The organism is Prauserella isguenensis, from assembly GCF_014191605.1.
In the GTDB taxonomy this organism is placed as follows: Bacteria; Actinomycetota; Actinomycetes; order Mycobacteriales; family Pseudonocardiaceae; genus Prauserella; species Prauserella isguenensis.
In genome coordinates, this window is record NZ_JACHWU010000001.1 from 862891 (window position 1) to 975834 (window position 112944).

Here is a 112944-nt window from a genome sequence, read left to right on the forward strand (position 1 = left end):
GCACGGCGGTCGTCGCCGGGCACGACGTCGTGCGCGAAGCGCGCCAGGTTCGCCGTCGCATCGGGCTGACGGCCCAGCAGACAGCGGTCGACGACCTGCTCAGTGCGCGGCAGAACCTCGTCTACTTCGGACGCCTGTTCCGGCTCGGAAAGGCGGACGCCCGCAAACGCGCCGACGAACTGCTCGCCCAGTTCGGCCTCACCGATTCCGCCGACCGAGTGCCGAAGAAGTTCTCCGGTGGCATGCGCCGCCGGCTCGACCTCGCGGCCAGCATGATCCTGGCACCGGACGTGCTGTTCCTCGACGAGCCGACAACCGGGCTGGACCCGGCCGGGCGCAGGGAGGTCTGGGAGGCGATCGCGGGGTTGACGGCGGGCGGCACCACGGTGCTGCTCACGACGCACTATCTCGACGAGGCGGACCGGCTCTGCGATCGGATCTCGGTGGTCGACCGCGGCCGCAACGTCGTCGACGACACCCCTGAGGGGCTCAAGCGCCGGATGGGTGCGGAGCGTCTCGAGGTGGTGGCGACGGCGTCCGAGGCGTTGGAGCCGATCACCGAGGTGGTCAAGGCGGTCGGGACGGGTGAACCGTCCGTACGGCCGGAGTCGCTGACGGTCTCGGCGTTCGTCCACGACCCGGTGGACGCGTTGGTGAGCGCGGCGGCCGCGATCCGGGAACAGCGGTTGGAGGTCGCCGATCTCGGGCTCCGGCGGCCCACTCTCGACGAGGCGTTCCTCGAACTGGTGGGGAGGGAGACGGCATGACCCACGGCACGACAACCCCGGGGCCGGCGGCCGACGACACCGTCGGCAACCGGATGCGCTGGACGCTGAGCGATTATCGCGTCGTGGTGGGACAGGAGTTCGCCCATCTGGTGCGGCAGCCGGCCAACTTCGCGTGGCAGCTGGGTTTCCCGGTGGTCATGGTGCTGCTGTTCGTCTACGTGTTCGGCTCGGCGATGGACGTCACCGGGCAGGGCGCGGGTGTCGGGTACATCGGCTACGCGATGCCGGGCCTGTTCGCGATGACGATGGCGTTCGGGTTCATGAACACCGCATTCGCCGTCGCGGACATGAAGGAGAAGGGATTCATCGACCGGGTGCGGTCGATGCCGATGGCGTCGTCGGCGATCGTGGTGGGCCGCAACCTCGCCGACACCATCCAGGCTGCCGTCGACCTGGCGGTGCTCGCCGTGATCGCACTGCTGATCGGCTGGAGCTCGGACGGGTCGCTGGCGGAGACGCTCGCCGCGTTCGCGTTGCTGTTGTGGCTGCGGTTCTCGCTGATCTGGGTGGGGATCTGGATCGGACTTCTCGTCAACGGCACCCAGCAGGCGGGCAACCTGTTCGCGCTGGCGTTCCCGTTCGGGATGATCTCGTCGGTGTTCACGCCGCCAGAGCTGATGCCGAGCTGGCTGCAGCCGGTCGCGGAGTGGAATCCCGTGTCCGCGACCGCCACGTCCATCCGCGAGTTGTTCGGCAACCCGGTTCCGATCGGCGACGCGTGGCCGGAGGTGCACGCGATGACCGCGGCGATCATCTGGCCGTTGGTGATCACCGCGATCTTCCTGCCGCTCGGGGTGCGTCGGTTCCGCAATCTCGGTCGCTGACGTGACCTGGGACCCGAACGTCACGACCGTCCGGATCGCCACGCGGGGCCGTGTCACGGGACGGGAGCACACGGTCACGACGTGGTTCGCGTGCGCGGGAGGTGCGGTGTACGTGGCGGCGCGGGGCGGACTGCGGAGCGACTGGGTGCGGAACGTGCTGGCGGCTCCTGCTGTCGAGCTCCGCAGGCGTCGCCGTTCGTGGACGGCCGCGGGCGCGCTCGTCGACGCCGCCGAGGAGGTGAGGCGCGCAGTGGAGGCGTTCGCGGACAAGTACGCACGACATCCCGAGGTCATCGGTGCCTGGCGCGCCGATCCGCCGACGTTCGTGCGGTTCCGGTGGACCGAGTAGCCCGGTTGCGGCGCGCGCCTCGGCCGCGGGTGGCAACGTCTACGGCATGTCGTCCGGGTCCTCGTCCGACCGTGACCGCCGCGTCTCCTCGAGAGCGTCGGCGATGCGGATCACCTCGACCGGGCAATCGGCGAAGATGTCCTGGTACTGCCCGCCGGGCTCTCGGTCGGACAACGGGTACTCCCCGGGTGTCTTCATACTGTGCCTCCTTCCCTCCTTGTCCGTCCGCAGGCTCGATATGGCCGCGGTGGGACCCTTCCACGGACGTCGCTCGACGCGTGAGGGTCGGACAGCCGACGCGGGTACCTGTCGACTGCCTTCGTCGGCGGACGACCACGAGGCTGTGTATCGGGTGGCCGCCGACGGTGCCGGAAGTGCGGTGACAGCTGTGTACGAGCAGCGCTTGTCCCGGGTGGGCGCGGTGCGAGTGGCGTGGTGCGCGGTCGCCGAGGAGGATGGCCTGCATCCGGTGCGGGCGAGCGAACACTGGGGACTGTCGTTCATTCGGCGGGTGGACGGATCCCTGGACGCGGAGCTGGACGGGCCCCGTCGCGCGGCCCACGTGGTGGCGTCAAACTCCGGAGAGACGTACTGGGGCGTCGAGTTCCGTTCGCACGTCTTCCTGCCCGGCGTCGACAAGCGCGCGCTGAGTGGCGAAACGGTGCGGATCCCGTGTTCCGGTGTGGCGGTGACCTTCGGCGACGTGACCGTGGCGATCCCCGAGTTCGACGCCCTGGACGACTTCGTGGAGACCCTCCTCGCCCGGGGGATCGTCGTGGCCGACGAGGAGGTGCGGCGTGCACTCGAGGGCGATGCGCCGGGCTGGTCGACGCGGACGTGGCAGCGACACGTGCGCACGACGACGGGCCTGACGCGGTCGCAGGTGCAGCAGCTACGTCGCGCACGGCACGCGTACCGGCTGCTGCAGGACGGCATGTCGTGCGCCGAGGTGGCGCAGCGTGCCGGCTACGCCGATCAGTCTCACCTCACCCGTGCCCTGCGGGTGTTCGCCGGCCAGACGCCCGCGCGCATTCTCGCGGGTGAGCGACCTGCGACGTGACGCTCTCGTTCAAGACGGGGCACCACCTTTCGCGATGCGATGAAGACGACCCGTCACCGCATCGAGAGGAGAGTGACCATGCCCGTCGCCCCCGAGGGTTATGCCGCCGTCAACCCGTTCATCATTACCCGCCGCGCCGAGGCACTCCTGGAGTTCCTCATCGACGTGTTCGGCGCCGCTGAGCGGCCGGACGCACGGACGGTCGACACGGACGGGCTGCTGCTGCACGCAGAGGTCGCACTGGGCGGATCGACCATCGCCGTCGCCGACCGGAAGTCAGATTGGCCTTTCATGCCGTCGTTACTGCAGGTCTGGGTCGACAATCTCGACGAGACGCTCACTGCGGCGCGCGGGCGCGGGGCGACGATCGTGACCGAGCCGACGCCGTTCTTCGGCGACACGTTCTCGCGTTTTCGGGACCCGTGGGACAACCTGTGGTGGGTCTACCAGCACGATCCGAGCGCGGTCGTCGACTGGAGATCGGAAGCCGGATCCTCCGAAGTGGAACCGGACGAGACAGCGTGGGCGCCGACGCCGGAGCTCACCTACATCCACGAAACGCTGCTGACCGCGATGGCCGAACTGCGCGATCGCGGTTGAACAGCTGGCCCGACCGGCGCCGACGCGGCTTAGCGCCTCCCGGTCCCTTCCGTCAATGGCCCGCGGGTCGAGTCGATCAAGATACGACAAAGGCCCAGGTCCGAAGTGGATGGCTTCTGACCTGGGCCTTCGTGGTTGGAGCGGATGACGGGAATCGAACCCGCGTTCTCAGCTTGGGAATCAGGCGGACGCGCCTGGAAGGTGGCCCTGACCTGCGGTTGAGGATGCGCGTCGGGTGCCCCTGTTGGCCGTGGTTGACCGCCCTTAATGGCCCGCTAATGGCCCGAGGTGCTGCGCTGAGACGCTCACTCGGTTCCAGCGGATGGGCCTGATACCAGGGGTTACCGACCTGCTACTGCTGGCCCGGACTGCAGCGTCTCTGCTGCGCGTGAAAAGTAGCGGTTTACCAGCTCTTGCGGTGGGGTAAAGCATTTCTTGCGGTATAGTTACGTGTTCTATGGAGCCTGATCCTGGTGAATTCGGAACATAGTTACCACGCTCTAGGTTATTTCTGTCGAGAATGTGGTGCGCCTCAATTTGATTCGGAGGACTTTCCGTCTGGATGGGTTGTGCCCCAGGGGTTTCGAGAGCGTGAGTTATCGCGGCACGTGGGTGCATTTGTGATGTCGATGGCGGAACTAGATGGGATATTGGCAGCGGTTGTAGGGATATTTGCGAGCAGGCCTGGTGGGCCCGAGTTAAAGAAGAGTTGGGGAAAGTCGGGGTGTGAACTCGCCACGGAGCTAGAAAAGTTATCACCGAAAAGTGGGGATATACTAGATATTGCTGCGAAATACCGAGATTTATACAAAGTCAGAAATCAGATGGTGCACGCGATTCAGTATGACCATTCCGGCAAGGCTGGTATTTTAGCTCTATTTAAAGCCAATAAGATCAAAGGGGGTAGTGAAATTACTCCCGGTGAACTGATAGATGAATACCAGATGAGCATTTCCCAGCTGACTGAAGCATGGTGTAGCGCGCAGTCGCTGAAGCGGGCCGCTAAGGCGGTCTTTGTGGCCAACGTATTCACTTAGCTGCACCTTGCTTCCTGCGCAGACTCCCCCGTTCCCCTTCGTCCGTGCTGATGCTGTGCTCCGTGGTGGCCGGGTCAAGGGTGAGCGGTAGCTCATCGCGTAGCGACGCCGTAGGCGCCCTTGAGGCGGTCGGCGCGGTGTCAGATGATCTACCGGGCGTGAAGGGGCCGGCTCGTGGTGAGTGGCGGCTGCCGGGTTGCTCTGGAGGTCAGGTGACGTCTTCGTCGTGCGAGCCGGGGCCGCCGGCCGGAGCGTCAGCGGGAGGCCGGGCGTGCCCCGGCGGCGGCGCGCGGAGCGCGCCGCCCTTGATCTCTTAGAGGTCAATTCGGCAGCAGTCCCACGGTGCCGCGGTGGTTTCCCGTAATGGTTCGCACCGGTGCGGCTGGCTTGTGCACGCCGTCCGGGTAGCCCGAGGGGCCCGTTGGTGGTCGCCACGCATGATCGCGCTGCCATGACTCTCCTGGAACCGACTCCTTGCGGTACGCGTCAGACGCTGCGCGAAGCCGCTGCTGCGTTCGAGCGGATGGTCGACATTGTGGAGAAGTGCAATGCCTCCGCGGAGCCGCACGGACCCAACGAGCTTTCGAAGGTCACGGCGGCGACGCTCTTGTCATCGTGCCGTTTAGCGGCGCAGTTCCTACGCTCCTATTCGGCTTCTGACGGCGTGCCCCGTTGGCGCGCCTGCTCCAGCAGGAAGCAGCCGGAGGTGATAGCCATCGATGTGTTGGATTCCGTTCCGAAGGAGAATTCGCCACCGTAGGAGTCAGAGAAACTGATTTGATGGTTCTGCGGCTTGTCGTGAAACACCTGTTGACTCTCAAATCCGTAGCGTTGAGCGATCTGAGTGACGCGGTCAATCACATCTGGCCAGCGATTTTCGGGGATGGGACCCTTGGACAAGCCCCCGCTGATTTGTCGGGTTCCGCCATCCCCTCCGATGTCGGGGAAGTCGAAACCGCACCTAGCCCCGCTCACAGGAGTGCGGCCCTCTGGGATTTCCCACTCTGGGATGCCAGCGATGTTGACTGTGGCGTCTTGTACTTCTTTGATCATTTGTTTGTAGCGTTCGGTCATGTCTTCGAAGCTTGGCCGTTGCATCAGGGTGTTGAACTGGTCCTGGACTGTGCCGGCGTTCGGGTCGTCGTTGATGTCCTTACCCTCCATTCCACATGCGGAAGCCAGCACGAGGGCCACCAGGCTCGAGGCGACCACCGCGGGCTTCACCAACCGGTGACGAACTTCCATGCTGCTTCTGCTCCCTGTTTGATGTCCGACGCCACGTTGCGGCCGGCCTGGCCTGCGACGTCGCCCATGTCGGTGTTGTTTCCTTGTACGACTCGATCGTCTGGACCATCTGGATTGTCGGGATGGTGTAGCCCTGCCACGACAGCTGCCATATTGTGCTGGCTCGTGCTGTCGGGCGTGAAGTAGCCACTGTGGCCTTCGACGCCTTTGAGGTCTCGGCCGGTCGGCGACTGCTCGGCGGGTACCGCTCCGGTCTCGCCGTGTTGCATCCCGGGCATCGAGGACGGGTCTTCGCCGAGGTGTCCGCTGCGGCCGATGTCGGCGACCGGGTCGTTATCGGCTTCCAACGACATGACATGCCCATCGGGAACATTCAAGTCCGAGGTATTGCCGGTGCCGAGACCGGGAGAACCAAACATGATGGCGTCATCCACACCGGTGCCACCCTGCAATGCGTGGGATGAAGTCAGCGAACCGTAGGAGTGGCCCAACGAGGTAAGATGTGGCGGGTTGTCTCCCCGGCTGGCATCGATGCCGTTCAGGAACGAATTTAGCTCCCTGCCGCCTTCTTTTGCGGCGGTATCGTTGGCCACGCTCCCGCCGGGGCTAAACATGCCTTCGTCTGCTTGTGGGGCTTGGTAGCCGATATAGGTCACCGTGGCGAAACTGTCGCCGCCATTCCCGGCCCGGTCGGCCAGTTGTTCGGACTTTGTCTTAAGGTCAGCCATGTTCTGGTCGTAGTTTTCAAGGCTGCCGTCGACGGTCGAGGTGAATCCGGGAGTGAACACGGCGACGTGGTCGGCGTTGTCGACGTCGCCGTTGGCGACCGCAGCTTCGGCTCGCGTTTTGGACAGGTCGAGTTCGAGAAGGTGTCGGTTGGGAAGGGTAGGGTCGTTGATTAGGCCTTCCACCTTTTCGACCGATGCGATCTTGGCTTCCAGTTCGCCGATGTTGGAGTTCTCGAGGCCAAGAATGTCCTTGTATCCGGGGTTGTCCTCTTTCGCCTGTGCGAGTTGTGTTCGCAGGTCCTGTTTGCTTTGTGCCAGGATGTCCCTGTTGGCGATGTCGCGATATTTGGCCGAAACGCCGTCGCGGTTGCCGACCAGTTTCGGGTAGTCCTTCGTGAAGCGGTCTCGTTGCGCCTTGGACAAGCTCGCCCACCAAGCCGCATTCTGGGCCGGTGTCGCGTCGCCCGATGGCGGCGTGGGGATGCTGAGGGAGCCGAGAGCTGCGCCGGCGTTTCCCGCCGCAGCCAGGGTGACGGAGTCGTTGCTCATCGCGCCGGCGTCGACGGTGTCTGCTGCCAGGACGCGGTCGAGTACGGTGCAGAAATCTTTGTCGACGTCGTTGGCGCTGCGCAGGACTTGCCGCACGCGTTCCTGGATCTCCTTGGCGAGGGATGCGCGTTCGTTGGCGACTGACTCCTTTTGACCTTCCGGGATGTCCGGTGGCGGCCCCTGGTCGATGACGGAACCGTCGTCGCCGATGCGGAAGTGGTTTGCGCTGGCGAGCTGCTCGGCTTCCTTGACGCCGTTCTTGACGCCGCTGATTGCGTCTGCGGTGGCGGCAATGGCACGCCTGGCTGCGGCGATTTCAGCGGTCCACTCTTGGAGGCTATCGATGATCTGGTTCCCGCGCTGAGCGGCTGCGGTGGCGGCTTCACCGGTCCAGCCGTCCGGCGCGTTCACTTTCCCGAGGTCTTCACCAGCGGTAGTCAGCTCGTTGTACTCACGATTCAGCGGACCGACGGCATCGGAGAGAGGTTCGCTGTCCCATCGGGTCACATCGCCCCAGGTGACCATCAGATCGGCTCCTGTCCGCCGGAGTGGCCGGTTCGTGGAGTGAGGTCCTCCTCGGCCACGGCGTCACTGCTCCGGTACTGCTCGGCGGCTGTGGCTAGGTTCTGTGCGTACTGCTCCAGCGCTCCCGCGGTCCTCGCGCCCTTGCCTTTCCAGGACTCCTTGACCCTGGCCAGCTTGGCGGTTGCCTCCGAACCCGGCATCCCTGCGTTGCCGCCGGGCAAAGCTGACGCCGGGTCGACATTGCGCACCGCTTCGGCAACATCACCAGCGGCGTCACCGCTGCTCGCGATCTCGGTGATCTTTGCTTCGAATCCCATGCCGGCCCCCCTGACCGTAGCCGTGCAATCACAGCCTGCCACCGGGCAAGCGACCATTCAACGACAGCGCCCAAGGTCAGGGGTATCACTGTCGGCAATGGGCACGCCTACGTGTACCGAAGGTGAGTAGTCCTGCCTATGCGGCTAGCGCCACCAGGTCGTGCCGGGTGCGCCGTCCATCGTCGATGGGGGAGGCTGTCCAGCCGCCGGCTGCGCGTACGAGGTCGGTGCGCCTCTTTCGCGGACCTCATGGCTCGGATGGGCCACGACGACATGCGGGCGGCTCTGATCTATCAGCGGGCTACCAGCGAGGCCGATCGGATGATCGCTGACCGGCTTTCAGCTCTGGTCGACGAGCACCTAAAAGGGTGTTCGGAGGACGATGCCGAGGAGGCTGAGGACGAGACGTCCGCCGACTGATGTTGCTGGCATGTTGTTGGCGGGCTCGCGCGGTCCCGGCACGACAAAGGCCCAGGTCCGAAGTGGATGGCTTCTGACCTGGGCCTTCGTGGTTGGAGCGGATGACGGGAATCGAACCCGCGTTCTCAGCTTGGGAAGCTGATGTTCTACCATTGAACTACATCCGCCTGCTGCCGACCGATCTTACAACGTCCGCGCGGATCGTCACCCCCACCCCCGGTCCACCCCTCCGCTTGACGTTCGCGGCCTCGAGTGACAACACTTGTTGTCATCACCTGGACGGGTCGTGCGAAGGAGCATGCGATGAGCGTCGACGACGAGCGATTGCCCGAGCCCGATTTCCTGCGCACCGGCGGGTTTCGCCTGGCCACGCGACTGTATGCGCCCGGTGACGTCCGCGGCACTCGGCGTCAACTCGACACGTTCCGCGAGTACGCCCAGACGGCCGACCCGCTCGCCGACGACCTCGTCGCGCTCATCGAACGCCTGCCCGACGGCGAGGGCCGAGCCCTCTTCGAACGCGCGCTCACCGACGGCATCGACGCCATCCCAGATCCGCCCGCTGAACTGACCGCGTTCTTCCGTCACGTGGAAGCCACGCCGTACTGGGTCGACCACGCCCGCATCGACGCCGGTGCCCGCGCCGTCGTCCGCACCGGCCTGCTCGGTCTGTTCCCCCTCGGCGACATGGCCCTCATGGGCGGCTATCTGTCGTCCAGGGCGACGAAGCCCCTGGTCGGCACCGGCGCGCTCATCGAGGACATGGCGCCGAAACGACTCGTCGAAACCACGAACTGGTGGCTCGACGTCACCACGCCCGGCGCACTGCGCACCCACGAACACGGCTACGCCGCCGCGCTGCGCGTCCGCCTCGTGCACGCGCACGTCCGCGCGGCCATGAACCGTCGCCCCGACTGGGACTACGACGCCTGGGACCGGCCCATCAACCAGGTCCAGACCGTCGGCACGCTCCTGCTGTTCTCACTGGTCTACGTGCTGGGCATGCAGCTGCTCGGCGTCCGCTACACCGACGACGAACGCGCCGACATCCACCACCTGTGGCGCTACATCGGCTGGCTCATGGGCATCACCGACGAACTCCTCCCCGCCACCGAGGACGACTCCTGGCGCCTTCTCTGGCTGCTCGCCACCAGCGAATTCATCCCCGACGACGACTCGAAACGCCTCGCCGCCGCGCTGCTCACCGCACACGAAGGCGTCGGCGAGGGACGCGGTGCCCTGGGAAGTGTGCTCGCCCAGCTGTCGGTGCGGTTGCACGGCTCGGTCAGCAGGCTCGTGCTCGGCAAGGACAACTCCGACTTCCTCGGCCTGCCGAACGACCCGGTGGCGCAGGGCGCCGTGCTCGCGGGTGCGGCCGCCAACTTCGCGGCCGAGAGCGTGCGGCGCGTCCTACCCGGCGCAACAGCGGTGCAGGAACGCATCGGCGAGTTCGGGCGCAAGCAGTACCAGCGCAGGCTCGGCTCGGTGTTCCGCATCGACCGCACGTACGCACGTCACATGCGCGCCGCGGCCTGATTCCCGCGGCGATAGGGTGGGCCCGTGTTGCTCAGTGACCGCGACCTCCGCAAGGAGCTCGACGCAGGCCGGCTCGCCGTCGACCCGTACGGGCCGCAGATGCTCCAGCCGTCGAGCATCGACGTGCGCCTCGACCGGTTCTTCCGTGTCTTCGACAACACGAAGTACACGCACATCGACCCGTCGTTGCAGCAGGACGAGCTCACCTCGCTCGTCGAGAAGACCGACGGCGAGGCGTTCGTGCTGCACCCCGGCGAGTTCGTCCTCGGCTCGACGTTCGAGATCTTCAGCCTGCCCGACGACCTCGCGGGCCGCCTCGAAGGCAAATCGTCACTCGGCAGGCTCGGCCTGTTGACGCACTCGACCGCCGGATTCATCGACCCCGGGTTCGACGGGCACATCACCCTCGAACTGTCGAACGTGGCCAACCTGCCGATCACGCTGTGGCCGGGCATGAAGATCGGCCAGCTGTGCCTGTTCCGGCTCACCAGCTCCAGCGAACACCCCTACGGCTCCAGTGAGGCAGGCTCCAAGTATCAGGGCCAGCGTGGGCCGACCCCGAGCCGCGCGTACCGCAACTTCGACCGCGTCGACACCGCCCGATGAAGGTCGAGACCTCACAGGAGGTCAGCGCGCTGCGGCCGTGACGCGTGGCTGATCCGTCTCACAGAACGGTTCGACAAGTCACTCGTTGGTGGTAGCTTGCCCGGTCGTGGCTACCCCGACCCCTCGATACCGCGCCGCGCTGGTGACGCTCAGCGTGCTCGTCGGAGTCGCGAGTGCCGTGGGCGGCCACCTGCTGTGGTCCGAAGCGGACTCTTCGGACACGGCTCAGGTCGCAGGTCCGAGCAGTGGTCTGGAACGGCAACCGCCCGAGCCGTCGCCCACAGCCTCCGCGGGCCATCCGGGTGGACCCGGCGCCGAGACCCCCGCGAGCCCCGCCCCCGCGACGGCGTCGGTCTCGCTACCCGACGAGACGCCCACCACGACGACCGTCGATCCCGCACCGCCCACCCGCACGTCGTCGTCCCAGCCGACGACCACCCCGTCCGAGGACTCCACCACGCCGACCACGAGCGCACCGACCTCCGGTTCCGGCAGCACCTCACCGACGACCGGCCCCACGACGACCACCGGTGACCGCACCGACCAGCCGCTCGAGGACCTCGCCCAGTACGTCAACGAGGAACGCGTCCTCGCGGGTTGCTCCCCTGCCCGCGTCGCCCCGGAGCTCGGCGAATCCGCGGAGGCGCACAGCGACGACATGTCCCGCCAGGGCAGGTTGTCGCACAACTCGTCCGACGGCACGTCCTTCGAGGAACGCGTCGAATCACACGGCTACGACGACCCCGCGGCCGAGAACCTCGCGATGGGCGTGACGTCGGCGCGCGCCGTCGTCGACAACTGGATGGCACAGGACGCCCACAGCGCCAACATCACCGACTGCGACGTCACTGCCCTCGGCGTCGGCCTCAACGAGAACGGCTGGTACTGGACCCTCGACCTCGGCTACTGACCGTCGCCGGGCCCTGGGACCCCAAGGGAACCTCGATGGCCGGGCCCTGTGTCCCCCAAGGTGCCCTGGGGGCGCCCACCGTCGACTAGGGCGGATGTCACTCGGTCGGCGTGATGCGGTTGAGGATGCGGTTCGTGTCGACGCCGGTGGGCAGCGTGCCGAAGGCCGCGCCCCAGTCGCCCGCGAGCCGGGAGGCGCAGAACGCGTCGGCGACCGCCTCGTCGCCGTGCCGTACCAGCAGCGAGCCCTGCAGTACCAGGGCGAGCCGCTCCACCAGCCGCCGCGCCCGGTATTCCACATCGGACAGATCCGCGAGCTCCTTGCGTACACCGGCGACCGCCTCGTCGAGCCGACCGTCCACACCGGACGCCGCGTCGAGCTCGGAGATCAGTGCCTCCACCGAGTCCGGCTGTTTCGCCATGGCACGCAACGTGTCCAGCGCGGCGACGTTGCCCGACCCCTCCCAGATCGACGACAGCGGCGACTCGCGGAACAGCCGCGGCATGCCCGACTCCTCGACATAACCGTTGCCGCCAAGGCATTCCAGAGCCTCGGCCGCGTGCGCCGGCGCCCGCTTGCACACCCAGTACTTCGTCACAGCCAGCGCCAGCCGCCGGAACGCCGCCTCACCGTCGTCGGCCGCCGCACGATCGCTCGCACCGGCCAGGCGCATCGCCACGAGCGTCGCCGCCTCCGACTCGACGGCCAGATCCGCCAGCACGTTCGCCATCGCAGGGTGCTCGGCCAGCCGGGCGCCGAACGTCGACCGGTGCCGCGCGTGGTGCGCCGCCCGCACCGTGCCGTAGCGCATCCCCGCGGCCCCTCCGATGACGCAGTCCAGCCGCGTGTTCGACACCATCTCGATGATCGTGCGGACGCCGCGGCCCTCCTCGCCGACGAGCCACCCGACCGCGCCGTCGTACTCGATCTCGGCCGACGCGTTGGACTTGTTGCCCAGCTTGTCCTTGAGTCGCTGCAGGTGGATGGTATTGCGCGAACCGTCGGGCAGCACGCGCGGCAGCAGGAAACACGACAGGCCGCCCGGGGCCTGCGCGAGCGTCAGGAACACGTCCGACATCGGCGCCGACGTGAACCACTTGTGCCCCGTCAGCGTGTACGTGCCGCCACCTGCCGGGGTCGCGGTCGTCGTGTTGGCGCGCACGTCCGAACCGCCCTGCTTCTCGGTCATCGACATGCCCGCGATGAGGCCGCGTTTGCCCGTCGGCACGCGCAGGCCGTAGTCGTACCGCCGCGCCGCCAACAGCGGCTCGTAGACGTCGGCGAGCTGCGGGCTGTGCCGCAACGTCGGCACTGCCGAGTACGTCATCGAGATCGGGCACGTGTGACCCGCCTCGTTCTGGCTCCACACGTAGAACTTCGCCGCCCGCGCCACGTGCGCGCCGGGGCGCGAGTCCTGCCACGGCGCGGCGTGCAGGCCACGGGAGACCGCCACGTCCATCAGGTCGTGCCAGTGCGTGTGGAAGTCCACCTCGTCGATCCGGTGACCCACACGGTCGTGGGTGCGCAGCACCGGCGGGTTCTCGTTCACCAGCCTGCCCCACTCCTGTACGGGTTCGCTGCCCGCGAGTGCGCCGAGTTCGTGCACCTCGTCGGCCGCCCAGTCCGCGCCCTCGCGTGACAGCGCGGCGAGCAGTGTCGGGTCGTCGGCGACGTCGTGGCCGGTCAGCTGCGGCACCTGGTTCGTCACGTCATGGGTTGCCGGCATCGGGCGCTCCTAGGGCTCGCAGGGTGAACGTGGACAGCTCGTCGACCGCGTCCTCGCCGCCCGAGGTCAGCGGTCCGATCATGACCTCGGCGACGGCGCCGACGATCGCGGCGGCGGTCAGCGGGGCCTGTTGCGGTGGCAGCGTGCCGTCGCGCACGCCCTCGCCGATCCGGGCGGCGACGACGTCGCGGAACGCGCGGCGGAACACGATGCGCTCGGCCTCGACCGGAGCGTCGACCGGTTCCGCGAGCAGTGCGTACGCCAGCCGCGGTGCCTTGAGAGCGCGCGCGGCGAACGTGTCGACGACGGCGACGACGCGCTCGCCTGCCGACCCCGGCTGCTGTGCCGCGCGTTCGACGGCCTCGACCTCGCGCGTCACCAGCTGCCGGAACAGCTCCGCGACCAGCTCCGCCTTGCTGCCGAAGTACCGGTACACGCTGCCCGTGGCGACGCCCGCACCCTCGGCGACCGCGGCCACGGAACAGCCCGCGTAGCCACGTGTGGCCAGCAGTTCGACGGCGGCGTCGAAGATCGCGGCACGCTGGGAATCCATGCGTGCCTGAATCTGCGGGGTGCGGCGGTACACCATGTCAAGTAGTGAACCATCATTCACAACTTGGATCAAGGCCTCCGGTCACGGGCATCGGTATGCGGCGTTCGCGTTGTGTTCAGCCCGACAACACCCGAACGGGCTACAAAGCTCGGGTGCGAAACAGACACCGACTCCTCGCCTGTGCGGCCGCCACGGCGCTGACGGCCACGCTCACCCCGACCGCCGCCGCGAACCCCGCCGCCGCGAACCCCGCCGCGGGGAACCCCGCCCCATCGGAGACTTCGCCCGCGACCGGCGTCCCGTCCCACCCCGGTGAGCACTTCGTGCGCACGGCGACGATGCCCGTCCACGAGAACTCCTCACCCGACGAGGAGACGGCGGCCGAGATCTCGGCCGTCACCCCGGACGGCCGCACGGTGGTGTACACCGATTCGCCCGGCGAGCGCATCGGCTTCGCGAACCTCGCACGGCGCAGCTCCGTCGAACCGGCGGGCACCCTCGACATGCCGGGCGAGCCCACCTCCGTCGACATCGTCGGAGGGTTCGCGCTGGTCGCCGTGAACACGTCCGGCAGCTACACGGAACCGTCCGGCGTGCTCCAGGTCGTCGACATCGGCACCCGGTCCGTCGTCGCGAGCCACGACCTCGGCGGCCAGCCCGACGCCATCGACATCTCCCACGACGGTCGTCACGCCGCCGTCGCCATCGAGAACGAACGGGACGAGGACTCGGGCGACGGCGCGATCCCGCAGCAGCCCGCCGGGTTCCTCGACATCGTCGACCTCGACGGCTCGCCCGCAGACTGGCAGGTGCGCACGACCGACCTGACCGGCCTCGCCGACGTCGCGCCGAGCGACCCCGAGCCCGAGTACGTCTCGATCAACGGGCGCGGTGAGGCCGCCGTGACGCTGCAGGAGAACAACCACATCGCCGTCGTCGACCTCGAGAGCGGCGACGTGCGAAGCGACTTCACCGCGGGCACGGCGACCGTCCGCGGCGTCGACACCACCGAGAACGGCACGATCGAGCGCGACGGCACCGTCACGGCGCCCCGTGAACCCGACTCGGTCGGTTGGCTCGACGACGACACCCTCGCGACCGCCGATGAAGGCGACTACCGGGGCGGTACCCGCACGTGGACCGCGTTCGACGCCCGCACCGGCGACGTCGTGTACAGCTCGGGCGCCGAGCTGGAGGAACTCGCCGTCTCGTACGGCCAGTACCCGGAGCACCGCGCCGAGAACAAGGGTGTCGAACCGGAGGGACTGGCCGTCGCCACGTACGGCAAGCACCGCTACGCCTTCGTCGCGCTCGAACGCGCCAACCTCGTCGCCGTGTACAACGTGGACGATCCGCGCCGGCCGAAGCTGGTGCAGGGACTGCCCACCGGCGTCGCACCCGAGGGCGTGCTGCCCGTGCCGCAGCGCGGCGGCCTCGTCGTCTCCGCCGAGGAGGACGACGCCGAGAACGACGTGCGTTCCTCCCTCAGCCGGTACCAGCTGACGCGCAAGCCCCTCGCCGCGTCGCTCGCACACAACCGGGGCGCCCCGTCGATCGTCTCCGACGGCATCGGATTCGGTGCGCTGTCCGGGCTTTCCGGAATCCCCGGCGAGCCCGGCGAGGTCGTGGCCGTCACCGACGACGCGTACACGCCTAGCCGCGTGCTCACCGTCGACGCCACCTCGCACCCGGCCCGGGTGACCGGCGAGCTGCCGATCACCCGCGACGGCGAGACGGCGGCCTACGACGTGGAGGGCATCGCCGCCCGCGCCGACGGCGGTTACTGGCTCGCCACCGAGGGCACACCGGCCGGCGGTGTGCGCAACCTGCTCGTCGACGTCGGCTCCGGCGGCGACGTGCGCCGCGAGATCGCGCTGCCCGACGCGATCGCCGACGGAGCCGAGAAGCACGGCTTCGAAGGCGTGGCCGTGTCGGGCGACCACGTCTGGGTCGCCGTACAGCGGGAGTGGGCCGACAACGAACCGGGACGGACCACGCTCGCCCGCTACACGCCCGCGACCGGAAAGTGGGCGTTCGCGGCCTACCCGCTCGACGACGCGCCGGAGAACGGCTGGGTCGGCGTGTCCGAGCTGACCGCGCTCGGCGACGGTCGCCTGCTCGTGCTCGAACGCGACAACCAGCGCGGCGAGAACGCACGGACCAAGAAGATCTACGAGATCGACGTCTCGACGGTCGACCCCGCGCCGGCCGGGGAATCGAAACCGGTGCTGCGCAAGCGGCTCTCGCGAGACCTGCTGCCTGCACTCGAAGCGGGCGGCGGCGCCGTGGCCGACAAGCCGGAAGGCCTCGCCGTGACCGCCGACCGCCGCCTCGTCGGCGCCGTCGACAACGACGGGCTCGACGACGCTCCCGGCGAGTCCGTCCTGCTGCGACTGGGCCGCGCCTGAGGACGGAGCCGGCGGATGGGAGACGCCATCGGCTCCGGCGCTCTTCCGGGGCGGGTGCATCGGTCGTGCTGAACGGCTGTGATCGATGCCGAAACGACAGCGGGCGCCGCACCGGAGGTTCGGTGCGGCGCCCGCTGCGTTACTCGCCCGGGTTATGAATCCCCGGCCGAACGGGGGGCGCTGGCCTCGTTCGCGCCTGCGGGACCGGCCGGAGTGTCGGCCTTGCCGTCGGCCTCGGCCTCACCGCCGGCTTCGGTGTCGGATGCGCCCACCGCGACCGGCTCCTTGTCCGAGCCTCGCTTGACGGCCGACAGCAGCAGCTGCGACACGTCGACGACCTCGAGGTCCTCGCTGGCGCTGCCGTCGCTCTGCCGCGAGGTGACGCCGTCGTTGAGCATCACGCGGCAGAACGGGCAGCCCGTCGCGATCTTCGACGGCGCGGTGCCGAGCGCCTCGTCGACCCGCTCGACGTTGATCCGCTTGCCGATCTGCTCTTCCATCCACATACGCGCACCACCGGCACCGCAGCACATCGAGCGGTCGCCGTGCCGCGGCATCTCACGCAGGTTCGCGCCCGCGGCGCCCACGAGTTCACGCGGCGCCTCGTACACCTGGTTGTGGCGGCCGAGGAAGCACGGGTCGTGGTACGTGATGTCCTGCGCGACCGGTGCCATCGGCGTCAGTCGCTTCTCGCGCACGAGACGGTTGAGCAGCTGCGTGTGGTGCACGACCTCGTAGTCGCCGCCGAGGTCCGGGTACTCGTTGGCGAGCGTGTTGAAGCAGTGCGCACACGTCACGACGATCTTGCGCTTCGCGGGCTCCACATCCTCGAACACCGAGTTCAGGACCTCGACGTTCTGCTGCGCGAGCATCTGGAACACGAACTCGTTGCCCGCGCGGCGGGCCGGGTCACCGGTGCAGGTCTCCTCCGGCCCGAGCACCGTGTACTTCACGTCGGCCATGTGCAGCAGCTCCGCCACCGCACGCGTCGTCTTCTTCGCGCGGTCCTCGAACGCACCGGCGCAGCCGACCCAGAACAGGTACTCGGCGTCACCGAACTCGCCGTCGAACACGGGCACCTCGAAGTCGAGGTCCTCGGCCCAGGCCATGCGGTCCTTGGCGTTCTGACCCCACGGGTTGCCCTTGTTCTCCAGGTTCTTGAACAGCGAGTTCAGCTCGGTCGGGAAGTTCGACTCGATCATCACCTGGTAACGGCGCATGTCGACGATGTGGTCGACGTGCTCGATATCCACGGGGCACTGCTCGACGCAGGCGCCGCAGTTGGTGCACGACCACAGCATGTCCGGGTCGATGACGCCGTTCGCCTCGGCGTCGCCCACCAGCGCACGCTCGGACTCGGCCAGCGCCAGGACGTCGATGCCGGCGTGCGGGTCGTCCCCGGTCAGGCCGATCTCGTCGCCCGCCATGTCCTTCTTGCCGCCGGCCATCAGGTACGGCGCCTTGGCGTAGGCGTGGTCGCGGAGCTGCGTGATCAGCATCTTCGGCGACAGCGGCTTGCCCGTGTTCCACGCCGGGCACTGCGACTGGCAGCGGCCGCACTCGGTGCACGTCGAGAAGTCGAGCCAGCCCTTCCAGCTGAAGTCCTCGACCTGACCCGCACCGAAGACGTCCTTCTCCGGGTCGGCCTCCTCGAAGTCGAGCGGCTTGCCGCCCGACATCATCGGCTTGAGCTTGCCCAGCGCGACGCCGCCGTCGTCCTCGCGCTTGAAGTAGATGTTGAAGAACGCGCTGAACCGGTGCCAGGCGACACCCATCGTCAGGTTCCGGCCGACCACGACCAGCCAGATCATGCCCGACAGCAGCTTGATCAGCGCCATGATCGACACGGCGGCGGTGGCGCTCGGCAGGATCTGCGCGAGCGGCTGGGTCACGAAGCTCGACCACAGGGCCGGGTCCTCGATGCCGCTGGAGATCTTGAACGCCTTGACGCCGAGGATGCCGAGACCCTCGATGACCACCACGGCTTCGACGAAATACGCGGCCGCGAAGTCCGATCCCTGGAACCGGGACTGCCGGTCGGCGCGGCGCGGGTGGTTGACCTGGCGGATGATCGCCAGCGCGACACCACCGACCACGGTGCCGATGCCGAGAAGTTCGAGCAGCAGCTGCCACGGTGCCCAGTGGCCGATGATCGGCCAGGCGAAGTGCGGGTCGAAGATCTCGCCGTAGGCCTCGAACAGGGCGAGCGAGCCGAGCAGGAAGCCCCACATCACGAGCCAGTGCCATGGCCCGACGCGGCGGAACTTGTTCATCCGCGTGTGGGCGGCGAACTCCGTGATCAGCGTCTTCAGGCGCGGTACGAACGGTCCGTAGCGTGTGCCGTCCGGCTGCCCGAGTCGGATGATGCGCACCTGCCGGACGACGGCGGCGACGAACACACCCCAAGCGACAATGCTGACGGCAACGCCGATCACGCCGAGCGTGATCTGCAGTGCACCCATGATCGGGCCTTTCGGTTCGGTCTTCGTGGTGGGTGTCGGGAGGGTATCGCTTCTTCGTTCAGGTCCTACTGAGGAGTAACGGATGAGCGATGCCCGAGTCCCGCTGATGTGGCAGAAACCTCGCTAATTATGGGACGAACGTTCAGGTATCTTCACAAGAGTGGGTGCATATCTGTTGATAGCAGGAGCGATCGTCGCCGAGGTCACCGGCACCGTGTCGTTGAAGTTGTCGGAGGGTTTCTCCAAGCTGCTGCCCTCGATCGCCGTGGTCGTCGGGTACGGCACGGCGTTCGTGCTGTTGGGGCAGGCGCTGAAACACGGTATGCCGGTCGGGGTCGCGTACGCGATCTGGGCGGCCGCGGGTGTCGCGCTCGTGGCGCTCATCGGATCGGCGTTCCTCGGAGAGCCAATGAACCTGACCATGGTCGCCGGGCTGGCGCTGGTCATCGGCGGGGTGGTGCTGCTCGAAGCGGGGCGTGTGTCGTGAAACGGCAGGTCGACGGCCGCAAGGCGCGAGGCGAGAAGCGGCGCACGGAGATCATCGAGGCGACCCTGCGCGTGATCGAACGCGACGGCGTCGCCGGGGTCACGCACCGCACGGTGGCGGCGGAGGCCGGCGTGCCGACGACGTCGACCACGTACCACTTCGCCACCCTCGACGACCTGCTCGTGGCCACGCTGATCGACTGCGCCCGGGACATGGCCACCGAGGTGTACTGGATGATCGACCGGGCGCGCTCACACGGTCGTGGGCGCGGCGCCGAGGAGATCGCCAAGCTGTTGGCGGAGGCGCTCGGCCCGAAGCGTGGGCGGACGATGGCCGAGTACGAGCTGTACCTCCTGGCGGCACGCAAACCCGAACTGCGGCCCGCGGCTCGGCGGTGGCTCGACGTGCTCACGTCGATGGTGCGCCACGACGACGAGGTCGCCTTCCGCGTGTTCCTCGCCGGCATCGACGGTCTGCTGATCCAGGGCCTCATCGACGACGAACCGCCCGGCGAGGAGGAACTCCGCCCGGTCGTCGACTACCTGCTCAACCCGAGGTAACCCACCTGCTTGTCCTGCGTTCAGAACGCCGTGTTCTGCATTCGGGGAGCCGTGTTGCACCTTCAGGGGCTCGTGGTGCGGATCGCGGGGAGGGTGTTGCGGATCGCGGGGCTCGTGTTGCGTTTTCCCGGGACGGTGTCGCACCCGGCCGGGCCGCTGGTGTGTTCGTGTGCCCTGTGTATCCGGGTCGCTCGTTGGCCGGGGACGCGGCGGCCGGCTGCACCCCCGGCGCGGCAACCGCGGTCCACGGAAGTGGTCGGCGGGTCGGACGGCGGCGGAACAGTACCCGGAATCGGCAACACGCTCCCCGGGAAGCGCAACACGGCCCCCGGAGAGCGCAACACGAGCCCCGGGAAGCGCGACACGCTCCCCGGAGAGCGCAACACGGCCCCCGGGGAGCGCAACACGGCGTCAGCCCTTGTTCTCGTGGAGGCCCGTCAAGGTTGCGCGGCCCAGCGTGTGGCCGAACATGTTGAACTGCAGGAACGCGGGGCGGGCTTCGTCGGGGATGTCGAGCGACTCGACGTCCAACGCATGCACCACGAAGATGTAGCGGTGCGGGCCGTGCCCGGGAGGCGGCGCGGCGCCGAGGTACTGGCGGACACCGCCGTCGGTGGTGAGCATCTTCGCGCCGTCGGGCAGGTTCGCGCCGTTGGGGTCGCCAGCGCCGGTGGGCAGCTCCGTGACCGAGGCGGGGATGTTGAACACCGCCCAATGCCAGAACCCGCTGACGGTCGGCGCGTCCGGGTCGTAGCAGGTCACGACGAAGCTCTTGGTGCCGTCGGGAAACCCGGACCACGCCAGGTGAGGCGAGGTGTCCTCGCCACCCGCGCCGAACAGGCCGGACAGCTGCGGGGTGGGCAGCGCCTGGCCGTCGGCCATGTCGTCACTGCGCACGTCGAAGCTCGGCACCTGCGGCAGGAAGTCGTAGGGATTGAAGTTGAACGGCGCGTCGGCCATCTCACGCTCCTCGTGGTCGGGTGGCACTGAGTCGGCTGGAGACAGAGCCTCCAAGGGCACTTCGGTGGCGCTGAGTGCGACCACGGTGCCCCTGGGGGAACGTCGGCGGGCGCGCATCGCTGCGGCCCGGCCCCAGCGTAGGCAGCCGGGCACGGCGCGTCAGCTCGGCCCGGGCGGCGTGGCCCCGACGGGTGGACGCCCCGGCGGCCGGCTACTCGGGGTGTCGGATCGGGGAAAACCAGGGGGTTCCCCGATACCCCCGTGGACTGGTCAGGCCTAGCGTCGGCGTGGCAGGCGGGAGCGGAGGGAGCGACGTGGCGCGCAGGTCGGTGCTGGCGGTCGGTGGTGCGGTGTTCGTGGTGGCGGGCATCGGCGTCGGCACGGGGTGGCTGTGGCCGACGTCGGAGGAACGGACCGACACCGTGGACGCCGACGTCGAACGGATCCGGCTCGACCTCGGCTCAGGCGACATCGACATCCGTGTGGACGAGAACGCGCAGCGCACGACCGTGCGACAGTCGGTGCAGCGGCTGCTGGTGGAGCCCGGCGAGACGTACGAGGTCGACGGTTCGACGCTGGAGCTGGGTGACTGCGACTGGTTCTGCTCGGTGAGTTACGAGGTGACGGTGCCGAACCGGGTGGCGGTCGACGGCGAGTTCAACTCGGCCACGCTCGCGGTGGACGGGGTCGGCGACGTACACGTCGAGATGAACAGCGGCGACGTACGTGGCTCGGCCCGCGGCTCGGTCGACGTCGACGGCAACTCCGGTTCCGTCGAGCTGGAGGTGGCGGATCCGCGAAAGGTGACGGCCGATCTCAACAGCGGCGACGTCCGGCTGACGGTGCCCGACGGCGACTACCGGGTTCTTGGCGATTCGAACAGTGGCGACCGCGAGATCGGCGTGACCGTCAGCCCGGACGCCCGCCGGGTGCTCGATCTGTCCACCAACAGCGGCGACGTGGTGGTCGAGCCCCGCTAACGGCTTGCGTCACGGCGGCGCAGGTTCGCGGGCACCCGGAGGTGGACCGGCCGGAGGCGGACGCGCGTCGGCTCGACCTGTCGGCGCGGAGGTGCCGCGGGAACAAACATCGCAGGTCGGACGTTATCCTGACAGGAAGGTTGAGCAGCCGTCACTCAAGTCTGGTTTGACGACACTCGGCCGGTAGCGTTAGAACTTGAGTGAGCCCCACTCAGGTCTCGGTGATCCGCCGAGCCGCCCGGTCCGCCGGGCCGGTGGGGTGTCCACAGGATCAGTAGGAGGGAAGACACATGGCGCGAGCGGTCGGCATCGACCTTGGTACGACGAACTCGGTCGTTTCCGTGCTCGAGGGCGGTGAGCCGACGGTCATCGCCAACTCGGAAGGGGCGCGTACCACCCCGTCCATCGTCGCCTTCGCCAAGAACGGCGAAGTGCTCACGGGTCAGCCCGCCAAGAACCAGGCCGTCACCAACGTCGACAGGACGATCCGGTCGGTCAAGCGGCACATGGGCACCGACTGGAAGACCGAGGTCGACGACAAGGCTTACACCGCCCAGGAGATCAGCGCGCGCGTGCTGATGAAGCTCAAGCGCGACGCCGAGTCCTACCTGGGCGACGAGGTGACCGACGCGGTCATCACCGTCCCGGCGTACTTCGAGGACGCTCAGCGTCAGGCCACGAAGGAGGCCGGCCAGATCGCGGGGCTCAACGTCCTGCGCATCGTCAACGAGCCGACCGCGGCCGCGCTGGCGTACGGCCTCGACAAGGGCGAGAAGGAACAGACCATCCTGGTCTTCGACCTCGGTGGCGGTACGTTCGACGTGTCGCTGCTCGAGATCGGCGAGGGTGTCGTCGAAGTCCGCGCCACCAGCGGTGACAACCACCTCGGTGGTGACGACTGGGACGAGCGCATCGTCGACTGGCTGGTCGACAAGTTCAAGTCGTCCAACGGCATCGACCTGACCAAGGACCGCATGGCGCTCCAGCGCATCAAGGAGGCCGCGGAGAAGGCGAAGATCGAGCTCTCCAGCTCGTCGACCGCCAGCATCAACCTGCCGTACATCACGGTGGACGCGGACAAGAACCCGCTGTTCCTCGACGAGACGCTGTCGCGTGCCGAGTTCCAGCGCATCACCTCCGACCTGCTCGAGCGTGCGCGCAACCCGTTCAACAACGTGGTGCGTGACGCGGGCATCTCGGTCGGCGAGATCGACCACGTCGTGCTCGTCGGTGGTTCCACGCGGATGCCGGCCGTGACGGAGCTGGTCACGGAGCTGACCGGCGGCAAGGAGCCGAACAAGGGCGTCAACCCGGACGAGGTCGTCGCCGTCGGTGCCGGTCTGCAGGCCGGTGTGCTCAAGGGTGAGGTCAAGGACGTCCTGCTGCTGGACGTCACGCCGCTGTCGCTGGGCATCGAGACCAAGGGCGGCGTGTTCACCAAGCTCATCGAGCGCAACACGACGATCCCGACCAAGCGCTCCGAGATCTTCTCGACGGCCGACGACAATCAGCCGTCGGTGCAGATCCAGGTGTTCCAGGGTGAGCGCGAGATCGCCGCACACAACAAGAAGCTCGGCATGTTCGAGCTGACGGGCTTGCCTCCCGCCCCGCGCGGCGTGCCGCAGATCGAGGTCTCCTTCGACATCGACGCCAACGGCATCGTGCACGTCACGGCGAAGGACCTGGGCACCAACAAGGAGCAGTCGATGACCATCACCGGTGGCTCCGCGCTGCCGCAGGAGGACATCGACCAGATGGTCAAGGACGCCGAGGCGCACGCCGAGGACGACCAGCGGCGTCGTGAGGAGGCGGAGACCCGCAACCAGGCGGAGACGCTCTCCTACCAGACCGAGAAGTTCGTGACCGACAACGAGGACAAGTTGCCGGACGAGCTCAAGACGAAGGTCAAGTCGGCCATCGAGGAGACCAACGAGGCGCTGAAGGGCGACGACATCGCCAAGGTCAAGGAGTCCGTCGAGAACCTGAACACGGTCTCGCAGGAGCTGGGCCAGGCGCTGTACGCCAACTCGGGTGCCGAGGGCGCGGCCGGTGCCGATGCCGGTGCCGCGGGCGCCGCGGGTGCCGGTGACGCCGGGTCCGCCAAGGCCGACGACGACGTCGTGGACGCCGAGATCGTCGACGAGGACGACAAGAAGTGACAGAGCGGGACGAGACCGAAGCCCGGGAAGAGCAGGAGCCGGTCGTCGTTCGGGACCGCCGCAAGGTCGACCCGGAGTCGGGCGACCTGCGCGCTCCCGAGGACGGTGAGGCGGTCGAGGTACCGGCGGGCGAACTCGCGGGCACGGAGGTCGGCGGGGCGGCAGGCGAGGCCGGGCAGGCCGCGTCCGGCGCCGAGTCCGAGCTGGCCCAGCAGCTGGAGGAACGCACCGCGGACCTGCAGCGTCTTCAGGCCGAGTACGCCAACTACCGGCGGCGTGCCGACAAGGAACGGGAGCAGCTCGCGGCCTCCGGCAAGGCCTCGCTGGCAGGCGACCTGCTGCCGCTGCTGGACGACGTCGAGCGCGCCGCCCAGCACGGCGACCTGACAGGCCCGTTCAAGTCGGTGGCCGACAAGCTGGTCGAGGCGCTGGAGAAGGCCGGTCTCGAGCCGTTCGGCGCCGAGGGCGACGAGTTCGACCCGAGCGTGCACGAAGCGGTGCAGCACGACACGTCGCCGGACGTGTCCGGCCCGACCGTGACGACCGTGCTGCGGCGCGGTTACCGGTTCGGCGACCGTGTGCTGCGGGAGGCGCTCGTGGCCGTCACCGACCACGAGCCCGGCGAGGCGCCCGCCGACCAGGGCGGGCAGGTAGCTGATGCGGAGAAGCCGATCGACCCGCCGGTCGAAGGTGAACTCCCCATCGACGGCAATGAGCAGCGGAACTGACGACAAGCGGAAAGGAGGAGACGCCCGATGAGCGCTCGGGAGTGGCTCGACAAGGACTTCTACCGTGAGCTGGGCGTCTCCTCCGACGCTTCCACGGACGAGATCAAGAAGGCCTACCGGAAGCTGGCTCGGGAGAATCACCCCGACGCCAACCCCGGCAACGCCGAGGCGGAGAAGAAGTTCAAGGCCGTCTCGGAGGCCTACGGGGTGCTGTCCGATCCCGACAAGCGCAAGGAGTACGACGAGGCTCGCGCACTGTTCGGCTCCGGCCGTACCGGTGGCGGGTTCGGCGGCTTCCCCGGCGGAGGCCCCGGTCCCGGCGGCCCGGGCGGTGCAGGCGGGTTCGACCTCGGCGACATCTTCGGCCAGGGCGGCGGCGGCCAGGCCGGCGGCTTCGGCGGACTGGGCGACATGCTCGGCAACCTGTTCGGCCGCCGAGGCGGCGGTGCGGCCGGCCCGCAACGCGGGCAGCGCGGCAGCGACGTCGAAACCGATGTGCGGATCGACTTCGCCGAGGCGGTGAAGGGTGCGACCCTGCCGCTGCGGCTGTCGAGTCCCGCGACGTGCGGTACGTGCGGCGGCAACGGCGCGCGGCCCGGTACGTCACCGCGGACGTGCCCGACCTGCTCCGGTGCCGGGCTCGTCAACCGCAACCAGGGTGCCTTCGCGTTCTCCGAGCCGTGCCCGGACTGTCGCGGCAGCGGCCAGCAGATCGACGACCCCTGCCCGGAGTGTGCGGGCGACGGCGTCTCCACGCGGACTCGCACGCTCACGGTGCGGATCCCGCCGGGCGTCGACGACGGCCAGAAGATCCGCCTCGCCGGACAGGGCGAACCGGGGAAGGGCGGCGCACCCGCCGGCGACCTGTTCGTGCGCGTGCACGTCAACGCCGACGACGTGTTCGGCCGGTCCGGCAACGATCTGACGATCACGCTCCCCGTGGAGTTCACGGAGCTGGCGCTCGGCACGACGCTGACCGTGCCGACGCTCGATTCGAAGGTGTCGGTGCGCGTGCCCACGGGCACCTCGAACGGGCGCGTGCTGCGGGTGCGTGGCAAGGGGATTGCCAAACGGGATGGCTCGCAGGGCGATCTCCTCGTTACGCTGCAGGTTGTCGTGCCCTCCAAGGTCGACGACGAAGCCAAGGCAGCACTCGAGAAGTACGCCGATGCGGTCGCAAGGCACGATCCGCGACCCGGGATCACTGCGCTGTTGCGCGACAGAGGTGAGTGATGTTCGGTCCAGGTTCGCCGGGTCTGGGGATGCCGCACGGCGCGGACGAGGACACGCCCGTCTTCGTCATCTCCGTCGCGGCCCAGCTTTCGGGGCTGCACGCGCAGACGCTGCGGTCGTACGACCGGATGGGACTCGTCTCGCCCGGCCGTACGACCGGCGGCGGCAGGCGCTACTCCATGCGCGACATCGCCCAGCTGCGTGAGGTGCAGCGGCTGTCGCAGGAGGAGGGCGTCAACCTCGCGGGCATCAAGCGGATCATCGACCTGGAGAACCAGGTCGAGGCGCTGCAGGCCCGCGTGACCGAACTGGCCGAGGAACTGTCGGCGGCTTACGCGGCCGCGGACCAGGCGGCGGCCGCGGTGCACGCTTCGTACCGCAAGGACCTCGTGCCGTTCCGGAAGCAGAACGCGATGGTGGTCTGGAAGCCGGGCAAGCGGAAGCGCTGACGCCCGCACCCCCAACACCGCGTGTCCTGCACCCGGTACCGCGTGTTCTGCATTCGCGGGCTCGTGTTGTGGATTCCCGGGCCGCTCTTTCGTACTGCTCACGCAGCTGGTCGAGTCGATCACCCGAGTGCCGGAGGTAGCCGAACTCGGCACTGTCGGTGCGCCCGTGGAGCTGCCGTCCTGGGCCAACATCACGGTCACCGTCGCGGCGGCGCTGGCCAGTACCGAGCGGGCACTGCGACTGCGCTACAGCCGACTGCTCGACGGTTCGGTCGGCTGACGGTGCGGGCGCCGCACGACGGCACGAGCGCAGCACGCGGACACCGGAATCCGCAACACGGGCCCTGGAATCCGCAACACGACCCCCGGAATCCGCAACACGGGCCCTGTTATTCCTCGATGAACGGGTCGTAGCGGATCTGGTCCAGGGCGGTGCCCGCGACGAGCATGCGGCTGACGGTCGCACGGATCATCGAGGGCGAACCGGAGACGAGCACGTCGTGGTCGGCCCACGCGCCGTACGACGAGACGACGTCGGCGAGGGTGCCGACCTCGAATCCGGACAGACCCTCGTCCCGCTCGACCACCGGGTGGACGGTCAGCCACGGGTTCGTCGCGGACAGCGAGCGCAGCACCTCGAGCGCGTACAAGTCCTCGCGGGCGGCGCCGCCGTAGAAGATCGTCACGTTGGGGTTCTTCCCGTAGCGGCCGAGGTCGTCGAGGATCGACTGCAACGGGGTGATACCCGTGCCGCCCGCGATCATGAGGATGTCCCGACCGGACTCGCGGTCGACGTGAAGTTGCCCCATCGGTGCACCGAAACGCCACACGTCGCCGGGCTGCGTATGGCTGACGATGCCGCGCGAGACCCAACCGCCTTCGATGGCGCGAACGTGGAACTCGATCGAACCGTCGGGCCGCGGAGCGTTGGCGGGTGACAGGTTCCGCCACAGCCGTGGCCGCTGCGGCACCTCGACGCTCAGGTACTGGCCGGGGCGGTAGGGGATGTGGCGGTCGGGCTCGATCCGCACGAGCGCCAGGTCCCAGCTCAACCTGCGATGTTCGGCGACGGTGCCGGTCCATGAAGGGGGGTACTCGTCGGCCTCGGCGGCGTCCTGCATCGAGCGGGCGACGATCGTGAAGGCCTCCGCCCACGCGCGTTCGACGTCGTCGGTCCAGCCGGGGCCGAGCTGTCGTTTCACCGCGGCCAGCAGGGCCGTGCCGATCGCCTCGTAGTGGTGCGACTGCACGCCGAACTTCCGGTGGTCGCGGCCGAGTTGCACCAGGTAGGGCGCGACATCGTCCGGCCGGTCCACCGACTGCAGGATGTTGACGATGGCGCGTACGAGCTTGCCGCTGCGCACGTCCATGTGGATCGGGAAGAAGTCCCGGGCCTCGGGGGCGAGGGTGAACAACATCCCGTAGAAGAACTGGGCGACTTCCGGGGTGTACGGCTCGATCTCGCGCCACGTCTCGCGGACGTGGCGGACCATCGTGGTCACGGCCTCCGGAGCGTTGCTCGAGTCCGCGACCTTCGGAATGGGGTTGAGCGGCTCGGCTGTCATATCGCGGCACCGGGCTCGACATCGCCGCCTGCGCCGGAAACGGGCCGCTTCCCGGCGGTGTGGCGGGGGGACTTGCGGTCGATACGCACTGTGATCGTCAGGGCCTTCCAGAGCTAGGCGCGCGCGGGCGACCCGGCGGCCGGCGCGGTGACGCCGGAGGTGATCGAACCACGGATCGCCCCGGCGAGGGGCCGTGGCGAGTAGCTTCCGGTCAAGCTCACTGTCCAATCCGCCTTTCGGTGCGTACGCACGGGCTCACCCTAAATTCATGTGCAGCTGCACGGTAGGGCGAACAGGCCCGCTCGTCCTGTTGTTGCTCCGGATGGGTGGTGCAGCAGCCTGTTTTGGGGTGTAAGTCACTTTTCCACGGGTGATCGGCCATCCTCGGGTAACGGACAATCCGTCACCTCGCGTGATCTACTACCTCGCCCTTGTGGGTGGTGGTGCCGTGAACATGAAAACGGCCCGGCACCCAGAGTTGGATGCCGGGCCGCTCACGGGCGGAGTGGTGGACGGGAGTCTCAGACCTCCGTCTTCTCCTTCTTCTTGATCTCGCCGCTGTCGATCTTGCCGAGGAAGTCCTTGACCTCCTTCTTGACCACCGGCAGCAGCAGGTACAGGCCGGTGATGTTGAACAGTGCCAGCAGGAACAGCACGGCGTCGGCGAAGTCGATGACCGACTGGAGCGTGAGCACCGCACCCGCAGCCGACATCACGCAGAACAGCACCTGGTAGATGCGGATCGACACCGTCCTGCGGCCGAACAGGTAGCCCCACGCCTTCTCGCCGTAGTAGCCCCACGTGATGAGCGTCGAGATGGCGAACAGCACCACGGCGACCGTCAGGACGTACGGGAACCACGGCATGACCGTCGCGAAGGCGTTCGACGTGACGGTGACACCGTCAGGGGCGTCGGCGCCGTTCTGGTTGACGTCGACGAAGCCCTGGGTCCAGATCGCCGGCTTGGCGATGACGATGGTCAGCGCGGTCATGGTGCAGACGATGACCGTGTCGATGAAGGGTTCGAGGAGGGCGACGAAGCCTTCGGTGGCGGGGTTCTTGGTCTTGACCGCCGAGTGGGCGATCGGGGCGGAACCGAGGCCGGCTTCGTTGGAGAAGGCCGACCGCTGGATACCGACGATCAGTGCGCCGATCATGCCGCCCGCGACGCCCTCACCGGTGAACGCGCCGCTGATGATCTCCCCGATCGCGGCGGGCACCGCGGTGAAGTTGAACAGGATGACCACGAGGCACGCGACGATGTAGAGCACACCCATCGTCGGCACCAGGCGCGACGTGACGTTGGCGATCGACTTGATGCCGCCGATGATCACGACGCCGATGACGATCGCCAGGATGATGCCGAACACCAGGGCGGAGCCGTCGCTGCCGAACAGGCCGTCCTCGCCGCCGGTGACGTCCTTGATCTGGGCGAACGCCTGGTTCGACTGGAACATGTTGCCGCCGATGATCCCGAAGAACAGGATGCCGATGGCGGTCAGCACGGCCAGCACCTTGCCCAGGCCGACGCCGAAGCCGTTCTGGAACCGCTCCGCGATGCCCTTGCTCAGGTAGTACATCGGCCCGCCGGAGACGGTGCCGTCCTCGTGCTCCTCCCGGTACTTCACACCGAGGGTGCACTCGACGAACTTACTGGCCATCGCCAGCAGGCCGGCGCAGATCATCCAGAAGGTCGCGCCTGCGCCGCCGATGGTGACGGCGGCACCGACGCCGGCGATGTTGCCGAGTCCGACGGTTCCGGACAACGCCGAGGCGAGCGCTTGGAAGTGGTTGATCTCGCCGGGCTCGTTCTTGTCCGTGAACTTGCCGCGCACCAGGTCGGTGGCGAGCTTGAACCTACGGACCTGGATGAACCCGAAGTAGATGGTGAAGACGATCGCACCGAGGATCAGCCAGGAAACGATCCACGGGAACGTGACGCCGCCGAGGGTCACCTCGGCGAAGACGAAGTTCGCCAGCCCGTCGGCGATCGGGGTGAAGTTGTCCGCGATCCAGTTCTCGACGCCGGCGAAGATTCCCCCTCCGTCCGCCGCGAGGATGTGGGTGGAGCCCGGCGGATCGGCCGCCGCGGCTGTGCTCTGCAGATACATGGTCAGGTAGTTGACCTGAACGAATGGTTTAGGGCAAGCAAATCAAGCGAACTGTTACGGCGCGTTATCGCAACCGGACGTGTCGGGCGCGCTCCGCTGCGTCACTCGGCGCAGGTGGACGTGCCGAACGGCGGAATCGCCGACATCGGATACCTGATCGAATCTGTTGTGGCGTGGCTCACTTGGATGGGCCGAAAGGGTGTCGCAGATGATCACTGTCGGTACGACCAGCCGACTCGGGCGCCTTGCCGCGGGATCGAACGCCGCCATGAAGAACGCCCTCGGGCGCACCGGGTGTGACCGGTGCACCCGAGGGCGCTCGGGTTGTCGCGGCTGTGGAGGCCCGGTGAACCGAGCCGATCAGCTCTGCGGTTCCTTGTCGGTGCGCTGGATCTCGCCGGACTTGAGCTTGCCGAGGAAGGCCTTGACCTCCTTCTTCACGACCGGCATCAGCAGGTAGAGGCCGATGATGTTGAACAGCGCCAGCGAGAACACGACGGCGTCGGCGAACGACAGCACGCTGCCGAGCGTGAGCACACAGCCCACGACGCCGGTCAGGCAGAACAGCACCTGGTAGATGCGCTCACCGACGCGCGACCTGCCGAACAGGAACGTCCACGCCTTCTGGCCGTAGTAGCCCCACGTGATCATCGTCGACAGCGCGAACAGCACCACGGCGACCGTCAGGACGTACGGGAACCAGGGCAGCACGGTGCCGAACGCCTCGGAAGTGATCGTCACGCCCTGCTCGTTGTCCGGCGCCTCGCCACCCGCGGCCACGGTCGCCTTCGTGTTGAGCCACATCTGCGGGCTGGCGATGACGATGGTCAGCGCGGTCATGGTGCAGACGATGACCGTGTCGATGAAGGGTTCGAGGAGGGCGACGAAGCCTTCGGTGGCGGGGTTCTTGGTCTTGACCGCCGAGTGGGCGATCGGGGCGGAACCGAGGCCGGCTTCGTTGGAGAAGGCCGACCGCTGGAAGCCGACGATCAGTGCGCCGATCATGCCGCCCGCGACACCGTCCCCGGTGAACGCGCCGCTGACGATCTGTCCGATCGCGTCCGGTACGTGACCGATGTTCATGACGATCACGAGCAGGCACGCAGCGATGTAGATGACCGCCATCGCGGGTACGAGCCTGCCGGTGACGGCGCCGACGGACTTGATGCCGCCGATGATCACGACGCCGATGATCAGCGCGAGCACGATGCCGAAGATCAGGGCGGAGCCGTCGCTGCCGAACATGCCGTCGGCACCACCGGTGACGTCGCGGACCTGCTGGAACGTCTGGTTGGCCTGGAACATGCTGCCGCCGGCGATGCCGAAGAACAGGATGCCGATGGCGGTCAGCACGGCCAGCACCTTGCCGAGGCCGACGCCGAACGCGTTGGGGAACCGTTCGGCGAGGCCCTTGCGCAGGTAGTGCATCGGCCCGCCGGAGACGGTGCCGTCCTCGTGTTCCTCGCGGTACTTCACGCCGAGGGTGCATTCGACGAACTTGGTGCACATGCCGAGCAGGCCGGCGAGGATCATCCAGAACGTCGCGCCCGCACCACCGATGGTGACGGCGACACCGACGCCGGCGATGTTGCCGAGTCCGACGGTTCCGGACAACGCCGAGGCCAGTGCTTGGAAGTGGTGGATCTCGCCCGGTTCCGACTTGTCGGTGTACTTGCCGCGCACGATCTGTGTGGCGAGTTTGAACCGGCGGAACTGGATGAAACCGAAGTAGATGGTGAAGATGGCGGCCGCGAGGACCAGCCAGGCCACGATCCAGGGGAACGAGACACCGAACACGCTGATCTCGGCGAACACGAAGGCAGAGAAGCCGTCCGAGATCGGCGTGAAGATGTCGTTGATCCAGGTCTCGATCGAGGAGAGGAATTCGCTCTCGGCGGCCAGGACGTGGGTGTCTCCCGACGTCGGCGGCGAGCTTGTGGAGACTGCGCTCGGTACAGGCATGACGTAAAGGTTGACCCGTACGGTCTGTGTCAAACAAGACTTTGGGCCCGGTTTGTTACGCCGAGTTGCTGCAGCCTGCAGCGTCACTCTGTGGTAATGCGGCAAACCATCCGAACCGGACACCCTCTGTGGCGCGAATGCCACGCTCGGCAATCCAGCCCCGCTGACGCCTCTTCGGTGACGTGTCCGCCCCTGCACGCGCACGGCGTTGTGCCCCGAGAATTGAGCGGAACAGACTCAACTTTTCTGACGTTGAACTACGTGACAGTACTCGAGCTGCGAGGCTGTCGGCGAATACGGACGACAGAGGTGAGGGGATGGACGCTTTCAATCCGACCACGAAGACCCAGCAGGCGATCTCTTCGGCGGCGCAGGCCGCGACCATGGCGGGCAATCCGGAGATCTCCGCTGCGCACCTGCTCGGTGCGTTGCTGTCCCAGTCGGACGGGCTGGCGGGGCCGTTGCTGACGGCGGTGGGGGCCGATCCGCAGACGATCCATTCGGAGCTCGAGCCGATCGTGGCGAAGTTGCCTACGGCGTCGGGTTCCACGGTGTCGTCCCCGAACTTCGACGGTCACGCCGTCAAGTCGCTGACGCATGCTCAGAAGCTGGCGACCGAGCTCGGCGACGAGTACGTCTCGACCGAGCACGTCCTGGTGGGCGTGGCGGCCGAGGGTGGGCCGGTGTCGCAGTTGCTGAGTCGCAACGGCGCGACGGCCGAGGCGCTGCGGGACGCCTTCACGCAGGTCCGCGGCTCGGCGCGGGTCACCAACCCCGACCCGGAGGGCACGTATCAGGCGCTGGAGAAGTACGGCGTCGACCTGACCGAGCGTGCGAAGGCGGGCGAGCTGGACCCGGTCATCGGTCGTGACCCGGAGATCCGTCGGGTGGTGCAGGTGCTGTCGCGCCGGACGAAGAACAACCCGGTGCTGATCGGTGAACCGGGGGTCGGCAAGACGGCGATCGTCGAGGGGCTGGCTCAGCGCATCGTGGCCGGTGACGTGCCGGAGTCACTGCGCGGCAAGCGGGTCGTCTCGCTCGACATGGGCTCGATGGTCGCGGGGTCGAAGTACCGCGGCGAGTTCGAGGAACGACTGAAGGCCGTGCTCAAGGAGATCAAGGACTCCGAGGGGCAGGTCGTGACGTTCATCGACGAGCTGCACACGATCGTCGGTGCGGGAGGCACCGGCGAGGGCGGCAGTGTGGACGCGGGCAACATGATCAAGCCGATGCTCGCGCGGGGTGAACTGCGGATGGTCGGCGCGACGACGCTCGAGGAGTACCGCAAGTACATCGAGTCCGACGCCGCGCTGGAGCGCCGGTTCCAGCAGGTCATGGTCGGCGAACCGTCGGTCGAGGACGCGATCGGCATCCTGCGCGGGCTGAAGGAGCGCTACGAGGTGCACCACGGTGTGCGCATCACCGACTCCGCGCTCGTCGCCGCCGCGACACTGTCCGACCGCTACATCACGGCGCGTTTCCTGCCGGACAAGGCGATCGACCTGGTGGACGAGGCGGCGTCGCGGCTGCGCATGGAGATCGACTCGCGGCCCGTCGAGATCGACGAGGTCGAACGTGCCGTGCGCAGGCTCGAGATCGAGGAGATGGCGCTGTCGAAGGAGAGCGACGCCGCCTCGAAGGAACGTCTCGGTGCACTGCGTGAGGAGCTGGCGGAGAGGCGTGAGCAACTCACCGCCCTCACGGCGCGCTGGCAGAACGAGAAGGGGTCGATCGAACGCGTACGGGAGCTGAAGGAGCAGCTGGAACAGCTCCGCGGCGAGGCCGACCGCGCCGAACGTGACTCCGACCTGGGCAGGGCCGCCGAGCTGCGTTACGGCCGGATTCCGCAGCTGGAGAAGGAGCTCGACCAGGCCACGGAGGCTGCCGAGTCCTCGGAGACCGCCGAGTCCGAACCCGACGTGATGCTCAAGGAGGAGGTCGGCAGCGACGACGTCGCCGACGTCGTCAGCGCGTGGACCGGCATTCCCGCCGGCAGGCTGCTGGAGGGTGAGACCGGCAAGCTGCTGCGCATGGAGGAGGAGCTGACCGAGCGGGTCGTCGGGCAGGCCGACGCGGTGAAGGTCGTCTCCGACGCGGTGCGCCGGGCGCGCGCGGGCGTGGCCGACCCGGACCGGCCGACGGGCTCGTTCCTGTTTCTCGGGCCCACCGGTGTCGGCAAGACCGAGTTGGCGAAGGGCCTGGCCGAGTTCCTGTTCGACGACGAGCGCGCCATGTTGCGCATCGACATGAGCGAGTACTCGGAGAAGCACAGCGTCGCGCGCCTGGTCGGCGCTCCACCCGGGTACGTCGGCTACGACCAGGGCGGCCAGCTCACCGAGACCGTGCGCAGGCGGCCGTACTCGGTGGTGCTGCTCGACGAGGTGGAGAAGGCGCACCCCGACGTGTTCGACGTGCTGCTGCAGGTGCTCGACGACGGCAGGCTCACCGACGGCCAGGGCCGCACCGTCGACTTCCGCAACACGATCCTCGTGCTGACGTCGAATCTCGGCTCGCAGGCGATCGCCGACTCCGCGCTCGACGAGCGGCAGCGGCGGGACGCGGTCATGTCGGTGGTGCAGTCGCACTTCAAGCCGGAGTTCCTCAACCGGCTCGACGACATCGTGGTGTTCCACGCCCTCGGCACCGAGCAGCTCGGTGAGATCGTCGACATCCAGGTCGGGCGGCTCGGCAGGCGGCTCTCGCAGCGCAGGCTGACCCTCGACGTGTCGCCCGCGGCGCGCGAATGGCTGGCCCTGAACGGCTACGACCCGGTGTACGGAGCTCGGCCACTGCGGCGGCTCGTGCAGTCGGCGATCGGCGACCGGCTGGCGAAACAGCTGTTGGCGGGCGACATCAGGGACGGCGACACGGTGCGGGTCGACGCTCCCGAGTTCGAGGCCTCCGAGTCGCTGTCGGTCACCCGGGGTTCGTAACCGGCCGGATGAGTCGGCGTTCCGCCCGGCCTGTCTCTTCGGTGCGGCGGGCCGGGCGGGATACGCTGCGCGCGTGGGTATTCCGGCGTGGATCTGGTTCGTCGTCGCGGCCGTCGCCGCCGTGGCGGGTCTCGCTCTGCTGATGACCGACCGCGCGCGCGAAAGCTCCCGCAACCGGGAACGCGCGCGCTGGGCGGAGCTGCGCGGCTGGCAGTACGTCGACGAGGATGAGGAACTGCCGCGCGAATGGTCGGGCGGCGCGATCGGCTACTTCGGCGCCGAGGCGGCGGTCAATGTGGTTGCGGGCTCGACGTTCACCTCCGACGGCAGACGTCCGGTGTTCGTGTTCGACATCGTCGCCGACGGCGTCATCCCCTCGGTGATCGTGGCCGTGCGCTGCAACCGCGTGCAGCCCGCGCTGTTGGAGCTGTGGCTCGCGAGCGTGCCGTTCCAGCGCACGGAGATGCCGGAACTGCTCGGGCCGGTCGGCCAGCGATACGCGTTCGCCGACGAGGTGGCCGCGGGCCGCGGCCTCGTCACGCAGGAACTGGTCGAGGCCGCGGACGCGCTCGGCGGTGACGTCGGCGTCGCGTGGATCGAGCAGGAGTGGGTGCTGGCGAGCCTCGCGCCCAACGTCGGCCCGTCGCGGCTGGAACGTCTGCTCCGCGACCTCGGCGAGATCGCCGACATCATCGACCCGTCCGAAGAGGCCATGGACGAGCGCTACGTGCCGCCGCAGGCCCCGGTCGTCGAGCCGCCCTCCGATCCGTCGGACAACGAGGTCGACGAGCCCGGCGTGAACTCGCCCGGCGAAGGCGTCAACCGCTGATGCCGACCGCCGTCATCACCGGCGCCACGTCCGGCATCGGTGCCGCGTTCGCGCGGGAGCTCGCCGGCCAGCGGTACGATCTCGTGCTCGTCGCCAGGGACGAGACGCGGCTGCGCACTCGGGCGGACGCGCTCGCCGAGAGCTACGGCGTGTCCGTCGACGTGCTTCCCGCCGACCTGGCCACCGCCGAAGGGCGCGCGGCCGTCGAACAGCGGGTGGCCCGCGGCGTCGACCTGCTCGTCAACAACGCCGGGCTCGGCCTGGGGGGCGAGTTCTGGACGGTCTCGCCCGAGGAGTTGCAGCACCAGCTGGACGTCAACGTCACGGCGGTGCTGCAGCTGACGCGCGCGGCCGTTCCCGCGATGCGCGAGGCGGGTGGTGGCGACGTCATCAACGTCTCCAGCGTCGCGGGCTTTTTCTCCGGCCGCGGGTCGACGTACACGGCCAGCAAGGCGTGGGTGACGTCGTTCTCCGACGGCCTCGCTTCCGCACTGCGCGGTTCGGGCGTGCGGGTCATGGCGCTGTGCCCGGGATTCACCCACACCGAGTTCCACGACCGTGCCGGGCTCGAGAAGTCCGGTCCCAAGGGCATCTGGCTTCAGGCCGACGTCGTGGTCCGCGAAGCACTGTCGGACCTGCGCCGGGGCAAGGCCGTGTCGGTCCCGGGCGCGCAGTACAAGTTCGCGGTCGCCGTCGGGAAACTGTTGCCGCGCGGGCTGATCCGTCGTCTCGGCGGGCTGTTCGCGGGCCGCGACCGCACCTGACGACCGGGAGTCCGGAGGGCTTCCGGGGCGGGCGGCGCGGGTCACGTGTGCCACGGGCCGCGGCCGCGGTCGTGACGCGCGCGTGCCAGACTGCCAGCCGTGGCGACACCCTCGTTGGATCAAGCGGCGAAGAGCGAACTGGCCAGGCTCGTCACCGAGCTGTGCGTGGTGCACGGCACGGTGACCCTCGCGTCCGGCAAGGAGGCCGACTACTACGTCGACCTGCGCCGGGCCACTCTCCACCACGCGGCGGCGCCGCTCATGGGAACGCTGTTGCGGCAGTTGACGGCCGACTGGAACTACGTCGCGGTCGGTGGGCTGACCCTCGGCGCGGATCCGGTCGCGACGTCGATGCTGCACTCGGCGGCGTCCGACGGCATGGTGCTCGACGCGTTCGTCGTGCGGAAGAACCTCAAGGAACACGGCATGCAACGCCGGATCGAGGGCATGGAGGTCGCAGGGCAGCGCGTGCTGGCCGTCGAGGACACGTCGACGACGGGCGGCAGCGTCCTGACCGCGGTCGAGGCGCTGAACGAGGCGGGTGCGACCGTTGTCGGCGTCGCGACCGTCGTCGACCGCGGCACCGGCGCGCGCGAGGCCATCGAGGAGGCGGGGCTCGAGTACCGCTACCTCCTCGACCTCGACGACCTCGGCCTGTCCGGCACCTGAGCTCACCCCACGTGCCTACACCCACGCGGAGACGTTGCTGCAGCCCGTCGGTGGGATGGACGCCATCACGAACGATCAGCGACGACGCCGGCTCGCTCACCTTCACCAGCTAACCCGGCAGGTAGGCGACCGCTATCACGGGTGCCACAGCTCGAGTTCTGCCCATCCTCGTGGCACTCCCATCGAGTCGAGGGACAGCGCGTGCGAGGCCGGGAAGGACTGCAACAACGCGACCACTCGTTGATGCCACTGCTTGCTGTTGTCGATGGCCAGGAGGAGATAGGCGATCACCGCGAGCGCGTTGTATGTGCCGAACACACCCTTGGAGGTCCCCTCCCCGCGGAGATGGTCCAGAAGCGGAACCTGTCCTGACTTGGGGCGTGCCGGGGAGTACTGGAGCTTCCGATTGAACAGGCGAGCGTGGTGCGCTGCCACGTTTCGTACGTAGTTCAAGCTGGCGAGCCAGCTGCTCATGACCGTCTTCGTCGGGACTTCGAAAGCCCAGGCGATCTCTTCGGCCGGCTGGTGCAGTCCTCTATAGAGGCGGGATAGGTGGCCCAGCTCCATCACCTCGGTGAGGGCCCAGATCGGCATGTGGTCGTCGTACTTCTCCCGGAAGTGAGCGATGAACTGCTCGTAGGATTTGGCACGTCGCGCGTTGATTCGCCCCAGCAAGTTCGCATGCTGACTGGGTTCCGGTTCTCCGGTTGCGGGGTCTGTGCCTGCAGCTGTGAATGCGGGCGTGAAGCACGCAGGGTCTTCATGGGCGAAGGCCGAGGTCCGGCCAAGCACGTACCCGATCTGCGTCCGCACCGCGATCTCGATGCGCTCGACCCCGTCCATGACGAGTAACCGCAGCCGGCGGTCAAAGTCGATGACCGCCTTGGCGTGGTGCAGGCCCGTGCCCGGGGTGTAGTCGCTCAATACTCGAGTCTGAGAGCGCCCTGCATCGTCGATGTACTGCTCGGACCTCCGGAACGGGTAGAGGTAGCCGGTGAGGCGGTAGTAGCCGACTGCGCGCAGGATCGCGATCGCGTGCTCGCGATCGCCGACGTCGATCCCACGGCTCGCCAAGCGGTCTACTTGCTGCTCGAGAGAGAGCCACGGCTTCGTGTACTCCACCAGGAAGCGCCCCCAAACAGAAAATCAGCCCGCGCCTTACGGCCACGGGCTGATCATGATGAATCAAGGCTAGCATACGTCGGCGCGGAGAACGCTTGACGCGATAACGTGGCAGGCGCGGGCTGCCGCTGGGGTGAGCACCAGCCCGTCGGTGGCCTCGCTGGCCAAATACACCCGCGTGTCCGGCATCGTGGTCCGGCTCGAGGACGGCGCGGGCGTGCGCGGCGTCGTGGAACGTGTCAGCCGTCGTCGTTATCGGCCAGACGCTTCGCGCGGCGGGCTTCACCACCTGGGCTGCGGTTCCTGAGCGCGGCGATCCCGGCGACCAGCGTCTGCTCGGGGTCCGCGCTGCGCGACCTCGCGTGCAGCCGCGCGTAGGTCGGGGCGACGGCGGGGTCGACAGGCGACGCGGATTCGCTCGCGACCGCGGCCGAGGTGACAGCCGAGCCGATGACGAGATTGGTCAGCGCGTACGCCGTCTCCAACGGGTCCGATGCCCCACCTTCGACGAGGAGCGCCACGAGGCGCTCGGAGAGCCTCAGGCAGTGCGGCCCGCGCGGAGGCCGCATCGCGATCACCTGGCAGGCCCAGGGATGCAGCACGAGATGGCGGTAGTAGGCGACGAGGAGCCCCTCGACCTCCTCTTCCGCGACAGCTCGGGCCATGTCGGCGTCGTCGCCGAGCGCGGCGTCCAGCGCCAGGTCGGCAAGGTCGGAGACGGAGTCGACGCGGGTGTAGAGGCTCGGCGCTGCGATGCCGAGCCGCCTGGCCGCGGCCCTGATCGTCAGGGCCTGCAGCCCGCCCTCGTCGAGGAGGTCGACGCAGTCGCGGGCGATGGATTCCTCGTCGACGGATCGTGCCCGTCTCACCGGTCTGCGGTGGTCCCAGTAGCTCATGCAGGCAATCTACCCTTACGCTGTTAGGTTAGTGGCATGCTCGATTCCTCGCTCCTCCCACTGCACGACGACCGGGCGCGGCTGCGCCCGCTCCGCCACGACGACGCCGCGGCCTTCGCCGAGGGCACCGCCGATCCGGCGGTCCGCGAGCACGGGCACCTCCCCGAGCCGGAGTACACGCCTGAATCGGTGAGAGCGATGATCGACCGCGACGCGGCTCCCGGCCTCGAGCGCGGCGACCTCGCCGTCCTCGCGATCGCCGACGCGGCAACGGACTCCTTCGCCGGCAGCCTCGTCCTCTTCGACGTGAGCGAGGACAGTGCCGAGGTCGGCTTCTGGCTCCACCCGCGGCACCGGGGCTCCGGTCTGACCGGCGCGGCACTGAGCCTGGCAGCGGACCTCGCGCGAGGCAGCGTCCTCGCCGCGCTCACGGCGAGGACGGCCCCGGAGAACATCGCCTCGCAGCGGGCGCTCGCCGCGGCGGGCTTCGAGACGGTCGGGCGGGAGGTCGGCACCGCTCCCTCCGGCGAGAGCGTCGAGCTCCTGCACCTCGTGCGCCATCTGACCGCTGTCAGCCGTCGTCGGTTACGTCCTCCACCGGCAGGGTGACCCTCTCGACGTCGGCCAGGCGCGTCGCGCGCCCGCGCCGGTCGTAGCCGGCCGTCGTCGCCGGGTTCACGTGCCCGAGGATCTTGCTCGCGCTCGACAGGTCAGCGCCCGACTCGAGCAGATTGCCCGTGAAGGTCCGTCGGAGGTCGTGCGGGGCGACGTCCTCGCCGAAGCGACGGGCGACGACCTGGGCGACCGTGCCCGTCGACAGCCGCCGGTCGAAGATCGGCCGTCGCGGCTTGGTCCGCGTGACAGGCGTCAGCAGCGGGCCGGGACCCTCGCCGCGGACTGCGAGCCAGGCGCGCAGCGCCCGGCGAACGGCCGCGGCGAGCGGAACGTCGCGGACCGCCCCGCCCTTGCCGTGGACGGTGACGAACTCGTGGTGGTCGTCGAGGTCGGCCAGGTCGATGGTCACGGCCTCGGCGCGCCTCAGCCCTGCACCGAGCAGGAGTGCGACGAGCGCGGTGTCCCGGCGGGCGGTGAGCGAGCGATCGTGGGCGAGCTCGTGGAAGGCGTCCTTGATCCGCGGGACCGGGAGGTGGCCGCGGGACTGCTTCTCCTCGTCCCGCGGGGCCTTCTCGGGCACCATCGCGGAGAGCATCGGCGTCGCCTGGTCGTGGGTGAGGATCCCGGCCTTGACAGACTCGCGCACGACGGCGCGCACGGAGTCGCGCATCGCATTCCGCGTGGCCGCAGAGCTCTCCCACGTCCGCGCGATACCGGCGTCGATCGCCTCGAACGCCTCGACGGGCATCGCCGACCAGTCCGCGGCCCAGACCTGCGCCGGGTCGGCGATCCGTGAGTCGGTCGCCATGACGACGCGGGCCAGGCGCTCGAGCCTGAGCCTGGCGGTCTTCTCGGAGCCGCGGGCCACCGATCGGGCGACGGTGCGGTGGACAAGCGCCGGGGCCGGCTGCCGGGCGTCGTCGAGCGCGGTGGACACGAGGGCGGCCGGCACGCGGGGCGGCTCGGCCGGCGGTGCGTACAGCTCGATGTCCATGCTTCCAGAGTACCTGAACATATGCGCGATAACGTGCATTATCGCTATACGATGCCAGTGTGATTAATACTTGCGTGTCGCGTTAGTAGTGGAGTACGTTAGTACTTGTGAAGTACAACAGCATGGCGTCATGATCCGATCGTTCGCGAACAAGAACACCGAGAAGATCTGGCGGCGCCGCGACACCCGACTTCCACCCGACGTTCGACGCCGCGCCTGGACGAAGCTCGCGATGCTCGACAAGGCAGGACAGCTCGACGACCTTCGCGTCCCGCCCGGCAACCGACTCGAACAACTACGCGGCGACCGCGCCGGACAACACAGCATCCGCATCAACGACCAGTGGCGCATCTGCTTCACCTGGACCGACAGCGGCCCCGAGAACGTCGAGATCGTCGACTACCACTAGGGAGAGACATGACCAGCACGCCAACCATGCCGCCGGTGCACCCCGGCGAGATCCTCAAGGAAGAGTTCCTCGACCCGATGGATATCACCCCGTACCGGCTCGCGAAGGCGATCGGAGTCGACCAGACACGCCTGTCGCAGATCATCGCCGGACGTCGCGCCATCACCGCCGACACCGGACTACGCCTAGCGCGATTCTTCAACATGAGCGAGGGGTTCTGGACCGGGCTGCAGGAGCTCTACGACCGCGAGACCGCGCGTGACGCGCTCGGCGACAAGCTCGAGCACATCCACCCAATATCGGCATAGCTGAGGCCACTCCTCGTGAAGGACTCGGATCTCCACTGGCTGCCCGATCGTCAGCTGGGAGCTGCTGCGACCCTGGCGCACGCGGACGAACTAGTCGGGCAGGTCTCTGATCTGCTGTTCGCCTATCAGACTCGGCCCGACGGGATCTTCGAGCTCGGGGAGCAGCGCGACTTTTCAAACACGCGGACCGTGGTGAAGCACGTGGTCCCTATACCGCGAAAGGTCCCCTTGCTCGTCGCCGACGTATTGGTCGCACTGCGGGGAGCACTTGAGCACGCGTTGTTCGCCGAGGTCGAGTTCCGAGACGGGCCTCTGGAGGAGACGGCCGCACGCCTGGTGGACATCCCAGCATCGCTCACTATCAAGGACTTCGAATCGTGGGCGAAGAAGCGCGTGAAGAACGGTCCGGCGTCGCTTCAGCCCGGAAGCGAACTCGTCATCCGGATCAAGAATCTGCAGCCGTTCAACCGGCAGGACGCCGAGAACCACCGATTGGCTCGCCTCGTCCTCCACACAAACCACGCAAAGCATCGAACACCAGCGGTGACGGCGGTCCGGATAGCCGCCATGTACAACGAGAACCAGATGCCGCATTCGATCGCCGCTCTCCCGCCTCGCCCCGAGGCGCCACTTGGCGTGGGCGACATTCTCGCGGAGACCCCGATCGGTACGCCCTGCACAAGGCGGCGCAACGCACCGGTGCGGAGGTGATCACGGGCGCTCCGGTCTCCGAACTCCGCAACACCGACGGGGGCGTCGAGGTCGTCTACCGCGGCCCGGGCGGCAAGGACACCCGGATCAGCGGGGACTTCTGCGTGGCGACGCTGCCGCCGAACGTCATGGCGAAGATCCCGACGAACCTCGATTCCCGCGTGACGTCGGCCCTGCGGCTGCCCGAGGCGTTCTCCGCGGGCAAGCTCGGCCTCGAGTACGACCGCCGGTGGTGGGAGCTCGACGAGCGGATCTACGGCGGCATCACCATGACCGACCTGGACGTGCTCAACATCTGGTATCCGTCTCACGGCTTCCACGACGACCGGGGCGTGATCGTCGGCTACTACACCGAGGGTCCGTACTCCGAGGCCTACAGCCGCCTGACCCCAGCCGGACGCGAACGTCGCGCGCTGGCGCAGGGAGCGAAGATCCACGGCGAGAAGTACCGGCAGGGCATGCGGGCGTCGTTCTCCGTGTCGTGGGAGCGCACACCGCACATCGAGGGCGGCTGGATGCACTGGCCCTCGCGTGATTCGGGCGAGTACGACCTGCTGAACAAGCCCGCGGGCAACGTCTACTTCGCGGGCGACTGGCTCAGCCACTTCATCGCGTGGCAAGCCGGTGCGATCGACTCGGCGCGGTACGTCGTGACGGCCTTGCACGACCGGGTGCGGAACTCGTAGGGCGCGCCGGCCGGGTCCGCGAGCCCGGCCGGCCGCACCCACCGGGACGCGCACCGGGTCGCCCGGGAAGCGAATTGGATATCGGAACCGTAACGGCCACCGTTGAACCGCTCTTTTCAGGGTTTTTCCGGACGCGGAATCTCCCCCGTGCGCGCTATGTTGACGACGGCAGGGGTTGGATTCGCAGGGGGTTCGTCGCCGGTCGCCGGGGGCAGGTGGGGTTCGATGTTGTGGCTGTTGACGGTTCTGGTCACCGTCGCGCATTTCGTCGCGCTCGCCTACATCGGCCTCGGCGGTTTTCTGGCGTGGATATGGCCGCGATCGCTGTACGTCCACGTGTTGTTCGCGGCGTGGGGTGTCGCGGTGAACGTGTTCCCGCTCGCGTGTCCGCTCACCGTCGTCGAGGACTTCCTGCGTGAGCAGCGGGGAATCGGGCCATTGCCCGGCGGGTTCAACGAGTACTACATCTACGGCACGCTGATGCCGCATTCGATGCTGCCGTTCGTGGCCGTCGGGGCGTTGTTACTGGTCGCGGTGTCGTACGTGGGCGTGTACGTGCTGTGGCGCCAGCGCGCCGGCGATCCGCGTTCCGGCCACGGCCACTCCCTGCGGCTGGGTTGACCGCGGCGGCTCGGCGGGCGGCGTTCCGACGCGTCTTCGCCGACCCGGGACAATGACCGGGTGACGGCTGACGATCCGGGCACCGGCGAGGCCGGGCCGACCGAGTGGGGCGCGAATCCCGAGGTGGGGGTGGGCCCGTGGGAGGGCCCGTGGCCCAACGACGAGCGCTACGACCCGGAACTGCTCGCCGAGGGCGACCGGCGCAACGTCGTCGACGCCTACCGGTACTGGCGGCGCGAGGCGATCGTCGGGGACATGGACACGCGGCGGCACCCGTTCCACGTGGCGATCGAGAACTGGCAGCACGACCACAACATCGGCACCGTGGTGCGGACGGCCAACGCGTTCGCCGCCGCGGCCGTGCACATCGTCGGTAAACGCCGCTGGAACCGCCGCGGCGCGATGGTGACCGACCGGTACCAGCACCTGCACCACCATCCGACCGTCGACGGGCTCGTCGAGTTCGCCGCCGCGCGGGCACTGCCGATCGTGGCGGTCGACAACACGCCGGGTGCTCAGCCGCTCGAGACGGCGGACGTGCCGCGCGAGTGCGTGCTGCTGTTCGGCCAGGAAGGTCCCGGACTGTCGAAGGCGGCCCAGGACGCGGCGTCGCTCGTCGTGTCGATCGCGCAGTTCGGCACGACCCGCTCCATCAACGCCGGCGTCGCGGCGGGCATCGTCATGCACACGTGGGTTCGCCAGCACGCCGACGTCGCCGACGCCTGGGGCTGACGGCCCGAGTACAGGACACGCGCGGCGAGTCCAGGACACGCGCGGCGGGGTCGCGCGTTCACGGGCCGTCAGCGGGTCGGGTTCTCGGGAGGACAGCCACACGACGTCCGGTGGCGCCATGCCGGTGGGAGCCGCACCGTCTCCGGGTCGCGTTCGGGGTCCTTCAGCCTCGCGAGCAGCAGGCGCATCGCCTCGCGGCCCATGTCGGCGACCGACTGGGTGATCGTCGTCAACGGAGGATCCACGAGGTCGGCCCACTCGGGCTCGTCGAAGCAGGCCAGAGCGAGGTCGGTGCCGATCCGCAGGCCTCGCCGCCGGGCCTCCACGACCACGCCCGCGGCCATCGCGTCATCGGCGGCCAGTACTGCTGTCGGGGGCTCCGGCAGTTCCAGCAGCGACGACAGTGCCGCGGCCCCGCCGTCACGGCTGCGCTCGCCGGTGGCGACCAGTTCCGGGCTCCACGACACGCGGGCACGCCCGAGTCCGAGCCGGTAGCCGAGCACGCGTTCGTCGCTCGTGACCTGCCCTTCCGGCCCGCTGACGAGGCCGATCCGCCGGTGCGCCCGCGCGGCGACGTGCTCGGTGAGGGCCGACATGGCCTGAATGTTCTCGGGCCCGACCTGGTCGATGTCGCTGCGTGTCGTCAGCCGGTCGAGCAGCACCGTCGGTACGTCCGCGGCGAGTAGTTCGTCGACGATGTCGCGGTCGTCCGGTGCGGACACGAGCACGACGCCCTCGATGCGGTGGGCCCGCAGCGCACGCACGACGGACCGTTCGGTGTCGGCGTCGTCGTGGGTGTCCGACAGCAGCACCGTGTAGCCGGCGGACGCGGCTTCTCGCTCGACGGCCTGTACGAGCGTGCCGATGTGCGGGCTGCCGCTCAGGGAGACCGCCAGTCCGATCGTCTGCGTGCCGCCGGTGACCAGCGACCGGGCGATGACGTCACCCGTGTAGCCGGTCCGCTCGACCGCGGCCATGACCGCCTCGTGAGTTGCGGGAGCCACGGCTCTTGTGCCGTTCACGACGTGTGACACGGTGGTGATCGACACTCCGGCCAGTTCGGCGATGTCGCGTTGGGTCGGCCGGCTCGGTCTCTTCGGCACGGGGACGACGGGCTCCTTCTCGATGGCGGCAAGCGTTTGCGTAGTGATTGCGCGGCACCTTACCGCTGCCTACCGTCGATCCTGATCGACACCCGGTGGCGGTGGACGTGGGCCACGGCCGATGCCGGGGTCGCCGAGCCGGCGGCGCGGTGCACGGGTCATGATGGGAGCGAGATGACGACGTTTGATGATCTGCTGGCGCGCGCCGAGGCGCTCGCCGCATCCGGCGGCAGGCGTGTGCTGGGCATCGCGGGATGCCCGGCTTCCGGTAAGACGACGTTGGCGTGGCGCCTGGCAGGAGCGCTCGGCAACCGCGCGAAGGTGGTCGGCATGGACGGCTTCCACCTCGCGCAGGTGGAGCTCGCGCGGCTGGGTAACGCCGACCGCAAGGGTGCGCCGGACACGTTCGACGGCGCCGGGTACGTGCACCTGGTACGCAGGCTGGCCGCGGGCGACGAGCGCGTGTACTCCCCGGAGTTCCGCAGGGAGATCGAGGAGCCGATCGCCGGTGCGGTAGCCGTACCCGAGGACGTGCCGCTCGTGATCACCGAAGGCAACTACCTGCTGCTCGACACCGAGCCGTGGGCGCGACTGCGGCAGCTGCTCGACGAGGCGTGGTTCCTGGAGCCGGCCGAGGACGTGCGCCTGGAACGGCTCGTCTCGCGTCATCGCAAGTACGGCCGGTCGCTCGTCGAGGCGCAGCAGCGCGCGTGGGGATCGGATCAGCGCAACGCCGACCTCGTCGCGCCGAGCGCCGCTCGCGCGGATCTCGTCGTCAAAGACATGGAGCTGCCGACCTTCGCAGTGTGACCTGCGGTTCTCTTGTCTCGAGTCGACGGGGGCGGACTCCGGCCCGATATCGGCCGGGTCGCCCGTCGAGTTGTCCACAGGACTGGGGACAAGTGTGAGTTATCCACAGGCTTGTCCACACGTGGATCGCAGCTTGCGTACGAAGAAATGCGTCGCCGTACGGCCGCTGTCCGAGTAGCATGGACAGCGGCCTGCTGCCGTTCTTGGGAGTCCACAACGTGCTTGGTGACGACTGAGCCGCTCCGCGTCTGATCGCTTCGTCGCTCGGCCCCGTGCTCGAGCGTGCCCACTCGGCTGATCCGCGGAGCCGCCACCGCCTCCGGTGGCCGCCCGTGTCCTCGTCACCAGACTCCCGAGGTGTTCAACCGTGTCTCACGCTTCCTCCGTTCCCGGCTCTCCCGTCACCGGAGAATCGGCGCAGGGTTCGCCCCCGTCCGTCGTCTGCTCCCATCTGTCGTTCGCATGGCCGGACGAGACCCCGGTGTTCAACGACCTGTCACTGACCGTCGGCCCCGGGCGCACCGGTCTCGTCGCCCCGAACGGAGCGGGCAAGAGCACGCTGCTCGCGCTCGTGGCCGGGCTGCAACGGCCTCGCTCCGGCACGGTCACCGTCGACGGCGTGCTCGGTCACCTGCCGCAGACGCTGCCGTACCGCAGCGAGCTGACGGTCGCCGACGTGCTGGGTGTCGCGCCGGTGCTCGCCGCGATCGCCGCCGTCGAGGCCGGTGACGTCGACGAGCGGCACTTCACCACCATCGGCAACGACTGGGACGTCGAACGGCGCTGCCGGGCGCAGCTCGACCGGATCGGCCTTCCCGGCGTCGAACTGACGCGGCCGCTGCACACCCTGTCGGGCGGGCAGATCGTGCAACTCGGTCTCGCCGCGCAGCTGCTCGCCGACCCCGACGTGCTGCTGCTCGACGAACCCACCAACAACCTCGACGCCGACGCTCGGCACACGCTGTACGGCGTGCTCGACGACTGGCCGGGCTGTCTGCTCGTGGTCAGCCACGACCGGACACTGCTCGACCGGATGGACCGGATCGCCGAACTCGACCATGGCGAGATTCGCTTCTTCGGCGGCGGGTTCACCGCCTACGAGGACGCGGTCGAGACCGAACGGCAGGCGGCCGAGCAGCGGATCCGCACCGCGAAACAACAGGTCAAACGCGAGAAGCGGGAGATGCAGCAGGCCCGCGAGCGCGCCGACCGCCGAGCGAGCACCGGGTCTCGCAAGGCTGCTGAAGCGGGGCTGCCGAAGATCGTCGCAGGGGAACTGCAACGCAAGGCGCAGGTCTCGGCGGCGAAGTCCGACGACGTGCACGGGGCCCGCCTCGGCCGGGCCCGTGCGCGGCTCGACGACGCGGAACGTTCCCTGCGCGACGACGACGCGATCGTCGTCGACCTGCCGCAGACCCGCGTGCCCGCCGGGCGGACGGTCTTCCACGGCGAGCGCATCCGGGTGCGCGACCTGTTCGCCCCCGGGCTGGACCTGTCGATCCGTGGGCCCGAGCGGATCGCGCTGACGGGGCCGAACGGCTCCGGGAAGTCGACACTGCTCCGGGTGATCGGTGGTGACCTCGAACCGGACGCCGGTGAGGTGCGAAGAGTCGACGGACGGGTGGCGCAGCTGACGCAGCGACTCGACGTGCTCGACGTCGACCGATCGGTGGCCGAGAACCTGGCCGTGGCCGCGCCGTCGATGTCGCCGGTCGATCGGATGAACCTGCTCGCGCGGTTCCTGTTCCGGGGCGACGGTGCGACGCGAGCGGTGCGGTCACTGTCGGGCGGCGAGCTGTTGCGGGCGACCTTGGTGTGCACGCTGTTCGCCGAGCCCGCGCCGCAGTTGCTGCTGCTCGACGAGCCGACCAACAACCTCGACCTCGTCAGCGTCGGCCGGCTCGTGAGCGCACTGCGGTCGTACGAGGGAGCGCTCGTGGTCGTCAGCCACGACGAGCGATTCCTGTCGTCCCTCCGGCCGACTCGCAGGCTCGAATTACGTGGCGGAGCAGTGCGCGAGCAGTAGGCGGAACTGCGGCGGCTGGGTGCCTCCGGTCAGGCGGGGTTCTCGACGTCGGCTGTCGCGGGTTTGCGCGTCTCCTTGCGGTAGCGGATCAGGCCGTAGGCCGTGCTGATGACGCAGAAGGCGACGCTGACCCAGATCAGGCTCTCGGTCAGCCACGGCATGTGGGAGATCAGCCCGGCGCCGTAGAAGCCGATGAGCACCAGCGTCGGCACCCAGATGATCGCGCCGACCGTGGTGGAGACCATGAACCGCCGCATCTCCATGCGTGCGGCACCGGCCAGCATGGGGGCCACCGTCCGCACGTACGGGATCCACCGCGCCGCGACGATCGCCAGGAAACCCCAGCGGTCGAGGAACGCGTGCGCCCGATCGAGGTTGCGCTGGTTCAGGACCTTGCCGTCCCGGCCCGCCACGAACCGGGTTCCGGTGCGGTCGCCGACGAAGTAGCCGACCCTGTTGCCCACGATCGCGGCCAGGAGTCCCGCCAGCGCCATCGCCCACACCTCGACGTCGCTCGCGTTGTCCTGCGCCATGATGAGGCCCGCGATGAACAGCAGCGAGTCACCGGGCAGGAACAGGCCGAGAATCAGCGCGCACTCGATGAACACGAAGCCGAGCACGACGACCCAGAGCAACAGCGGCCCGACTGTCGCGAGCCAGTCCAGGCCGAATCCGGCACCCATCGCGTACGCACCACTCACAGCGACCCAGCGTACGTGGCCGCAGTGGCGCGTCACCCGCAAGTACCGAAATCAATGGTTTGCGGGGGATGTCACCGACGCGAAGCGTCACATCTCGGGAAGCTGTTCTCCCTGGACGAGCTGCAAGTCGATCTCCACCTTCACCGTGGTGCCGACGGCCGCGACGCCGGCGCGCACCATCGCGTTGTAGTTGATCGCGAAGTCGTCGCGGCGCAGCTGCGTCTCGGCGTGGAACGCGGCGCGCGTGCCGCCCCACGGGTCCGGCCCGTAGCCGCCGTAGGTCATCTCGAGCGTCACCGGCTTGCGTTCGCCGTGCAGGGTCAGCTCGCCCTCCATCGTCCACTCGGCCGAACCGCGTTGGGTAAGGCCGGTGCTGACGAAGTCGATGGTCGGGAAGTCCGCGACGTCGAGGAACTCGGCCGAACGCAGGTGGTCGTCGCGCATCTTGATGCCGGTGTCGATGCTGTCGGCGGTGATCTGGGCGCGCACGACCGACCGTTCGGCGGGCCTGGCGACGTCCACCCGGCCCTGCACCTCCCCGAATCGTCCCCTGATGCTGGAGATGCCCAGGTGCCGCGCGGCGAACTGCACGGACGAGTGCATCGGATCGATCAGCCACGGCCCGGTGGGCGGCAGTTCGACGGCGCCCTCTTCCGGTTCGAGGACGAGCTCGCCGAGTTCCGCGCCGCCGGTGCTGCCGATCTGGGCCGTGCGCGCCACGGGCAGGTAGCCGGCGGCGGTGACGACCGCGGTGTAGACGCCGGGCTGAAGCAGGTCGGTGCCCACCGTGCCCTGGGCGTCGGCGGCGGAGTGCGCGGCCTGCCGTCCGCTGAGGTCGGTGACGGTGAGGACGGCGTGCTCGATTCCCCAGCCGTCGGTCGTGCGGATGGTCGCGGACAGTCCGGGCATCAGAGCGTGGTTCCCTTCGGTCGTGTCGGGCGGGGCCCGTCGCTGCCGACCACCGGGGAGCGCACGTCGCCGTCGACTCCGTTGGGTGATGAGCTTCCGCCCGTTCGTGTGATGCTAGCGGCGATCTTCATGTGTCGGGGTCGCCGGCCACCGAGTGGTCGACCAGGCCCTCCTGGAACTGCTCGATCTCGGCGTTGAGCCGGTCGAGCAGGGAGGCGACGGCGACCCGATCCTCGCGCGGCCACTCCTGCAACATCGAGGCGATCCATCGGGCGCGCAGCTTGCGGTTCTCCTCGAACACGCGCAGCCCTTCGCCGGTGGGTGCGAGCAGGGTCGCCCGGCCGTCCTCGGGGTCGGCGGTACGTTCCACGAGCCCGTGCTGCACGAGCGTGCTGCTCTGCCTGCTCACCGTGGAGATGTCCGAATGCAGGGCGTCCGCGAGGGCCGACGTGCGCTGTGGGCCGTTGTTGACGAGATAGAACAGGATCGCGTACGCGGCGCGTTCGATGCCGTCCGGACCGATCTTGGACAGGTAGGACTTCGTCTTCGCCATCGCCCGGTAGAACCGCACCAGCTGGCCGCCGAGCGCATCCGCGACGTCGAGGTCGTCCTGGGATGGAACTGTCATGAGGTGGTCTTTCGCCGCGGTGTTCGTGCTGCCACGTCGCGTCGGCCGCCGCACCGGTGCCGACCAGGGGTCGGGGAACCCGTTGAGCGCCCGTCAATTATTTGACGTTTGCAACTATCCTAGCTCAGCCGGAGCCGTGCAACACGCTCTCGCGGACACCGGCCGTTGTGAAGGACCGCACGTCCCCACCGGTCCGGACGACGGCGGATTACGGTGCGAACCATGGCCAGTACCTCCCCGGCCGGCACCGCAGCCGGCCTCGCGGATCTGCTCACCGCACGGCTCGGTACCTCCGCGGTCCTCACCGACCCCGACGTCATGGCGAACTACTCGCGCGACCGTCTGCCACTGGCACCGTCGGGAACGCCGCTGGCGGTCGTGCTGCCGTCCTCGACCGAGGAGGTGCAGACCGTCGTGCGGGCGTGCGCGGACGCGGGCGTGCCGGTGGTCCCGCGCGGAGCGGGCAGCGGCCTGTGCGGCGGTGCCAACGCGGTCGACGGCTGCGTCGTACTGGTGCTCACCCGGATGAACCGGATCGTCGAGGTCGACGCAGCCAACCGTGTCGCGGTCGTCGAACCCGGCGTCATCAACGCCGACCTGCGCGAGGCCGTCTCCGCCCGCGACCTGTTCTACCCACCCGACCCCGCCAGCTACGACTTCTGCACCCTCGGCGGCAACCTGGCCACGAACGCGGGCGGGCTCTGCTGCGTGAAGTACGGCGTCACGACCGACTCGGTGCTGGGCCTCGACGTGGTGCTCGCCGACGGATCGCTGCTGCGAACCGGAAGGCGGACCGTCAAGGGCGTCGCGGGCTACGACCTGACCAAACTGTTCGTCGGCAGCGAGGGCACTCTCGGCGTCATCACTCGCGCCACGCTGGCGTTGCGTCCGCTGCCCCAGGCGCCGGGCACCCTGGTCGCCTCGTTCCCCGACACCGCCGACGCGGGCGCGGCCGTCACCAGGATCGTCGCCGAGGGGCTCGTGCCGTCGCTGATGGAAATCATGGACGCCACGACCGTGCGCGCCGTGGAACGCCACCTCGGCACGGATCTCGGCAGCGGCGACGGCGGCGGCACGCTCCTGTTGTGTCAGTCCGACGCCGGCGGCGAGGCGGCGTCCCGCGAACTCGCCGCGCTGGAACGCGTCTGCTCCGAATCCGGCGCCGCACTGGTGCACTCGACCACCGACCCCGCCGAGGGCGGCCTGCTCATGCAGGCCAGGCGTTCGGTGCACCAGGCGATCGAAAGCATGGGTGCCCAGCACATGATCGACGACGTGTGCGTCCCGCGCACCCGCATCGCCGAGCTCATCGACGGGTGCGCCCACATCTCCGAGGACGTCGGCCTGCGCATCGTCGTCAACGGGCATGCGGGCGACGGCAACATGCACCCCACCGTCATCTACGACGGCGACGACGAGTTCGCCCGCGCCCGGCAGGCGTTCGACGCGATCTGCGACCTCGGTCTGTCCCTCGGTGGCACCGTCAGCGGAGAACACGGCATCGGCAAGTTCAAACAGGACCTGCTCGCCCGCGAACTCGGCCCCGTCGGCCTCCGCGTCCACCGCGACATCCGCCGCAGCCTCGACCCGGACGGAGTGTTCAACCCCGGCTCGATGTTCGATCGGTGATCGGCTCGGCGGCGCGTGGCGGCGCGGGCGGGACGCTCGGTGTCAGGCGATGGTGAGCAGGCCGATGACGCAGCCGCAGGCGAGACCGAGGATCGCGGCCAGCAGCACGATCCACGGCAGCGTGACCTGCATGCCACCGGCGTCGGCGCGGTGGTGACGGCCGCCGGACGTCCGCGGGACGGCAGGTGACGTCGCCGACGCGGCTTCGGCGTGCGGCGCCGACGGTGCGGTCTGGGCGTCGAGTGCGGCACGTTCGCGTTCGAGGGAACCTTCACCTGCGCCGGACAACAGCCCGTAGCCGCCGGGCGTCTCGACGACGGGTGCCGGCCCGGCCGACTCGGCGACCGGGGCGGCGTGCCGCGGCTCCGGCTGCTCAGCGGGAGGCGCGTTGCGAGCCTGTGCCCGCAACGCCTCGGCCAGCAGGCGCTCGGGATCGTCGCTCATCGATGCCCAGCGTAATGCCGTCGGGCGTAGCCGGTCAGCCGGTGCTCGAACGGGCTGCACGCGAGTCACTCCATCGTGACCCACTGTCCCACATGCATCACACGCTGTGTTCGACAGTCGTCGTCCAGGACGACGAGGTCGGCGCGCAGCCCTGCCGCGAGGCTGCCGACCTCGTCATCGAGTCCGAGCAGCCGGGCGGGCCGCGTGGCCGTGGCGTGGACCGCGTCGGCGACGCTCATGCCGACCGCGGTGACGACGTTGCGGAAGGCCGCGTCCATTGTCAGCGTGCTGCCCGCCAGCGCTCCGGACCCGGGAATCCGGGCGACGCCGTCGCGCACCTCGACGTCGAGTGCGCCGAGCGTGTAATCGCCGTCGGGGGCGCCGGTGGCGGACATCGCGTCGGTGACCAGCGTGGTCCGGCCCGGCCCCGCGTGGCGGGTGGCGAGCCGCACGACGTCCGGGTGCACGTGGACGAGGTCACAGATCAGCTCGACGGTGACGCGGTCGTCGTCGAGCAGTACTCCCACGGCGCCGGGTTCGCGGTGGTGCAGCGGGCGCATCGCGTTGAACAGGTGCGTCGCGACGGTGGCGCCCGCGTCGACGGCCTCACGCAGCCGTTCGGAGCGGGCGTCGGTGTGGCCGAGCGCCGCGAGCACGCCTCGGTCGGCGATCCTCCGCACCGCGTCGATGCCGCCGGACAGCTCGGGGGCGAGCGTGACCATGCGGACCGGACCCGCGTCGAGCAGCGCGGACACGGCGTCGCCGTCGGGTTCTCGCAGGACCGCCGGGTCGTGTGCGCCGCACCGCGCCTCGGCGAGGAACGGGCCTTCGAGGTGCACACCCGCCAGCAGGCCGTCGGTGACCAGTTCGGCGAGCGCGGCGATCTGGCCGGTCAGCGTCGGGACCGGTTGGCTGACCAGGCTCGCGAGCATCGTCGTCGTGCCGTGTCGCAGATGGGCCGCGACCGCGCGGGCCGCGGCGGCGGGATCGGTCGTCGAGAACGACGCACCCGCGCCGCCGTGACAGTGCGTGTCGACGAAGCCCGGGACGACGAGTCCGCCGCCGACGTCGACGCGCTCGCGAGCCGCGGGGGCGGGCCCACTACCGGACGCGGTGATGCGTTCCCCCGTGATTGCGACCCAGCCGTCGTCGGTCACGCACTCGGGCAGGGCGAACCGGCCTCCGGTGAGGACGAGGTCCGCAGGTACGGACGTGCGGTCGTCGGGAGTGCTCACGAAGCCATCCTATTGGTCCAGACCAGCGCGCGGCCATATCGCGGACACGTGACGTGTTCGTGAGTGGGACTTCCCGGGCGCGCCGGATCCGAACCGGATTCGCCCGTGGTGGGGAAATGCGGGTGGATCGGAAGACCGGGAACACGTCGTGGTTCTCGTCGCGCTGCTCGCAGGCACTGCGCGTGACGGGTAGCGGGCTCACCGACCCGGGCGGGACGTCCGGCGGTTCGGCGACAAAGGTGTCCACCACCCGGGACTCGTCGATCGCCACCGGGCCGACGGTTTCGCCCCCGGCGGGTGAGCCTTCCCGGGGAGCTGCGCGGCGTATCGGGTCAGCGTTTCGAATCGGGCATCGTGCGCTGCAGCGCCTCGAGCGCCCGGCTGGCCGTCGACTTGACCGTGCCCTTCGAGATGCCCGTCGCCTCGGAGATCTCCGCCTCCGACAGGCCGCCGTAGTAGCGCAGCACCAATACCTCACGCTGTCGCGGCGGCAGCTTCGACAACGCCTTGACCACTGCCTGGTGCTCGGTCGACAACATCGCCAGGCTCTCGGCCGACCGCGCGTTCACCGCGTGCGGCGGGACGTACTCGCGCGCCGTCTTGCGCCTCCGCAGCACGCTCCGTGACCCGTTGACGACCGCCGCGCGCAGATACCCGACCGCGGCCGCCGCGTCGCGGAGCTTCGCCCAGTTGCGGTGCAGTCCGGTGAACGCCTCCTGCACGACGTCCTCGGCCGTCGCGGGCTCGTCGACCAGCAGGATCGCCAACCGCACCAGGCGCATCCGGTGCTGCAGGTAGAGGTCCTCGAGCGTCAGCGGACCCTGGGACGGCGCGTCGTCGGCCTCCTCGACGGGCGCGTCGAGCGTGCGCAGGTGCCGGAGGGTCTGCTCGACGGCGTTCGTCGCACCACCGTCACGGGGTGCACCGCCGCCGGGCACGCCGCCGTGACCGGCCGCGTCGCCCTGACCGGCGGCGCCGCCGTCGGCGGCACCGCCGGCTGCGCCGCGCTCGGCATTGCTCATCGAACCGTCCTTCGGTGCCGGGGACCTCACCGCGCGATCAGCGTATCGGGTCCGCGGATGCCCGACCCAGGATTCCCGCCAAGGTGACGGTGCCGACTTCCACCCCCGTATACCGCGCGTCACGCGAGGGGCCCGCGCCCGGCCACCGCTCTGCGCCCGGCCACCGCTTTGCGCCCGGCCATCGCCCCTCACGGCGCGCTCCGCGCCTGTGGCCGGCCCCTCACCCGACCGCCACCCCTCAACGACGTGCTCCGCGCGGCCCTATCTTCGGAGCATGACTTGGTATGTGGTTGAGACGCGGTACGACGGCGACAAGTACGTGGACGTGCGGTCGCGGCACCGGGAGTACCTCGCCGACCTCTCCGAACGCGGCGTCGTGGCGCTGGCGGGGCCGCTGGAGGACAACGTCGGCGGCATGATCGTCATGCAGGCGGCCGACCGGGACGAGCTCCAGGCCCTGCTGGACGCCGACCCGTACCACCTGGAAGGCGCGCTGGCCGAGCGCACGGTCCGCGAGTGGAAGCCCGTCCTCGGTTCCTGGCTGCCGGACTGACGTTCTCGCCCGCGTGAGCCGGCGGCCGCGGGCGAGAACGACACGCGGCCCGCTCCCCGGACGGGAAGCGGGCCGAGACGCGGGCGCGTCGCCTACGTGTCGTGGACGATGACTCCGCGGATGTTCTTGCCGTCGCGCAGGTCCTGGTAGCCCTCGTTGACCTGCTCGAGCGTGTACTTCGTGGTGACGAGCTCGTCGAGCTTGAGGTGTCCCGCGTCGTAGAGGCGTAGGAGCTTGACGATGTCGTACTGCGGGTTGGCCGAGCCGAACAGCGTGCCCTTGATCGTCTTCTCGAACAGCGTCAGGACCCCGCCCGAGACGTGCACCGTGAGTTTCTCGGGGTTCGCCAGCCCGGTGATGACCACGGTGCCGCCCTTGCCGACCGCGTTGAACGCTTCGCTGACCACCTGCTCGTCCACGGTGCCGACGAGGACGAGGGCCTGGTCGGCCATCTGGCCCCAGGTGAGCTCGGTGATCTTCTCGGTGGCCTCCTCGGCGGTCGCGAACGCGTGGGTGGCGCCGAACTTGAGTGCCGTCTCCCGTTTGAACTCGATCGGGTCGACGGCGACGACGTACTTCGCGCCTGCGCCGGCGGCACCCTGTACCGCGTTGATGCCGAGGCCACCGATGCCGAAGACGACGGCCGTGTCGCCTGCGCGCACGCCGCCCGCGTAGTTGGCGGTGCCCCAGCCGCTGGGCACGCCGCAGCCGACCAGCACCGCGGTCTCGAGCGGCAGCCAGTCGTCGACCTTCACCACGGAGTGCTGCGAGATGGTCGCGCGCTCGGAGAACGTGCCGAGCATGCACATGGCGCCGACGTCGTTGCCGCCGCCGTGGAAGCGGAACGAACCGTCGGGCATGTGGCCGTCGAGGATCGTCGCGCCCATGTCGCACAGGTTCTGCCTGCCCGTGGAGCAATAACGGCAGGTGCCGCAGTTGGGGATGAAGCTGCACACGACGTGGTCACCGGGCGCCACCTTCGTCACGCCGGGCCCGACGTCCTCGATGATGCCCGCGCCCTCGTGCCCGCCGACGATGGGGAACCGCGGCACCAGGTCGTTGTCGATGAGGTGCAGATCGGAGTGGCACAGCCCCGCGGCCGAGTACTTGATCAGCACCTCGCCGGGGCCGGGTCCGTCCAGATCGAGCTCCATGATCTCGAACGGCTTACCCGCGTCGAACAGAACCGCTGCCTTCGTCTTCACGGTGACTCCTCAATCCGAATTGCGTCATTGCAATGTGTGCACCTCGGAATTGTCGGCCGGTCCGATGCCGCGCGGGTGTGCAGCTTTTGCACACGCGTGCCTGGTGTCGGCCTCGTCAGCCGGTGGTGATGTGCAGCGTGCGGATGCGGTTGTACAGCGTCGACCGGCTGATTCCCAGGTCGCGGGCCGCCTGCACCTTGTTCCCACCGACGGCGGCGAGCGCGCGGGTGATCGCCTCGTACTCGGCCTGCTGCCAGCCGGACAACGCGGGCGCGGTGGTCGTCACCGGGCACAGCGGCGCAAGGTCACGTGCCGTGATGTCGCCGGCGGACCGGCCTTCGGTGACGTCGGTCAGCACCGTCTCCAGCTCCCGCAGGTTGCCCGGCCACGGCTGCGCGGTGAGCAGCTCCAGCGCGCCGGCCGTGAGCCGCGGCGTACCGGTCGGGCGCACGCCGGCCAGGACCGCCCTGGCCAGGGTCGGAATGTCGCCGCGCCGTGCCCGCAACGGCGGCAGCTCGACCCTCCGGTGCACCCGCGCGAGCAGCGCGCCGTCCACCTCGCCGTCGGACCGCGTACCGCCCGTGTGCGCCGGATCGCCGGTACGTGCAGTGAATGCGAACCACGCCGACGTCTCGTCGAGCAGTCGGGCGAGCCTGCTCACGGGCAACGACGGCAGCAGGTGGACGTCCCGCACCACGACGAGGCCCTGGTGCGAGGCCGCGAGCCGGTCGAGTCGCCGCACCCATTCCGCCTCGCCGAGCAGCGTGATGTCGCCTGCGTCGACGCGAGCGACAGGGTCGGACCCGGCCAGTACGGCCGTCGCCGCGCCGCGGCCGGTGCCGGGCTCGCCAGTGATCAGCACCCGGCGGCGGACCTGGGCGCTGCGGCGCAGCCGGTCCTCGATGTCGGCGGGCACCACGCTCTCCGCCGACCGTCGGCGGGTGGCCGCCGAGTACGCGGGCCGCAGCGGCGCCAGCTCGAACAGCATCCCCGCGTTGACCGACACCGCCTCCATGCGCACCTCGACCTCGGTGCCCGACGACAGCCGGATCCGCCGCACGCCGCGCCGTGTGCGGGACAGGTCGCGCAGCATCGGATGGTCGGCCGGATCCACGAGGTCCACGGCCGCGCTGTTGGCCAGCACCACGTCCTCGCCGAGCGCCAGCACGGCCGCCGATCGGTGTTGCGCCGCCTGGAACGCCGCCAGTAGTCGTTGCTGAGCCAGGTTCGAACCGTCGAGCAGGCGCCGTTCGATGTCGGTCACGGCCTGCAACAGGAACGGCGCCAGCAGCGGGTTCGCGTCCTCGACCAGGCCCGTGATGTCGAGGACTCCTTCGAGCCTGCCGGTCGCCGGGTTGGTGATCGGATGGCCGTAGCAGGTGAACGGCTTCAACGCGTCGAGGAAGTGCTCGTCACCGTGGACGGCCATGCCTCGCCGCACCTCGTACGGCGTGGCCAGCGAATTCGTGCCGCTGACCTCCTCGGAGAAGCGGCAGCCGGGTACGGCGCTGACGGCGTCGAGCGCGCGTTCGAGCGCCCTGTCGCCGTAGCGGCGGGCGACGATGCGGCAGTCACGGTCGGCGAGCAGCACGGACAACCGGGTGTCGTGCAGGTGCCGGGAGACCTCGTCGAGTACCGGGTCGGCGGCGCGCAGCAGCCGACTGCGGGTGTCGATGTCGGCGACATCGACACCCGCGAGCCGGTCGGCCGGACTGTCGGGCCTCAACCCGGACAGCTCGGCACGCCGCCAGGATTGCGCGATCTCGGCTCGTAGCGTCACCGGACACTCCTCGTTGAGTGGTTCCGGCGTTCATCATCGCAGCTCGGAGCTCGCCGATGCAGCCCCGCGAACGGGTCAACCGCCGCGTCAGGACAGCACGGGCGGTACGAACCGGCAGCGGGGCGGCTGGGCGTCGGCGGGATCCAGCGCGTTCAGCACCAGCCGTGCGGCGATCGGGTCGTAGGTGATGCCCAGGTGGTCCGTTCTGTCGGCGGGGCAGAGGTCCTGGAGCAGGATGTTCTCGACGTTCGGGGCAGGCTCGAGGAACGCGTTCGAGTACGGCGTGACCACCTCGTCGTACTTCGTCTGGATCACCGTGTAGTCCACGTCGCCGACCGTGTCGCCGCCGGAGTTGAGGTCGGCGAGGAACTCGGAGTGCTCCTCCTGGTCGTTGAACGCGGGGAACGGTATGCCGACCAGCTCACGCAGCGGCGGCACCCGCTGGACGAGGGTGAGCAGGCCGTAGAGGTCCGTGCCGTAGTTGGAAGGGGCCAGGCCGATCAGCCGGTCGATCTTCGCCGCACCGCCCAGGTACTTGATCCAGTAGCGCGGGTTCATCCCACCCTGCGAGTGGCCGACGACGTCGAGCCGGTCCGCGCCGGTCGCCGCGAGGACCCGGTCGCCGAACTCCGCGAGCTGCGTGGCCGTCTCAGCCACGGGCGCGACGGTCTGGATCGGACTGCCCTCCGCGCCGCCGAGGTTCGCGCTGAACACGCAGTACCCGGCGTCGGCCAGTTCTCCGGACAGTCCCGCCCAGTCGGCGTAGGAGTTGACCAGCGTGCCGTTGGACAACAGGACCGGATTGGGATGTTCGGCGCTCGGTTCACAACCCCAGTCGTTGGTGTGCGGCGGCATCACGGTGGGCCGGGCCATCGAGTACGCCAGCGCGGTGACGATGTTCGGCTGCGCAGGACCGGTCGGCTCCCGCTCCGAAGCCTGCGCCTGCGTGCCCAGTCCGAGTACCAGGCCGATCGCGGCGGCGAGCGCGCCGATCCGTCGCCGTCGTGTGCCGAGGCCCATGCCGTCTCCCCCGTTCGTCACCGTTGACGGACGGGAGCGTATTCGATGACCGGAACGCGGCGTTTCAGTACGCGCCGCCGAGTTTCGTGTGGTCCCAGCTGACGATCTTCGTGGGGGTGAAGCTGAGCCCCACGCGTTTGGGCGCCTGGTACGAGATGCCGGCCTCGAGCTCCTCGGGTGGTTCGCCCTCGAGGCCGGCGTACCGCATCGCGAGGGCGGTGCCGATCTGTGCGGTCTCGCCGGTGTCCTCGACGAACGTCACGTCGCACTCCATCGACACCCCGCGGAGCCGTTCGTAGGTGTCACCGGACTCGATCAGCACCGTCGCCTGCGGGAGCCGCTGCAGGTTCGCGATCTTCTGCGACTTGCGGTACGTCCACGTCACGAGCGCGGGTACGTCCTGGGCGTCGGACTCCCGCGGGAAGTACCACAGCGGCGCCAGGTGCGGCCTGCCGTTCGGGTTCATCGTGGCGACGTTGATGACGCGCTGCTCGGCGAAGTACGCGCGGATCTCGTCGTCGGACATGCGGATCTGATCGCGGCGGGACAACGGTGTCCTCCTGTCGACGGTTGCGACGAATTCTCTCCCGATCACGAGGCGCCGGTGTGCGGCGTACATCACTCACCGTGGTGGCGCGAGGGGACGATTCGGGGCTCCCACCCGTCTCCCACCGCCACCCCACCGGTCACGCTCCACGTGACAGTGCTCGACGCATGCCCCCGAGGTGCACTGGGGGCACTCACCGGCGGTGGCTACTTGATCGCGGCTCGGCCGCCGTGGCCGTTGAGGGCGGCCTCGCGCGAACCGCGCTTGGCGATGTCCTCGAGGGCGGCCTCGTCGGCCTTGGCCACGCCCTGGAACCGCGAGCCGAACTCGATGATCGGCGGGACGATCGCCCGGATCAGTTTCATCGCGCCGACCCACTTGGGCACGTGGATGACCCGCTCGCGCTTGCGGATGCCCGCGGTGAGCTGGTCGAGCGCCAGGTCGAGCGGGTACGTCTTGCCCATCAGGCCGGGCATGCCGGTGCGGAGCTTGCCGAACACCGGGTGCGAGTCGGCGCTGTCGACGAGATCGGTCTTGATCCACGTCGGGTGCGCCACGCCGACGCGCACGCCGAGGTGCTGCAGTTCCGCGCGGAGGCTGTTGCAGAACGCCTCGACGCCGGCCTTGGCGGCCGCGTAGTTCGACAGTCCCGGTGCGTGCGCGATCGCCGCGAACGACGAGATCGCGAGCAGGTAGCCCTTGCGGTCGATGACGTGCGGCATCGTGACGCGGAACGTGCGCCACACGCCGAGCAGGTCCACCTCGAAGACCTTCTCGTAGGCCTCGCGGTCGATCGAGCGGGCGAAACCCGTGCTGGCGATGCCCGCGTTGGCGATCACGATGTCGATGCCGCCGAAGTGCTCGACGACCCCGGCCGTGGCCTTCTCGAGCGCGTCCCAGCTGGTGACGTCGGCCTCCCAGGACCGCGCGTTCGGGCCGATCCGCTCGGCGACCTTGGCCTGCTCGTCGGCCTCGAGTCCGACGAGCGCGACCTTGGCGCCGTCGGCCGCCAGGCGTTCGGCCAGGCCGGCGCCGATGCCCCGGGCCGCGCCCGTGATCAGCACGACCTTGTCTTTCACGTTCTTCAGGTTGTCGCCCTTGCCGCCGGACAGGAACGTCACTGTTGCCTCCTCGGATGCTTGTCACCCGGGACAGTACCGCAACTTACTCCCAGTAGGCTACTGCTCGGTAGGTGAGCTGCGGTGGTGCTGATCGCGCGCAGCTGGCCGGTGGGCGGTTCGAGCCGGGCCGAGGCGAGCAGGTCGAGCTGACGGCGGTTGCGCGTACTGGCGATGGGCGCGGCGAACGTCGGTCGAGCCACCGGTCGGCCGAGCCAGACCGCGGTGACCGACGCGGCGTGAGCCGTCGCCACGTCGGCGGGCACCGCCGGTGCACACCTGCCACGATCGTCCAAGTAGGACGTTTCGGCCGCCGGCGGGCGGACTGTCCACTGTCGCCGCCGTCGCGGTACTCCCCCGTGCGAACGACTCGCGCTCGCTCTCGGTCGCGGTCCAGACGAACGTGTCGCCAGCGAGGTTCGGAGGGACGACATCCCGTTCAGCGACGATGGTCATACCGCGGAACACACGGCCGGGACCGGCGCGTTGCCACGGGCATGGCAGTGAATCTTGGCAAGTACGGAGTCTGGCGCTGGTGGAACGGCGTCGACGCGGAGCTGGCGGGCGAGATCGAGAAGCTCGGCTACGGCGCGATCTGGCTGGGTGGCAACCCGCCGGGCGACCTGGAGCACATCGAGAAGCTGCTCGACGCGACGTCGACGATCACGATCGCGACCGGCATCGTGAACATGTGGACCGACGACGCTCCGACGGTCGGCGCGTCGTACCTGCGGATCGCGGCCAAGCATCCGGACCGGTTCCTGCTCGGAGTGGGCGTCGGCCACCCCGAGGCGCAGCAGGAGTACCAGAAGCCCTACGACAAGATCGTCTCCTATCTCGACCAGCTCGACGAGGCGGGCGTTCCCGCCGAGGGCAGGGCGCTCGCAGCGCTCGGCCCGAAGGTGCTGAAGCTGTCGGCCCAGCGCGCACTCGGTGCACACCCGTACCTGACGACGCCTGAGCACACCCGCGAGGCGCGCGAGCTGCTCGGCCGGGGTGTGCTTCTCGCGCCGGAGCAGAAGGTCGTGTTCGACACCGACGCCGAGCGTGCCCGCGCCGCCGCGCGGCCGCCTATCAACAACCCGTATCTCGGGCTCGTCAACTACCGCAACAACCTCAAGCGCCTCGGCTGGTCCGAATCGGACATCGACGACGGTGGCAGTGACGCACTCATCGACCAGCTCGGTCTGCACGGCGACGCCGCCACGATCGCGGCGGGTCTCACGAAGCACATCGAGGCCGGTGCGGACCACGTCAGCATCCAGAACCTCCCGATGAACGACGACCCGCTGCCCACCTACCGGGAGCTCGCCGAGCACCTGCTGTAACCTCGAACGGTCGACGACGGGAGCGGCTCCGCCGGTGTGCGAAGCCGCTCCCGTCATCACACGTCGTACGGCATGTGGTGCGGGCGCCGCGCCGTACCGGGCCCCGGGCTAGGCGTGTGCCGCGACGGTGGCGGCGCGGCCGTGCCGGGCGTCGGACCTGCGCCCGTGCACGGCGAGGTACAACAGGGCGCTGAGCAGCATCACACCCGCGAGGACGAGGAACATCGCCGAATAGCCCGCCCGCTCGGCGATCAGCCCGAACACGACGGGCCCGAGTCCGACGCCTCCGTCGAGCATCAGGAAGAACGTCGAGATCGCCACTCCGAACTGCTCCTGCGGCACCCGCGAGACGGCGGCCGCCTGGCACGCGGGGTTGATCGTGCCGAAGCCGAATCCGGTCAGCGCGCCCGTCAGCACGATCATCCAGTCCGCGGAGGCCGTTCCCAGCAGCAGCAGCGCGCCCGCGAACACCACGATCGCCGAGTACACGACGACGTTGTCACCGCGCCGGTCCTGCAGTCTGCCCATGACGAACCGGCTCACGAACATCACGGTCGCGTAGGCCACGAAGAACAGGCTCGCTCCGCGCTCGAGGCCTTCCTCGGCGGTGTAGGAGTTCAGATACGTGACGATGGTCGAGTAGACGCAGCCGATGACCAGCATGAACAGTCCGATCGGCAGCACGGCCGGATGAACCATGGACGTCAGCACGCCGCGCACGGTGCGTTCCCTTGCCGGCTGCGACCGTGGCTCGTCCTTCGCGCTGATCAGCAGCGCCAGCAGGCAGGCCGCCGCATGCGTGGCGAAGATCGACCAGAACAACGTGTCGTAGCCCGCCGAGTGCACGACCTCGAGGCTCATGAACGGGCCGATCGCGGTCGAGAGCGTGATGCTCAGCGCGAAGTAGCCCGTGCCCTCGCTGCGTCGCGAGGACGGGATCCGCGCCTGGGCGAGTGTCATCGCGGCGGTGCTCGTCACGGCGAACAGCACGCCGTGCGTGGCGCGCACCGCGAGCAGCAGCGGCAGCGAGCTCGCCACGAGATACAGCGCTGCGACCGCCGCGCACGCGGCCAGCCCCGCCCACAGCACGCGGCGCCTGCCCAGCCGGTCGACGAGCCCACCCGCGAACAGTCGCGCGACCGTGGCGCCCACGACGAAGATGCTCGCCGCCAGGCCGCCGGTCGAATCGGAGACGGCGAACCGCGTGACCGCGTAGACGGCCATGATCGTGACGAGGCCGTAGAAGGCCAACGCCAGGCAGAAGTTGACGACCCACACGACTGCGAGATCGCGGGACCAGATGGGCTCCCGGGAACCGGCCGCGGTGGAGGGCGAATCCGGGGGTGTGGAGTCAGGGGGTGCGGCATCCGTGGGTCCGGCCGGTGAGCCGGTTGTGGTCGTCGAGTCGGATCCCTTCATCCGTGACGTCATGACCTGCCCCTCAATGTTTGCCGTAAGCAATGATAATTCGGCGCAGGGTTGATCGGGTTATGAGAACGACCACCACGATTCCCCGATTCGTTGCAGTCGTCTCGCCGGTCATGTCGGCCGTCGTACCCTGCTGACGGGTCGGCTGCCGCGGTGACCGTGGAGCCGGAGCGGGCGGCGTCTCGACCCCGCGTCGACGTGATCCGGGCGCATGGTTTCCGCCCGCTCCAGCCCTCCCGAAGTGTGGGGAGGCGGTACGGCAGGGCGGGCTCGGCTGTTCTGAATCGAAACCTGAATCGATGTTGCGAAAAAGACCACGTCGGGGCGATACCGGGCTTCACCGTGTCACCGGGTGATGCCAGGCTGTGGCTCGTAGGATCCGGGTCTGCAGAGCCCGGCGCCGAAACCTGAGCGGCGCCGCCCGCGAGAACGAGTCAACCGGAAGACGACCGGGAATGCGGCTGACGACACAGTCGCATGCCACGCCGCCCCGAGGAGGACAACGATGCCCATCGCCACACCTGAGGTCTACGCCGAGATGCTGGACCGCGCGAAGCAGGGTGAGTTCGCGTATCCGGCGATCAACGTGACCTCGTCGGAAACCGTCAACGCCGCGATCCGCGGGTTCGCGGAGGCCGAGAGTGACGGGATCATCCAGTTCTCCACCGGTGGTGCCGAGTTCGCATCGGGCCAGAAGGTGAAGGACATGGTCACCGGCGCGAAGGCGCTGGCCGAGTTCGCGCACGTGGTCGCCGACAAGTACGACGTCAACGTCGCGCTGCACACCGACCACTGCCCGAAGGACAAGCTGGACGGCTTCGTCCGCCCGCTGATCGACATCTCGCAGGAGCGGGTGAACGCGGGCAAGAACCCGCTGTTCCAGTCGCACATGTGGGACGGCTCGGCGATCGACCTCGACGAGAACCTGTCGATCGCCTCCGAGCTGCTCGACAAGTCGGCTGCCGCCAAGATCATCCTCGAGGTCGAGATCGGCGTGGTCGGCGGCGAAGAGGACGGCGTCGCCAACGAGATCAACGAGAAGCTGTACACCGCCGAGGGTGACTTCACCAAGACCGTCGACGCGCTCGGTTCCGGCGAGAAGGGCCGCTACCTGCTGGCGGCGACGTTCGGCAACGTCCACGGCGCGTACAAGCCGGGTGCCGTGCAGCTGCGTCCTGACGTGCTCAAGCGCGGTCAGGCCGTCGCGGCGGAGAAGCTCGGCCTGTCCGCCGGTTCGAAGCCGTTCGAGTTGGTGTTCCACGGCGGTTCGGGTTCGCTGCTCGAGGAGATCCACGAGGCGTTGTCGTACGGCGTCGTGAAGATGAACGTCGACACGGACACGCAGTACGCCTTCACGCGGCCCATCGCCGAGCACATGTTCAAGAACTACGACGGCGTGCTCAAGATCGACGGCGAGGTCGGCAACAAGAAGACCTACGACCCGCGCAGCTACCTCAAGGTCGCCGAGGGCGCGATGGCCCAGCGTGTCGTCGAGTCCGCCGAAGCGCTGAAGTCGGCGGGCAAGAAGCTCTGACCCCGGCGCAGCCCGGTCTCACGCCCCCAAGGGCACTTCGGTGGCATTCAACGTCCCCAAGGTGGCCTTGGGGGCATTCACGTTCGGGGGACGACTGCAGGCACGTTTCGTGGTCGGGCACAGTGGCGGCGTGATGTCGAAACGCCTCATCGCGATCGTCCTGGTCGGCTGTCTCGTGCTGATGGCCGTCGCCTCGTCGCTGTCCCTGCTGCTCTGAAACGGCAGGCTCTGAAACGGCAGGGCTCCTGAACCGGCAAGGGCTGGGGCGGCGGACGCTGGTGCCCTGCGACGGCCCTGGCAGGTGTGACGGTGCTGTTTCGACGAGCCGCGCGCCTGCCGGGGCTGCGGCCGCGATCACTGTGCCCCTGCGGGCGCCCCGCGGCCGCAGGGTCGGTGGTTCAATGGCGGCATGACGCACAACCTGCTCGAACCGGATCCCACCACGCTCCCGGAGCGCCCCGACGCCGAAGCCGCGCTGGACGCGGGCACCGAGCCGAGCGAGGTCGCCGCCGAGCATCCCGACTTCAGCGAAGCCTGGGCCGCCCTCGCCGAGCGCGCCCTCGGTGAGAACGAGGTCGTCGACGCCTACGCCTACGCCCGCACGGGTTATCACCGGGGTCTCGACCAGCTGCGCCGCTCCGGCTGGAAGGGCTTCGGCCCGGTGCCGTGGGAGCACCGGCCGAACCAGGGCTTCCTGCGTTGCGTCGCCGCGCTCGCCAAGGCCGCAGGCCGCGTCGGCGAGACCGACGAGTACGACCGTTGCAAGCAGCTGCTCCTCGATTCCGACCCCGCTTCCGTCGAGGCCACGGGACTCGGCTGAAGTTCCTCGACCGCGCAGCCCCTGCGCGCGCCATGCGCCGCGTGGGAGGCCGACGACGACGGGCCGCCGGGAAAGCTCCCCGGCGGCCCGTTCGTTTCGCCTGGGCCGGTGCTCAGAACTCGCCGCAGTTGGTCGGTGCCGCCTCGCCGCGGACGCGCTGGTCGAGCCAGGCGTACGCCCGCGGGTAGGCGCTCACGTAACCGCCGACGTGCGTCGGGATGGCCAGCGTGTCGAACTGCACCGTCGCGCCCTGCTCGCACCACGACCGCGCCGTGTCACGGCCCTGCGCGTACGGCACGATCTCGTCGAGTCGGCTGTGCGCCACATACACGGGCACCTCGGGCTTCAACGTGCCGATGCGCTGCTCCTCGACGGCGCTGTGGAACGGCTCCTCCGCGAGGTAGTCGCCGATCGGCCTGCCGTCGACCGTCAGTTCCGACGTGCGCGTGAAGGGGTGCCCGAGCAGACCGTCACCGGTGCAGCGCTCCTCGACCTGCTCGTGCACCTCGCGGCCCTTCTCGTTCAGGATGTCCTCGATGCCCAGCTCCGGGTACGCCTCGTGCATGCTCGCGACGGCGAACAGCAGGAACACCGACGCGTAGTGCCCGTCGAGCTGTTCGGCCACCGCGGACAGGTCCGCCGGAGGGGCACCCGCGAACGAACCGATGAGGTCGACGTCCGGGGCGTAGGACGGCTGCAGCTCAGCCGCGGCCGCCGACGCCCCGCCACCCTGGGAGTACCCCGCGGTCAGCACCGGGCCGTCCGACGGTAGATCCGCGTCGGGGAGCTGCCGGGCCGCGCGAACCATGTCGAGCACGGCGTGTGCCGTCGCCTTGCGGTTGACGTAGGTGTGGACACCGGGCGTGCCGAGACCCTCGTAGTCGGTGATGGCGACGGCGTAGCCCTGCGCAAGCATTCCCGCGATGAACACGCCCTCGTACTCCATGCCCGCGGCCATGGCCTTCGACGGCGCACAGTGGTCGCCCATGCCCTGCGTGCCCGCGGCGTACCCGACGATCGGGCGCTCGCCGGGGCCGCTCCACTCCCGGTGCGGCGTGAGCACGGTGCCGGTGACCGCGTTGGCGTCGCCGTGGGTGTCGGTGCTGCGGTACATGACGCGCTGCGCGTCGGCGGGGGCGCGGGTCAGCTTGAGCGGGTCGAGGAAGAACGCGGTCTCCTCGTGCCGGACGACGTCCCCGGGCTCGCCGTCGGGAAGCGGGGACGGCGGTGTGTAGAACTCGTCGCTCGCCGCAGTTGCGGGTGAGGTCGCCCCGGCGGGCGTTGAGGCCCCGGTCGGTGCTGCGGCCGCCGGGGTGGTGACCAGGATCGACGCGGCGACGGCGGATACGGCGACGGTGGCGAGAGACGCGGTGAGGCGTCCCCTGCGGGCTGATCGCATGAGGCTCCCCGGCTGGGATGTGACGACGGTGTCGGCAACTTGTTCTAGCCGCGGGGAGGTGTGAGATCAAGGTTTCCCTACTCGTCAGTAGGGAACTCACTCGTTCGGGGTAGCGAAGTGCGCCCCCGAGGGCACTTTGGTTGCATTCAACGCAGCCAAAGTGCCCTTGGGGGGCGGTGGTCGGGCCGGCGGGCGGGAGCGACCAAGGTGCCCTTGGGGGCGAGAACGTTCGCCGTCAGCAGGTGGCGAGCATGTCCTCGAGGGCGGCGTGCTCGGCGTCGTCGACCGTCAGCTCGTACTTGTGCTTCACGGTGATCCACATCGAGGCGTACGTGCAGTGGTACTCCTCGACCGACGGCTGCCACTCCGCAGGGTCGTCGTCGCTCTTCGACGTGTTGGAGCCGCTCGACACGGCGATGAGCTGCGGCGCGGACAGGTCGTTGGCGAACGCCTCGCGCTCGTCGGTCGTCCACTCCGAGGCCCCGGAAACCCAGGCGTTGCCGAGCGGCACCACGTGGTCGATGTGGAATTCGGCGGGGTCGCTGGACGTCTCGCCGTCGTACTCGCTGTACCAGTCGCCGTCGGTCGGGTAGCAGTCGTTGCCCGTCTCGACGCTGTCGCCGTCGCGTTCGAGCACCAGTTCACGGGTGTTGCAGTTGTCCTCGTGACTGCTCCAGTGGGGGAACAGGTCGCGGTCGTAGCCGTCCATGGAGCCGTCCTCGGCCACGGTCAGCTCGGCGAGCTGTGCCTCGGCCTCGGTGGGAGTGGGGATGCCGGGCGGTTCGGCCACGGCCGTGCCCGTCAGTGACAGCGTGAGCGCGGTCGCGGCACCCACGGCGAGTGCGGAGTTGCGGAACTTGCGGGGAAGGGTCACGACAGGCACCTCTCAGCGGGGAACATGAGGTCGTCCAGCGATGTGAAGGACTTTCCGAATGTCTCCGAGAGAGGTAACGATCTCGTTAACCCCGGGCGGATTCAGACCGAGGTCGGGGGCAGAACCAGACGGAAGTCGTGAGTGTGCCGGTACCAGGTCCACCGCGACATGGTCCGCGGGTACGCCACGCCGTCGGATTCGGGCACGACGTCACCGCCGCCCAACTGGAACGCCCTCCCCGCGAACGTCCGCCGCCGTTTCAGCAGCTTTCCCCTGGTGATCGTGACGCGCAGCCCGCCGGACGCCGTGTCGCTGCCCGCCTCCGGGTCGGGCCGCACCTCGAGCAGGGCGGCCTCGCCGCGCAGCGCCTCGGTGTCGTCGCAGTAGCCGACGCCGCGCGGCTGCCGCACGACGCCGTGTCCCAACAACAGGCCGCCCGCGTCGTCGCGGACCAACGGCACGCCCCGTGGTTCGCCGGACAACGCGACGTCGAACGCCCGCGCCCGGTCGGTCGGCACCCCCCACAGGTTCGCCACCTGCGACGACGGTTCGGTGGGCACGTATCCGACCGACACGTCGTCGAGCCGGTTCTTCCGCAGCAGCCGCAGCGCCACCGCGGACAGGTCGGCGTCGTCCCCGACCACCACGAGTCGCTGCTCGCCCGAGTCCAGGAGCGAGTCCACGTCCGCCTTGCCCGGACGCGGCGGCAGTTTCGCCTCGTCGACCCCCTCCGGAAGGTGAAACCCCAGTTCAACGCCTCCGCAGAGCAGTACCAGTCCCCGCACGGATCACCCCTCGGTTAGGCTCATGTACCGGCATTTCGACAGTCACCGACGGACGTCAGTGTCAAGCAGCATCCACAGCCACCTCACACCTTGGAGTTTCACATGCCGGCCATCGTGCTCATCGGTGCCCAATGGGGCGACGAAGGCAAGGGCAAGGCCACCGACCTGCTCGGCGACAAGGTGGACTGGGTGGTGCGCTACCAGGGTGGCAACAACGCGGGACACACCGTGGTGCTGCCCGACGGACAGGACTTCGCGCTGCACCTCATCCCGTCCGGCATCCTCACGCCGGGCGTCACGAACGTCATCGGCAACGGCGTCGTCGTCGACCCGGGCGTGCTCCTGGACGAGCTCGAAGGCCTCGAAGCGCGCGACATCGACACGAGCAGGCTGCTGCTCTCCGCCGACGCGCACTTGATCATGCCGTACCACGTGGCGATCGATAAGGTCACCGAGCGCTACCTGGGCAGCCGCAAGATCGGCACCACGGGCCGGGGCATCGGACCGTGCTACCAGGACAAGGTCGCGCGCGTCGGCGTGCGCGTGCAGGACCTGCTCGACGAGAAGATCCTGCGGCAGAAGGTCGAGGCGGCACTGGAGTTCAAGAACCAGGTGCTGGTGAAGGTCTACAACCGCAAGGGGCTCGACGCCGCCGAGGTCACCGACACGGTCCTCGAGCAGGCCGAACGGTTCCAGCACCGCATCGCCGACACGCGGCTCGAGCTGAACAAGGCGCTCGAACGCGACGAGACCGTGCTGCTGGAGGGCTCGCAGGGCACGCTGCTCGACGTCGACCACGGCACGTACCCGTACGTCACCTCGTCCAGCCCGACGTCCGGCGGCGCCAGCGCGGGGTCGGGCATCGGGCCGGGGCGGATCACGACCGTGCTCGGCATCCTCAAGGCCTACACGACGCGCGTCGGCTCGGGGCCGTTCCCGACCGAACTCGACGACGAGGCGGGTGAGAACCTGCGCAAGTCCGGCGGCGAGTTCGGTGTCACCACGGGGCGTTCCCGTCGGACCGGCTGGTTCGACGCCGTGATCGGCCGCTACGCCGCCCGCGTCAACGGCATCACCGACTACTTCCTCACGAAGCTCGACGTCCTCTCCGGACTGGAGACCGTGCCGGTGTGCGTGGGCTACGACGTCGACGGCGAGCGCACCGACGACATGCCGATGACGCAGACCGACGTGCACCACGCGAAGCCGGTGTACGAGGAGTTGCCGGGCTGGTGGGAGGACATCAGCGAGTGCCGCACCTTCGCGGACCTGCCGAAGAACGCGCAGGCCTACGTCGAGCGGCTCGAGGAGCTGATGGGCACGCGCATCTCGGCGATCGGCGTCGGTCCCGGCCGCGAGCAGACGATCGTCCGCCACGAGTTCGCCTGACGGCCGTACGCGCCCGCCCGCACGAGCCGGAATCCCGTGGCAACGTGGCCGCCCCCGGCGACGTCCCCTGCGAACACTGAAACGCCCCCACGGGCACCTCGGGGGCGTTGAGTCCCCCGAAGGTGCCCGTGGGGGCAGCCGGATGCCTCGGAGTTACTCCGCCGCCTCGATGACGACGTCCGGGTGGTCGGCGAACAGGCCGTCGATGCCGGTGTCCCAGACCGCCTTGGCCCAGCCGAGGGAGTCGCCCCACTCCGCGGGGTCGTCGGACGAGTCGTAGTCGGCGGGAAGGAACTCGTTCTCGGCGCGGAAGGTCCACGGCACGACGCTCAGCCCGGCGGCGTGGGAATCGTCGACGAGCGACGTCGGCTCCGTGGAGTTGCCCGCGTCGTCCAGCGGGATGATCTGCGAGACCGACGGCCCGAGTCCGTCGGCGTACGTGGCGATCTCGCGGAGGCCCTCCGGTGTGGTCATGTCGTCGTACGTCCGCGGGTCGCCCGAGGCCACGAAGTCGTACGGCGCACCGGAGGCCGAGGTCAGCTGCACCAGCGGCACTCGCAGCTCGTCGTCGAGCTCCTTGAGGTTGCCCACCTCGAACGACTGCACCTGCACCTTCGCGTTGGGGCGGTTGAGGTGGTTGCGGTTCAGCGCCTCCACCAGCTTCGGCTCCAGCGCGAGACCCTGCTCCTGGAAGTACGTCGGGTGCTTGGTCTCGGGGAAGATGCCGATCGGCCGGTGCAGTTCACGGCTCAGCTCCTCGGAGAGGTCGATGACCTCCTGCAGCGTGGGGATCTCGAAGCGGCCGTCGTAGACGGTGTTGTTCGGCCGGATCTCCGGCAGCCGCTCCTTCGCCCGCAGCGTCTTGAGCTCGGCCAGCGTGAAGTCCTCGGCGAACCAACCGGTCATCGGCTCGCCGTCGACCATCTTGGTGGTCTTGCGGTCGGCGAACTCAGGCCGGTCGGCCACGTCGGTGGTTCCGCCGATCTCCGGTTCGTGCCGCGCGACGAGCACGCCGTCGGAGGTCGTGACGAGGTCGGGCTCGATGTAGTCGGCACCCATGCGGGCGGCCAGTTCGTACGAGGCCAGCGTGTGCTCGGGCCGATAGCCGGAAGCGCCGCGGTGGCCGACCACGATCCGGTCGTCGGCGTGCGCTCCGCCGCGGCCGTGGGCGGAGTCGGACCGGGCCGTCTCGGCCCGCGAGGGTCCGGACTGGGCGGCTCCGGGGACCGCGCCGGTGGTGGCGAGTATCGCCAGTGCGCCGAGCGCCGCCACGCCGAGGCGCTTACGGAATCGGGGGATGAATGCCATGAGTCGTCGCTGCCCTCTCTCGATCCGGTGGGGATGTTCGCCCACATTCGCGGCCGCGGTCGACCGCTCGGCGACAGCGTGGCAGCCACGGAGGTACATGCCGATGAACGAGCGGAGATGGGCATGTCTACGCTGAGGAATCGTGCGCTTCCTGGTTATCGGCTCCGGAGCCCGCGAGCACGCCCTCGTTCTCGCCGCGTCCCACGACCCGGCGGTGACGGCGATCGCCTGCGCGCCCGGCAACGCCGGCACCGCGGCTCTCGCCGAGCCGCTCGGTGTCGACCTGACCGACCCGTCGGCCATCGCGGCCCTCGCCGAGCAGTGGCGGGCAGACCTCGTGGTGATCGGCCCAGAGGTGCCGCTCGTCACCGGTGCCGCCGACGCCGTCCGCAAGGCGGGCATCGCGTGCTTCGGCCCGTCGGCGGCTGCGGCGCGGATCGAGGGCTCGAAGGCGTTCGCCAAGGAGGTCATGACCGCCGCGGGGGTGGCGACCGCGCACAGCGAGGTCGTCGACAACCCGGCGCACCTCGACGCGGCGCTCGCCCGGTTCGGCCCGACCTGGGTCGTGAAGGACGACGGTCTCGCGGCGGGCAAGGGGGTCGTCGTCACGACCGACGTCGAGCAGGCGCGCAAGCACGCCCTGATGCTGCTCGACGGCGGCCACCCGGTGGTGCTCGAGTCGTTCCTCGACGGCCCGGAGGCGTCGCTGTTCTGCCTGGTCGACGGACGCACCGTGGTGCCGCTGCTGCCCGCGCAGGACTTCAAGCGCGTCGGCGACGGCGACTCCGGCCCGAACACCGGCGGCATGGGCGCCTACGCCCCGCTGTCGTGGGTTCCGGACGGCTTCGTCGGCGACGTCGTCGAGCGGATCATCCAGCCCGTGGTCGACGAGATGGCCGAGCGTGACTCGGCGTTCACCGGCCTGCTGTACGCGGGGCTGGCGCTCACGAGCGACGGCCCGCAGGTCATCGAGTTCAACTGCCGGTTCGGCGACCCCGAGACACAGGCCGTGCTGGCGTTGCTGCGTACGCCGATCGCCGGGCTGCTGCACGCCGCCGCCACCGGCACGCTCGCCGAACAGCCGTCGCTCGAATGGGCCGACGGCAGCGCGGTGACGGTGGTGGTGGCGGCAGACGGCTACCCGGGCAAGCCGCTGGTCGGAGACGTCATCACCGGCGGGGAGGCCGAGGGCGTGCTCCACGCGGGCACCCGCAGGCGGGAGGACGGTGCGGTCGTCTCCAGTGGCGGCCGAGTGCTGTCGGTGGTCGGCACCGGTCCGGACCTCGAGGCGGCCAGGGCCGAGGCCTACGAGCGGGTTTCCCGGGTGAGCCTCGCCGGTGCACACCACCGCACGGACATCGCCGTACGAGCGGCCCGCGGCGAGGTGTCGGTCCCGGAGGCCTGAACCGCCGAGGCACGGACCGAGGGTCGGGGTGCACCGCCGAGCCGTTCGCCGACCGGCCTGTCCGGCGCGTCTGGGAGACGACGTCCGCCGCCGGTGGAGATCCCGACGATCGGAGGGAACCGTCGGCCGGACGAGCTCGTCACAGTTCGGGTCTCGTCAAAGTTCGGGTCACTGTCACATTCTGGTTGGTAGCCTGCGTGGGATACCGGACGACTACCGGCCGTTACAGGGGGTGCGCATGCCGTCAGAGGTGAGCGAGACGCGTTTCGACGGGCCGACAGGCGCGGAGGCCGCGTTCGCCGCGGGTGACGTCGCGTTCGGAGGCGATGCGGACGGTTCGAACGGCGCGGGCTCCGGCGACGCTCTCCCAGCGGCCAACGGCTCCCCCGACGCGGGTGGTCCGAACATCGCGCCCGGTGCCGGTGTCGTCCCTTCGGTGCCGTCGGCGGCGGACATCGACGTCGCGCCGGATCGGGTCGCCGAGGTGGCGCGGGTCATCGAGGCGCAGGCCGACGCCCTGGAGAAGAAGCTCTCGGAGCACCTGGGTTCGCTGCACATCCCCGCGCCTGCCGAGGACATCGTGTCGAAGAACGCGATCGCGGCGTGGAACGACGTCGTCAGCGCTCCCGAGGACTCCTACGCCGCGCACGCGCGCACCTACGTCGAGGATCTGCGGTCCCTGGCGACCCAGCTGCGCCGGGCGGGCGAGAAGTACGCAGAATCCGACGAGGAGAAGGCCGATGCCCTCGGTGGCGGACGCGGCCTTCCGGGCTGACACCGGTCCGGTCCGATTCCGGCGGTTGCGCCGGGCGGGCGACGCTGTCCAGGTCTTCTCGACCGTGCGGTCGAAGCGGAAGTAGAGGGAAATCGACATGGCGATGGATGTCTCGCAGCGTGCGAACGAGATCCGCAACCACCGGTTCGACGGCTACACCAACAACATGCTGGCGGACGAGGTCGAGGTGTTCCGCAGCGGATCGGGTGCAGGCGGCATCGGTGAGGCCGTGAACGCGCTGAAGGCCGTCGGCAAGGCCCTGAACGAGACCGAGCAGGCGCTGCGTACCGAACTGGGCAAGCTCGGTGTCGAGTGGCGTGGCGATGCGGGCGACCAGGCGTTCCGGTGGATGACCGGGCAGGCCGACTTCTCCCAGGAGGCCCAGTCCAAGGTCGAGGTGTGCGCGAAGAAGGTCTTCGCCCAGGGTGAGGCGTTCAACCGCACGGTGCACAAGCTCCCCGACGCCGAGTCGCTCCGGCAGGGATCCGGCGGCTACGGCCTCATGGACTCGGTCGGCAGTCTCCTCGGTTTCGAGACCGACAACGCCCAGCGTGTCGCCCAGGGGCAGGAGGCGCGGGCGCAGGCGCTCGAGGCGCTCAACGGCTACGCGAGCGCGTCCGGTGAGAACCTCTCGGATCTGCCGCAGCTGAGTGCCCCCAAGTCGCTGTCGGCCGTCGTGTCGGACGTGCCGACCGAGGTCGACGCCGGTGGGCCGCCGCACTCGCCCGACGTGCCCGACGTGCCCGCGGACGCGCCGTCCGACCGCACCGAGTCGGCGGGCGCGGCTCACCCGGTGGCGCCACCCGCGGCGCCGGCCGACCGTCCCGTGGCGCCCGCCCCGATCCACCACTCCCCGCAGCCCGTCCAGTCGCCCGTGCAGCCCGGCGTTCCGCTCGCCCCGCCACCCGGGACCGGCTCGGCCCAGCCGGCTCCGAATCCGAGTACGGCGCCGTCGTCGACGGCGCCGTCCCCGAGCGCCCCCGTGACGTCGTCGCCGAACCCGGGATACGGCTACGTGAACGTGCCGCGTCCCGGATCGGGCTCGGGTTCGCCGCAGTACTCGGGATCTCCCCAGTACCCCGGTTCGACCCAGTACCCCGGCGGCACGGCCCAGCCGGGCGGCCCCGGCGCGGGGCCGGGAAACCCGGGCGCGCCGTCCGCCGGCGGCGCTGCCGGCGCGGTCGGGAAACCGGCCACGCCCGGCAGTCCGGTAGCGCCCGGCACACCCGCGGCGCCCGGCACACCGTCGACCCCGGGAACGCCCGCGAATCCGGGTACACCCGCCACGCCGGGCCAGCCGGGCGGCCAGTCCGGTGTGGGCAAGTTCCCCTCGGCGGGCGGTGCCTCGCCCGTCGCTCCCGCGCCCGGTCCCGTCACCGGTGCACCCGCTCCCGGAAGCGGTGGCGGCGCGGCGGTGCCGCCTCCCGGCATGGTCGGCGGTAAGGCGGGTGCGCCGGTGTCGGGCGACCAGGACCTGCAGAAGGGCAAGTCCTTCGGTGTCGCACCGGTCGTCGGCGGCACGGCGGCGCCCGGCGGAGGCGGTACGACGGCGTCGCCGAAGGCGGCCGGGTTCGGCGCCAACGACGTCGGCGGTGCCGCGGGCGCCGTGGCCGCGGGCGGTATCGCCGGCGCGTTGGCAGGAGACAGCGAACGAGGCGCAGGCCGGGGCGGTGCGCCGCGCTCACCGCACCAGGCGCAGATCGGGGACCTGCCCGAGGAACAGTCCCGTGCACAGCAGAACCAGACGCCGAAGTCCGAGCAGGACCGGCGCAGCATGATGCAGAAGGCCGCACCGCAGGAGGGCGACGGCGACGACACGCACGTGCGCCGGTACGGAGTCGACGACAAGGACCTGTTCTCCGACCAGCGCATGGTCGCTCCCGACACGATCGGCGACCCGAACTCGGAACAGCGGTGAGGCGCCGGTGACGACCGGTCACAGCGTGGTGCTGTCCACGCTCGAGTTCGACATGCTCTGGGAGGCGGAACGGCTGCCGCGCAGGCACCCGGCACTGGACGTGCCGAGCGCGGGCGTGACGCACGGCGAGCGGTCCGACCTGATCGAACAGGCGTGGGACTCGTTGGCCCGGCGCAGGCTCGCCACAGGCCACCAGGCGACGAGTGACCTGGTGGACATGCTGAACCTGTTCGTGCGGCCCGCGGTCGCCATCGACATGTGGGTCTGGACCGATCGGCAGATCTCGGGTCTGGCCGTGAGCACGGGCAGCCAGGCGTCGATGGGAGTCGTGGACGGCGACGAGGTGTGGCTGATCCCGGCGCGCGACTCGTCGCTTCCGGAGTCGGCGGTGGCGGTGGCGGGCGAGACGGCCGCGGGCATCGGCTGGTCGGCGACCCTGCCGCACGACGTGCTGGTCGACGCCGACCGCGAGGCCGGTGGCGACGCGCGGGCACTCGTGGGTGCGCTCGCCGACCGCGGTGTGGCGCTGAGCGAGGCGCAGGAGGTCGCGGCGATGTTGGCGGGTCAGACCGTCCGTGGCCAGTTCGGCGCGCAGGCGTGCGCGCGCGACGGGGGTGTCCGTCGCGCACCGCGTGTGGTGTCGTTCTTCGACAGTGACAAGGGCCGCTACCTGGTGCAGGTCGCGCCCGGCGGTGACGGCAGGCAGTGGGCGACGGTCGCGCCCGCGGACAACACGCTGCTCGCACGCCGGGTGTGGGAGCTGCTCGAGGAGATGTGACCCGCCGCCGCCTGGACGTGCGACGAAAGTGGGCTTGCGGGGGATTGCGGCTCTCGCCGATAGAGTTGAGCGGAACCGCCGGTGCCGGCATGGCGTCATACCGGCGACGAGCGGATCGCTTTCGTGAAGGGGGATGACCACCGTGCCGGTTTACGACGCCGAATCCATGCGGAGCACGGCTGGGAAGGTCGACGGCATCGCCGACCGGATCGCCGAGGACAAGGCGAAGCTTCGCGGCGTCGAGGGGGAGAGCCCGTTCGGAGAGGTCGAGGACACCGACGATCCGGAACGGGTGGACGACGCGCTCGGCTCGTTCACCTCGGGTATGCAGGCCGAATTCGACGCGGCGCACCAGCACATGACCGAGGCCAGTGGAGCCTTGCGCAATGCGATCGCTGCGATGTCCGAGGCGGACGCGCAGGCGGCGAGCAACCTGACGATGCGGGGCGAGGCCTGACATGTCGCTGGGGATGCCGGAGAACTGGAGCCAGGTCGAATCCAGCGCGGCGAAGGTCGACAAGGTCGATCCGGGCAGGATTCAGAACGTTGCGCAGGAGTTCAAAACCGCGTCGGAGAACGCGGGTGACCATTCCGCGGAGTTGAAGAACGCGGCCTCGCCGCTTTCCGAGGGAGGCGTCTGGAACGGCCCTGCTGCGGACGCGTTCTTCTCGTACGTCGCACAGGTCGCGTCGGCGGGGCGGCGCGTCAAGGACAAGCTCGACGAGGCCGCGGTCGAACTGAGCGAGCTGCAGCAGAAGTTGTCCGAGCTGAAGAAGTCGATCAACGAGGCGAAGGCGGCCGCGAAGCGGGAGATCGACGAGCGCAACAAGCAGGCCGAGCAGCGCGCCCAGCAGGCGGCGCAGCAGGCCCAGAACGCGGCGAACGGCGAGGGCGGCGGCCAGGACCCGGAGGCGATCCGCGAAGAGGCGCGGCAGCAGAACCGGCAGACGGCGTCGCAGGCGGACGAGCGGATCAAGGGGCTCCTGAACCAGGCGAACCAGGCCATCAAGAAGGCCCAGCGGCTGATGAAGCAGGAGATCGACGGCGGGGGCGGCTACTCGCAGGTGCCGAAGCCGGGACAGGCGCAGTCGCAGATGGCCGACACCGGCGGTATCGGCAACCCGGGAAGCGCACCGAGCGTCGGCGGCGGCAGCGGCAGCGGCAGTGGTGGCGGTGGCGGTGGTGCCGAAACGGCCGTCGGTGGTGGCGGCGGGCTCGGGTCGAGCGGTGGCCCGCCCGCGGGCCCTCCGCCCGGCAACGTGGAGCAGTGGATCAAGGAAGCCATCAAGATCCTCCGCGAGAACGGCATCCCCGTCAGCGAAGAGAACATCGACCAGATCTGGACGATCATCGAGCACGAGTCCGGTGGCGATCCCCGCGCGATCAACGACTGGGACTCGAACGCCGCGAAGGGCACGCCGTCGAAGGGCCTGATGCAGTGCATCGACCCCACGTTCGACGCCCACACCCTGCCCGGGCACGGCGACATCTGGGACCCGGTCGACAACATCATCGCCGGCGTCCGCTACACCTTCGACCGCTACGGCAGCCTCGAACAGCACCCGGGTCTCGAGTCGATTTCCTCCGGCGGCGGCTATCAGCCGTACTGACCACTACCCCTCCAGGGGAGGGTGCGGCGGCGGGGACATGAAAGTCCCTTCACAGTCGGCTCAGGAGGGTTTCACAGGGCGGCGGCATCGTTGACGTCATGAGCGAAGAGCAGTGGCAACCGGACGAGGCGCAGCTCCACGACCTGTGGGCCGCCGTCGCCGGCGCGAGCGGTGACACCGCCGTGGACAGCCGCGTCACTCACCGCGACGTCCAGCGGGCCTCGACGACCGTGGCCGCGCGGGTGGACGTGGCGCGCGCCGACGGTTCCCGCGGCGCCGACACCTACTGCGCCAGCACGTCGGAGAAGGCGCGCCCGGCGATGCGGATGTCCGACGGCGAGCGCGAGCTCGGCGTGTGGCGGTTCCCGCACGACCCGGCGCTGCCCGGGCTCGCGGGCGCCGTGGACCCCGGCCGGTTGCGCGACCTGCTCGGCGGGTTGGGCCTGCCGGCGGGGGACCTACGGCCGACCGTCCGTTCGTACCGGCCGCTGCGCCGAGCCGTGGTTGAGGTGCGGGCCGGGCGGACGACGGTGTTCGTCAAGGTGCTGCGGCCCGACAAGGTCGAACAGCTGCACCGGCTGCACCGTGCTGCCGAGGGCGGTATCGCCGCCGAGAGTCTCGGCTGGACCGGCGACGGGCTGCTCGTGCTCGCGGGTGTCGCCGGCACGCCGTTGCGGAGGCTGCTGCTCGGTGGCAACACGATGGAGCTCGAACGCGTCGACCCCGCCGAGATCGTGGCCACGCTTCACGGCCTGCCGGAGACGTTCGCCGACCACGCCCGCAGGCGGAGCTGGGTCGACCAGGCCGGGCACTACGCCGACGTCGTCGCCCGCGTGCACCCGAAGGCCGCGGCCACGGCACACGCCGTCGCCGAGGCCGTGGACGTGCAGACCGGCGCCGCTCCCGTGCCCGTCCACGGCGATTTCTACGAGACGCAGCTGCTCGTCTCCGGTGGCCGCCTCGTCGGGCTGCTCGACCTCGACACCGCGGGTGCCGGCGACCCGCACGACGATCCGGCCTGCCTCCTCGGGCATCTGTCCGTGCTGTCGCAGGTCAAACCCGAGCGGGCGCCGGTGATCGACCGGTTCACCGCGCGGTGTCTGCGCGAGTTCGACAGGCACTGGGACCCGGCGGCACTGCGGGCGCACGCCGCCGCAGTGGTGTTGTCGCTGGCACCGGGCGCTCACCGCACCGGACGGCGGGGGTGGCGCGCCGTGCTCGAACAGCGGCTCGACCTGGCGTGGAACTGGTGCCACGCCGACGATCCGCTCGCCGTCTGAGTCGCCACCCGGGTTCTCCGTTCGCCGGCGTTCGAACCCTCCGCGGGCCTCCCACAGGTCCGTAGGTCGTCGAACGGTCCGGTGGCCCCTGGATTCCTCACGCGGATCCGCCGCGTGCAGGTACTCGAGAAATTTCACCCGAACACGTTCTCCGAAAGGAATTCCCCTCATGGCAAGCAACAAGCGTCCCTGGTTCGTCGTCGCCGCAGCGGCCGTCGGTGTCGGTGGTGCGATCGCCGTCGGCGGCACGGCGGTGGCCGACGACGTGAACGACCCGAAACCCGTCTCGCAGGTGCAGCAGGCCGAGGCAGGAAGCGGGGGCGCCGAATCCGCGGACTCGCCGAACGACGCCGACGACGTGAACTCGGCGAACTCGGCGAACTCCCCGAACGGCGCCGACTCGGCCGACTCGCCCAACGACGGTGATAAGGCGGGCGCGGTCGACACCGCGAACTCGCCCGAGGACGGCGACGACGCCGACTCGCCGGCCGACAGGGAAGGCGACCGTGGCGAGGACCGCGCCGACGACGTGAACTCGGCCGACTCGCCCGACGGTCCCGACTCCGTGGCGAGTGCCGACTCGCCGGAGTGAACCGTCGACCGAACGGGAGTTATCGGGCAGAATGCTCGAAAATGACGAGAGGTTGAACAGCGATGTCGACCGAGTACGCCCAGGGGGTTCACCGCGACCCCGCCGACGACGTGGCGACCGTCCATAGTCGACAGTCTCCGCCGGACGGGGCGGTGCGACTGCGCCGCGCGTGGTGGATTCTCCTGGGCGTCTCGGTGCTCCTCAACGGCGTCAGCATGGCGGTTCCGGCGCTGATCGAGCATCCGCTGACGAACGATCGCGGTGAGGTTCAGCTGTACCTCGACGTCTTCGTCGAGGGAAACCTGCCGACGTGGTGGAGTGTCGGTCTGCTCGGCAGTACCGCGGTGTTGTTCGGGTTCGTGGGCTGGCTCGCCCGCGGTGCCGGTGCGCGGGCCGAGTCGTGGGGTTGGTGGTGCGGAGCTGTCCTCATCGGACTGTTGTCGCTCGACGATCACACACAGCTGCACGAACGTCTCGACCGTATCGGGCAGCGGCTGGTCACGTTCGACAGCGGATTCCCGTTCTACTGGCTGATTCCCGGGTTGCTCGCGGGAGCGGTCGTGGCCGGTGGATTGTTGCTTCTCGCCGCCCGGTTGCGAGGCAGGCCGCGTCGGCTGGTCGTCGCGGGCGGTGCGCTGCTGTTGTGGTCCGCGCTCGGCATGGAGGCGATGCAGGGGCTGTGGATCGCGGCGGGAGAGAGCGGGCCGCTGTACGTGTTGACGTATCACGCGGAGGAACTGGGCGAGAACGTCGGCGTGCTGCTGCTCATGGCGGCTGCGGCGTCGGCGGTGTCGTTGCAACGAGTGCCCGCCGATGCGGGGGTCACGGCCCGGTACCGCCGATCCGGGCGGGTGGAGGCCTGATCCGGGCTATGCTCGACGGCGTGGCCACGATGAGCCCCCGTGAGGACCAGAACCGCCGCTTGCTGCGTGCCCGGGACGCGATCGACCGCGACTACGCGAAACCTCTCGACGTGCCCACGCTCGCCCGCGTCGCGTTGATGTCGCCCAGTCACTTCACCCGTTCGTTCCGTGCGACGTTCGGCGAGACGCCCCATCGGTACCTGCAGCGCAGGCGGATCGAACGGGCGATGGCGCGGCTGCGGTCGCCGTCGGCGACGGTCACGCAGGTGGCCGAGGAGGTCGGATTCGACAGTCTCGGCACGTTCAGTCGCACGTTCCGGTCGATCGTCGGATCGTCGCCCGTCGAGTACCGTGCGGCGGCGACGCCGCTGCCCGTGCCGGTGTGCTTCGTCAAGACTTGGTCACGCCCGGCCTGACCGGGACCCCGACGGGGCCGAGGTGAGCAGTTTCGGATAAGCCGGACAGGCCGGTATCGCCGTAGCGTTAGCGGCATGTTCACACGAATCGGAATCACCTCGGTCATGGTCCTCGATCAGGACGAAGCCCTCGACTTCTACTGCGGCACGCTCGGCTTCGAGGTCACCGACGACGTCGACCTCGGGTTCATGCGCTGGCTCACGGTGCATCTGCCCGCCCAGCCGGACACCCACCTGCTGCTGGAGGTGCCGGGCCCGCCGCAGCACAGCGAGGAGGTCGCGGCGCAGGTCCGCGACCTGGTCACGAAGGGCGCGCTCGGCGCGGCGGCGATCCTGAACACCGACGACTGCCGCAAGACGTACGAGACGCTGCGTGCCAAGGGCGTCGAGTTCACGCAGGAGCCCGTCGAACAACCGTACGGCGTCGACTGTGCGCTGCGGGACCCGTTCGGCAACCACATCCGCATCACGCAGCCGGCCGAGGGGCCGGTGGAGATCACCGACGAGGACGTCGAACGTATGCAGTGCGGCTCCTGAACCCCGAACGTGTTCGATAGGCTGCGCGCGGCCCCCGAGATCGCGCGCAGCCTGGAGAACCGCAGTGACGTCAACGCCAGGACGAAACGGCAGCCGCGAGGCGCAGCTGCCGACGGTCATCGACCCGGACGTGCCGAGCATCGCCAGGGCCTACGACGCCACGCTGGGCGGCAAGGACAACTACGAGGTCGACCGTGAAGTCGCTCGCCAGCTGCGCGAGGTGACCCCCGAGGTCACGACCCTCGCGTGGGACAACCGCGACTTCCTGATCCGCGCCACGCGTTTCATCGTCGGCACGGTGGGCATCGACCAGATCGTCGATGTGGGTTCCGGCCTGCCGACGGTCGAGAACACGCACGACGTCGCCGTCCGGTTCAACCCGGACACGTGCGTGGTCTACGTCGACATCGACCCGATCGTCATCGCCCACGGCCGCGCGCTCGTCGAGGACCACGAAACCGTCCACTGCGTCCAGGGTGATCTCACCGCACCGGAGACTCTGCTCCGTGACCCCGAGGTGGCGGGCAGGCTCGACTGGGACCGGCCGATGGCGCTGTACCAGGTCGGCACGCTGCACCACGTCGCCGACGACCGTGACCCCGCGGCGATGATGCGCACCTACGTCGACGCGCTGCCCTCGGGGTCGCACGTCGTGCTGTCCCACTTCTTCAGCCCCGGCGACGAGGACCCCGAGGCCGCTGCGGTGGCCGAGCGGCTCGAGCACGCCTTCCTGCACAGCCCGATGGGAACCGGCCGGTTCCGTACGCGCGAGGAGATCGCCGCCTACTTCGACGGCCTCGAGTTCGTCGACCCGGGTCTCGAGACACTCGCCTACTGGTGGCCCGAGGGCCCGCCGCCGGAGAACCTCGACCCCGCCCGCCGCCTCATGATCGGCGCCGTCGCCCGCAAACCGTAGAGCACGTCCCGGCTCCTGCCGTGTTGCGGATCCCGGGGCCCGTGTTGTGAGTTCCGGGGCTCGTGTTGCGGTTTCGGGGGCCTGCGTGGTGAGTTCGGGGCTCGTGCCGCTCCCGCCCGTCGCCCGTGGCGGCGCCCTCGTCGACGCGTTGCCGTGCGGCCGCTCCCGCCCGTCGCCCGTGGCGGCGCCCTCGCCGTTCGACGTGAGGCGTCCCCTTACAGTGCTGGGCATGACGACGGACTCCGCGACCACCCCGTTCCCGCCCGCCGCGACGCGCGCCGACGTGCCGCCGTTCTACGTGATGGACGTGCTGTCGGCGGCGAAGGCGCGGCAGGCCGAGCGTGGCGACGTGGTGTTCCTGTGCGCGGGCCAGCCGACGGCGGGTGCGCCGGAACCGGTGCTGGCCGCGGCGCAGGACGCGCTCCGCGGCGGCGACCTCGGCTACACGACGCAGCTGGGCATTCCGCCGCTGCGCGAGGCGATCGCCGGGCACTACGACCGCGCCTACGGGCTCGACGTCGACCCGGCGGACGTCATCGTCACGACGGGGTCGTCGGGCGGGTTCCTGCTGGCGTTCCTCTCGGCGTTCGAGGCGGGCGACCGGGTGGCGATGGCGCGGCCCGGCTACCCGGCGTACCGCAATCTGTTGAACGCGTTGGGCTGCGAGGTCGTCGAGTTCGCCACGGACGAGAGCACGCGGTTCCAGCCGACGCCCGACATCCTCGACGGGCTCGGCGACATCAAGGGCCTGATCGTGGCGAGCCCCAGCAACCCGACGGGCACGATCGTCGCGCCGGACGAACTGGCCGCGCTCACCGAGTGGTGCACGGCGCGTGGCGTGCGGCTGATCAGCGACGAGATCTACCACGGCATCTCCTACGAGCGGGATGTCGCGTGCGCCTGGGAGACGTCCCGCGAGGCGCTGGTGCTCGGCTCGTTCTCGAAGTACTTCGCGATGACGGGCTGGCGGCTCGGCTGGATGCTGGCACCGCGGAGCCTGCACCGCAGTGTCGACGTGCTGACCGGCAACTTCAACATCTGCCCGCCCGCGTTGTCGCAGCACGCGGCGGTGGCGGCGCTGTCGCAGGAGTCGTACGCCGAGCTGGACGGGCACGTCGACCACTACCGCGCGAACCGCGATCTCCTCCTCGACGGGCTGCGCGGCATCGGGCTGACCCGTATCGCCCCGATCGACGGCGCCTTCTACGCGTACGTCGACGTCTCCGAGTACACCGACGATTCGCTGTCGTGGTGCCGCACACTGCTCGACGACACCGGAGTGGCGATCACCCCGGGCGTCGACTTCGACCCGGTCGCCGGCGGCTCGTTCGTGCGGCTGTCGTTCGCGGGAGCGCGGGACGACATCGCCACGGCCGTCGACCGCATGGGGGCGTGGCTGCGCGGCTGATCCGGCGGGTCGCGCTCTCGACTCCGGGGAACCCCGAGTTTTCCCTGAACGTTGCAGGGAGGCCGGGACTTCCGGTGTGCGGCGTGCCAACCTGGACGTATCCGGCAGCACACACGAGTGGAGGAAGTACATGTTCTGGAAGATCGTCGGCGGCCTGCTCCTGGCGTGGGTCGCGTTCATGGTGATCGGTTCGGTCATCGGCTTCCTCGTCGAAGCGGTGTTCTGGATCGCGCTGATCGCCGGTGCCGGCTTCCTCGGCGCGGCGGCCTACGGCGCGCTCAAGGGCGGCGACAAGAAGCGGATCGGCTCGTAACAGCGGATCCGACCGATGGCGGCCCGTGACGGCCGGTGACGGTCGACGCGTGAACCGTCACTGTCGGGGTGCGCGCATACCCTCGCCGGGTGGAGCGGACCCCCCTGGAAGCGAGCCGGGTCGACCCGGCTGATTGGCACCTGCTGCTGGGAGCGTTGCGGTGCCGGTTCGAGGCGGGGTCGTTCGCCGACGCAGCCGCGTTCGTTGCGGCCGTCGGCCGGCTCGCCGACGACCACGGCCGTCATCCCGACGTCGACCTGCGCGCCCGGCACGTCCGGCTCGCGCTGCGCAGCCCCGCGGGCGGCGTCACCGACCGGGACGTCCGGCTCGCCGAACGGATCAGCACGCTCGCGGCCGACCACGGACTCACTCCGCACCCGGCGCTGCTGCAGGCCGTGGAACTGGCACTCGACACACCCGCGCCCGGCACGGTCGGCCCGTTCTGGGCGGCCGTTCTCACCGGTGAGACCGAACGTGACACCGCCGTCGACGTCGTCGACCCGCTCCCGGAACTGCCGCCCTTGGGATTCGACAGGCTGTGGTTCCAGCCGACCGACTCGACCGCACCCGATCGGCAGCGTTTCCACCTCGACGTCACCGTGCCGCCGGAGGAGGCCGACCGGAGGGTGGCCGCGGCCGTCGACGCGGGCGGTCGGGTCGTCGACGACAGCCACGCCCCGGCGTTCGTCGTGCTCGCCGACCCGGACGGCAACCGGGTCTGTATCTGCACCGAACTGGGCCGCGACTGAACCGCGGGCATCCGCCGCGAATCCGCCTACAGCAGCAGCGACTTGGCGGCTTCGGCACCCGGCCACAGTTCGGCGCGTAGTCCCGCCGCGCGGGCGGCGTCGACGTTCGCCGTGCGGTCGTCGAAGAACAGGCAGTCACCCGCTGGGCAGCCCAGTCGCTGCACCAGCAGTCGGTAGATCTCCGCGTCCGGCTTCGCCATGCCGACGTCGCCGGAGAAGAGCAGGTGCTCGAAGCTCCGGGTCCACGGCTGCTTCTCGGCGTGCCGCGCGAACGAGGCGGGCGCGTTCGACAACAGCGCGAGGCGCCTGCCCGAGTCGGCCAGGGTTTCCACGAGTGCCTGGGCGTCCGGGTCGAGCTCGGACCAGCCGCGCGCGTCGATCTCGGTCAGTTCGCGGACGGCCCCGTCGTCGACCTCCGTGTCGACGGTGTCGGCCACGGCCTGCCAGTACGCGACGTCGTCGGCACCGCGGTCGTACGGATCGCGGTGCGCCCAGTAGGCGGGTTCGAACGTGGCGGGCGGCACGTCCAGTTTGCCTGCGAGCTCGGGTAGCGCCGTCGTCCTGCGGCACAGCACCTCGCCGTAGTCGAACACCACCCAGCCGGTCATCCGCGTTCCTCCTTGAGGCGCCGCAGCGCCTCCTCGACGTCGTCGTCGCTCACATCGCGGTGCAGGACGAACCGCACCTTCCCCGCCATCGGCAGTGCCAAGATCCCCTTGCTGCGCAGGCGTTCCAGCGCGAGCGCCACATCGGGCACCGCGGCGAGCAGAATGTTGGTCCGCGGCGCCTCGACGTCCCAGCCGAGCTCGCCCAGCCCCGCCGCGAGGGCACGGGCGTTGGCGTGGTCCCGCTCGAGTTCCTCGACCCGGTCCAGTGCCACCAGCCCCGCGGCCGCCAGCACGCCGCCCTGCCGGACGCCGCCGCCGAGCATCTGCCGCATCCGCCGGGCGCGTTCGACGAACTCGGCGTCACCCGCGACGACCGAGCCGACCGGCGCGCCGAGTCCCTTCGACAGGCACGCCGACACCGAGTCGACGCCGACCGTCAGTGCCGCGGGCGGCAGGTCGAGCGCCGCGGCGGCGTTCCACAGCCGCGCGCCGTCGAGGTGGACGTTCAGACCACAGTCGCGCGCGGTCGCGACCAGTTGCGCGTGCTCCTCGGGCGGGGTGATCGCGCCGCCCGCCGCGTTGTGCGTGTTCTCCAGCGACAGCAGCGTGGTGCGCAACGTGTAGTACGGGCCGTTGGGCGGACCCGCCGCGGCGCGAACCGTGGCGGGGGTCGGCCTGCCGGGGCCTGCGTCGTGGTCGAGCGGGTCGGGCATGCCGCCCGCGAGCCAGGCCGCGGAGCCGAGCTCGTTGGTCAGCACGTGCGCCCCGCGCGGCGCGAGGAACCGGTCGCCCCGCTGCAGGTGCAGCGACAGCGCGATGAGGTTCGCCATGGTGCCGCTCGGCGTCCACAGCGCGGCCTCCATGCCGAGCATGTCCGCGGCGCGCTCTTCCAGTGACACGATCGTGGGATCGCTGTCGATGACGTTGTCGCCGACCTCGGCGCCCGACATGGCCGTGCGCATGGCGTCGTCCGGCGTCGTGATCGTGTCGGAACGGAGGTCGATGGGGGCGGGGGGTCCGGAGGTCACGTTTCGATCACATCACACGTGGTTCGGTGGCCCGAAGTAGGGCTCACCGATTCGTGACGAAAAATGTCGCGAGGGCGTGCAACCGTATAGGCGACAGGTGCCGTCTACGAGGCGCGAACAACTGAGGAACGACCGGAGACCTACCGCGTGGACCCCCGCGACGAGCAGGAGTTCGCGGCGTATTTCGCCGCGAAGCGAGACTCCGTGCGCAGAACCGCGTACATGCTCTGCGGCGACTGGCATCGGGCGGACGACCTGGCACAGACCGCGTTCGTGGCGCTGCACCGGCGCTGGCGCAAGGTCCGTGATCGGGAAGCCCTCGACGCCTACGTCCGCAAGACGCTGGTTCGGGCGGCGATCGACGAGTCGCGGCGCCCGTGGCGGCGGGAACGGCAGACCGAGGATGGTTCGGACCTGCCGGAACCGTCGGCGCCCGGATCGTCGGCCGCTGCCGACCCGCTCGGCGACCGGGTGGCCACGAGGGAGGACCTGCTGGCCGGGTTGCGGCAGGTGCCGTCGAGGCAGCGCGCCGTACTCGTCCTGCGGTACTTCGACGGCCTCGACGTCAGCGGTGTGGCGGGCGTCCTCGGTTGCAGCGAGGGCAACGTCAAGAGCCAGACCGCCCGCGGACTGGCTGCGCTGCGCAAGGCGCTCGGTACGGAGGTGGACGCGCATGGATGAACGGGAACTGGGCGAGCTGTTCCGTTCCGTGCCCGGTGAGCCGCCGCCACCGTCGTTCGACGAGTCGGACGTCGCCCACGCGTCGCACCGGGTCACGGTCCGCCGGCGCGCGATCGTGGGCGGCGCCGCGGCCGCTGTCGTCCTTCTCGGGGGCGGCGGCGTGGTCGCGGGCTCGATGCTCGGCGGCGGTGACGACGGTCGCATGGTGGTGGCGGGTTCGGAACCGTCCAGCACTGGGGGGACGCAGCCTCGCATCGCGCAACCCGGCGACGACACGTCGCGTCCTCAAGAAGGTCACCCCGATGTCCAGGGACTCCCGTCCGCCGAGCCGAAGCAGGGCGGTACGACGGACGGGGATCGCACCCGCGGGTGCGATCAGGTCGACCGGGAGCTCGCCACCGCCCTCGCTGGCGAGCTCCCGGTCACCGCCTCCGACGCCTCGCCGGGACGCATCTGTCCCGACGGGACGACGTCGGCTTCGTTCCGCGTCGACGGTTCCGCGCTGACGGCGGTTCTCGTGCCCGAGGGCACGCAGGTGCAGGTGCCGGGTGGCAGGCCGGACGGTGAGGTCGCGGAGCAGCGCACCGCCAGTGGATCGACGTTGGTGCTGGTGAACGAGCCGTTGACGCGGAGCGGCGCGGACGGTCCCGACGTCGACCGGCTGGCCCAACGCGTCGCGGGTGACCTGTAATCACGGCACGCCGCTCGCACCGCACAGGCGTCGCAGGCCGGGCCGAGTGGCCGAATGTCGGCCGTTCGTCCCGTCCCAGGCGGATACGCCCGATCCGGACGACCGCGAACTGGCACACTTGCCCGCTATGACGTCCGCGAGCACACCGAAGGGTGAACGTCGTCGGAACGCCCTGGTCGAGGCCGCAGCCGAGCTGCTGTCCGAGGGTGGGTTCGACGCCGTCCGGCATCGTGCCGTGGCCGAACGCGCAGGGCTGCCGCTCGCCTCGACGACGTACTACTTCGACTCGCTCGACGAACTCGTCGCCGCGGCGACCGAGCACCACGGACGCGCCGAGCTCGCCGCAGGCCGCGCCCGCCTCGCCGACCTGCCGACCGCCGACCGCGGCATCGACACCGTCGTCGGGCTGGTGCTGGACCAGCTGCTCGGTGAGGACCCCGCGTACGAGGCCGTGCTGCTGCGCTACGAACGGCTCGTCGGCACGGGCCGCCGCTCCTACCTGCGGCCGCTGATGCGCACCCTGTCCGGCGAGCTGCGCGAACTGCTCGCCGAGATCCTCGTCAAGTCCGGCATCGAGGCCGACGAACGTCGGATCGAGCGGATGATCGCCGTGGTCGACGGTGCCGTGGTCAACGCACTCATCGCCGTGGACCCCGATCCGCGCGGCGCCGCCGCCCGCATGCTCCGCGACACGCTGGCCTCCGACGCCGGGTGACCCGCCCGTGTGAACGGCGGACACGGCGGCTCCGCAACGCTCGTCGGGACCGTGATGCAGTTGTGACCTGGGACTCCGGCTAGCCTGGCGTGGTGACCGACAAGCCCGCCATCCCGAACGTGCTCGCCGGCCGCTATGCGTCCGGTGAACTCGTCGCACTGTGGTCCCCGGAACAGAAGGTCCGGCTCGAGCGCGAACTCTGGCTCGCCGTCCTCAAAGCCCAGGCACAACTGGGTGTCGACGTGCCCGACGGGGTGATCGCCGACTACGAACGGGTGCTGCCGGACGTCGACCTCGACTCGATCGCCGCGCGGGAACGCGTCACGCGGCACGACGTCAAGGCCCGCATCGAGGAGTTCAACGCCCTCGCCGGACACGAGCACGTGCACAAGGGCATGACCTCGCGCGACCTGACGGAGAACGTCGAGCAGTTGCAGGTTCGCCGTTCGCTCGAACTGCTGCGCACGCGCACGGTCACCGTCCTCGCGCGCCTGGCGGAACTGGCGACGGAGCACTCCGAACTGGTCATGGCGGGCCGATCCCACAACGTCGCGGCGCAGGCCACGACCCTGGGTAAACGGTTCGCCACGGCCGCCGACGAGCTGCTCGTCGCCTTCGGCCGGCTCGACGACCTCGTCGCGCGCTACCCGCTGCGCGGCATCAAGGGCCCGGTCGGCACCGCGCAGGACATGCTCGACCTGCTGGGTGGTGCCGACGAGCTGGCCGATCTCGAGGCGCGCGTCGCCGGTCACCTCGGGTTCGAACGCGTCATGGACAGCGTCGGCCAGGTGTACCCGCGGTCGCTGGACTTCGACGTCGTCTCCGCGCTCACGCAGCTCGCCGCGCCGCCGTCGAGCCTGGCCAAGACGATCCGGCTGATGGCGGGCAACGAACTCGTCACCGAGGGGTTCCAGCAGGGCCAGGTCGGGTCGTCGGCGATGCCGCACAAGATGAACACCCGCTCGTGCGAGCGCGTGAACGGCCTGGCCGTGGTGCTGCGCGGGCACCTGTCGATGGTCGGTGAACTCGCAGGCGACCAGTGGAACGAGGGCGACGTGTCCGACTCGGTGGTGCGCCGCGTCGCGCTGCCGGACGCGTTCTTCGCGCTCGACGGACTGCTGGAGACGCTGCTGACGGTGTTGCGTGAGTTCGGCGCGTTCCCCGCGGTGGTCGACCGGGAGCTGAACCGCTACCTGCCGTTCCTGGCCACGACGAAGGTGCTGATGGCGGCGGTGCGCGGCGGTGTCGGCCGGGAGACCGCGCACGAGGCGATCAAGGAGAACGCGGTCGCGGTGGCGTTGGCGATGCGCGAGGGGCAGGCTGAGAACGACCTGCTCGACCGCCTCGCGGCCGACGACCGGCTACCCCTCGACAGGGCGAGTCTCGACGAGCTGCTCGCCGACCGGCTGTCGTTCACCGGAACGGCGTCGTCGCAGGTGGAGGCCGTCGCGGCCCGCGTGGCCGACGTCGTCAAGCGGTTCCCCGAGGCCGCCGAGTACGAGCCGGCGCCGATCCTGTGATGTGGGAGTGGGTAGACCCGATCGTGACCTTCTGCAACGATCGACCGGGTGAGCAGTCTCGGATGCGCGTGCATACCGCCGGTGGCGCTACGGCCGCTGGTGCAGCGCAGGCACATCGACTTGCTCCGGGTGAGCTCCGCGCTGTGCCGTCACCGCTGACGCCAGTCCCTGTCCCTTCCCCGGGCCGTTCCGTGCCCGTCAACAGTCACGTCTGAGGTCGGCATGCAAGCGCTCCTGTTCTTCGGGATCGCCGGGTTCCTGGCACAACTCGTGTCCGGCACGCTCGGCATGGGCTACGGCATGACGTCCACGACCGTGCTGATCGCCGCGGGCACGGCACCGGCGATCGCGTCGGCGTCGGCGCACTTCGCCCAGGTCGGCACGTCGTTGGCGTCCGGTGTCTCGCACTGGAAGTTCCGCAACATCGACTGGCGCACGGTGAGCATCCTCGCCGTGCCCGGCGCGATCGGGGCGGCGATCGGCGCGTTCGCGCTGGTGGCGATGTCGACCGACGTCGCGAGTGCGTGGATCAGCGCGTTCCTGTTCCTGCTCGGCCTGTACGTGCTGGTGCGGTTCGCCTTCCTCAAGCTCGGCAAGCTCATCACCGACAAGCGCCCCGGCGCGAAGTTCCTGGCTCCGCTCGGGTTCGTCGCGGGCTTCGTCGACGCGAGCGGTGGCGGCGGCTGGGGCCCGGTGGCCACGACCACGCTGCTGTCGTCGGGACGTCTCGAGCCGCGGAAGGTCGTCGGCTCGGTCAGTGCGGCCGAGTTCGTCGTGACCGTCGCCGCCTGCCTGGCGTTCCTGATCGCCCTCAAGCAGGAGGGCATGAACTGGCTCGTGGTGCTGGGGTTGCTCATCGGCGGGGTGATCGCCGCGCCGATCGGTGCGTGGCTGGCGCATCACCTGCCGCCGCGGGTGCTCGGCACCGCGGCCGGCGGGCTCATCATCCTCGCGAACGCGTGGATGCTGCTGAGCAACCTCGGCCTGCCGTACACGGCCATCGTGGTCTGCTACGTCGGACTGGCCGTGTTCATCGTCACCGCGGTGGTCACGTCGATCCGCTCGATGCGTGAGGAGAAGCGCATCAACGCGCTCGCGGGCGAGGATCTGACCGACTCCGAGGAAGAGGACGAGCCCGCGACCGCCCGCAGCCCCCGGGACGAGCCCGCCGCCGACCGTTCGTGACGGCGACCGGCGCCGTAGCGGCGTCACCCGGCCGGGTGGCCCGGGGTCGGCGTTCGTCGGCGGCGTTTCACCGCAGGCTCACTCGCAGGCCCTCGCGTGGTAATCCCCGACCGGTTTCGTGGGAGTCGTGGAAGCCTCGCTGCTGGTCTCCCTGTCCGGGCCGGGTACGCGCACGCTGGAAGGCTGCGCCGCTCTCGCCGACGAACTCGACACGCGCGGCGTGCCGCTGACCCTGCTGCACACGCCGGGCGGGTCACGTCGCGTCGCCGAATGGGTGCGGGCGCGTGTGACCCGCGGTGACGCGGTGGCGCTGCACGGCTACGATCGCCGCGTTCCCGCCGAGTTCGCCTCGCTGCGCGGCCACGAGGCGGGGTTGCGGCTCATCGCCGCCACCGCCGCGCTCGACGCCGAGAGTCTGCGCACCGATGTGTTCGCCCCGCCCCGTTGGCGCATCACCCCCGAGGGGCGCGACGCGCTGCGCAGTCACGGGTTCACGGTGTGCGCGGAGGACGCCGTGGTGCGCGACCTGCGGCGCGGCGTGGTCGTGCGGGGGCGGGTGCACCGGATCGGCGTGAGCCGGCGGCCCGGGATGCGCCGGACGGCGGTGCGCCGCGGCGCGGCGATGCTGCCGTCGTGGGCGTCGCGCTCCGTGGCGACCCCCACGAGCGAGCAGGAGGACGTCACGGCGGTGCTGCGGGCCGCGCGGCGAGGCGGGCTGGTGCGGATCGCCGTCGACGCGCCCGACACCGCGACACCGGACGGCAGGCGGGCAGTCCTGGACGCCGTCGACGCGGCCCTCCAGGCGTGCGCCCGTCCGCGGACCTACGCCACGCTGGGAGCGTCGACGTCGAGCGTGCGCCCGTCGTCCGCAGGCACCTGACCGCAGGTCCGCGTCAGACAGCCTGCGCCCCTGGCCGGCGTGTGGCCGGGCTGGGACCGTCACACCGCGGTCTGCTCGGCCCGCGGCAGCACCTTCACCTCGGTGCCGTCCGGCGCGAGGTTGGTGAACAGCCCGTGGTGCATGGCCGGGTTCGCGAGCACGGCCTCGTGGATGGGCACGGCCAACCGCGGCGCGACGGCACGCAGGTAGTCGACGGCTTCGGCAGCCTTGAGCCACGGCGCCGCGGTCGGCAGGCCGAGGACGTCGACCTCCTGCTCTGGCACGAAGAACGAGTCGCCGGGGTGGTAGAACGCGCCTTCATCGACGAGGAACCCGACGTTCGGGATCACGGGAATGTCGCGGTGGATCGTCGCGTGCTCGCCGCCCACGACGTCGACCGCCGCGCCGCCCGCTTCGAACGAGTCGCCGGGCTGCACCGTGCGCGATTCGAACCCGATGCCGGCGACGGTGTCTCGCGAGCCCGGGTCGGTGACGAGCTGCGCGCCGGGATTGGCCGACAGCAGTGCGGGCAGCCTGTCGGTGTCGATGTGGTCGTGGTGCTGGTGCGTGATCAGCACGGCGTCCAGGTCGGTGAGGCCTTCGAACCCGGAGGAGAACGCACCGGGGTCGACGAGGATCCGCGCTCGGTCGGTCTCGAGCAGGACGCAGGCGTGGCCGTAGTGGGTGACGCGCATCGGTGGCTCCTCGCACGGGTGACTGCTGGTGCGCCCGCCACGATATCCGCACTCCGGTGCCCCCGAGGCGCACTTGCCCCAAGGCGCCCTTCCGGGCCCACGCTCGTCCGGCTCCGCGGCCTAGTTGGCACGTTGCCAGTAAGTGCGGGTGGTCGTATCCTCGTCGGCATGACCACTGTGCTCACTGGCGAGACGTTCGAGTCGTTCGACCCGGCCACCGGCGAGGTCGTCGGTACCTATCCGGTGCACACCGCCGAACAGGTCCAGGCCGCCGTGGCCAAGGCTCGCGACGCCGCCGCCTGGTGGGAATCCCTGGGGTTCGCAGGCCGGGCCGAACGCCTGGCCGCCTGGCGCGCCGCGTTGGCCCAGCGCATGCCGGAGCTGGGCGCCGTCATCACCGAGGAGACCGGCAAGCCCGCCGGTGACGCACAGCTCGAACTCGTCCTCGCCATCGAGCACCTGGCGTGGGCCGCCAAGCACGCGCGTAAGGTTCTCGGCCCGCAGCGTCGCGCGCCCGGTCTGCTGCTGTCGAACCAGGCGGCGACCGTCGAGTACCAGCCCCTCGGCGTCGTCGGCGTGATCGGACCGTGGAACTACCCGGTCTACACGCCGCTCGGTTCCGTCAGCTACGCACTCGCCGCGGGCAACGCCGTGGTGTTCAAACCGTCCGAGTTCACGCCCGGCGTCGGCAAGTGGCTCGTCGAGTCGTTCGCCGAAGCGGTGCCGGAACACCCGGTGCTCCAGCTCGTCACGGGCCTCGGCGAGACGGGGGCGGCGCTGACGAAGGCGGGTGTCGACAAGATCGCGTTCACCGGGTCGGCCGCCACGGGCAAGAAGGTCATGGCGGCGGCCGCCGAGACGCTGACGCCCGTCGTCATCGAGGCGGGTGGCAAGGACCCGCTGCTCGTCGACGCCGATGCGGACCTCGACGCCGCCGCCGACGCCACCGTCTGGGGCGCGTTCTCGAACGCCGGGCAGACGTGCGCGGGCGTCGAGCGCGTCTACGTGCACGAGCGTGTCCACGACGCGTTCGTCGCCAAGGTCGTCGCCAAGGCCGGGGCCGTCGACGCGGGGAAGCAGTACGGCCCGATGACCATGCCCGCGCAGCTCGATGTCGTCCGCAAACACATCGACGACGCGCTGGCCGCGGGTGGCAGGGCGCTGGTCGGCGGCCGTGACGCCGTGGGCGACCGGTACGTCGAGCCGACGGTCCTGGTCGACGTGCCGGAGGACTGCTCGGCGGTCCGTGAGGAGACGTTCGGCCCGACCGTGACCATCGCCAAGGTCGCCGACATGGACGAGGCCGTCGAGAAGGCCAACGACTCCGCCTACGGACTCGGGTCGACCGTGTTCTCCAAGGCACGCGGCATGGAGCTGGCGCGGCGGTTGCGCACCGGTCAGACGGCGATCAACGCGCCGCTGTCGTTCGCGGGCATCGCCTCGCTCCCGTTCGGTGGCAGCGGAGAGTCCGGGTTCGGCCGCATCCACGGCCCGGAGGGGCTGCGCGAGTTCGCCCGCCCCAAGGCCATCGCCCGTCAGCGGTTCACCGCCCCGATCGCGCTCACGTCGTTCGCGCGGTCGAAGAAGACCGAGGCGATCGTCGGCAAACTCATCGCCAAGCTGCACGGCAAGGGCTGACAAGCCGGAGCAGCCGATCGCCCCGCCCGGTTCCGGCCCGCCGGTCCGCCGCCCGCCTGTGGATCGCCACCCGGCTACGGCGGCGGACGTTGCGGACCTCGACGACCGAGCCCTCGAACCGACACGCCCCACGGCGGATCCGTCGCTGTGTGTCACCAAACGACGGTAGTCGTCCTCCGAATCAGTGAGTCCGACATCTCCGACGCAACCGACGGAATAGGCGCACGTCTTCCGACGTAGAAGTCGGTGTCGACCGACGGGCCGAGGGGCGTCGGGGGTCCCTCGGCCCCGAAGGTCGGCGCCGGCTGCCACTGGGTTACGCTGAACGGGCTATCCGACCTGCGGAAACGTTCTGTTGAACGCAGCGCTTTCGAGACGCAAGGAGCAGCCTGTCGTGGCCCGAGTAGTCGTCGACGTCATGCCCAAGCCCGAGATCCTCGACCCGCAGGGGCAGGCCGTCGCAGGCGCCCTCCCTCGGCTCGGGTTCGACGGGGTGGCCGAAGTCCGTCAGGGCAAGCATTTCGAGCTCGAAGTCGACGACTCGGTCGACGACGACACGCTCGCGAAGATCGCCGAGGGTTTCCTCGCCAACCCCGTGATCGAGGACTGGACGATCCGGCGGGTGGACCAGTGACCGCTCGCATCGGCGTCATCACGTTCCCCGGCACGCTCGACGACGGCGACGCCGCCCGCGCGGTGCGGCATTCCGGTGCCGAGGCCGTCTCGCTGTGGCACGCCGACGCCGACCTCCACGGGGTCGACGCGGTCGTCGTGCCCGGCGGGTTCTCCTACGGCGACTACCTGCGCTGCGGCGCGATCGCCCGGTTCGCCCCCGCGATGACCTCGGTGATCGACGCCGCGGGCAAGGGCATGCCGGTGCTGGGCATCTGCAACGGCTTCCAGATCCTGTGCGAGGCGGGTCTGCTGCCGGGTGCGCTCGTGCGCAACGACAAGCTGCACTTCGTGTGCCGCGACCAGTGGTTGCGTGTCGAGAACACCACGACGTCGTGGAGCACGCGCTACGACTCGGGTGCCGAGGTGCTGATCCCGCTCAAGTCCGGTGAGGGCGGCTACATGGCCGACAAGCCCACGCTCGACCGCCTCGAAGGTGACGGGCGCGTGGTGTTCCGGTACGTCGGCGAGAACCCGAACGGCTCGCGGGGCGACATCGCGGGGATCGCGAGCGAGAGTGGCCGCATCGTCGGTCTCATGCCGCACCCGGAGCATGCGATCGATGCGCTCACCGGCCCGTCCGACGACGGCCTCGGCATGTTCTACTCCGCGCTCGACGCGCTGGGCGCGGTCGCGGCCTGAACCGCGGCACCAGGGAGATCCGCCGCGTCACGTCGTCGCGGCGTCCTGAGCGGAGGCGGTTCGAACCAGTCGCGCGTAGGGCCCGTCGGCGTCGAGCAGCTCGGTGTGACTGCCCAGTTCGCTGATACGTCCGTCCTCGACGACGGCGACGCGGTCGGCGGCGGCCGCGGTGTGCAACCGGTGCGCGATCGCGATCACGGTGCGCCCCTCCAGAACCCGCGCGAGGGTGCGTTCGAGATCCCTCGCCGAGGACGTGTCGAGCAGCGACGTGGCCTCGTCCAGCACGAGCGTGTGCGGATCCGCGAGCACCACCCGTGCGAGCGCGAGTTGCTGTGCGACGGCCGCCGGCACCGCGTGGGCGCCCGTTCCGACAGTGGTGTCCAGCCCGTCGGGCAGCGCGGCCGCCCAGCGGTCGCCGCCCACGGCGCGCAACGCATCCCACAGCCGCTCGTCGGTCCACGAGCCGTCGCCGGGAAGCGTCAGATTGTCCCGTAGTGTGCCCGCGAAGACGTGCTGTTCCTGCGTCAGCAACAGGACCTCCCCACGGAGTACGTCGTCGGCGAGTCCCGACACCTCGGAACCGCCGATCGTCACCGAACCGCGCGTCGGCGCGGAGATCCCCGCGAGCAGCCTGCCGAGCGTCGATTTCCCCGCTCCCGACGGTCCGACGATCGCCAGCCGCTGCCCGCGCGGCACCCGCAGGTCCATACCGCGGAGCACCTCCCTGCCGGGGGCGTAGCTGAAATGCACGTCGCGGAGGTCGATGTCCCTGCCGCTGGGCGCGGCCGCGGTGCGTTCGTCGTCGGGGGCCTGCACACCGAGCACCCTGCGCAGGGCCGTTCCGGCGACGGCCACGTCCTCGAACCACCACAGCAGCTCGTCCATCGGCGTGGCGAGCGCCTGGATGTACAGCACCATCGTGGCGATCGTGCCCAGCTCGACGAGCCCTTGCGCGTAGGCCCAGCCGCCGAGGGCCAGTGTCGCCGCGATCGGCAACGTGTGCGACAGCTCGAGGAACGGTGTCCACCGGGTCTGCATCAGCCGCAGCCGTCGTTCTCCCCGGAGTGCGGTCTGCAGGCTGGTCTCACCGGTGCGTTCGCGGTGGCCGGTCAGGCCGAACGCCTCGGTGGTCCGCGCGCCTTCCGCCGTTTCGTGGGTCGTCGAGTGCAGCACCGCCCACGACCGGAGCATGCGCGCGATGACGTCGGGCGCCCGCCGCAGATACCAGCGGGTCGGGAAGTACACCACCGCGGCCGCGACGAGCAGGGCGAGCGCCAACAGTGGTGACGTCGCGATCATCGCGACGGTCGTGATCGACAGCGTCAGTGCCGACGTCGTGATCGTCGGCACCGCGTTGCGGACGGCGTGGTCGATCCGGTCGACGTCGGAGGTCGCCCTGCTGAGCAGGTCGCCCGTGCCCGCGGTCTCGATGTCGCTCAGCGGCAACCGCAGTGCCTGGCCGATGAGGCCTTCGCGTGCTCCGGCGACGATGCGTTCACCGAGCATGCCGATGCGTGCGCGGGCCGCCTTGCTGAGGGCGGCCTGCACGACGAGTGCCGCGACGAACACGAGCGCGAGGACGTCGATCTCCCCGGTGTCGCCGCCCGCGGTGACGTGGTCGACGAGCGTGCCGAGGATCTGCGGCCCCGCGATCCCCGCCACCGTCGCGACGGTGAACAGTCCTGCGGCGACCAGGAACGCTCCGCGGTGCTGCCGCAGCGTGCCGCGCAGCCAGTTCCGCGTGGCGGCACGGGACGCCAGCGGCAGCGTGCTCGGGATCATCGGTTCGACACCTCCGTGGCCGCGTCCGCGTCGCCGAGCGTCAGATCGCCGAGCGTCAGGTCGTCGGCGGTCACGACGCGGTCGGCCACCGCGGCCCACAGCGCACTCTGCGCGAACACGACCGTCGTCCTTCCCCGTCGCAGCGTCGCGACGCGTTCGGTGATGCGGGCCTCGGTGTGGGCGTCGACCGCCGATGTGGGTTCGTCGAGCACGAGGACGTCGGCGTCGGTCACGAGGGCGCGCGCGAGGCTGAGCCGCTGACGCTGGCCACCCGACACCTCACGTCCGCGTTCGCCGATGTACTCCCCGAGCCCCTCCGGAAGGCCGGCCAGGATGTCATCGGCGTCGGCCGCCCAGAGCGCCTTGTCGACATCACCATCACGCCGGCGAGTCGCGTCGAGTTCGTCGGCGAGGATTCCGGAGAACCACACGTCCTGGTTGTGGGCGTAGACGACGCGTTCGCGCAGCTCGGCGAGCCCTACTCGGTCGGTCGGGATACCGGACAGCAGCGCGGGTGCGCCGTCGCCGGTGAATCTGCTCAGCCGCTCCATGATCGCTTCGGCGTGCTCGCCCGTATCGACGACGGTGAGTTCGCCCGCAGCCGCCGTCAGCCCGGTGGTGGGGTCAGCCACGTCGAGCGGCCCGTCGGGCAGCGTGGCGGGGTGCTCGGGCTCGGGAAGTTGCCTGCGCAGGGACAGTAGCCTGCACACCTTCGCCGCCGACACCAACGCCGAGGCCAGGTCGCCGGTGGCCATGGTCGCGGTTGTCACCGGGATCGCGAGAAACGCCGAGGCGCCGTAGAACGCGACGAGCTCGCCCGCCGTGATGTCGCCTGCCACCGCGAGCCGCGCGCCCAGCCAGGTGATCGCCGTGGTGACGAGGCCGGGCAGCACCACCTCTGCGGCCGCGAGCCACGACTGTGCTCGCGCCACGCCCATCCCCGTGTCGCGCACATGGCCGCTCGCGGCGCGGAACCGCTCGCCGAACTGCCGCTCGCCGCCGACGCCGCGCAGGATCCGCAGCCCGGACACCACGTCCGCGCCGACCGCGCTCATCGCCGATCGCCGCTGGCGCTGCGCGTCGACCTTGCGCTGGATCGGCGCGACGAGTGGACCGATCCCGGCCACTGCCAGCGGTACGCCGACCAGTGCCACTCCTGCCAGTAGTGGTGAGTAACTCAGCAGCGCGACCCCCACGGCGAGGAACGCCACGACCGAACCCAACAGTCGCCCCGACACCTCGAACACGTTGCCGACGCGGCTCAGGTCCGACGAGGAGATCGCCAGCACCTCGCCCGAACTGGCCTGCGCCCGCAGGGAGCCGCCGAGCCGCGCGACGTGTGTCGCCACGAGTCGCTGCGTCGTCGACGCGCCGTGCAACCACATGCCGACGACGGCGAACATCAGCGCGCCTCCGAACACCGCCTGGCCCACACCGATCCCGACGATCAGCGCGAGCCTGCCGACGAGCTCGGCGGTATCGGCGCCCGCGATGCCGCGGTCGATCGCATCGCCGACCACGAGCGGCAGGAACGCGCCCGGCACGAGCCACACCGCGCCGAGTACGGCCGCCGACGCCGCGAGCCACGGTCGCGCACCGAGCACGGCCAGCAGGAAACGCAGCGGGGTCGGCCGCTGCGGGAGTGCCACGTCGGGCGCGGGGTACGGCTTGGTGAGCACGTGGCATCACGTTACGAACGACCCGTGCGGATGGCGAGCGAGTTTCCCGGGGAGGGGCGGTCGATCGGCGGAGCGCCCCGCGCGTCGTCGCGCTCGGGGTCTACTCCGCGTTCGACGCGCCGGGGGCCGTCGCGGCCTGAACCGGCACGGGCGGCACCCCGAGTAGCTTCGGCAGGTCCGCCACGCTCGGCAGTAGGTGCGTGTGAGCCACCGCGCCGAGGTCGGTCGCGGTGTACCCGCCGGTCAGTACGCCGATGACCATGCCGGCGCCCGCGTTGTTCCCCGCCTCGAGGTCGCGGCGGGTGTCGCCGGCGACCACGACGTCCGCCATGGCGTGCACACCGGCACGTTCCATGGCACGGAAGATCATGTAGGGCGCCGGCCGTCCCGCGGGCACGTCGTCGACGCACACGACGGTGTCGAGCACGTCCTGGTCCCAGCCCAGGCCGCGGAGGAGGTCGTCCACCACGACGCCGTCGAACCCGGTCGTCAGCGCCACCTTGACCCCGGCGGATCGCAACGCGGCGAGCGCCTCGGGAACGCCGGGCAGCGGTGTGGGCGGCGTCGCGCGGTAGGCCGCGTCGAGCCTGGCCCGGAAATCCGCGAACCCGGAGTCCACAACGGACACCTCGGGAGCGCTTCCGGTGGTTTCCTGCAACAGGCCCGCGATCGCTTCCCGCTTGTCGGCACCCATCCAGCGCCCGACGTCCGCTCGGGACGGTGAACCACCGGCGGCACGGACAGCCTCCTCCAGCGCGGTATAGACGGCGCCGTGTTCCTCGACGGTGGTGCCTGCGATGTCCAGTACGGCGAGTGCGGTCACGACGCCGACCTCCAGTTCCTGGCGAGTGTGGGGTGTGCTCGTTGGGAGTTCTCGATGGCGAAGCCGACGAGTTCGGGGCGGTACCGGTCGTCGGAGTACTCCACGGGCGTGCCGTCGCTGCCGGTCGCCCTGCGGTGCTCCCGTAGCAGCGGCGCGCCACGCGTGATGCCGAGTAGCTCGCTGTCGGTTTCGTCGGCCGCCACGGCGTCCACGAGGTGGCGCGCGAGACTCATGTCGACGCCCGCTTCGCCGAGGTAGGCGTAGATCGAGCCGGAGTCGCAGTCGTAGTCGAACAGCAACCGGCCCACGGGTTCGATGAACGTCGTGCGCTCGATCATCGTCGGTGTCTCGTCGATGAACCGGAGCCGTAGCAGCTCCACGACGGGTTCACCCTCGTCCAGCTGCAGCGCGTCTGCTATCTCCGCCGACGCCGGCCTGCGCGCGACCTCGAGCGTGCGCTGGCCCGGCGTGCGACCCAGGCCGTGCACCCAGCTCGAGAACGACAGGAACGTCTCGAACGGCTGGCTCAGCACCTGCCGGCGGACGACGGGAGGCTTGCCGCGGCCACCGCCGACCATGCCTTCCGTGCGCAGGGTCGCAAGGGCCTGTCGTACCGGTCCTCGCGAAGCTTCCCACTGTGCGCACAACTGTGATTCGGACGGAAGCGGGGCGCCCACGGGCAGTTCTCCCGAGGAGATCAGGCGGCGCAGGTCGGCGGCGATCTTCTCGTGCAGGGGCGTCTCCATGAAGGTGACTATACATGTGGTGCTGTGGTTTAACCGATGGTGAACAGCGAAAATACAACCAACGTAGACGATTGACGTGCTGATTCCCCGTCGAGCACCTTGCTTGTCATGACAAGTGGTTCGGTGCTCGGCACGGCGGACGTCGTCGTGATCGGGGCGGGAGTCGTCGGGCTCGCGCATGCATACGAGGCGGCGGAACGGGGCCTGTCGGTCGCCGTCGTCGAGCGGGACGCACGGGCGATCGGCGCGTCCGTCCGCAACTTCGGACACGGCTGCATCACCGCGCAGGACGGGCAGGCGCTCGACTACGCACTCGCCTCTCGTCCCGTATGGCTGCGGCTGGCCGAGGAGTGCGGGTTCCGCATCTCCGATGCGGGCACGGTCGTCGTCGCCCGCGCGGACGACGAGTACGCACTGCTCGCCGAACTCGCAGAGCGCAGGGACGGTCAGGTCGACCTCCTCGACGCGCGCGGAGTCCGCGATCGCGTCGAGGTGGACGGTGCCGTGGGCGGAGCCCTGTTGCCGCTCGACATCCGCGTCGACCCGCGTGAGGCCGTGCACGCGCTCGCGGCCTCACTCGCCGACCGCGGGGTGACGTTCCACTGGTCCACCACGGCACACACGATCGGCACTGCCGAGGTCGGCACGAGCAGAGGCGTCCTGCGGGCCCGCCACGTCGTTGTCGCTGTCGGACACGACGTCGACCGGCATTTCCCCGCGCTCGCCGAGAAACGCGACGTCGAACGGTGTTCACTGCACATGCTGCGGGTGGCCGATCCGCACGGACGTGACGTCGACAGCGCTGTGCTGACCGGCTTCTCGATGCTGCGATACCGCGCCTTCGCCGCGTGCCCGAGTCACGCGGCCGTGCGCTCCCGGCTGAACCGTGAGCACCCGGGCCTCGTCGACGCAGGGCTGAACCTGATGTTCACCCAGCTCCCGTGCGGTGACCTGACCATCGGTGACACCCACAGCTACCAGGCCACGGTGTCGCCGTACCGCGCGGAAACCCTCGACGAGCTCGTCCTCGCCGAGACCGCGCGGTTGCTGGGTGTGCGGTCGCTGACCGTGCGCGAACGGTGGACCGGCGTGTACGCGTCGGCGCCCGAACCATTCCTGGTCGAGACCCCGTGCGCCGGCGTCCGCGTCGTCGCCGTGACGTCCGGCATCGGCATGACGACCGCGTTCGGATTGGCTCCGGCCGTGCTCGACGACCTTCTCGCATGACGCCCTGTCAGCTCCCCGTCCCCAAGGAGAGAACCCCCATGCGGTCCCGAATGATCGGACGTTCCGGCCGGCTCGCGGTGCTCGCCGCGTCCGCGGCCCTCGTGCTCACGACCGTCGCGGCCTGCGGCAGCACCCGGGACGGTGCCGGCGGCGCCTGCCCGGACACCGGTGTGCGCTTTGGCATCGAGCCCTACGAGGACCCCGCCAAGCTCAAGCCGGCTTACGAGGTCCTCGCCGGTGCGCTGGAGAAAAAACTCGGCTGCAACGTCGAACTCAAGGTCGTCGACGACTATGCGGGCGAGGTTCTCGCCATGCGGAACGACCAACTCGAGATCGCCCAGTTCGGCCCGCTCGGGTACGTGTTCGCCAGCAGCAAGGCGGATGCGGAACCACTGGTGTCGTTCGCCGACGCCGAGGGCGAGCTCACGACCTACACCGGCGGGATCTGGGTGCCGGAGGGCTCGGACATCCGGGAGGTCGCCGACCTGCGCGGCCGCTCGTTGGCCCTCGGCGAGGTCGGTTCGACGTCCGGCGACGCCCTGCCGCGCTACGCGCTGCGTAAGGCCGGTCTCGCCGAGAAGGACGTCGACATCGACTATGCAGGAGGGCACCCGGAGGCCCTGCTCGCTCTGACCAACGGCAAGGTCGACGCGGCCGAGATCAACAGTCAGCAGCTGGCCTCGGCGAAGGCCGAAGGCTCGTTCGACGAGTCGAAGTACCGGCAGCTGTGGAAGTCCGACCCGGTCCCGAACGACCCGATCACGGTACGCGGCAACCTCGCGCCCGAGTTCAAGGAACGGATCCGGAAGGCGCTGCTCGACCTCTCGCCGCAGGACATCGCGAAGGTGGGCAAGTACCTCGACGTCGACCCGCCCGGCCCGCTGGCCGAGGTCGACAAGAAGACGTACCGGGCGCTGTTCGACCTCGCCACGACGCTCGGCCTGAGCGAGGACGACGCCTGACATGCCCGCACTGCGAATCAGCAACCTGAGCAAGTCGTTCGGCGAGAACCGGGTGCTGGACGGCGTCGACCTGAACGTCGAGCCCGGCGAGTTCGTCGCGGTGCTCGGCGCGAACGGATGTGGCAAGTCGACTGCGCTGCGCTGCGTCGTCGGTCTGGAACAGCCGGACTCCGGGGAGGTCGACGTCGACGGACGTCCCGCGATGGTCTTCCAGCGGATCCACCTGGTGCACAGGAGGACCGCGCTCGACAACGTATGCGCGGGGGCGCTGGGCCGACTGCCGCTGAGCCGGTCCATCACGCCGCGTCTGTTTCCCCGAGAGCTGCGGGAGGAAGCGATGTGGTGTCTGGAGCGGGTGGGGCTCGCCGACCACGCGGGCGAGCGCGCCGTCCGGTTGTCGGGCGGACAGCAACAGCGCGTCGCGATCGCACGAGCGCTGTGTCAGCGCACGAACGTGCTGCTCGCCGACGAACCGGTCTCGGCCTTGGACCCGAGCGCGGCCGTGAACATCAGCGAGCTCCTCGGCCGCCTCGCCGAGGAGGGCCTGGCCGTCGTGGCGGTGTTGCATCAGCCGCAGCTGGCCACCCGGTGCGCTCACCGCGTCGTGGGCCTGAGCGGTGGGCGCGTAGCCGTCGACCGGTCGGCCGCGGCGGTGTCGCAGGCCGAGGTCGACGCACTGTACGTTCCGGGAGGAGTGGCCGTATGACCGTCACCTCGCAGGAGCCGGGCCCACCGCGGAGAACGGCGCCCCCACGGCGGTCACGGCCGTCGCCGATCGCGCTCGGCATCGCCGGCCTGATCGTCGCCCTGCACGTCGTCGCGTGGAACGCCACGGGCTTCTCGCCGGCCGCACTGGTGGCGGGTTGGGAAGGCATCGCGGACTTCTTCGACGAGGCGCTACCACCCGACCTCTCGTGGGCCGACGTCGTGAAGCCCAGCATCGACGCCGCTGTCGTGACCCTCGGGATCGGCCTGCTCGGCACCACCTTCTCGGTGCCGTTCGCGCTGGTCCTTGCGCTGCTCGCCGCGCGGGCGACCACCCGCGGCTCGATCACGTACCAGGCGGCGCGCTCGGTGCTCTCGTTCCTGCGGGCGGTGCCCGACGTCGTGTTCGCGCTCGTGTTCGTCACCGCCGTGGGGCTCGGGCCCTTCGCAGGCGTGCTCGCGCTCGTGTTCCACAACACGGGCGTCATGGGCAAGCTGTGGGCCGAAGCGATGGAGGAGTCCGACCTCGGTACGCGCGACGCGCTCCGGGTGGCGGGCGCGACCCGGACCCAGCAGGCCGTGCACGCGGTCCTGCCCACGACCCTGCCGCAGCTGGTCGGCCTCCTGTTGTACCGGTTCGACGTCAACGTGCGGTCCTCACTCGTCCTCGGGCTCGTCGGCGCGGGCGGCATCGGGTTCTTGATCAACCAGTCCATCAAGCTGTTCCGGTTCGACGAGATGGTTACGCATCTGCTCGTCGTGCTCGCGCTGGTGATCGTGGTCGACCAGTTGTCGGCGCTCATCCGCCGGCGACTGGGGGCGTGAGCACCGGCTGTGGTCGTGAGCACCATTCCGAATTGCAGGCGGGTGACCTGCGGCGATGCGTGGTGATCGTCTTCGGTGGACCGCCCGGCCGGCCGTCGGCCGCGCGCGGGGCCCACGTAGGCTTGGGGACGTGGCCACCGAGACGACTCTGATCGACACCACCGCCCACGCCGCGGAGACGCCCGAGACCGCGCAGCCGTACGCCGAGCTGGGCCTCGCCGACGACGAGTACCAGCGCATCCGCGAGATCCTCGGCCGTAGGCCCACCGAGGCCGAGCTGGCGATGTACTCGGTGATGTGGAGCGAGCACTGCTCGTACAAGTCGTCGAAGCGACACCTCGGTTACTTCGGCGACACGACGACGCCCGAGATGCGGGAGAAGATGCTCGCGGGCATCGGCGAGAACGCGGGCGTCGTCGACGTCGGTGACGGCTGGGCCGTGACGTTCAAGGTCGAGAGCCACAACCACCCGTCCTATGTGGAGCCGTACCAGGGCGCGGCGACCGGTGTCGGCGGCATCGTGCGCGACATCCTCGCGATGGGTGCGCGCCCGCTCGCCGTGGCCGACCCGCTGCGGTTCGGGCCCGCCGACGCCGAGGACACGCGCCGCGTGCTGCCCGGGGTGGTCGCGGGCGTCGCGGGCTACGGCAACTGCCTCGGCCTGCCGAACGTCGGCGGCGAGGTCGTGTTCGACAAGACCTACGCGGGCAACCCGCTCGTCAACGCCATGTGTGTCGGTGCGATGCGGGCCGAGGACCTGCACCTGGCGCACGCGTCCGGCGCCGGAAACAAGATCATCCTGTTCGGTGCGCGGACGGGTCTCGACGGCATCGGCGGCGTGTCCGTGCTGGCGAGCGCGACGTTCGACGGCGACGAGAGCGCCGGCGGCCGCAAGAAGTTGCCGAGCGTGCAGGTCGGCGACCCGTTCACCGAGAAGGTGCTCATCGAGTGCTGCCTCGAACTGTTCGCCAAGGACGTCGTCGTCGGCATCCAGGACCTCGGCGGTGCCGGCCTGTCGTGCGCGACGTCCGAACTGGCGGCGGCGGGCGACGGCGGCATGTACGTCGATCTGGACCGTGTTCCGCTGCGTGCCGAGGGCATGACGGCGGCCGAGATCCTGTCGAGTGAGTCCCAGGAACGCATGTGCGCGGTCGTCGCACCGTCCGATGTGGACGCGTTCATGGAGATCTGCCGCAAGTGGGACGTCATCGCCACGGAGATCGGCGAGGTCACCGACGGCGACAACCTCGTGATCAGCTGGCACGGCGAGACCGTCGTGGACGTGCCGCCGCGGACCGTCGCGCACCAGGGCCCGGTCTACGACCGACCGTACGCGCGGCCCGCCTCGCAGGACGCCATCCAGTCGGCCACTCCCGACTCGCTGACTCGTCCGTCCACTCCGGATGAACTCAGGGAGACGTTGCTGCGCCTCGTGTCGTCGCCGGACCTGGCGTCGCGGGAATGGGTCACCCAGCAGTACGACCGCTACGTACGCGGCAACACCGTGCTCGCACAGCCCGCGGATTCCGGCATGATCCGCGTGGACGAGTCGAGCTCGCGCGGGGTTTCGGTGTCGACCGACTGCAACAGCCGCTACGTCTACCTCGACCCGTACCGGGGTGCGCAGTTGGCTCTGGCCGAGGCCTACCGCAACGTCGCCGCGGGTGGGGCCCAGCCGCTCGCCGTGACGAACTGCCTCAACTTCGGCTCCCCCGAGGACCCGGGCGTGATGTGGCAGTTCGAGCGCGCCGTCCACGGCCTGGCCGACGGCTGCGCCGAGCTGGGCGTGCCCGTGACGGGCGGCAACGTCAGCTTCTACAACCAGACCGGTGACACGGCGATCCTGCCGACTCCGGTGGTCGGCGTGCTCGGCGTGATCGACGACGTGCGCCGGCGCATTCCCACCGGCATCGGCAACGAGCCCGGCGAAACGCTGCTGCTGCTCGGCGACACGCGCGACGAGTTCGGCGGCTCGGTGTGGGCCCACGTCGTCCACGGCCACCTGGGCGGAACGCCGCCCGAGGTCGACCTGGAACGTGAGCGCCTGCTGGCCGAGATCCTCGTCGCGGGCTCGCGTGACGGCATGATCTCCGCGGCCCACGATCTGTCCGACGGCGGGCTGGCGCAGGCCGTCGTCGAGATGGCGCTCGTCGGCCAGTGCGGCGCGCGGCTGCTGCTCGACCCCGACGCCGACCCGTTCGTGCAGCTGTTCTCCGAGTCCGCGGGCCGGGTGCTGGTCGCCGTGCCGCGGACCGAGGAACTGCGGTTCACCGAGATGTGCAGCGCGCGCGGCGTGCCGTGGCGCAAGTGCGGTGTCGCCGACGAGCAGTCGAACCAGTTGGAGATCCAGGACGTCGCCACCTTCGGGCTCGACGAGCTGCGCGAAGCCTGGGAGGGCACGCTGCCGAAGCTGTTCGCCTGAGCACGACCGGTACGCGAGCGACGGCTGAGCCGAGAACCGCCCCGTGGTCCGAAGTGGACCGCGGGGCGGTTTTTCGTGGGCGCCCGGTCGACACGCCCGATCGCGGCGTTCGGGGGACGCAGCCGTGCGGTCGGTCGTCGCCGCGAGATCGGCGACGCACCCAGCCGTCGTCGCTCAGCAGGAACGAACCCGCCCGGCGACTCCACGTCACCGGGCGGGTTCGGTCGTGCTGTTTCGACAGCGGCGCAGGTGCCGCGGCGTGGTCTAGCTTCCGGACCCCTCGAGGTCGTTGACGCACCAGCCGCCTTCGTCCTTCAGGACCAGGCTGCCGTTGCTGGTTTTGCTCTGACCCTGGTACTCGAGGTCGAGCTTGAGCGGCACGCGCGCCTCGTCGCCGTTCTCGGTTCCGTCGCCCGTGATCGAGAACGTCATGGTCACGCCCTCCGGGATGTCTTCGAGGTCGCTGACGTCCCCTGCCGAGTCGGGGTTGCACGAGACATCCTTGATCAGGTTGATGTCCCGGTTGTTCAGCCCCTCGACGGCCTTGTCGGCGACGTCCCTCGGGCTGTCGCCGGTGAGGAAGCCGGGCACCCAGAAAGCGGTGATGAGGAAGGCGGCGATGATCGCGACGGCGCCGCCGCTGAGGCCGATGATGAGGCCGGTCTTTTTCTTCTTCGGCGGCTCACCGTAGCCACCCTGCGGCTGGCCGAAGAGCTGCTGACCGTACTGGCCCTGCTGAGCGTACTGGCCCTGCTGAGCGTACGGATCCGGCTGGCCGTACGGCTGCTGGCCGTACTGCCCCGGCTGGCCGTAGGGCTGCTGGTAACCGCCCTGCTGCGGGTATCCGCCCTGCTGGGGGTAACCGCCCTGCTGTGGGAAGCCGCCGGACTGCGGGTTGCCGCCCTGGCCCGGGTTCCCACCCTGCTGCGGAAAACCGCCGGACTGGGGGTTGCCACCGGGCTGCTGGCCGTACTGTCCACCGTACGGATCGGGTTGACCGGGCTGGGGCGGGTAAGTCATGGCGGGCTCCCATTTCGTTGCACATGTGTGCGTGTTCCGACGTCGAACGGCAGTGAAACTACTTCATATTCGTTGGCTTCGACGGATCGGTGTCCCGGCCGGGTTCCCCCGAGCCACGTTTACGGTAGTACATTCTCGCTGCGTACATGGCCGTGCACGGCCCGTGTCGAACGGTAACACCGAGCAGGCGTGTCGTTGCACCGGCTCGACGCCGTGCGTGCGCCATCGGATTCATCCACTGTGGACTCACGTGGCCGCGGCCGGTCTGCGTCAGAACCCGGTGGAGCCGCCGCCGGACGGATTGAAGCCGGAGACGCACCAACCACCCTGGTTCTCGAGGGTCATGTCGGCCTTCATGCTCCCGGACTGTTCGCCGGAGCTGACCTGCATGTCGAGTTTCGCCGTGGCCTTGTCGGCCGACGTCTGTTCCACGTGGGTGACCGACGCCTGGATCTCGAAGCCCTCAGGGGCCTCGCCTTCCGGCGCGGCATCCGTGGCCCCGGCGCAGGCGAGCTGCTTCATGCGAGGGACGTCGAGGTCGGACAGCGCGGAGGCGTACTCCGCGGCGGTGCTCTGCGCGCCCGCGGAACCGCCGTCGAGACCACCGCTGTCGAGACCACCGGAGTCCGTCCCGCCGGAGTCGCCCGAGTCCCCGAAGCCGCCGTCCTGGCCGCCGGTTCCGGCATCGTCGCCGGAACCCCTGCCACCGTCGTCCGAGGCTCCCCCACCCGAGTCGCCGCCCTCGGCGGACGTCTCCGTGTCGTCGCCCACGAAGAAGCCGGGCGCCCAGAACCCGGTGACCAGCACGGCGGCGATCACCAGGGCTGCCGCGGCGATTCCGGCGATGAGACCGGTCTTCTTCCTCGTCGGCTGCTGGTCGACACCGCTCGGGCCCTGCGGGAAACCGGGTGGCTGGCCCTGTGGTGGGTAGCCGCCCTGCTGCATGCCCTGCTGCTGCGGGAAACCCCCGGACTGCGGAACGCCGCCGGGTTGGGGCGCGCCGGGCGGTGGTCCGCCGGGCTGGGGGTAACCGCCCTGCTGTGGCCCGCCCTGTTGCGACCCTCCCTGCTGTGGCCCGCCGGACTGTCCGCCGTAGGGCCCCGGCTGTTGGCCGTACGGTCCGGGCTGCGGTGGATAGGTCACGACTCCCCCTTGTGCTGGTCACGCAACGCGGTCATTGCGCTTTTCGATCGGGTGACCCCGGCGGGGACACTCTGCCACGGCAGTACGGGTGTACGGCGTGGGTTGCGTGCTGTCGGTTCACCGTTCAGCACGTCTTCGGTGGAAACGGCCTTGGAAGGGGCCCGGTTTCAGATCCGGTCGGTCCGCAGGCTCAGTAGTCGTAATCGTCGTCATAGCCGTAATCCTCGGACGGGTACGAGTCGTACTCGCCGTAGTCGCCATATCCCCCGGTCGGGTAGCCCTCGTCGTAGCCGCCGGTGGGGTACGCGGGTTCGCCGGTCGGCGTGTCGCTGCCACCGCTGTCCGCGCCCTCGGTGTCGACCTCGGCCACGCACCAGCCGTCCTCGTCCTCCAGGACGAGGTGGCCCTGGGAGGTGTACGTCTCGCCGCTGAAGGTGACTTCGCTCCTGATCGGCACCCTTGCCCGGTTGCCGGACTCGGTGGCGTCGCCGGTGATCGTGAACGTGGTGGTGTAGCTCCGGTCCTGCGTGCGCAGGTCCGCCTCATCGAGGCTCTTCCGCAGTTCGGACGAGGGGCACACGTACTGCGTCAGCTGCCCGAAGTCCTGCGACGAGACTGCCTGGGCGTAGTTGTCGGCCACCTCCTCGGGCCCGTCGGAGAGCAGGAAACCCGGTGCGGCGAAGGCGGTGACGAAGAACGTGGCGAGCACCGCGACGCCGCCGATCGACAGGCCGACGACGAGGCCGGTCTTCTTCGGCGGCCCGCCGTAGGACCCGCCTTGCGGCGGAGGCACCTGCTGCGGGTACGCGTACTGCTGGTAACCACCATGGGGCGCGCCCTGCCGCGGATGACCCGCTGCCTGCTGCGGGCCCTGCTGACCGCCGTAGGGCCCGGGCTGTCCCGGGCCACCGGGCTGTGGTGGATACGCCATGGCATGCCCCCTCCGCGCATGTCCCCGAACGTGACGCCGTCGTGTTTCGTCCGGACCACTGTGTCACGCGGGCAGCCTTCGGCGGTGCGGTTCGGCGCTATTACTCCCGCATCGTGGGGCCGTGGCACCACGGGCGGCGACCGGCTCCGCCGGCACGGTCAGGTCGATGCCGAGGCGGGCGTGGTGCTCGGGGCGGTCAGACGGGCGCCGTCCGGATCGGACGTGGTACGCCAGCCGTCGGGGAGTTCGAGGGTGCGGCCGGAATCGACGGTGGCGTGGTCGACGGCCACGGCCGCCGCCTCGCGCCAGCGGAGGTCGACGTCCCCGGCGAAACGAGTGTTCCGCAGGTCCAGCTCGCCGAACGTCGCATCGGTGAACCGCGCCGTGCCGTTGAACGCCGAGCCGGAGAACGCGGCGTCGTCGGCGAAGCGGCTGCGGCGGAACGAGGCCAGCGAGTTGAACGTCGCGTCACGGAACATCGCGGGCTGTTCGAAAACCGCGTCGTCGCACCGGAAACGTCCTTCGAGTCGTCCCGTGCCGGTGCGGCCGTGGGAGAACCACACCGGACCGGTGAACACGCACCTACTGAGGTTCGAATCGCTGTGCAGGTAGGCGTACCGCAGTACGACCGTTCCCATGCGCCTGCCGGACAGGTCGAGGTACTCGACGGCCGCGCCTGTGAAGTCGAGGTCGTAGGCGGCGCCCTTCGCCTCGTCCGATTCGGACAGCAGGTCGTGAACGAGTCGTTGTGCCGTCAGGCGAACCTGGAGTTCCCGCTCGGCCTCCTCGCGCTCCTCCACCGTGGCACTGTCCGATCCGGACCATCGCGGGTGGAGGTACGGCCTGCGGAGGTAGGCGCACAGCACGTCGAGGACGGTCTGCGTGTAGTCGGGACGGGCTTTCGCGAGGCCGGCCAGCGCGTGCATGGCTCCCACCCGCACCTGGTCCGCGTCGTGGCCGAGCAGCTCGACCGATCGCGCGAACCGTTCGTCCGAAACCCGGTCGCCCTCGAGTGCGTGCCGGGCTTCCTCGACCCGACGTCTGCGGTCGTTGAGCCACAATGCGTACAGCGCGATGATCGCGCCACCGGCGATGCCCGCCGTGCGCAGTGCGTCGCTGCGCGGCGTGGCGGGGTCGGCGAGTAACCATGTCCCGACGGTCAGCACCACCGCGACAGCCAGCACCAGGGTCGTCGCCAGCGCGACCGACGACCACTGCGGAGAGTCCGGGGACCGGAGGCGTTTCACGACTCAGGACGGTAGTCGATCAGGCGTCACCGGGGATGCCGATCGCGCCGGTCGGCTCACGGCGGTCAGCCCGTCGGGCGTGGGTTCTGGAGTTCGATACCGCGAACGTCGAGCGACTGCCAGCACCACGACCCGTCCCGCAGTTCCAGGCCGGTCTCGACGTCGACGTGGTCGCCACCCATCGTGAGACGGCCGGTTGCGGTCGCCGAGCCGCCACGCAGCTCGATGCGGCCCGTGAGACGCGCTCCGGTGGTCTGGTCGGCCTGCGCGATCGCCGTCGTCACGGGACGTTCCGCGGTGTCACAGATCAGCTGTCGCAACGCGGACTTGTCCTGCTGGGCAAACGCGCTCATGATCCGCTGCGCGACGTGGCGGGCACCTTCACCGGACGCGGCGGCCGAACCGCTGCGCACGAGGAAGCCGGGCGCGACCCACGCAGTGAACGCGAACACGATGACGACGAGCACGGCCCCTCCGCCGGCGATCGCAGCGGTCAGCGTGCCGCGGTTGTGACGCGGAGGCTTGCGGAAGGCCTCTGGCCCGAAACGAGGTCCCGCTCCGCCCGGCTGCGGCCTGCCTGTGGGCCCGTGGCCGCCTGCGCCGCGGGGAGACGTCGCGTGGCCCGCCGTGACCTGCTCGTCCGGCCCTTGGGTGGGCGGCTCCTGCGGTCCGGTTCCGTACCCGGCGGCAGGCCGCGACGTCGGAGGTGGGGACGCCGGGTGTTGGGATGCCGGGTGTTGGGATGCCGCGTCGTGGAACGTCGGATGCTGCGACGGTGAATGCTGGGACGTCGAATGCTGGGACGGCGGAACCTGCGACGGCGGCGGTTGGTGCGGCGGGTAGGTCACGGGTGCACAGTAGGTCTTTCGCGATGGCGCCGTCGCCTGCGCCGATCGGCGACACGAACTCGTTCGCCGGTGACACGTTCGCCGGTGACACGTGAGGCGATGGCGCAGGCGGGCAGGATCACTGGTAGTAGGTGAAGCCCGAGTCGATACACCAGCCGGTGTCGTCGAAGTTCTCGATACTGAATCGAGTGTCCTCGGTCAGCTGTTTACCGCCGACGTTCCCGGACAGGTAGATGTAGGCGTAGTACGTGGCTTCGTCGTCGACCTTGGCCTCCTGCACCTGCGTGGGGCCGTCGATCAGTTCCTGCAGGCCCATGCTGGTGTCCGCATCGCTGCAGAGCACGGACT

The 112944-nt window shown here is 69.7% G+C and carries 113 protein-coding genes and 1 tRNA gene (2 of these 114 cut by a window edge); 69 read left to right on the forward strand and 45 right to left on the reverse strand.

Features of this window, described 5'->3' with window-relative positions:
* The 3 genes in view from FHS23_RS03980 to FHS23_RS03990 are tightly spaced (at most 1 nt apart) and all read left to right on the forward strand, a layout consistent with a single transcriptional unit that may run on beyond the window.
* Nucleotides 1–767, forward strand: the 3' portion of a protein-coding gene (locus tag FHS23_RS03980; RefSeq protein WP_183647877.1) for an ATP-binding cassette domain-containing protein. Its footprint begins 178 nt before the window's first position; 767 of the gene's 945 nt are visible here — the last part of the coding sequence; the start codon falls outside the window, past its left edge; the stop codon is at nucleotides 765–767.
* Nucleotides 764–1612: an ABC transporter permease gene (locus FHS23_RS03985; RefSeq protein WP_183647880.1), complete on the forward strand. Its 849-nt coding sequence runs from the start codon at nucleotides 764–766 to the stop codon at nucleotides 1610–1612. The genes FHS23_RS03980 and FHS23_RS03985 overlap by 4 nt, the downstream gene beginning before the upstream one ends.
* A gap of 1 nt (nucleotide 1613) precedes the next feature.
* Nucleotides 1614–1961: a nitroreductase/quinone reductase family protein gene (locus FHS23_RS03990; RefSeq protein ID WP_183647895.1), complete on the forward strand. Its 348-nt coding sequence runs from the start codon at nucleotides 1614–1616 to the stop codon at nucleotides 1959–1961.
* Between the two features lie 39 nt (nucleotides 1962–2000).
* On the opposite strand, the gene FHS23_RS03995 is transcribed toward FHS23_RS03990, so the two are convergent.
* Nucleotides 2001–2159, reverse strand: coding sequence for a hypothetical protein (locus tag FHS23_RS03995; protein ID WP_183647898.1), 159 nt, complete (start codon nucleotides 2157–2159; stop codon nucleotides 2001–2003).
* 181 nt (nucleotides 2160–2340) lie between these two features.
* Here FHS23_RS03995 and FHS23_RS04000 point away from each other — a divergent pair, with 181 nt between their 5' ends.
* The 3 genes from FHS23_RS04000 (at nucleotide 2341) to FHS23_RS04010 (ending at nucleotide 4658) form a co-directional block, all read left to right on the forward strand.
* The gene (locus FHS23_RS04000; protein WP_183647901.1) at nucleotides 2341–3021 is read left to right on the forward strand and encodes a helix-turn-helix domain-containing protein; all 681 of its coding nucleotides are present in this window, start codon (nucleotides 2341–2343) and stop codon (nucleotides 3019–3021) included.
* 78 nt (nucleotides 3022–3099) lie between these two features.
* Complete coding sequence (locus FHS23_RS04005; RefSeq protein ID WP_183647904.1) at nucleotides 3100–3621, forward strand: VOC family protein; 522 nt, start codon at nucleotides 3100–3102, stop codon at nucleotides 3619–3621.
* Nucleotides 3622–4244: 623 nt separating this feature from the next.
* A complete protein-coding gene (locus tag FHS23_RS04010; RefSeq protein ID WP_183647907.1) occupies nucleotides 4245–4658 on the forward strand; it encodes a hypothetical protein in 414 nt (137 codons plus the stop codon).
* A 645-nt stretch (nucleotides 4659–5303) separates the two neighbouring features.
* On the opposite strand, the gene FHS23_RS04015 is transcribed toward FHS23_RS04010, so the two are convergent.
* The 3 genes from FHS23_RS04015 to FHS23_RS04025 are packed head-to-tail and all read right to left on the reverse strand — an operon-like array spanning nucleotide 5304 to nucleotide 8022.
* Complete coding sequence (locus FHS23_RS04015) at nucleotides 5304–5903, reverse strand: LppA family lipoprotein (protein WP_183647910.1); 600 nt, start codon at nucleotides 5901–5903, stop codon at nucleotides 5304–5306.
* Complete coding sequence (locus tag FHS23_RS04020; RefSeq protein ID WP_183647913.1) at nucleotides 5879–7705, reverse strand: alpha/beta hydrolase; 1827 nt, start codon at nucleotides 7703–7705, stop codon at nucleotides 5879–5881. The genes FHS23_RS04015 and FHS23_RS04020 overlap by 25 nt, the downstream gene beginning before the upstream one ends.
* The gene (locus FHS23_RS04025; RefSeq protein WP_183647916.1) at nucleotides 7705–8022 is read right to left on the reverse strand and encodes a type VII secretion target; all 318 of its coding nucleotides are present in this window, start codon (nucleotides 8020–8022) and stop codon (nucleotides 7705–7707) included. Before FHS23_RS04025 ends, FHS23_RS04020 begins: the two co-directional genes overlap by 1 nt.
* Nucleotides 8023–8280: 258 nt before the next feature.
* On the opposite strand from FHS23_RS04025, the gene FHS23_RS04030 reads away from it, so the two are divergent.
* Nucleotides 8281–8442 carry a hypothetical protein gene (locus FHS23_RS04030; RefSeq protein WP_183651259.1) on the forward strand — a complete coding sequence of 54 codons (162 nt, stop codon included), beginning with the start codon at nucleotides 8281–8283 and terminating at the stop codon, nucleotides 8440–8442.
* Between the two features lie 93 nt (nucleotides 8443–8535).
* On the opposite strand, the gene FHS23_RS04035 is transcribed toward FHS23_RS04030, so the two are convergent.
* Nucleotides 8536–8609, reverse strand: a tRNA-Gly gene (locus FHS23_RS04035).
* A gap of 136 nt (nucleotides 8610–8745) precedes the next feature.
* Between FHS23_RS04035 and FHS23_RS04040 the strand changes: the two genes are divergently transcribed.
* The 3 genes from FHS23_RS04040 to FHS23_RS04050 all read left to right on the forward strand — a co-directional run bounded on the left by FHS23_RS04040 (nucleotide 8746) and on the right by FHS23_RS04050 (nucleotide 11494).
* On the forward strand, nucleotides 8746–9978 hold the full coding sequence (locus FHS23_RS04040; RefSeq protein WP_183647921.1) for an oxygenase MpaB family protein: 1233 nt from the start codon (nucleotides 8746–8748) through the stop codon (nucleotides 9976–9978).
* A gap of 24 nt (nucleotides 9979–10002) precedes the next feature.
* Complete coding sequence (dcd, locus tag FHS23_RS04045) at nucleotides 10003–10584, forward strand: dCTP deaminase (RefSeq protein WP_183647924.1); 582 nt, start codon at nucleotides 10003–10005, stop codon at nucleotides 10582–10584.
* Between the two features lie 106 nt (nucleotides 10585–10690).
* Complete coding sequence (locus FHS23_RS04050; protein ID WP_183647927.1) at nucleotides 10691–11494, forward strand: CAP domain-containing protein; 804 nt, start codon at nucleotides 10691–10693, stop codon at nucleotides 11492–11494.
* Between the two features lie 97 nt (nucleotides 11495–11591).
* On the opposite strand, the gene FHS23_RS04055 is transcribed toward FHS23_RS04050, so the two are convergent.
* Together FHS23_RS04055 and FHS23_RS04060 are read right to left on the reverse strand one after the other, a co-directional pair.
* Nucleotides 11592–13220 carry an acyl-CoA dehydrogenase family protein gene (locus FHS23_RS04055; protein WP_183647930.1) on the reverse strand — a complete coding sequence of 543 codons (1629 nt, stop codon included), beginning with the start codon at nucleotides 13218–13220 and terminating at the stop codon, nucleotides 11592–11594.
* On the reverse strand, nucleotides 13204–13809 hold the full coding sequence (locus FHS23_RS04060) for a TetR/AcrR family transcriptional regulator (protein ID WP_183647934.1): 606 nt from the start codon (nucleotides 13807–13809) through the stop codon (nucleotides 13204–13206). Before FHS23_RS04060 ends, FHS23_RS04055 begins: the two co-directional genes overlap by 17 nt.
* Before the next feature lie 116 nt (nucleotides 13810–13925).
* On the opposite strand from FHS23_RS04060, the gene FHS23_RS04065 reads away from it, so the two are divergent.
* Nucleotides 13926–16181, forward strand: a complete 2256-nt coding sequence (locus tag FHS23_RS04065; protein WP_183647937.1) for an esterase-like activity of phytase family protein — start codon at nucleotides 13926–13928, stop codon at nucleotides 16179–16181.
* Nucleotides 16182–16333: 152 nt separating this feature from the next.
* On the opposite strand, the gene FHS23_RS04070 is transcribed toward FHS23_RS04065, so the two are convergent.
* The gene (locus FHS23_RS04070; protein WP_183647942.1) at nucleotides 16334–18643 is read right to left on the reverse strand and encodes a (Fe-S)-binding protein; all 2310 of its coding nucleotides are present in this window, start codon (nucleotides 18641–18643) and stop codon (nucleotides 16334–16336) included.
* Nucleotides 18644–18803: 160 nt separating this feature from the next.
* Between FHS23_RS04070 and FHS23_RS04075 the strand changes: the two genes are divergently transcribed.
* Both FHS23_RS04075 and FHS23_RS04080 read left to right on the forward strand, forming a co-directional pair.
* Nucleotides 18804–19130 (forward strand): SMR family transporter, encoded by a 327-nt coding sequence (locus FHS23_RS04075; protein ID WP_183647945.1) that lies wholly within the window; start codon nucleotides 18804–18806, stop codon nucleotides 19128–19130.
* On the forward strand, nucleotides 19127–19690 hold the full coding sequence (locus tag FHS23_RS04080) for a TetR/AcrR family transcriptional regulator (protein ID WP_183647948.1): 564 nt from the start codon (nucleotides 19127–19129) through the stop codon (nucleotides 19688–19690). The genes FHS23_RS04075 and FHS23_RS04080 overlap by 4 nt, the downstream gene beginning before the upstream one ends.
* Nucleotides 19691–20101: 411 nt before the next feature.
* On the opposite strand, the gene FHS23_RS04085 is transcribed toward FHS23_RS04080, so the two are convergent.
* Complete coding sequence (locus FHS23_RS04085) at nucleotides 20102–20650, reverse strand: YbhB/YbcL family Raf kinase inhibitor-like protein (RefSeq protein WP_183647950.1); 549 nt, start codon at nucleotides 20648–20650, stop codon at nucleotides 20102–20104.
* A 314-nt stretch (nucleotides 20651–20964) separates the two neighbouring features.
* Between FHS23_RS04085 and FHS23_RS04090 the strand changes: the two genes are divergently transcribed.
* The 6 genes from FHS23_RS04090 (at nucleotide 20965) to FHS23_RS04115 (ending at nucleotide 26479) form a co-directional block, all read left to right on the forward strand.
* The gene (locus tag FHS23_RS04090; protein WP_183647953.1) at nucleotides 20965–21630 is read left to right on the forward strand and encodes a DUF4097 family beta strand repeat-containing protein; all 666 of its coding nucleotides are present in this window, start codon (nucleotides 20965–20967) and stop codon (nucleotides 21628–21630) included.
* Nucleotides 21631–21920: 290 nt separating this feature from the next.
* A complete protein-coding gene (gene dnaK, locus FHS23_RS04095; RefSeq protein WP_183647967.1) occupies nucleotides 21921–23789 on the forward strand; it encodes a molecular chaperone DnaK in 1869 nt (622 codons plus the stop codon).
* Entirely contained in the window at nucleotides 23786–24517 is a 732-nt protein-coding gene (gene grpE / locus FHS23_RS04100) for a nucleotide exchange factor GrpE (protein WP_183647970.1), read from the forward strand. Before dnaK ends, grpE begins: the two co-directional genes overlap by 4 nt.
* A gap of 27 nt (nucleotides 24518–24544) precedes the next feature.
* A complete protein-coding gene (dnaJ, locus tag FHS23_RS04105; protein WP_183647973.1) occupies nucleotides 24545–25750 on the forward strand; it encodes a molecular chaperone DnaJ in 1206 nt (401 codons plus the stop codon).
* Complete coding sequence (locus FHS23_RS04110; protein WP_183647975.1) at nucleotides 25750–26199, forward strand: heat shock protein transcriptional repressor HspR; 450 nt, start codon at nucleotides 25750–25752, stop codon at nucleotides 26197–26199. The genes dnaJ and FHS23_RS04110 overlap by 1 nt, the downstream gene beginning before the upstream one ends.
* A 127-nt stretch (nucleotides 26200–26326) precedes the next feature.
* Nucleotides 26327–26479 carry a hypothetical protein gene (locus FHS23_RS04115; protein WP_183647978.1) on the forward strand — a complete coding sequence of 51 codons (153 nt, stop codon included), beginning with the start codon at nucleotides 26327–26329 and terminating at the stop codon, nucleotides 26477–26479.
* A gap of 109 nt (nucleotides 26480–26588) precedes the next feature.
* Here the strand turns inward: FHS23_RS04115 and FHS23_RS04120 are convergent, their stop codons facing one another.
* The 3 genes from FHS23_RS04120 to FHS23_RS04130 form a co-directional block, all read right to left on the reverse strand.
* Nucleotides 26589–27764 (reverse strand): FAD-binding oxidoreductase, encoded by a 1176-nt coding sequence (locus FHS23_RS04120; protein WP_183647981.1) that lies wholly within the window; start codon nucleotides 27762–27764, stop codon nucleotides 26589–26591.
* Between the two features lie 521 nt (nucleotides 27765–28285).
* A complete protein-coding gene (locus FHS23_RS04125; RefSeq protein ID WP_183647984.1) occupies nucleotides 28286–29875 on the reverse strand; it encodes an alanine/glycine:cation symporter family protein in 1590 nt (529 codons plus the stop codon).
* Nucleotides 29876–30235: 360 nt separating this feature from the next.
* Nucleotides 30236–31837 carry an alanine/glycine:cation symporter family protein gene (locus FHS23_RS04130; protein WP_183647987.1) on the reverse strand — a complete coding sequence of 534 codons (1602 nt, stop codon included), beginning with the start codon at nucleotides 31835–31837 and terminating at the stop codon, nucleotides 30236–30238.
* Between the two features lie 317 nt (nucleotides 31838–32154).
* On the opposite strand from FHS23_RS04130, the gene clpB reads away from it, so the two are divergent.
* The 4 genes from clpB to pyrE all read left to right on the forward strand — a co-directional run bounded on the left by clpB (nucleotide 32155) and on the right by pyrE (nucleotide 37032).
* The gene (clpB, locus tag FHS23_RS04135) at nucleotides 32155–34770 is read left to right on the forward strand and encodes an ATP-dependent chaperone ClpB (RefSeq protein ID WP_183647990.1); all 2616 of its coding nucleotides are present in this window, start codon (nucleotides 32155–32157) and stop codon (nucleotides 34768–34770) included.
* Nucleotides 34771–34843: 73 nt separating this feature from the next.
* Nucleotides 34844–35599, forward strand: coding sequence for a type III secretion system chaperone family protein (locus tag FHS23_RS04140; protein WP_183647993.1), 756 nt, complete (start codon nucleotides 34844–34846; stop codon nucleotides 35597–35599).
* The gene (locus FHS23_RS04145) at nucleotides 35599–36363 is read left to right on the forward strand and encodes an SDR family NAD(P)-dependent oxidoreductase (protein ID WP_183647996.1); all 765 of its coding nucleotides are present in this window, start codon (nucleotides 35599–35601) and stop codon (nucleotides 36361–36363) included. The genes FHS23_RS04140 and FHS23_RS04145 overlap by 1 nt, the downstream gene beginning before the upstream one ends.
* Before the next feature lie 99 nt (nucleotides 36364–36462).
* Nucleotides 36463–37032 carry an orotate phosphoribosyltransferase gene (gene pyrE, locus FHS23_RS04150; protein WP_183647999.1) on the forward strand — a complete coding sequence of 190 codons (570 nt, stop codon included), beginning with the start codon at nucleotides 36463–36465 and terminating at the stop codon, nucleotides 37030–37032.
* 135 nt (nucleotides 37033–37167) lie between these two features.
* Here pyrE and FHS23_RS04155 read toward each other — a convergent pair whose 3' ends face one another.
* Nucleotides 37168–38154: an Abi family protein gene (locus tag FHS23_RS04155; protein WP_183648002.1), complete on the reverse strand. Its 987-nt coding sequence runs from the start codon at nucleotides 38152–38154 to the stop codon at nucleotides 37168–37170.
* Between the two features lie 239 nt (nucleotides 38155–38393).
* Nucleotides 38394–39050, reverse strand: a complete 657-nt coding sequence (locus FHS23_RS04160) for a TetR/AcrR family transcriptional regulator C-terminal domain-containing protein (RefSeq protein ID WP_183648005.1) — start codon at nucleotides 39048–39050, stop codon at nucleotides 38394–38396.
* Between the two features lie 36 nt (nucleotides 39051–39086).
* Here FHS23_RS04160 and FHS23_RS04165 point away from each other — a divergent pair, with 36 nt between their 5' ends.
* Entirely contained in the window at nucleotides 39087–39659 is a 573-nt protein-coding gene (locus FHS23_RS04165; protein WP_183648008.1) for a GNAT family N-acetyltransferase, read from the forward strand.
* Here FHS23_RS04165 and FHS23_RS04170 read toward each other — a convergent pair.
* A complete protein-coding gene (locus FHS23_RS04170) occupies nucleotides 39622–40659 on the reverse strand; it encodes a site-specific integrase (protein WP_183648011.1) in 1038 nt (345 codons plus the stop codon). The two genes, FHS23_RS04165 and FHS23_RS04170, sit on opposite strands and share 38 nt — an antisense overlap.
* Nucleotides 40660–40789: 130 nt before the next feature.
* On the opposite strand from FHS23_RS04170, the gene FHS23_RS04175 reads away from it, so the two are divergent.
* The 6 genes from FHS23_RS04175 (at nucleotide 40790) to FHS23_RS04195 (ending at nucleotide 44126) form a co-directional block, all read left to right on the forward strand.
* Entirely contained in the window at nucleotides 40790–41068 is a 279-nt protein-coding gene (locus FHS23_RS04175) for a type II toxin-antitoxin system RelE/ParE family toxin (protein WP_183648013.1), read from the forward strand.
* Between the two features lie 8 nt (nucleotides 41069–41076).
* Nucleotides 41077–41376 carry a HigA family addiction module antitoxin gene (locus FHS23_RS04180; RefSeq protein ID WP_246381313.1) on the forward strand — a complete coding sequence of 100 codons (300 nt, stop codon included), beginning with the start codon at nucleotides 41077–41079 and terminating at the stop codon, nucleotides 41374–41376.
* 15 nt (nucleotides 41377–41391) lie between these two features.
* Nucleotides 41392–42087: a hypothetical protein gene (locus tag FHS23_RS22900; protein ID WP_221218946.1), complete on the forward strand. Its 696-nt coding sequence runs from the start codon at nucleotides 41392–41394 to the stop codon at nucleotides 42085–42087.
* The gene (locus FHS23_RS04185) at nucleotides 42084–42773 is read left to right on the forward strand and encodes an FAD-dependent oxidoreductase (protein WP_221218947.1); all 690 of its coding nucleotides are present in this window, start codon (nucleotides 42084–42086) and stop codon (nucleotides 42771–42773) included. Before FHS23_RS22900 ends, FHS23_RS04185 begins: the two co-directional genes overlap by 4 nt.
* A 225-nt stretch (nucleotides 42774–42998) precedes the next feature.
* Complete coding sequence (locus tag FHS23_RS04190) at nucleotides 42999–43394, forward strand: DUF2784 domain-containing protein (RefSeq protein WP_183648016.1); 396 nt, start codon at nucleotides 42999–43001, stop codon at nucleotides 43392–43394.
* Between the two features lie 60 nt (nucleotides 43395–43454).
* Entirely contained in the window at nucleotides 43455–44126 is a 672-nt protein-coding gene (locus FHS23_RS04195) for a TrmH family RNA methyltransferase (RefSeq protein ID WP_183648019.1), read from the forward strand.
* A 68-nt stretch (nucleotides 44127–44194) separates the two neighbouring features.
* On the opposite strand, the gene FHS23_RS04200 is transcribed toward FHS23_RS04195, so the two are convergent.
* Complete coding sequence (locus tag FHS23_RS04200; protein ID WP_183648022.1) at nucleotides 44195–45229, reverse strand: substrate-binding domain-containing protein; 1035 nt, start codon at nucleotides 45227–45229, stop codon at nucleotides 44195–44197.
* A gap of 174 nt (nucleotides 45230–45403) precedes the next feature.
* On the opposite strand from FHS23_RS04200, the gene FHS23_RS04205 reads away from it, so the two are divergent.
* Nucleotides 45404–46039 carry a nucleoside/nucleotide kinase family protein gene (locus FHS23_RS04205; RefSeq protein WP_183648025.1) on the forward strand — a complete coding sequence of 212 codons (636 nt, stop codon included), beginning with the start codon at nucleotides 45404–45406 and terminating at the stop codon, nucleotides 46037–46039.
* Nucleotides 46040–46490: 451 nt separating this feature from the next.
* Nucleotides 46491–48065, forward strand: coding sequence for an ABC-F family ATP-binding cassette domain-containing protein (locus FHS23_RS04210; RefSeq protein WP_221219158.1), 1575 nt, complete (start codon nucleotides 46491–46493; stop codon nucleotides 48063–48065).
* A 29-nt stretch (nucleotides 48066–48094) separates the two neighbouring features.
* Here the strand turns inward: FHS23_RS04210 and FHS23_RS04215 are convergent, their stop codons facing one another.
* The 3 genes from FHS23_RS04215 to FHS23_RS04225 form a co-directional block, all read right to left on the reverse strand.
* Nucleotides 48095–48766, reverse strand: coding sequence for a DedA family protein (locus tag FHS23_RS04215; protein ID WP_425501075.1), 672 nt, complete (start codon nucleotides 48764–48766; stop codon nucleotides 48095–48097).
* Between the two features lie 87 nt (nucleotides 48767–48853).
* Nucleotides 48854–49675 (reverse strand): YceI family protein, encoded by an 822-nt coding sequence (locus tag FHS23_RS04220; RefSeq protein WP_183648032.1) that lies wholly within the window; start codon nucleotides 49673–49675, stop codon nucleotides 48854–48856.
* Nucleotides 49676–49802: 127 nt separating this feature from the next.
* Complete coding sequence (locus FHS23_RS04225; protein ID WP_183648035.1) at nucleotides 49803–50303, reverse strand: MarR family winged helix-turn-helix transcriptional regulator; 501 nt, start codon at nucleotides 50301–50303, stop codon at nucleotides 49803–49805.
* A 222-nt stretch (nucleotides 50304–50525) separates the two neighbouring features.
* On the opposite strand from FHS23_RS04225, the gene FHS23_RS04230 reads away from it, so the two are divergent.
* Entirely contained in the window at nucleotides 50526–51932 is a 1407-nt protein-coding gene (locus FHS23_RS04230) for an FAD-binding oxidoreductase (protein WP_183648038.1), read from the forward strand.
* A gap of 42 nt (nucleotides 51933–51974) precedes the next feature.
* Here the strand turns inward: FHS23_RS04230 and FHS23_RS04235 are convergent, their stop codons facing one another.
* The 3 genes from FHS23_RS04235 to FHS23_RS04245 form a co-directional block, all read right to left on the reverse strand.
* The gene (locus tag FHS23_RS04235; protein WP_183648041.1) at nucleotides 51975–52376 is read right to left on the reverse strand and encodes a hypothetical protein; all 402 of its coding nucleotides are present in this window, start codon (nucleotides 52374–52376) and stop codon (nucleotides 51975–51977) included.
* Between the two features lie 65 nt (nucleotides 52377–52441).
* Nucleotides 52442–53611 carry an N-acetylglucosamine-6-phosphate deacetylase gene (gene nagA / locus FHS23_RS04240; protein ID WP_183648044.1) on the reverse strand — a complete coding sequence of 390 codons (1170 nt, stop codon included), beginning with the start codon at nucleotides 53609–53611 and terminating at the stop codon, nucleotides 52442–52444.
* Nucleotides 53612–53943: 332 nt separating this feature from the next.
* A complete protein-coding gene (locus FHS23_RS04245; RefSeq protein ID WP_246381315.1) occupies nucleotides 53944–54633 on the reverse strand; it encodes an RNA polymerase sigma factor in 690 nt (229 codons plus the stop codon).
* A 274-nt stretch (nucleotides 54634–54907) separates the two neighbouring features.
* Here FHS23_RS04245 and FHS23_RS04250 point away from each other — a divergent pair, with 274 nt between their 5' ends.
* The gene (locus FHS23_RS04250; RefSeq protein WP_183648047.1) at nucleotides 54908–55186 is read left to right on the forward strand and encodes a YciI family protein; all 279 of its coding nucleotides are present in this window, start codon (nucleotides 54908–54910) and stop codon (nucleotides 55184–55186) included.
* Between the two features lie 92 nt (nucleotides 55187–55278).
* Here FHS23_RS04250 and FHS23_RS04255 read toward each other — a convergent pair whose 3' ends face one another.
* The 5 genes from FHS23_RS04255 to FHS23_RS04275 form a co-directional block, all read right to left on the reverse strand.
* A complete protein-coding gene (locus FHS23_RS04255) occupies nucleotides 55279–56391 on the reverse strand; it encodes an NDMA-dependent alcohol dehydrogenase (RefSeq protein ID WP_183648060.1) in 1113 nt (370 codons plus the stop codon).
* A gap of 115 nt (nucleotides 56392–56506) precedes the next feature.
* Entirely contained in the window at nucleotides 56507–58171 is a 1665-nt protein-coding gene (locus FHS23_RS04260) for a helix-turn-helix domain-containing protein (RefSeq protein ID WP_183648063.1), read from the reverse strand.
* Between the two features lie 87 nt (nucleotides 58172–58258).
* Nucleotides 58259–59212, reverse strand: coding sequence for an esterase/lipase family protein (locus FHS23_RS04265; protein ID WP_343053630.1), 954 nt, complete (start codon nucleotides 59210–59212; stop codon nucleotides 58259–58261).
* Between the two features lie 43 nt (nucleotides 59213–59255).
* Nucleotides 59256–59741, reverse strand: a complete 486-nt coding sequence (locus FHS23_RS04270; RefSeq protein WP_183648065.1) for a pyridoxamine 5'-phosphate oxidase family protein — start codon at nucleotides 59739–59741, stop codon at nucleotides 59256–59258.
* A 203-nt stretch (nucleotides 59742–59944) separates the two neighbouring features.
* Entirely contained in the window at nucleotides 59945–60826 is an 882-nt protein-coding gene (locus FHS23_RS04275) for a short-chain dehydrogenase/reductase (protein ID WP_183650838.1), read from the reverse strand.
* Between the two features lie 527 nt (nucleotides 60827–61353).
* Here FHS23_RS04275 and FHS23_RS04280 point away from each other — a divergent pair.
* Nucleotides 61354–62184 (forward strand): LLM class F420-dependent oxidoreductase, encoded by an 831-nt coding sequence (locus tag FHS23_RS04280; RefSeq protein ID WP_183648068.1) that lies wholly within the window; start codon nucleotides 61354–61356, stop codon nucleotides 62182–62184.
* A gap of 108 nt (nucleotides 62185–62292) precedes the next feature.
* On the opposite strand, the gene FHS23_RS04285 is transcribed toward FHS23_RS04280, so the two are convergent.
* Entirely contained in the window at nucleotides 62293–63462 is a 1170-nt protein-coding gene (locus FHS23_RS04285) for an MFS transporter (RefSeq protein WP_221218948.1), read from the reverse strand.
* Between the two features lie 655 nt (nucleotides 63463–64117).
* Between FHS23_RS04285 and fbaA the strand changes: the two genes are divergently transcribed.
* From fbaA to FHS23_RS04300, 3 genes are all read left to right on the forward strand, one after another.
* Nucleotides 64118–65146, forward strand: a complete 1029-nt coding sequence (fbaA, locus tag FHS23_RS04290; RefSeq protein WP_183648071.1) for a class II fructose-bisphosphate aldolase — start codon at nucleotides 64118–64120, stop codon at nucleotides 65144–65146.
* 61 nt (nucleotides 65147–65207) lie between these two features.
* Nucleotides 65208–65363 (forward strand): hypothetical protein, encoded by a 156-nt coding sequence (locus tag FHS23_RS04295; RefSeq protein WP_183648074.1) that lies wholly within the window; start codon nucleotides 65208–65210, stop codon nucleotides 65361–65363.
* A 192-nt stretch (nucleotides 65364–65555) separates the two neighbouring features.
* Nucleotides 65556–65966 (forward strand): DUF3151 domain-containing protein, encoded by a 411-nt coding sequence (locus FHS23_RS04300; RefSeq protein ID WP_183648077.1) that lies wholly within the window; start codon nucleotides 65556–65558, stop codon nucleotides 65964–65966.
* Nucleotides 65967–66078: 112 nt separating this feature from the next.
* Here FHS23_RS04300 and FHS23_RS04305 read toward each other — a convergent pair whose 3' ends face one another.
* From FHS23_RS04305 to FHS23_RS04315, 3 genes are all read right to left on the reverse strand, one after another.
* A complete protein-coding gene (locus FHS23_RS04305; RefSeq protein WP_183648080.1) occupies nucleotides 66079–67365 on the reverse strand; it encodes a lipase family protein in 1287 nt (428 codons plus the stop codon).
* 235 nt (nucleotides 67366–67600) lie between these two features.
* Entirely contained in the window at nucleotides 67601–68239 is a 639-nt protein-coding gene (locus FHS23_RS04310) for a GmrSD restriction endonuclease domain-containing protein (RefSeq protein ID WP_183648083.1), read from the reverse strand.
* Nucleotides 68240–68340: 101 nt separating this feature from the next.
* Nucleotides 68341–69024 carry a hypothetical protein gene (locus tag FHS23_RS04315; RefSeq protein WP_425501076.1) on the reverse strand — a complete coding sequence of 228 codons (684 nt, stop codon included), beginning with the start codon at nucleotides 69022–69024 and terminating at the stop codon, nucleotides 68341–68343.
* Between the two features lie 102 nt (nucleotides 69025–69126).
* Between FHS23_RS04315 and FHS23_RS04320 the strand changes: the two genes are divergently transcribed.
* On the forward strand, nucleotides 69127–70413 hold the full coding sequence (locus tag FHS23_RS04320; RefSeq protein ID WP_183648086.1) for an adenylosuccinate synthase: 1287 nt from the start codon (nucleotides 69127–69129) through the stop codon (nucleotides 70411–70413).
* Nucleotides 70414–70566: 153 nt separating this feature from the next.
* On the opposite strand, the gene FHS23_RS04325 is transcribed toward FHS23_RS04320, so the two are convergent.
* Complete coding sequence (locus FHS23_RS04325) at nucleotides 70567–71721, reverse strand: glycerophosphodiester phosphodiesterase (protein WP_183648089.1); 1155 nt, start codon at nucleotides 71719–71721, stop codon at nucleotides 70567–70569.
* A gap of 142 nt (nucleotides 71722–71863) precedes the next feature.
* Here FHS23_RS04325 and purD point away from each other — a divergent pair, with 142 nt between their 5' ends.
* The 15 genes from purD to FHS23_RS04400 all read left to right on the forward strand — a co-directional run bounded on the left by purD (nucleotide 71864) and on the right by FHS23_RS04400 (nucleotide 85281).
* Nucleotides 71864–73126 (forward strand): phosphoribosylamine--glycine ligase, encoded by a 1263-nt coding sequence (purD, locus tag FHS23_RS04330; RefSeq protein ID WP_183648093.1) that lies wholly within the window; start codon nucleotides 71864–71866, stop codon nucleotides 73124–73126.
* Between the two features lie 238 nt (nucleotides 73127–73364).
* Nucleotides 73365–73901: a PE domain-containing protein gene (locus FHS23_RS04335; RefSeq protein ID WP_183648106.1), complete on the forward strand. Its 537-nt coding sequence runs from the start codon at nucleotides 73365–73367 to the stop codon at nucleotides 73899–73901.
* Nucleotides 73902–73998: 97 nt separating this feature from the next.
* Nucleotides 73999–75819, forward strand: coding sequence for a magnesium chelatase (locus FHS23_RS04340; protein WP_183648109.1), 1821 nt, complete (start codon nucleotides 73999–74001; stop codon nucleotides 75817–75819).
* Between the two features lie 7 nt (nucleotides 75820–75826).
* On the forward strand, nucleotides 75827–76597 hold the full coding sequence (locus FHS23_RS04345) for an ESX secretion-associated protein EspG (protein WP_343053633.1): 771 nt from the start codon (nucleotides 75827–75829) through the stop codon (nucleotides 76595–76597).
* 133 nt (nucleotides 76598–76730) lie between these two features.
* Complete coding sequence (locus FHS23_RS04350; RefSeq protein ID WP_221218949.1) at nucleotides 76731–77054, forward strand: hypothetical protein; 324 nt, start codon at nucleotides 76731–76733, stop codon at nucleotides 77052–77054.
* A 1-nt stretch (nucleotide 77055) separates the two neighbouring features.
* Nucleotides 77056–78207, forward strand: a complete 1152-nt coding sequence (locus FHS23_RS04355; protein WP_183648112.1) for a transglycosylase SLT domain-containing protein — start codon at nucleotides 77056–77058, stop codon at nucleotides 78205–78207.
* Nucleotides 78208–78305: 98 nt separating this feature from the next.
* Nucleotides 78306–79487: a phosphotransferase gene (locus FHS23_RS04360; protein ID WP_183648115.1), complete on the forward strand. Its 1182-nt coding sequence runs from the start codon at nucleotides 78306–78308 to the stop codon at nucleotides 79485–79487.
* 169 nt (nucleotides 79488–79656) lie between these two features.
* On the forward strand, nucleotides 79657–80079 hold the full coding sequence (locus tag FHS23_RS04365; protein ID WP_183648117.1) for a prolipoprotein diacylglyceryl transferase: 423 nt from the start codon (nucleotides 79657–79659) through the stop codon (nucleotides 80077–80079).
* 62 nt (nucleotides 80080–80141) lie between these two features.
* Nucleotides 80142–80942, forward strand: a complete 801-nt coding sequence (locus FHS23_RS04370; protein WP_246381318.1) for a hypothetical protein — start codon at nucleotides 80142–80144, stop codon at nucleotides 80940–80942.
* A gap of 29 nt (nucleotides 80943–80971) precedes the next feature.
* Nucleotides 80972–81358, forward strand: coding sequence for a helix-turn-helix domain-containing protein (locus tag FHS23_RS04375; RefSeq protein WP_183650851.1), 387 nt, complete (start codon nucleotides 80972–80974; stop codon nucleotides 81356–81358).
* A gap of 75 nt (nucleotides 81359–81433) precedes the next feature.
* Complete coding sequence (locus tag FHS23_RS04380; RefSeq protein WP_183648120.1) at nucleotides 81434–81895, forward strand: VOC family protein; 462 nt, start codon at nucleotides 81434–81436, stop codon at nucleotides 81893–81895.
* A gap of 64 nt (nucleotides 81896–81959) precedes the next feature.
* A complete protein-coding gene (locus tag FHS23_RS04385) occupies nucleotides 81960–82811 on the forward strand; it encodes an SAM-dependent methyltransferase (protein ID WP_343053634.1) in 852 nt (283 codons plus the stop codon).
* Between the two features lie 229 nt (nucleotides 82812–83040).
* A complete protein-coding gene (locus FHS23_RS04390; RefSeq protein ID WP_183648123.1) occupies nucleotides 83041–84219 on the forward strand; it encodes a pyridoxal phosphate-dependent aminotransferase in 1179 nt (392 codons plus the stop codon).
* Nucleotides 84220–84349: 130 nt separating this feature from the next.
* On the forward strand, nucleotides 84350–84532 hold the full coding sequence (locus FHS23_RS04395) for a hypothetical protein (protein WP_183648125.1): 183 nt from the start codon (nucleotides 84350–84352) through the stop codon (nucleotides 84530–84532).
* An 89-nt stretch (nucleotides 84533–84621) separates the two neighbouring features.
* Nucleotides 84622–85281: a VOC family protein gene (locus FHS23_RS04400; RefSeq protein WP_183648128.1), complete on the forward strand. Its 660-nt coding sequence runs from the start codon at nucleotides 84622–84624 to the stop codon at nucleotides 85279–85281.
* 26 nt (nucleotides 85282–85307) lie between these two features.
* On the opposite strand, the gene FHS23_RS04405 is transcribed toward FHS23_RS04400, so the two are convergent.
* Both FHS23_RS04405 and FHS23_RS04410 read right to left on the reverse strand, forming a co-directional pair.
* Entirely contained in the window at nucleotides 85308–85889 is a 582-nt protein-coding gene (locus tag FHS23_RS04405) for an HAD family hydrolase (RefSeq protein ID WP_183648131.1), read from the reverse strand.
* Nucleotides 85886–86917: a GntG family PLP-dependent aldolase gene (locus FHS23_RS04410; RefSeq protein ID WP_183648134.1), complete on the reverse strand. Its 1032-nt coding sequence runs from the start codon at nucleotides 86915–86917 to the stop codon at nucleotides 85886–85888. The genes FHS23_RS04405 and FHS23_RS04410 overlap by 4 nt, the downstream gene beginning before the upstream one ends.
* Before the next feature lie 147 nt (nucleotides 86918–87064).
* Here FHS23_RS04410 and FHS23_RS04415 point away from each other — a divergent pair, with 147 nt between their 5' ends.
* The 7 genes from FHS23_RS04415 to FHS23_RS04440 all read left to right on the forward strand — a co-directional run bounded on the left by FHS23_RS04415 (nucleotide 87065) and on the right by FHS23_RS04440 (nucleotide 92589).
* Nucleotides 87065–87598: a SigE family RNA polymerase sigma factor gene (locus tag FHS23_RS04415; RefSeq protein WP_183648137.1), complete on the forward strand. Its 534-nt coding sequence runs from the start codon at nucleotides 87065–87067 to the stop codon at nucleotides 87596–87598.
* Complete coding sequence (locus FHS23_RS04420) at nucleotides 87591–88289, forward strand: hypothetical protein (protein ID WP_183648140.1); 699 nt, start codon at nucleotides 87591–87593, stop codon at nucleotides 88287–88289. Before FHS23_RS04415 ends, FHS23_RS04420 begins: the two co-directional genes overlap by 8 nt.
* 127 nt (nucleotides 88290–88416) lie before the next feature.
* Nucleotides 88417–89004, forward strand: a complete 588-nt coding sequence (locus FHS23_RS04425; RefSeq protein ID WP_183648143.1) for a TetR/AcrR family transcriptional regulator — start codon at nucleotides 88417–88419, stop codon at nucleotides 89002–89004.
* A gap of 92 nt (nucleotides 89005–89096) precedes the next feature.
* Nucleotides 89097–90524, forward strand: coding sequence for an adenylosuccinate lyase (gene purB / locus FHS23_RS04430; RefSeq protein WP_183648146.1), 1428 nt, complete (start codon nucleotides 89097–89099; stop codon nucleotides 90522–90524).
* Between the two features lie 81 nt (nucleotides 90525–90605).
* Nucleotides 90606–90683, forward strand: coding sequence for a putative leader peptide (locus FHS23_RS23870; protein ID WP_425501102.1), 78 nt, complete (start codon nucleotides 90606–90608; stop codon nucleotides 90681–90683).
* Nucleotides 90684–90746: 63 nt separating this feature from the next.
* Nucleotides 90747–91709 carry a sulfite exporter TauE/SafE family protein gene (locus tag FHS23_RS04435; RefSeq protein WP_183648150.1) on the forward strand — a complete coding sequence of 321 codons (963 nt, stop codon included), beginning with the start codon at nucleotides 90747–90749 and terminating at the stop codon, nucleotides 91707–91709.
* A 127-nt stretch (nucleotides 91710–91836) separates the two neighbouring features.
* Nucleotides 91837–92589: a DUF2334 domain-containing protein gene (locus tag FHS23_RS04440; RefSeq protein WP_343053635.1), complete on the forward strand. Its 753-nt coding sequence runs from the start codon at nucleotides 91837–91839 to the stop codon at nucleotides 92587–92589.
* 59 nt (nucleotides 92590–92648) lie between these two features.
* On the opposite strand, the gene FHS23_RS04445 is transcribed toward FHS23_RS04440, so the two are convergent.
* Entirely contained in the window at nucleotides 92649–93284 is a 636-nt protein-coding gene (locus tag FHS23_RS04445; RefSeq protein WP_183648154.1) for an MBL fold metallo-hydrolase, read from the reverse strand.
* A 168-nt stretch (nucleotides 93285–93452) separates the two neighbouring features.
* Here FHS23_RS04445 and FHS23_RS04450 point away from each other — a divergent pair, with 168 nt between their 5' ends.
* The 3 genes from FHS23_RS04450 to purQ all read left to right on the forward strand — a co-directional run bounded on the left by FHS23_RS04450 (nucleotide 93453) and on the right by purQ (nucleotide 96236).
* Nucleotides 93453–94922: an aldehyde dehydrogenase family protein gene (locus tag FHS23_RS04450; RefSeq protein WP_183648157.1), complete on the forward strand. Its 1470-nt coding sequence runs from the start codon at nucleotides 93453–93455 to the stop codon at nucleotides 94920–94922.
* 394 nt (nucleotides 94923–95316) lie between these two features.
* Nucleotides 95317–95556, forward strand: coding sequence for a phosphoribosylformylglycinamidine synthase subunit PurS (gene purS, locus FHS23_RS04455; protein WP_183648160.1), 240 nt, complete (start codon nucleotides 95317–95319; stop codon nucleotides 95554–95556).
* On the forward strand, nucleotides 95553–96236 hold the full coding sequence (gene purQ / locus FHS23_RS04460; RefSeq protein WP_183648164.1) for a phosphoribosylformylglycinamidine synthase subunit PurQ: 684 nt from the start codon (nucleotides 95553–95555) through the stop codon (nucleotides 96234–96236). The genes purS and purQ overlap by 4 nt, the downstream gene beginning before the upstream one ends.
* Nucleotides 96237–96263: 27 nt before the next feature.
* Here purQ and FHS23_RS04465 read toward each other — a convergent pair whose 3' ends face one another.
* The 4 genes from FHS23_RS04465 to FHS23_RS04480 all read right to left on the reverse strand — a co-directional run bounded on the left by FHS23_RS04465 (nucleotide 96264) and on the right by FHS23_RS04480 (nucleotide 101266).
* On the reverse strand, nucleotides 96264–98018 hold the full coding sequence (locus FHS23_RS04465; protein WP_183648167.1) for an ABC transporter ATP-binding protein: 1755 nt from the start codon (nucleotides 98016–98018) through the stop codon (nucleotides 96264–96266).
* Nucleotides 98015–99697, reverse strand: coding sequence for an ABC transporter transmembrane domain-containing protein (locus FHS23_RS04470; RefSeq protein WP_183648170.1), 1683 nt, complete (start codon nucleotides 99695–99697; stop codon nucleotides 98015–98017). Before FHS23_RS04470 ends, FHS23_RS04465 begins: the two co-directional genes overlap by 4 nt.
* Nucleotides 99698–99797: 100 nt before the next feature.
* Nucleotides 99798–100520, reverse strand: coding sequence for a phosphonatase-like hydrolase (locus FHS23_RS04475; RefSeq protein WP_183648174.1), 723 nt, complete (start codon nucleotides 100518–100520; stop codon nucleotides 99798–99800).
* Nucleotides 100517–101266, reverse strand: a complete 750-nt coding sequence (locus tag FHS23_RS04480) for a GntR family transcriptional regulator (protein WP_183648178.1) — start codon at nucleotides 101264–101266, stop codon at nucleotides 100517–100519. The genes FHS23_RS04475 and FHS23_RS04480 overlap by 4 nt, the downstream gene beginning before the upstream one ends.
* Before the next feature lie 108 nt (nucleotides 101267–101374).
* Here FHS23_RS04480 and FHS23_RS04485 point away from each other — a divergent pair, with 108 nt between their 5' ends.
* The 5 genes from FHS23_RS04485 to purL are packed head-to-tail and all read left to right on the forward strand — an operon-like array spanning nucleotide 101375 to nucleotide 107407.
* Complete coding sequence (locus FHS23_RS04485; RefSeq protein WP_183648181.1) at nucleotides 101375–102493, forward strand: TIGR03364 family FAD-dependent oxidoreductase; 1119 nt, start codon at nucleotides 101375–101377, stop codon at nucleotides 102491–102493.
* A gap of 38 nt (nucleotides 102494–102531) precedes the next feature.
* The gene (locus FHS23_RS04490) at nucleotides 102532–103455 is read left to right on the forward strand and encodes a phosphate/phosphite/phosphonate ABC transporter substrate-binding protein (RefSeq protein ID WP_246381321.1); all 924 of its coding nucleotides are present in this window, start codon (nucleotides 102532–102534) and stop codon (nucleotides 103453–103455) included.
* 1 nt (nucleotide 103456) lies between these two features.
* Nucleotides 103457–104161 (forward strand): phosphonate ABC transporter ATP-binding protein, encoded by a 705-nt coding sequence (locus FHS23_RS04495; protein WP_183648194.1) that lies wholly within the window; start codon nucleotides 103457–103459, stop codon nucleotides 104159–104161.
* Nucleotides 104158–104985, forward strand: coding sequence for a phosphonate ABC transporter, permease protein PhnE (gene phnE / locus FHS23_RS04500; protein ID WP_183648197.1), 828 nt, complete (start codon nucleotides 104158–104160; stop codon nucleotides 104983–104985). The genes FHS23_RS04495 and phnE overlap by 4 nt, the downstream gene beginning before the upstream one ends.
* A 55-nt stretch (nucleotides 104986–105040) precedes the next feature.
* A complete protein-coding gene (gene purL, locus FHS23_RS04505) occupies nucleotides 105041–107407 on the forward strand; it encodes a phosphoribosylformylglycinamidine synthase subunit PurL (RefSeq protein WP_183648200.1) in 2367 nt (788 codons plus the stop codon).
* 264 nt (nucleotides 107408–107671) lie between these two features.
* On the opposite strand, the gene FHS23_RS04510 is transcribed toward purL, so the two are convergent.
* From FHS23_RS04510 to FHS23_RS04535, 6 genes are all read right to left on the reverse strand, one after another.
* A complete protein-coding gene (locus FHS23_RS04510) occupies nucleotides 107672–108427 on the reverse strand; it encodes a hypothetical protein (RefSeq protein WP_183648203.1) in 756 nt (251 codons plus the stop codon).
* A gap of 270 nt (nucleotides 108428–108697) precedes the next feature.
* Entirely contained in the window at nucleotides 108698–109570 is an 873-nt protein-coding gene (locus tag FHS23_RS04515) for a hypothetical protein (RefSeq protein WP_183648206.1), read from the reverse strand.
* Between the two features lie 190 nt (nucleotides 109571–109760).
* Nucleotides 109761–110501: a hypothetical protein gene (locus FHS23_RS04520; RefSeq protein WP_183648208.1), complete on the reverse strand. Its 741-nt coding sequence runs from the start codon at nucleotides 110499–110501 to the stop codon at nucleotides 109761–109763.
* Between the two features lie 158 nt (nucleotides 110502–110659).
* Nucleotides 110660–111748, reverse strand: coding sequence for a pentapeptide repeat-containing protein (locus tag FHS23_RS04525; protein WP_343053637.1), 1089 nt, complete (start codon nucleotides 111746–111748; stop codon nucleotides 110660–110662).
* 65 nt (nucleotides 111749–111813) lie between these two features.
* The gene (locus FHS23_RS04530) at nucleotides 111814–112215 is read right to left on the reverse strand and encodes a hypothetical protein (RefSeq protein WP_183648210.1); all 402 of its coding nucleotides are present in this window, start codon (nucleotides 112213–112215) and stop codon (nucleotides 111814–111816) included.
* A gap of 499 nt (nucleotides 112216–112714) precedes the next feature.
* On the reverse strand, nucleotides 112715–112944 hold the end of the coding sequence (locus tag FHS23_RS04535; RefSeq protein WP_183648213.1) for a hypothetical protein. 844 nt of this gene lie beyond the right edge of the window; only the last 230 of its 1074 coding nucleotides appear in the window; the start codon falls outside the window, past its right edge; the stop codon is at nucleotides 112715–112717.

Coding starts and splice junctions, on each gene's coding strand:
- FHS23_RS04320 (WP_183648086.1), top strand. CDS start 69,127: ATGCCGGCCATCGTGCTCATCGGTGCCCAATGGGGCGACGAAGGCAAG.
- FHS23_RS04120 (WP_183647981.1), bottom strand. CDS start 27,764: ATGACAGCCGAGCCGCTCAACCCCATTCCGAAGGTCGCGGACTCGAGC.
- dnaJ (WP_183647973.1), top strand. CDS start 24,545: ATGAGCGCTCGGGAGTGGCTCGACAAGGACTTCTACCGTGAGCTGGGC.
- FHS23_RS04510 (WP_183648203.1), bottom strand. CDS start 108,427: ATGACTTACCCGCCCCAGCCCGGTCAACCCGATCCGTACGGTGGACAG.
- FHS23_RS04010 (WP_183647907.1), top strand. CDS start 4,245: ATGTCGATGGCGGAACTAGATGGGATATTGGCAGCGGTTGTAGGGATA.
- FHS23_RS04355 (WP_183648112.1), top strand. CDS start 77,056: ATGTCGCTGGGGATGCCGGAGAACTGGAGCCAGGTCGAATCCAGCGCG.
- FHS23_RS04235 (WP_183648041.1), bottom strand. CDS start 52,376: ATGAGCGACGATCCCGAGCGCCTGCTGGCCGAGGCGTTGCGGGCACAG.
- phnE (WP_183648197.1), top strand. CDS start 104,158: ATGACCGTCACCTCGCAGGAGCCGGGCCCACCGCGGAGAACGGCGCCC.
- FHS23_RS04025 (WP_183647916.1), bottom strand. CDS start 8,022: ATGGGATTCGAAGCAAAGATCACCGAGATCGCGAGCAGCGGTGACGCC.
- FHS23_RS04005 (WP_183647904.1), top strand. CDS start 3,100: ATGCCCGTCGCCCCCGAGGGTTATGCCGCCGTCAACCCGTTCATCATT.
- FHS23_RS04520 (WP_183648208.1), bottom strand. CDS start 110,501: ATGGCGTATCCACCACAGCCCGGTGGCCCGGGACAGCCCGGGCCCTAC.
- FHS23_RS04325 (WP_183648089.1), bottom strand. CDS start 71,721: ATGGCATTCATCCCCCGATTCCGTAAGCGCCTCGGCGTGGCGGCGCTC.
- FHS23_RS04380 (WP_183648120.1), top strand. CDS start 81,434: ATGTTCACACGAATCGGAATCACCTCGGTCATGGTCCTCGATCAGGAC.
- FHS23_RS04170 (WP_183648011.1), bottom strand. CDS start 40,659: ATGGACATCGAGCTGTACGCACCGCCGGCCGAGCCGCCCCGCGTGCCG.
- FHS23_RS04175 (WP_183648013.1), top strand. CDS start 40,790: ATGATCCGATCGTTCGCGAACAAGAACACCGAGAAGATCTGGCGGCGC.
- FHS23_RS04220 (WP_183648032.1), bottom strand. CDS start 49,675: ATGCCCGGACTGTCCGCGACCATCCGCACGACCGACGGCTGGGGAATC.
- FHS23_RS04060 (WP_183647934.1), bottom strand. CDS start 13,809: ATGGTGTACCGCCGCACCCCGCAGATTCAGGCACGCATGGATTCCCAG.
- FHS23_RS04405 (WP_183648131.1), bottom strand. CDS start 85,889: ATGACCGGCTGGGTGGTGTTCGACTACGGCGAGGTGCTGTGCCGCAGG.
- FHS23_RS04020 (WP_183647913.1), bottom strand. CDS start 7,705: ATGGTCACCTGGGGCGATGTGACCCGATGGGACAGCGAACCTCTCTCC.
- dnaK (WP_183647967.1), top strand. CDS start 21,921: ATGGCGCGAGCGGTCGGCATCGACCTTGGTACGACGAACTCGGTCGTT.
- FHS23_RS04250 (WP_183648047.1), top strand. CDS start 54,908: ATGACTTGGTATGTGGTTGAGACGCGGTACGACGGCGACAAGTACGTG.
- FHS23_RS04145 (WP_183647996.1), top strand. CDS start 35,599: ATGCCGACCGCCGTCATCACCGGCGCCACGTCCGGCATCGGTGCCGCG.
- FHS23_RS04365 (WP_183648117.1), top strand. CDS start 79,657: ATGGCAAGCAACAAGCGTCCCTGGTTCGTCGTCGCCGCAGCGGCCGTC.
- FHS23_RS04245 (WP_246381315.1), bottom strand. CDS start 54,633: ATGAGCAATGCCGAGCGCGGCGCAGCCGGCGGTGCCGCCGACGGCGGC.
- FHS23_RS04160 (WP_183648005.1), bottom strand. CDS start 39,050: ATGAGCTACTGGGACCACCGCAGACCGGTGAGACGGGCACGATCCGTC.
- FHS23_RS04070 (WP_183647942.1), bottom strand. CDS start 18,643: ATGGGTGCACTGCAGATCACGCTCGGCGTGATCGGCGTTGCCGTCAGC.
- FHS23_RS04395 (WP_183648125.1), top strand. CDS start 84,350: ATGTTCTGGAAGATCGTCGGCGGCCTGCTCCTGGCGTGGGTCGCGTTC.
- FHS23_RS04280 (WP_183648068.1), top strand. CDS start 61,354: ATGGCAGTGAATCTTGGCAAGTACGGAGTCTGGCGCTGGTGGAACGGC.
- FHS23_RS04450 (WP_183648157.1), top strand. CDS start 93,453: ATGACCACTGTGCTCACTGGCGAGACGTTCGAGTCGTTCGACCCGGCC.
- clpB (WP_183647990.1), top strand. CDS start 32,155: ATGGACGCTTTCAATCCGACCACGAAGACCCAGCAGGCGATCTCTTCG.
- FHS23_RS04335 (WP_183648106.1), top strand. CDS start 73,365: ATGCCGTCAGAGGTGAGCGAGACGCGTTTCGACGGGCCGACAGGCGCG.
- FHS23_RS04425 (WP_183648143.1), top strand. CDS start 88,417: ATGACGTCCGCGAGCACACCGAAGGGTGAACGTCGTCGGAACGCCCTG.
- FHS23_RS04085 (WP_183647950.1), bottom strand. CDS start 20,650: ATGGCCGACGCGCCGTTCAACTTCAATCCCTACGACTTCCTGCCGCAG.
- FHS23_RS04360 (WP_183648115.1), top strand. CDS start 78,306: ATGAGCGAAGAGCAGTGGCAACCGGACGAGGCGCAGCTCCACGACCTG.
- FHS23_RS04205 (WP_183648025.1), top strand. CDS start 45,404: ATGACGACGTTTGATGATCTGCTGGCGCGCGCCGAGGCGCTCGCCGCA.
- FHS23_RS04305 (WP_183648080.1), bottom strand. CDS start 67,365: ATGCGATCAGCCCGCAGGGGACGCCTCACCGCGTCTCTCGCCACCGTC.
- FHS23_RS04055 (WP_183647930.1), bottom strand. CDS start 13,220: ATGCCGGCAACCCATGACGTGACGAACCAGGTGCCGCAGCTGACCGGC.
- FHS23_RS04445 (WP_183648154.1), bottom strand. CDS start 93,284: ATGCGCGTCACCCACTACGGCCACGCCTGCGTCCTGCTCGAGACCGAC.
- FHS23_RS04480 (WP_183648178.1), bottom strand. CDS start 101,266: ATGGAGACGCCCCTGCACGAGAAGATCGCCGCCGACCTGCGCCGCCTG.
- FHS23_RS04375 (WP_183650851.1), top strand. CDS start 80,972: ATGAGCCCCCGTGAGGACCAGAACCGCCGCTTGCTGCGTGCCCGGGAC.
- FHS23_RS04030 (WP_183651259.1), top strand. CDS start 8,281: ATGGGCCACGACGACATGCGGGCGGCTCTGATCTATCAGCGGGCTACC.
- FHS23_RS04110 (WP_183647975.1), top strand. CDS start 25,750: ATGTTCGGTCCAGGTTCGCCGGGTCTGGGGATGCCGCACGGCGCGGAC.
- FHS23_RS04495 (WP_183648194.1), top strand. CDS start 103,457: ATGCCCGCACTGCGAATCAGCAACCTGAGCAAGTCGTTCGGCGAGAAC.
- FHS23_RS04015 (WP_183647910.1), bottom strand. CDS start 5,903: ATGGAAGTTCGTCACCGGTTGGTGAAGCCCGCGGTGGTCGCCTCGAGC.
- FHS23_RS04350 (WP_221218949.1), top strand. CDS start 76,731: ATGACCACCGTGCCGGTTTACGACGCCGAATCCATGCGGAGCACGGCT.
- FHS23_RS04190 (WP_183648016.1), top strand. CDS start 42,999: ATGTTGTGGCTGTTGACGGTTCTGGTCACCGTCGCGCATTTCGTCGCG.
- purL (WP_183648200.1), top strand. CDS start 105,041: ATGCGTGGTGATCGTCTTCGGTGGACCGCCCGGCCGGCCGTCGGCCGC.
- FHS23_RS04130 (WP_183647987.1), bottom strand. CDS start 31,837: ATGCCTGTACCGAGCGCAGTCTCCACAAGCTCGCCGCCGACGTCGGGA.
- FHS23_RS04225 (WP_183648035.1), bottom strand. CDS start 50,303: ATGACAGTTCCATCCCAGGACGACCTCGACGTCGCGGATGCGCTCGGC.
- FHS23_RS03995 (WP_183647898.1), bottom strand. CDS start 2,159: ATGAAGACACCCGGGGAGTACCCGTTGTCCGACCGAGAGCCCGGCGGG.
- fbaA (WP_183648071.1), top strand. CDS start 64,118: ATGCCCATCGCCACACCTGAGGTCTACGCCGAGATGCTGGACCGCGCG.
- FHS23_RS04420 (WP_183648140.1), top strand. CDS start 87,591: ATGGATGAACGGGAACTGGGCGAGCTGTTCCGTTCCGTGCCCGGTGAG.
- FHS23_RS04300 (WP_183648077.1), top strand. CDS start 65,556: ATGACGCACAACCTGCTCGAACCGGATCCCACCACGCTCCCGGAGCGC.
- FHS23_RS04040 (WP_183647921.1), top strand. CDS start 8,746: ATGAGCGTCGACGACGAGCGATTGCCCGAGCCCGATTTCCTGCGCACC.
- FHS23_RS04165 (WP_183648008.1), top strand. CDS start 39,087: ATGCTCGATTCCTCGCTCCTCCCACTGCACGACGACCGGGCGCGGCTG.
- FHS23_RS04180 (WP_246381313.1), top strand. CDS start 41,077: ATGACCAGCACGCCAACCATGCCGCCGGTGCACCCCGGCGAGATCCTC.
- FHS23_RS04435 (WP_183648150.1), top strand. CDS start 90,747: ATGCAAGCGCTCCTGTTCTTCGGGATCGCCGGGTTCCTGGCACAACTC.
- FHS23_RS03985 (WP_183647880.1), top strand. CDS start 764: ATGACCCACGGCACGACAACCCCGGGGCCGGCGGCCGACGACACCGTC.
- FHS23_RS04230 (WP_183648038.1), top strand. CDS start 50,526: ATGGCCAGTACCTCCCCGGCCGGCACCGCAGCCGGCCTCGCGGATCTG.
- FHS23_RS04490 (WP_246381321.1), top strand. CDS start 102,532: ATGCGGTCCCGAATGATCGGACGTTCCGGCCGGCTCGCGGTGCTCGCC.
- FHS23_RS04390 (WP_183648123.1), top strand. CDS start 83,041: ATGACGACGGACTCCGCGACCACCCCGTTCCCGCCCGCCGCGACGCGC.
- FHS23_RS04465 (WP_183648167.1), bottom strand. CDS start 98,018: ATGATCCCGAGCACGCTGCCGCTGGCGTCCCGTGCCGCCACGCGGAAC.
- FHS23_RS04485 (WP_183648181.1), top strand. CDS start 101,375: ATGACAAGTGGTTCGGTGCTCGGCACGGCGGACGTCGTCGTGATCGGG.
- FHS23_RS04340 (WP_183648109.1), top strand. CDS start 73,999: ATGGCGATGGATGTCTCGCAGCGTGCGAACGAGATCCGCAACCACCGG.
- FHS23_RS04125 (WP_183647984.1), bottom strand. CDS start 29,875: ATGTATCTGCAGAGCACAGCCGCGGCGGCCGATCCGCCGGGCTCCACC.
- FHS23_RS04370 (WP_246381318.1), top strand. CDS start 80,142: ATGTCGACCGAGTACGCCCAGGGGGTTCACCGCGACCCCGCCGACGAC.